At 50.3% G+C, this 115,343-nt stretch carries 91 protein-coding genes (1 of these 91 only partly in view); 64 read left to right on the plus strand and 27 right to left on the minus strand.

Annotation, left to right across the window (positions count from 1 at the left end; translation table 11 throughout):
• Nucleotides 1-1,690, minus strand: the 5' portion of a protein-coding gene (locus GNP95_RS14545) for a molecular chaperone HscC (RefSeq protein WP_155611597.1). The gene continues 17 nt to the left of window position 1, outside the view; the window shows 1,690 of its 1,707 coding nt (coding positions 1-1,690); the start codon lies at nt 1,688-1,690; the stop codon falls past the left edge of the window.
• A 233-nt stretch (nt 1,691-1,923) separates the two neighbouring features.
• On the opposite strand from GNP95_RS14545, the gene GNP95_RS14550 reads away from it, so the two are divergent.
• Nucleotides 1,924-3,270, plus strand: a complete 1,347-nt coding sequence (locus GNP95_RS14550) for a sodium-dependent transporter (RefSeq protein WP_196427186.1) — start codon at nt 1,924-1,926, stop codon at nt 3,268-3,270.
• An 80-nt stretch (nt 3,271-3,350) separates the two neighbouring features.
• Here GNP95_RS14550 and GNP95_RS14555 read toward each other — a convergent pair whose 3' ends face one another.
• A complete protein-coding gene (locus GNP95_RS14555) occupies nt 3,351-4,364 on the minus strand; it encodes a DMT family transporter (RefSeq protein ID WP_155611599.1) in 1,014 nt (337 codons plus the stop codon).
• 157 nt (nt 4,365-4,521) lie between these two features.
• Here GNP95_RS14555 and GNP95_RS14560 point away from each other — a divergent pair, with 157 nt between their 5' ends.
• The 3 genes from GNP95_RS14560 (at nt 4,522) to GNP95_RS14570 (ending at nt 6,997) form a co-directional block, all read left to right on the plus strand.
• Nucleotides 4,522-5,394, plus strand: coding sequence for a LysR family transcriptional regulator (locus GNP95_RS14560; RefSeq protein WP_155611600.1), 873 nt, complete (start codon nt 4,522-4,524; stop codon nt 5,392-5,394).
• Nucleotides 5,395-5,553: 159 nt separating this feature from the next.
• Nucleotides 5,554-6,672 (plus strand): alanine dehydrogenase, encoded by a 1,119-nt coding sequence (ald, locus tag GNP95_RS14565; RefSeq protein WP_155611601.1) that lies wholly within the window; start codon nt 5,554-5,556, stop codon nt 6,670-6,672.
• 148 nt (nt 6,673-6,820) lie between these two features.
• On the plus strand, nt 6,821-6,997 hold the full coding sequence (locus tag GNP95_RS14570; protein ID WP_155611602.1) for a hypothetical protein: 177 nt from the start codon (nt 6,821-6,823) through the stop codon (nt 6,995-6,997).
• A 14-nt stretch (nt 6,998-7,011) separates the two neighbouring features.
• Here GNP95_RS14570 and GNP95_RS14575 read toward each other — a convergent pair whose 3' ends face one another.
• Nucleotides 7,012-7,788, minus strand: coding sequence for an AraC family transcriptional regulator (locus tag GNP95_RS14575; RefSeq protein WP_230873825.1), 777 nt, complete (start codon nt 7,786-7,788; stop codon nt 7,012-7,014).
• A gap of 148 nt (nt 7,789-7,936) precedes the next feature.
• On the opposite strand from GNP95_RS14575, the gene GNP95_RS14580 reads away from it, so the two are divergent.
• Nucleotides 7,937-8,386 carry an SRPBCC family protein gene (locus GNP95_RS14580; protein WP_155611604.1) on the plus strand — a complete coding sequence of 150 codons (450 nt, stop codon included), beginning with the start codon at nt 7,937-7,939 and terminating at the stop codon, nt 8,384-8,386.
• Between the two features lie 57 nt (nt 8,387-8,443).
• On the opposite strand, the gene GNP95_RS14585 is transcribed toward GNP95_RS14580, so the two are convergent.
• A complete protein-coding gene (locus GNP95_RS14585; RefSeq protein WP_155611605.1) occupies nt 8,444-8,656 on the minus strand; it encodes a helix-turn-helix transcriptional regulator in 213 nt (70 codons plus the stop codon).
• Nucleotides 8,657-8,879: 223 nt separating this feature from the next.
• Between GNP95_RS14585 and GNP95_RS14590 the strand changes: the two genes are divergently transcribed.
• The 8 genes from GNP95_RS14590 (at nt 8,880) to GNP95_RS14625 (ending at nt 17,865) form a co-directional block, all read left to right on the plus strand.
• Nucleotides 8,880-10,247: a helix-turn-helix domain-containing protein gene (locus tag GNP95_RS14590; protein ID WP_155611606.1), complete on the plus strand. Its 1,368-nt coding sequence runs from the start codon at nt 8,880-8,882 to the stop codon at nt 10,245-10,247.
• Between the two features lie 236 nt (nt 10,248-10,483).
• On the plus strand, nt 10,484-10,693 hold the full coding sequence (locus GNP95_RS14595) for an aspartyl-phosphate phosphatase Spo0E family protein (protein WP_155611607.1): 210 nt from the start codon (nt 10,484-10,486) through the stop codon (nt 10,691-10,693).
• A 94-nt stretch (nt 10,694-10,787) separates the two neighbouring features.
• Complete coding sequence (locus GNP95_RS14600) at nt 10,788-11,834, plus strand: RDD family protein (protein ID WP_196427187.1); 1,047 nt, start codon at nt 10,788-10,790, stop codon at nt 11,832-11,834.
• A gap of 162 nt (nt 11,835-11,996) precedes the next feature.
• Nucleotides 11,997-13,769 (plus strand): cache domain-containing sensor histidine kinase, encoded by a 1,773-nt coding sequence (locus GNP95_RS14605; RefSeq protein ID WP_155611609.1) that lies wholly within the window; start codon nt 11,997-11,999, stop codon nt 13,767-13,769.
• Nucleotides 13,744-14,532 (plus strand): response regulator transcription factor, encoded by a 789-nt coding sequence (locus GNP95_RS14610; protein ID WP_155611610.1) that lies wholly within the window; start codon nt 13,744-13,746, stop codon nt 14,530-14,532. Before GNP95_RS14605 ends, GNP95_RS14610 begins: the two co-directional genes overlap by 26 nt.
• 109 nt (nt 14,533-14,641) lie before the next feature.
• Entirely contained in the window at nt 14,642-15,967 is a 1,326-nt protein-coding gene (locus GNP95_RS14615) for an extracellular solute-binding protein (protein ID WP_330163453.1), read from the plus strand.
• 118 nt (nt 15,968-16,085) lie between these two features.
• Nucleotides 16,086-16,967: a carbohydrate ABC transporter permease gene (locus GNP95_RS14620; RefSeq protein WP_330163454.1), complete on the plus strand. Its 882-nt coding sequence runs from the start codon at nt 16,086-16,088 to the stop codon at nt 16,965-16,967.
• A gap of 13 nt (nt 16,968-16,980) precedes the next feature.
• Complete coding sequence (locus tag GNP95_RS14625) at nt 16,981-17,865, plus strand: carbohydrate ABC transporter permease (RefSeq protein ID WP_155611611.1); 885 nt, start codon at nt 16,981-16,983, stop codon at nt 17,863-17,865.
• A gap of 508 nt (nt 17,866-18,373) precedes the next feature.
• Here the strand turns inward: GNP95_RS14625 and GNP95_RS14630 are convergent.
• Nucleotides 18,374-19,981 (minus strand): glycoside hydrolase family 43 protein, encoded by a 1,608-nt coding sequence (locus tag GNP95_RS14630; RefSeq protein WP_155611612.1) that lies wholly within the window; start codon nt 19,979-19,981, stop codon nt 18,374-18,376.
• A gap of 230 nt (nt 19,982-20,211) precedes the next feature.
• Between GNP95_RS14630 and GNP95_RS14635 the strand changes: the two genes are divergently transcribed.
• Nucleotides 20,212-21,096 carry an AraC family transcriptional regulator gene (locus GNP95_RS14635; protein ID WP_155611613.1) on the plus strand — a complete coding sequence of 295 codons (885 nt, stop codon included), beginning with the start codon at nt 20,212-20,214 and terminating at the stop codon, nt 21,094-21,096.
• A 118-nt stretch (nt 21,097-21,214) separates the two neighbouring features.
• A complete protein-coding gene (locus GNP95_RS14640; RefSeq protein ID WP_155611614.1) occupies nt 21,215-22,336 on the plus strand; it encodes an RDD family protein in 1,122 nt (373 codons plus the stop codon).
• Between the two features lie 55 nt (nt 22,337-22,391).
• Here the strand turns inward: GNP95_RS14640 and GNP95_RS14645 are convergent, their stop codons facing one another.
• Nucleotides 22,392-23,234, minus strand: coding sequence for an AraC family transcriptional regulator (locus GNP95_RS14645; RefSeq protein WP_155611615.1), 843 nt, complete (start codon nt 23,232-23,234; stop codon nt 22,392-22,394).
• 253 nt (nt 23,235-23,487) lie between these two features.
• Here GNP95_RS14645 and melA point away from each other — a divergent pair, with 253 nt between their 5' ends.
• The gene (gene melA, locus GNP95_RS14650; protein WP_330163455.1) at nt 23,488-24,786 is read left to right on the plus strand and encodes an alpha-glucosidase/alpha-galactosidase; all 1,299 of its coding nucleotides are present in this window, start codon (nt 23,488-23,490) and stop codon (nt 24,784-24,786) included.
• Nucleotides 24,787-25,055: 269 nt separating this feature from the next.
• Entirely contained in the window at nt 25,056-25,616 is a 561-nt protein-coding gene (locus tag GNP95_RS14655; protein WP_230873826.1) for a DUF559 domain-containing protein, read from the plus strand.
• Nucleotides 25,617-26,205: 589 nt separating this feature from the next.
• Here the strand turns inward: GNP95_RS14655 and GNP95_RS14660 are convergent.
• From GNP95_RS14660 to GNP95_RS14670, 3 genes are read right to left on the minus strand one after another with little or no spacing between them, the layout of a single operon-like run.
• Nucleotides 26,206-26,391, minus strand: coding sequence for a hypothetical protein (locus GNP95_RS14660; RefSeq protein ID WP_155611616.1), 186 nt, complete (start codon nt 26,389-26,391; stop codon nt 26,206-26,208).
• Nucleotides 26,372-27,517 carry a DUF1574 domain-containing protein gene (locus GNP95_RS14665; protein WP_230873827.1) on the minus strand — a complete coding sequence of 382 codons (1,146 nt, stop codon included), beginning with the start codon at nt 27,515-27,517 and terminating at the stop codon, nt 26,372-26,374. Before GNP95_RS14665 ends, GNP95_RS14660 begins: the two co-directional genes overlap by 20 nt.
• Nucleotides 27,518-27,561: 44 nt before the next feature.
• Nucleotides 27,562-28,755, minus strand: a complete 1,194-nt coding sequence (locus GNP95_RS14670) for an MBOAT family O-acyltransferase (protein WP_155611618.1) — start codon at nt 28,753-28,755, stop codon at nt 27,562-27,564.
• A 329-nt stretch (nt 28,756-29,084) separates the two neighbouring features.
• Between GNP95_RS14670 and GNP95_RS14675 the strand changes: the two genes are divergently transcribed.
• The 3 genes from GNP95_RS14675 to GNP95_RS14685 all read left to right on the plus strand — a co-directional run bounded on the left by GNP95_RS14675 (nt 29,085) and on the right by GNP95_RS14685 (nt 31,367).
• Nucleotides 29,085-29,831, plus strand: a complete 747-nt coding sequence (locus GNP95_RS14675) for a protein-glutamine gamma-glutamyltransferase (RefSeq protein ID WP_330163456.1) — start codon at nt 29,085-29,087, stop codon at nt 29,829-29,831.
• 134 nt (nt 29,832-29,965) lie between these two features.
• Entirely contained in the window at nt 29,966-30,178 is a 213-nt protein-coding gene (locus GNP95_RS14680; protein ID WP_330163457.1) for a TM2 domain-containing protein, read from the plus strand.
• A 295-nt stretch (nt 30,179-30,473) separates the two neighbouring features.
• The gene (locus GNP95_RS14685; RefSeq protein ID WP_155611619.1) at nt 30,474-31,367 is read left to right on the plus strand and encodes an aldo/keto reductase; all 894 of its coding nucleotides are present in this window, start codon (nt 30,474-30,476) and stop codon (nt 31,365-31,367) included.
• A 95-nt stretch (nt 31,368-31,462) separates the two neighbouring features.
• Here the strand turns inward: GNP95_RS14685 and fabF are convergent, their stop codons facing one another.
• The gene (fabF, locus tag GNP95_RS14690) at nt 31,463-32,701 is read right to left on the minus strand and encodes a beta-ketoacyl-ACP synthase II (protein WP_155611620.1); all 1,239 of its coding nucleotides are present in this window, start codon (nt 32,699-32,701) and stop codon (nt 31,463-31,465) included.
• A 121-nt stretch (nt 32,702-32,822) separates the two neighbouring features.
• Between fabF and GNP95_RS14695 the strand changes: the two genes are divergently transcribed.
• The 3 genes from GNP95_RS14695 (at nt 32,823) to GNP95_RS14705 (ending at nt 39,054) form a co-directional block, all read left to right on the plus strand.
• Nucleotides 32,823-33,677, plus strand: a complete 855-nt coding sequence (locus GNP95_RS14695) for a helix-turn-helix transcriptional regulator (protein ID WP_155611621.1) — start codon at nt 32,823-32,825, stop codon at nt 33,675-33,677.
• A 126-nt stretch (nt 33,678-33,803) separates the two neighbouring features.
• The gene (locus GNP95_RS14700; protein WP_155611622.1) at nt 33,804-35,717 is read left to right on the plus strand and encodes an LTA synthase family protein; all 1,914 of its coding nucleotides are present in this window, start codon (nt 33,804-33,806) and stop codon (nt 35,715-35,717) included.
• 253 nt (nt 35,718-35,970) lie between these two features.
• Nucleotides 35,971-39,054 (plus strand): copper amine oxidase N-terminal domain-containing protein, encoded by a 3,084-nt coding sequence (locus tag GNP95_RS14705; protein ID WP_330163458.1) that lies wholly within the window; start codon nt 35,971-35,973, stop codon nt 39,052-39,054.
• A 193-nt stretch (nt 39,055-39,247) separates the two neighbouring features.
• Here the strand turns inward: GNP95_RS14705 and GNP95_RS14710 are convergent, their stop codons facing one another.
• Nucleotides 39,248-39,862 (minus strand): GNAT family N-acetyltransferase, encoded by a 615-nt coding sequence (locus tag GNP95_RS14710; RefSeq protein WP_155611623.1) that lies wholly within the window; start codon nt 39,860-39,862, stop codon nt 39,248-39,250.
• Nucleotides 39,863-40,053: 191 nt separating this feature from the next.
• On the opposite strand from GNP95_RS14710, the gene GNP95_RS14715 reads away from it, so the two are divergent.
• Both GNP95_RS14715 and GNP95_RS14720 read left to right on the plus strand, forming a co-directional pair.
• Nucleotides 40,054-41,085, plus strand: a complete 1,032-nt coding sequence (locus GNP95_RS14715; RefSeq protein WP_230873828.1) for a phosphotransferase — start codon at nt 40,054-40,056, stop codon at nt 41,083-41,085.
• Nucleotides 41,057-42,055: a glycosyltransferase gene (locus GNP95_RS14720; RefSeq protein WP_330163461.1), complete on the plus strand. Its 999-nt coding sequence runs from the start codon at nt 41,057-41,059 to the stop codon at nt 42,053-42,055. The genes GNP95_RS14715 and GNP95_RS14720 overlap by 29 nt, the downstream gene beginning before the upstream one ends.
• 24 nt (nt 42,056-42,079) lie before the next feature.
• Here GNP95_RS14720 and GNP95_RS14725 read toward each other — a convergent pair whose 3' ends face one another.
• From GNP95_RS14725 to GNP95_RS14740, 4 genes are all read right to left on the minus strand, one after another.
• Nucleotides 42,080-43,252, minus strand: coding sequence for an ABC transporter permease (locus GNP95_RS14725; RefSeq protein WP_155611625.1), 1,173 nt, complete (start codon nt 43,250-43,252; stop codon nt 42,080-42,082).
• On the minus strand, nt 43,249-43,959 hold the full coding sequence (locus GNP95_RS14730) for an ABC transporter ATP-binding protein (RefSeq protein WP_155611626.1): 711 nt from the start codon (nt 43,957-43,959) through the stop codon (nt 43,249-43,251). The genes GNP95_RS14725 and GNP95_RS14730 overlap by 4 nt, the downstream gene beginning before the upstream one ends.
• On the minus strand, nt 43,959-45,302 hold the full coding sequence (locus tag GNP95_RS14735; protein WP_155611627.1) for an efflux RND transporter periplasmic adaptor subunit: 1,344 nt from the start codon (nt 45,300-45,302) through the stop codon (nt 43,959-43,961). Before GNP95_RS14735 ends, GNP95_RS14730 begins: the two co-directional genes overlap by 1 nt.
• 213 nt (nt 45,303-45,515) lie before the next feature.
• Nucleotides 45,516-47,267, minus strand: a complete 1,752-nt coding sequence (locus tag GNP95_RS14740) for a putative bifunctional diguanylate cyclase/phosphodiesterase (RefSeq protein ID WP_155611628.1) — start codon at nt 47,265-47,267, stop codon at nt 45,516-45,518.
• 383 nt (nt 47,268-47,650) lie between these two features.
• Here GNP95_RS14740 and GNP95_RS14745 point away from each other — a divergent pair, with 383 nt between their 5' ends.
• The 6 genes from GNP95_RS14745 (at nt 47,651) to GNP95_RS14770 (ending at nt 56,852) form a co-directional block, all read left to right on the plus strand.
• Nucleotides 47,651-49,000 carry a glycoside hydrolase family 30 protein gene (locus tag GNP95_RS14745; protein ID WP_155611629.1) on the plus strand — a complete coding sequence of 450 codons (1,350 nt, stop codon included), beginning with the start codon at nt 47,651-47,653 and terminating at the stop codon, nt 48,998-49,000.
• 254 nt (nt 49,001-49,254) lie between these two features.
• Nucleotides 49,255-50,190 carry an ABC transporter permease gene (locus tag GNP95_RS14750; RefSeq protein ID WP_230873844.1) on the plus strand — a complete coding sequence of 312 codons (936 nt, stop codon included), beginning with the start codon at nt 49,255-49,257 and terminating at the stop codon, nt 50,188-50,190.
• 18 nt (nt 50,191-50,208) lie between these two features.
• A complete protein-coding gene (locus GNP95_RS14755) occupies nt 50,209-51,096 on the plus strand; it encodes a carbohydrate ABC transporter permease (RefSeq protein WP_155611631.1) in 888 nt (295 codons plus the stop codon).
• Nucleotides 51,097-51,235: 139 nt separating this feature from the next.
• On the plus strand, nt 51,236-52,909 hold the full coding sequence (locus GNP95_RS14760) for an extracellular solute-binding protein (RefSeq protein WP_155611748.1): 1,674 nt from the start codon (nt 51,236-51,238) through the stop codon (nt 52,907-52,909).
• A 447-nt stretch (nt 52,910-53,356) separates the two neighbouring features.
• Nucleotides 53,357-55,273, plus strand: coding sequence for a cache domain-containing sensor histidine kinase (locus GNP95_RS14765; RefSeq protein ID WP_155611632.1), 1,917 nt, complete (start codon nt 53,357-53,359; stop codon nt 55,271-55,273).
• Complete coding sequence (locus GNP95_RS14770; protein ID WP_155611633.1) at nt 55,248-56,852, plus strand: response regulator; 1,605 nt, start codon at nt 55,248-55,250, stop codon at nt 56,850-56,852. Before GNP95_RS14765 ends, GNP95_RS14770 begins: the two co-directional genes overlap by 26 nt.
• 58 nt (nt 56,853-56,910) lie before the next feature.
• Here the strand turns inward: GNP95_RS14770 and GNP95_RS14775 are convergent, their stop codons facing one another.
• Together GNP95_RS14775 and GNP95_RS25800 are read right to left on the minus strand one after the other, a co-directional pair.
• Nucleotides 56,911-57,750 (minus strand): hypothetical protein, encoded by an 840-nt coding sequence (locus GNP95_RS14775; protein ID WP_155611634.1) that lies wholly within the window; start codon nt 57,748-57,750, stop codon nt 56,911-56,913.
• A 193-nt stretch (nt 57,751-57,943) separates the two neighbouring features.
• Nucleotides 57,944-58,096 carry a hypothetical protein gene (locus tag GNP95_RS25800; RefSeq protein ID WP_196427188.1) on the minus strand — a complete coding sequence of 51 codons (153 nt, stop codon included), beginning with the start codon at nt 58,094-58,096 and terminating at the stop codon, nt 57,944-57,946.
• A 231-nt stretch (nt 58,097-58,327) separates the two neighbouring features.
• On the opposite strand from GNP95_RS25800, the gene GNP95_RS14780 reads away from it, so the two are divergent.
• A complete protein-coding gene (locus GNP95_RS14780; protein WP_155611749.1) occupies nt 58,328-59,125 on the plus strand; it encodes a formate/nitrite transporter family protein in 798 nt (265 codons plus the stop codon).
• A 137-nt stretch (nt 59,126-59,262) separates the two neighbouring features.
• Here GNP95_RS14780 and GNP95_RS14785 read toward each other — a convergent pair whose 3' ends face one another.
• Complete coding sequence (locus GNP95_RS14785) at nt 59,263-60,918, minus strand: FAD-dependent oxidoreductase (protein WP_155611635.1); 1,656 nt, start codon at nt 60,916-60,918, stop codon at nt 59,263-59,265.
• Nucleotides 60,915-61,205: an ArsR/SmtB family transcription factor gene (locus GNP95_RS14790; RefSeq protein ID WP_155611636.1), complete on the minus strand. Its 291-nt coding sequence runs from the start codon at nt 61,203-61,205 to the stop codon at nt 60,915-60,917. The genes GNP95_RS14785 and GNP95_RS14790 overlap by 4 nt, the downstream gene beginning before the upstream one ends.
• 260 nt (nt 61,206-61,465) lie before the next feature.
• Between GNP95_RS14790 and GNP95_RS14795 the strand changes: the two genes are divergently transcribed.
• From GNP95_RS14795 to GNP95_RS14855, 13 genes are all read left to right on the plus strand, one after another.
• Complete coding sequence (locus GNP95_RS14795; RefSeq protein WP_196427189.1) at nt 61,466-64,234, plus strand: sensor domain-containing protein; 2,769 nt, start codon at nt 61,466-61,468, stop codon at nt 64,232-64,234.
• A 37-nt stretch (nt 64,235-64,271) separates the two neighbouring features.
• Complete coding sequence (locus tag GNP95_RS14800) at nt 64,272-65,186, plus strand: nucleoside hydrolase (RefSeq protein ID WP_155611638.1); 915 nt, start codon at nt 64,272-64,274, stop codon at nt 65,184-65,186.
• Nucleotides 65,187-65,374: 188 nt separating this feature from the next.
• Nucleotides 65,375-66,736: an ABC transporter substrate-binding protein gene (locus GNP95_RS14805; protein WP_230873829.1), complete on the plus strand. Its 1,362-nt coding sequence runs from the start codon at nt 65,375-65,377 to the stop codon at nt 66,734-66,736.
• Nucleotides 66,737-66,830: 94 nt separating this feature from the next.
• Nucleotides 66,831-67,712 carry a carbohydrate ABC transporter permease gene (locus GNP95_RS14810; RefSeq protein ID WP_155611640.1) on the plus strand — a complete coding sequence of 294 codons (882 nt, stop codon included), beginning with the start codon at nt 66,831-66,833 and terminating at the stop codon, nt 67,710-67,712.
• On the plus strand, nt 67,712-68,536 hold the full coding sequence (locus GNP95_RS14815; protein WP_055106938.1) for a carbohydrate ABC transporter permease: 825 nt from the start codon (nt 67,712-67,714) through the stop codon (nt 68,534-68,536). The genes GNP95_RS14810 and GNP95_RS14815 overlap by 1 nt, the downstream gene beginning before the upstream one ends.
• Before the next feature lie 72 nt (nt 68,537-68,608).
• Nucleotides 68,609-69,598 (plus strand): LacI family DNA-binding transcriptional regulator, encoded by a 990-nt coding sequence (locus GNP95_RS14820; protein WP_155611641.1) that lies wholly within the window; start codon nt 68,609-68,611, stop codon nt 69,596-69,598.
• A 111-nt stretch (nt 69,599-69,709) separates the two neighbouring features.
• On the plus strand, nt 69,710-70,648 hold the full coding sequence (locus GNP95_RS14825) for an alpha/beta hydrolase (RefSeq protein ID WP_155611642.1): 939 nt from the start codon (nt 69,710-69,712) through the stop codon (nt 70,646-70,648).
• Between the two features lie 43 nt (nt 70,649-70,691).
• Nucleotides 70,692-71,651: a carbohydrate kinase family protein gene (locus GNP95_RS14830; protein WP_155611643.1), complete on the plus strand. Its 960-nt coding sequence runs from the start codon at nt 70,692-70,694 to the stop codon at nt 71,649-71,651.
• A gap of 11 nt (nt 71,652-71,662) precedes the next feature.
• Complete coding sequence (gene gtfA / locus GNP95_RS14835) at nt 71,663-73,132, plus strand: sucrose phosphorylase (RefSeq protein WP_155611644.1); 1,470 nt, start codon at nt 71,663-71,665, stop codon at nt 73,130-73,132.
• A 29-nt stretch (nt 73,133-73,161) separates the two neighbouring features.
• Nucleotides 73,162-73,977, plus strand: a complete 816-nt coding sequence (locus GNP95_RS14840) for an alpha/beta hydrolase (RefSeq protein ID WP_155611645.1) — start codon at nt 73,162-73,164, stop codon at nt 73,975-73,977.
• A 397-nt stretch (nt 73,978-74,374) separates the two neighbouring features.
• Complete coding sequence (locus GNP95_RS14845; protein WP_230873846.1) at nt 74,375-75,673, plus strand: ABC transporter substrate-binding protein; 1,299 nt, start codon at nt 74,375-74,377, stop codon at nt 75,671-75,673.
• Nucleotides 75,674-75,775: 102 nt separating this feature from the next.
• Nucleotides 75,776-76,669 (plus strand): carbohydrate ABC transporter permease, encoded by an 894-nt coding sequence (locus GNP95_RS14850; protein ID WP_230873830.1) that lies wholly within the window; start codon nt 75,776-75,778, stop codon nt 76,667-76,669.
• A gap of 16 nt (nt 76,670-76,685) precedes the next feature.
• Nucleotides 76,686-77,543 (plus strand): carbohydrate ABC transporter permease, encoded by an 858-nt coding sequence (locus GNP95_RS14855; RefSeq protein WP_330163459.1) that lies wholly within the window; start codon nt 76,686-76,688, stop codon nt 77,541-77,543.
• On the opposite strand, the gene GNP95_RS14860 is transcribed toward GNP95_RS14855, so the two are convergent.
• Nucleotides 77,454-78,329 carry a helix-turn-helix transcriptional regulator gene (locus GNP95_RS14860; protein WP_155611649.1) on the minus strand — a complete coding sequence of 292 codons (876 nt, stop codon included), beginning with the start codon at nt 78,327-78,329 and terminating at the stop codon, nt 77,454-77,456. The genes GNP95_RS14855 and GNP95_RS14860 overlap by 90 nt on opposite strands.
• A gap of 100 nt (nt 78,330-78,429) precedes the next feature.
• Between GNP95_RS14860 and GNP95_RS14865 the strand changes: the two genes are divergently transcribed.
• Nucleotides 78,430-79,854, plus strand: coding sequence for a family 43 glycosylhydrolase (locus GNP95_RS14865; protein ID WP_155611650.1), 1,425 nt, complete (start codon nt 78,430-78,432; stop codon nt 79,852-79,854).
• Nucleotides 79,855-79,898: 44 nt separating this feature from the next.
• Complete coding sequence (locus GNP95_RS14870) at nt 79,899-82,145, plus strand: glycoside hydrolase family 95 protein (protein ID WP_155611651.1); 2,247 nt, start codon at nt 79,899-79,901, stop codon at nt 82,143-82,145.
• A gap of 86 nt (nt 82,146-82,231) precedes the next feature.
• On the opposite strand, the gene GNP95_RS14875 is transcribed toward GNP95_RS14870, so the two are convergent.
• The 7 genes from GNP95_RS14875 to GNP95_RS14905 form a co-directional block, all read right to left on the minus strand.
• Entirely contained in the window at nt 82,232-83,224 is a 993-nt protein-coding gene (locus GNP95_RS14875) for a DUF4179 domain-containing protein (protein ID WP_155611652.1), read from the minus strand.
• A gap of 11 nt (nt 83,225-83,235) precedes the next feature.
• Nucleotides 83,236-84,441, minus strand: a complete 1,206-nt coding sequence (locus GNP95_RS14880; RefSeq protein WP_155611653.1) for a DUF4179 domain-containing protein — start codon at nt 84,439-84,441, stop codon at nt 83,236-83,238.
• Nucleotides 84,428-84,976 (minus strand): sigma-70 family RNA polymerase sigma factor, encoded by a 549-nt coding sequence (locus GNP95_RS14885; RefSeq protein WP_155611654.1) that lies wholly within the window; start codon nt 84,974-84,976, stop codon nt 84,428-84,430. Before GNP95_RS14885 ends, GNP95_RS14880 begins: the two co-directional genes overlap by 14 nt.
• Nucleotides 84,977-85,229: 253 nt before the next feature.
• Nucleotides 85,230-86,147, minus strand: coding sequence for an ABC transporter ATP-binding protein (locus tag GNP95_RS14890; protein ID WP_155611655.1), 918 nt, complete (start codon nt 86,145-86,147; stop codon nt 85,230-85,232).
• Nucleotides 86,148-86,149: 2 nt separating this feature from the next.
• Complete coding sequence (locus GNP95_RS14895) at nt 86,150-86,836, minus strand: ABC transporter permease (protein WP_155611656.1); 687 nt, start codon at nt 86,834-86,836, stop codon at nt 86,150-86,152.
• Between the two features lie 26 nt (nt 86,837-86,862).
• Nucleotides 86,863-87,024, minus strand: coding sequence for a hypothetical protein (locus GNP95_RS14900; RefSeq protein ID WP_155611657.1), 162 nt, complete (start codon nt 87,022-87,024; stop codon nt 86,863-86,865).
• Between the two features lie 219 nt (nt 87,025-87,243).
• On the minus strand, nt 87,244-88,443 hold the full coding sequence (locus GNP95_RS14905) for an ROK family transcriptional regulator (RefSeq protein ID WP_155611658.1): 1,200 nt from the start codon (nt 88,441-88,443) through the stop codon (nt 87,244-87,246).
• 226 nt (nt 88,444-88,669) lie between these two features.
• On the opposite strand from GNP95_RS14905, the gene xylA reads away from it, so the two are divergent.
• From xylA to GNP95_RS14990, 17 genes are all read left to right on the plus strand, one after another.
• Nucleotides 88,670-89,986, plus strand: a complete 1,317-nt coding sequence (xylA, locus tag GNP95_RS14910) for a xylose isomerase (protein ID WP_155611659.1) — start codon at nt 88,670-88,672, stop codon at nt 89,984-89,986.
• A gap of 328 nt (nt 89,987-90,314) precedes the next feature.
• Nucleotides 90,315-91,814 carry a xylulokinase gene (xylB, locus tag GNP95_RS14915; RefSeq protein ID WP_155611660.1) on the plus strand — a complete coding sequence of 500 codons (1,500 nt, stop codon included), beginning with the start codon at nt 90,315-90,317 and terminating at the stop codon, nt 91,812-91,814.
• A 276-nt stretch (nt 91,815-92,090) separates the two neighbouring features.
• Entirely contained in the window at nt 92,091-93,914 is a 1,824-nt protein-coding gene (locus GNP95_RS14920; RefSeq protein ID WP_155611661.1) for a sensor histidine kinase, read from the plus strand.
• Nucleotides 93,907-95,427, plus strand: a complete 1,521-nt coding sequence (locus GNP95_RS14925) for a response regulator transcription factor (RefSeq protein WP_155611662.1) — start codon at nt 93,907-93,909, stop codon at nt 95,425-95,427. Before GNP95_RS14920 ends, GNP95_RS14925 begins: the two co-directional genes overlap by 8 nt.
• 259 nt (nt 95,428-95,686) lie before the next feature.
• Nucleotides 95,687-97,177, plus strand: a complete 1,491-nt coding sequence (locus GNP95_RS14930) for an ABC transporter substrate-binding protein (protein WP_155611663.1) — start codon at nt 95,687-95,689, stop codon at nt 97,175-97,177.
• 121 nt (nt 97,178-97,298) lie between these two features.
• Complete coding sequence (locus GNP95_RS14935; RefSeq protein WP_155611750.1) at nt 97,299-98,189, plus strand: ABC transporter permease; 891 nt, start codon at nt 97,299-97,301, stop codon at nt 98,187-98,189.
• Between the two features lie 18 nt (nt 98,190-98,207).
• A complete protein-coding gene (locus GNP95_RS14940; RefSeq protein WP_155611664.1) occupies nt 98,208-99,125 on the plus strand; it encodes a carbohydrate ABC transporter permease in 918 nt (305 codons plus the stop codon).
• A gap of 31 nt (nt 99,126-99,156) precedes the next feature.
• The gene (locus tag GNP95_RS14945) at nt 99,157-101,463 is read left to right on the plus strand and encodes a glycoside hydrolase family 3 N-terminal domain-containing protein (RefSeq protein WP_155611665.1); all 2,307 of its coding nucleotides are present in this window, start codon (nt 99,157-99,159) and stop codon (nt 101,461-101,463) included.
• A 2-nt stretch (nt 101,464-101,465) separates the two neighbouring features.
• Nucleotides 101,466-104,795, plus strand: coding sequence for an alpha-mannosidase (locus GNP95_RS14950; RefSeq protein WP_155611666.1), 3,330 nt, complete (start codon nt 101,466-101,468; stop codon nt 104,793-104,795).
• Nucleotides 104,796-104,894: 99 nt separating this feature from the next.
• A complete protein-coding gene (locus tag GNP95_RS14955; RefSeq protein ID WP_155611667.1) occupies nt 104,895-106,214 on the plus strand; it encodes a glycoside hydrolase family 125 protein in 1,320 nt (439 codons plus the stop codon).
• Nucleotides 106,215-106,332: 118 nt separating this feature from the next.
• Entirely contained in the window at nt 106,333-107,319 is a 987-nt protein-coding gene (locus tag GNP95_RS14960) for a glycoside hydrolase family 130 protein (protein ID WP_155611668.1), read from the plus strand.
• Between the two features lie 22 nt (nt 107,320-107,341).
• Nucleotides 107,342-110,086 (plus strand): alpha-mannosidase, encoded by a 2,745-nt coding sequence (locus GNP95_RS14965; protein ID WP_155611669.1) that lies wholly within the window; start codon nt 107,342-107,344, stop codon nt 110,084-110,086.
• Between the two features lie 211 nt (nt 110,087-110,297).
• A complete protein-coding gene (locus GNP95_RS14970) occupies nt 110,298-110,615 on the plus strand; it encodes a PadR family transcriptional regulator (protein WP_155611670.1) in 318 nt (105 codons plus the stop codon).
• Nucleotides 110,612-111,154 carry an HAAS signaling domain-containing protein gene (locus GNP95_RS14975; RefSeq protein WP_155611671.1) on the plus strand — a complete coding sequence of 181 codons (543 nt, stop codon included), beginning with the start codon at nt 110,612-110,614 and terminating at the stop codon, nt 111,152-111,154. Before GNP95_RS14970 ends, GNP95_RS14975 begins: the two co-directional genes overlap by 4 nt.
• A gap of 6 nt (nt 111,155-111,160) precedes the next feature.
• Nucleotides 111,161-111,922 carry a DUF4097 family beta strand repeat-containing protein gene (locus tag GNP95_RS14980; RefSeq protein WP_155611672.1) on the plus strand — a complete coding sequence of 254 codons (762 nt, stop codon included), beginning with the start codon at nt 111,161-111,163 and terminating at the stop codon, nt 111,920-111,922.
• Nucleotides 111,923-112,090: 168 nt separating this feature from the next.
• Nucleotides 112,091-112,867, plus strand: coding sequence for an ABC transporter ATP-binding protein (locus tag GNP95_RS14985; protein ID WP_155611673.1), 777 nt, complete (start codon nt 112,091-112,093; stop codon nt 112,865-112,867).
• Between the two features lie 3 nt (nt 112,868-112,870).
• The gene (locus GNP95_RS14990; protein WP_155611674.1) at nt 112,871-115,282 is read left to right on the plus strand and encodes an ABC transporter permease; all 2,412 of its coding nucleotides are present in this window, start codon (nt 112,871-112,873) and stop codon (nt 115,280-115,282) included.
• Nucleotides 115,283-115,343 lie beyond the last annotated feature (61 nt).

A 115,343-nucleotide genomic window follows, 5' to 3' on the forward strand; every position in this document is an offset into this window, starting at 1 on the left:
ACTTCTCCAGATGATCAAGCTGTTTTCGGAGCTTCGCAGCAGCCTTCTTGACCTCTTGTTCATTCTGGGAAGTAAGTACCCTTTCGAACTCCAGAAGAAGAAAAGCAATTTCTTCTCTTTTCTCGCCAAGCGCTTCTTCATAAAGGCGTTCGCCCCTGGCCAGCAGCAGCCTGTTTTCGCTGCGCTCGCGCGGGTGGATTTTAATATCCTTCAATTCATCCAATCGTCTGGCGATGTCTTCCGGCGTAAGGAGCCCCGGGTTTTTCTCGATGATCATTGACTTCTTCATCCCGGTGCTTGTCGTTGTTACCTCGACCTCCAAAATTCCGTTAATGTCGTATGTAAACCGCACATCGATCGACTGCTCTCCGGCCTTGTCAGGCGGGATATCGACTTCCAGTTCTCCCAGCTTGATGTTATTGGAGACTAGACGGCTTTCTCCTTGATAGATATCTACGGCAATGATTTTTTGCTGATCATAAAGGGTATAGTAGGATTCCACTTTACTAACCGGGATCGGCGTATTGCGCTCAATAATCGGCGAGAAATGACCATGCTCAAATTGATTGCCCCCGCCCATTCGCTTTGAGGTTTCGATTCCCAGCGTATAGGGGCATACGTCCGTCAGGACGACTTCCTTCAGGCTTTCGTTCCGCTCCTTGAGAGCGACTTGAATAGCTGCTCCAAGGGCTACGGTTTCGTCGGGATTTACGCCGGCAAAAGGGAGACGTCCGAACATTTTCGTTACAATCGACTTGATGACAGGCATCCGGGTCGCTCCCCCGATCAGAATGACCGCATCCATATCCCGCGGAGACAGCGCCGCGTCCCGCAGCGCGCGTTCGATAGGGTGGCGCAGGCGCAGCATGAGCTGGGCGGCGATTTTCTCGTATTCATTGCGATCGATTGTGGTTTCATAGGTCGCATCCTCAATGGTAAAAGTCATGGTTCCGGTCGGATCTTGGCCAAGCGCCCGCTTGCACAGCTCCGCCTGCTTGAATAGCGCAGAACGGGCTTTGAGATCCAGGGAGGTATAGTCGAGGCCATGCTTCTGCACGAAATAAGAGACGAGCAGCTCTGTGAAATCCTCCCCGCCTAAATAGTTGTCACCTGCAATCGATTTGACCTCCATGACGCCTTCAAAAAATTCAAGGATCGACACGTCAAAGGTGCCGCCCCCCAGGTCGAAGACCAGAAATTTGGTCTCGGACTCTTCCTGGTGCAAGCCGTAAGCAATCGCCGCCGCCGTCGGCTCGCTGATCAGCCGCTCCACCTTCAAGCCAGCGAATTCAGCGGCGCGCTTCGTCGCTTTCCGCTGGGTATCGTTGAAGTAAGCCGGCACGCTGATGACGGCCTCGGTCACCTCTTCTCCAAAGTAGGCTTCGGCATCGGCCTTGAGCGATTTGATGACAAACGAAGAGAGCTCTTCCGGGGTAAAGGTATACTTGCCCAGCCGGTACAGCTTCTCTGTGCCCATATAGCGTTTAAAAGTCGAAGCAGTCAGATCAGGGTGAGTCATGAGTCGTTCCTTGGCGATTTCTCCGATCAGGATCTCGCCGTTATCGTCTACCCCGACGACAGAGGGAGTCAGATGCTCTCCGTGAACGTTCGGTATTAGTTTTGGACCTTCTTCCGTCCAATAAGCCACCAGGCTATGGGTGGTCCCTAGATCGATCCCAATCATTGTCATTCAGGTAACCTCTTTCTCGAATATGTATTAAATCTGCTTAGGTATATATCGACAGATTTTAGCCTAAATTTCATAATTTGCCCATAAAAGAATTGTGCTGTTAGGATCATGTTCCCGGCACCCTAAGTATGGTAATCTTTAGATCAGTAGTTTCTTGGAGAAATATATGATATGACCTTACTGAAAGAATGATATATAATAATTTGATATTATAGATAGATGGAGTCGATATGATGAGTGTTCAAAGAAGTATTAACGAGCAGAAGAAGGATCGATTTTCTTCTACAGGGTTTATACTGGCCGCGATCGGGAGCTCCGTGGGCCTCGGGAACATGTGGAAGTTCCCTTACATTACCGGTGAGAACGGCGGGGCGGCATTTTTCCTGCTATTTATTATCTGCCTAGTGATTATAGGGCTGCCAGTGCTTCTGGCTGAGCTGGCGATCGGCCGCAGCGGACGGGGCAGCGCAGCAACAGCTTTCGTAAGGGTGGGCGGGAAGCCTGGATGGAAGGGGCTTGGTATTCTGCAGGTCATCGCCCCCTTTATGATTCTGTCGTTTTACATCATCGTGGCAGGCTGGACGCTGCATTATGCGGTGACGGCTTTTAGCGGGAATTTGTTCAGCGATACGGATTTTGCGGGGCAGTTCTCCCATTTCGTATCCGGCTATATGCCGGTCTTCTGGCAATTCGTTGCCCTGCTGATCACAGGCGGCGTGGTCATTCTCGGGATTTCCGGCGGCATCGAGAAATTCAATAAAATTCTGATCCCGAGTCTTGTCGTTCTGTTGGTCGTCCTGATGATCAGGGCAGTGACCCTTCCGGGGGCCGAGGCGGGGGTATCCTTCTTCCTTAATCCGGATTTCTCCCAATTGACCGCGGAGTCGGCATTGGTCGCGCTAGGCCATGCATTCTTCTCCCTGTCGCTCGGGATGGGTATTTTGTTGACGTATGGTTCCTATGTGCGGAAGGAGCAGTCCCTTGGCTCAGCGACGCTGGCCATTGGCGCGGGCGATTTGATCTACGCGTTTATTGCAGGGCTGATCATTTTCCCGACGACCTTCTCGTTTGGCATCGCTCCGGATCAGGGGCCATCGCTTGTATTTATCGCGCTGCCGGCTGCGTTCTCGGCTATGCCGCTGGGAGCGTTCTTCGGGGGATTATTCTTCATCCTGCTGGCTATCGCTGCCTTGACGTCAGCGGTATCCCTGCTGGAGGTTCCTGTATCCTATACGATGGAGCGCTTCGGCTGGAGCCGCAAACGGTCCGTCTGGATTCTCATCCTGCTGCTCTTCCTGCTAGGGGTCCCTTCCTCGTTATCCCTTGGCATGGTTCCAGAGCTTACGTTTGGCGGAAAAGCCTTCTTTGACTGGGTGGACTTCATCACGTCCAACATCATGCTGCCGGTCGGCGGGCTGGCGATTACGATCTTCGCAGGATACTTCTGGAAAGGAGCCGCGGAAGCTTCCGGCCTGCGTGCTGGCTGGTTCCGGGTGTGGCTGTTCATGCTGCGCTACATCGCGCCGATTCTTGTATTCCTGGTGCTGCTGCATACTTCGGGTATTATCCAATTTAAATAAAAAAGAGGCTCTCCCTGCTAACCATGTGTTTATGGTTTCGGGAGAGCTTTTTTTGTGGCAAGAACGAGGTTTCACAAAGGTTAGAGCGCGTTTAGGTTTGAATCTTTCTGGAGTCCGGACCGGCTCGCGACAGCTCGGGCAGGTGCCCTCAGCTCGGCGGCATGTCCGTGTTTCTTCTGTACTTTGCGCTGAACCAGATTGTTGCGCACGATGGCAAAAATGACGAGCAGCGTGCCCAAGATTTCGAACATCGAGACCTGGTAGCCTTGGAAAGCCATAATAACCAAGGTGGTAATTGGAACAAAGTTGATATACAGAATCCCATTCAGCGGCGTCAGCATTTTCAGTCCCGCGTTCCAGCTTAAGAGGGCCGCGATGCCCGGCAGAAGAATCATAAAGGACATTTCCCATTTGACAGCCTCCAGTGTCTGCAGGGAAGGTACGGGCAGCAGGCCAAGCAGTGTAGCCAGGAATACGATAAACAGCGACACTATGCTGCCTAAGATACAGGTTAAGGTCGAATACCGCAGAACTGACCAGTCCTTGAACCGGCTCCCACCCATCGAATACAATACCCAGCCTGTAACCCCGAGCAGAATAAGCAGCAGCGGGAACAGTGATTTGCCAGCTTCCGCAAAGAAGGCAAGCTTGCCATTGGTAATCACGAGGACTGCGCCTGCCAAACATAGGAGCATACTGACGATGGTATACCCGGGGGGCTTCTCCTTCGCGGTAATCCAGACGAACAGGACCGAAATCATCGGCATGAGCACTTCGATTAATGAGGCGGTGATTGTGCCCGAATCCCCCATAAGATGCTGCCCCGTGAAGACGAGCATATTATAGACGACAAAAGCCATTATGCCGTAAAAAAGGAGAGCTTTTCCTTTTCCCTCCAGGCGAAAAGCTGCTTTTCCTTCCCTCATCCACAAGAGGGCAGACAGAATAACGGCAACGACGCCATAACGTATAAAAGAGAAATAGAACGGATCAATCTTCTGTAAAGCGACATGCGCGACGGGGAACATCGCTCCCCAGGACATACTTGCGATAAGACATAGGGCCGATCCCATGATGACTTGCTTCTTATTCATTTCATCGTTCTCCTTAACAATTTCCGGACGAATATTTCATATCAAATGATAGATTAATCACAGACAGCAGTAAAATGATTGTAAATCAATTTATACATCATTTATAATGATATCAGGACGGCATAAGTACGGAAGCGCCAGATGGAGGAGAACGGAAATGGACTTGAATGACTTGCGGATATTCCAGTGTGTAGCCATGCATGGCAGCATCAGCAAGGCTGCGCAGGAGCTGAGCTATGTGCAGTCCAATGTCACGGCCAGAATCAAGCTGCTGGAGCGTGAGCTGCATACCGAACTATTTTACCGTCATAACCGGGGCATGATTCTCAATACCGAAGGGAAGCGGCTGCTGGAGTATGCGAACGATATTTTGGCCAGATTTGATGAGATGAGGAAAGTATTTCAGGGGTCGGCCACACCATCCGGCATCCTGGAGATCGGCATCGTGGAGACCGTCATCGCGCTGCCGGAGCTATTATCCTCTTACCTGCAGCATTATCCCAACGTTGATCTGTCCCTGAAGGCAGGCGTCACTGAGCAGCTGCTGCAGGAAGTGATCGACTTCAAGCTGGACGGCGCGTTTGTGACGGGGCCTATCCAGCATCCGCTGATTGAGCAGTACGAGGTGTTCCAGGAGGAGCTGGTGATCGTCTCCAGGGGAACGGAATTTTCACTCGACGAAATTACCGCCAAACCACTCCTGCTATACAATAAAGGCTGCAGTTATCGCGAGAGATTGGAGAGCTGGCTTAGGGATGAGGGCATCGTTCCGAAGAAAATCATGGAGTTCGGCACGTTCGATACGATTATCGGCAGCGTGGCCGCTGGCATCGGGCTGACGATCGTACCGCAATCCACGGTCGGATACGTGGCTGCGCAGGGAACACTCCACTGCCATCGGGTGCCGGATCCTTACCGGGAGGTTACTACGGTGTTTATCCGCCGGAAGGACTCCCATATTACGAGCTCGATCCAGGCCTTTATCGATGAAATTATTAAGGTGGGAAGCACGCTGCCGACGGCTTTATAGCCATGGACTCGGCAGCGGTTTTTTGTAAATAAACACATGAAATTTGCTACTTTTAGCGCATTTGTGAACTTTAATTAGGTAAAGTCAGTAATTATGCATTATAATTTAGTAATTATACATTCGGCGCTTGCTGATATGAAAATAAAGGATGGTGTATATATGATTGTAGGGGTGCCTAAAGAGATCAAGAACAATGAGCATCGCGTCGGCATGACGCCTGCTTCGGTATTGTCCTATGTTCAGGCTGGGCATGAGGTATGGATCGAGAGCGGAGCCGGACTTAGCGTCGGGTTCACGGATGAGGATTATAAGGCCGCAGGCGCCAAAATCGTGCCCACGGCGGCCGATGCCTGGTCGGCAGAGATGGTCGTCAAAGTGAAGGAGCCGGTAGCCGAGGAGTTCCAGTACCTCCGCGAAGGCCTCATTTTGTTCGCTTACCTCCATCTGGCTCCCGAGCCTTCGTTAACCAAGGAGCTTACCGGCCGCGGCGTGACTGCTATCGCTTACGAGACCATTCAGCTGGATACAGGAGCATTGCCCCTCCTGTCGCCGATGAGCGAGGTTGCGGGACGGATGGCGATACAGATCGGCTCTCATTTCCTGGAGAAATCCAACGGCGGCAAAGGCGTGCTGCTCAGCGGGGTGCCTGGCGTAGAGCCTGGCAAGGTAACGATTATCGGCGGGGGAATGGTCGGCGTTAACGCGGCCAAGGTCGCTCTTGGCCTTGGGGCGGACGTTCGCATTATCGATTTGAATCTCGACCGGCTGCGCCAGTTGGATGATCAGTTCCAGGGCCGGGTCAAGACGCTTGTCTCCAACCCGTTCAGCATTGCCGACAGCGTCAAACAGGCCGATCTTCTGATCGGAGCCGTTCTGATTCCGGGAGCGCGTACGCCAAGGCTCGTTAGCGAAGAGATGGTGAAAACGATGTCTCCGGGCTCTGTCATTGTCGATGTAGCCGTGGATCAGGGCGGTTCCATTGAGACGATCGACCGGATTACGACCCATGATCAGCCGACTTACGTCAAGCATGGAGTCATCCATTATGCCGTAGCGAACATGCCCGGGGCGGTAGCGCGCACCTCGACATTGGCATTGACGAACGTGACTACGCCGTACGGTCTGCAAATTGCCAATAAGGGCTATGCCAAGGCAGCGTTGGACAACCCTGCATTGGCGAAAGGCATTAACGTCCTAAACGGCCGCGTGACCTATAAAGCTGTAGCCGACGCGCAGAATCTGTCTTATACAGACGTATACAGCCTGCTGAATCCGTAGGCTGCACAACTTAAGATTTATGTAAGATATGCGTAAGGAAAATGAGAACACCCCTCTTTATGATGGTTTCATAAGAGGGGTGTTTGCTGTTTATGCGGCAGCGGCAGCCTCAATAAATGCGGAAAAGTGATGGAGGAGGAACTATACCATGAAGAAGCATCTGGTCATGAAGTGGGTTTTTTATATTTGCATCGCTTCATTTTTCGTAAACGGCATGATTTATTTGGCCACAAAATCAAATGATTCGCTAATCAGCTTGCTGTCTGCGACGGGTCTCGGTCTGATTATGGGAATCGGCGCCCTGCTGACCCGCAAATCGAATTAGAGGGATTCCCGGTTCTAGCTGCGTCTCCGGATATATTCCTCAGGTGTAATGCCGATGATCGCCTTGAAGTCCCGAATGAAATGCGATTGGTCAAAATAACCCAGCTCGGCAGCAAGCTCCGGGAGCGGCGAGGCATAGCCGTAATCGAGCAGCTCGGCGGCATTCTGCAGTCGGTACAATTGAATGACCCATTTCGGATGTACGCCCACGTATTGGTTGAACAACCGCTGCAGCGTGCGGATGCTCATTTGCGCGTACTCGGAAAGCTGCTTCACTGCTGTAAGCTCGCGGTGGCGGTGAATGTGATCAATCAGTTCGTTAAGCAGCGTAACATAAGGATCCTGCTGCGGTAGACGTTCCAGCAATAAAGCGTCCATGACGCCAATCATGTCAGCGCTGTCTGAAAGCTGCAGGAGGCTATCCTCCAATTGCTGCGGGACCACTCCGAGAATATCCAGTGTGCTGGTGCCTTGTCCGGTTAGCTTGGACACAGGGCTTTTCATAAAGGGATAGAAACCGCCCGGTTTGAATTTAACCCCGAACACTTTGCCCTTCCCTTCGAGCAGATGGGAGTATTTTACCGTAGAGATGCCGAAAATCGCCGTCTTTTGCTGTTCCACCACCAAATTGACGCATGGATTGGGGAGCACGTCCTGCTGGTAGGAGGGTTGTCCACTCAAATCCCATTCAACGATCCAGTAATGCTTCACAAAGAAGCGGAGCGCTTCTGCCGGGGCATGGCGAGTCAGCTGGAACTTTTTCTCCCCTTCTGGCAGATTTAGTACTCCCATGCTTGGTCTTGACGGTATAGAAGCTTGCCGCATTGTATCACTCCTGACATTTTGGGGAGCTGTGTCGCGTTTTTACAATACCTGGTTGTATACCAAGATTATAATAACGTTAACCGTGGCGATACAAGCTAAGAAGGAGTGATTTACATTGGAATTGAAATACGAGTTCTATATTAACGCCGAGCCGGGGAAAGTGTGGGATGCGCTGATTCAGCCGGAAGGAACCAAGGCGGCCTTTTTTGGCTGCACTCTGCGTTCTACCTTCGAAGAGGGGGCCGCCTTTGCTTACGTAGGCCCGGGAGCTGAGGGGGATGAGACCGTCCATCTATACGGAGAGGTGCTCGCCTTCGAACCGCATAAAGTATTCAGCGGCATAGAGCATCCCGGCCCCGCCTATTTCGACAACCATGCTGAACTGGAATCACGGTTTACTTTTACGCTTGAAGCTGTGGGCCAATGCACGAAGCTGACTTTGGTCAATGACCGCTTTACCCCGAACCATCCGAGCCTGCAGAAGGCAGAACAGAGCTGGTGGATGATTCTCAGCGGCATTAAGACCTATGTAGAAACAGGAAGCACGCTTGATTTTGGCTGGTAGGTTTGGTCTGGAGCGGCAGAACGTTAATGAACTAAGGGCGTCCCTTGAGGGGCGCCCTTAGTTTTTTGATTTCAATTTCCATTCATCTACGTCTCTAGCATCAATATGAAGTATGCTGCAAATCAGCAAAGCCAACGTTACGGAGGGAATACCTACGCCATATTCAATATTTTGATAATTTCGCAGCGTACAGCTCATGCTTTCATTAATTTTATGCACCAATGATTCTTGAGTATAGCCGGCTGCTTCCCTAGCATCTCTAAGTTTCAATTCAGTGGCTCCTTAATTAGTATCAGTTTGTAAAATTTATGATACCTAAGAAAGGAAAAATATATCACGTAATTTAAAACGCGTATTATAATTGACGTAATATATTGCACGAATTAAAATTCGTATAAACAATTGGCCGTTGTAAAATTTATACTTATTATTACATTTAAGAGGTTTATTTTCCTTAATTTTGTATTTTGGTGATTTGATAGGTGGGTTTGATATGAAAGATGCAACCACAATTCAAATTGAATTGGATAATTTTCTGAAAATAAACGGTTATACGTTACAGTATTTTTCCGAACAATCGGGAATCAATGTTGGTACACTAAGCCGTATTGTAAACGGTAACCGCCCAATTTCTATGGAACAATTGGATCGCTTAACATCAGGTATGGGTCTTGAAGAAGGTACCCTATATGATCTGTTTGTTGATGATTTCTTTGTACACCATTCACTGAACTGGCGACGGTTGCGGCCATTTTTACTTCGCTGTGCAGAGCTAAAAAAGCATGGCTGTATTCAAAAAATATTATCCCATTTATTGGAGGATTTAAAGCAAATACCTAATATATTTATTACAGCGGAAATCATGTATGAGAACGGCTGGAAAGAGGCGGCTGCGATTCTTTACTCTTGTGTCGTTGAGACTGAAAAGTATCAGCATGCAGAGCGGTTGGCGATTAGTCAATATAGGTTATTTCAATTGTCACTAGGATCAGATACAACAATAAATCTTAGAGCAGCTATAAAGTTTGAGCCATATAAAGATAGAATACCTTTACACTTTCGACTTGACGCATTGCTGTTATTGGCTAACATAGCTTTTACGTTACAGGACTGGACTAAAATGGAGGATATTGCTGATGAACTTCTTGCTCTTGCTCAATTTGTGTATTCTGATAAGAAATTAAAAGAAGAAGATACATTTAGAACGGAACGTCATTTGGTAGTTTATTATGGGCAAGGCTATCTAATAAAAAGCTCCGCTTTAGAACACCAGGGCCGCTACGAAGAAGCAAAAGAATATATTTATGGTTATGCTGACCTTAGCTGGTTTGAGGATTTAGATGATGAGGGAGTAAAGGAAGTTAAAAAATTTAAATTGTTCGCTGAGGCTAATTTATATAATATAAATCTGCTAACGGGCAATTTTGAGGGTTTAAATAAATTTCTAACAAAGTATCCTCATGAAGTTCTTCCAAGCTCCGTTATTATACTTATGGCTGCTAATAAATATCATGTTCGGGTTGATAAAATACTTGATCATTTATTTGGGTTAATTAGGGCACATAAGAATAATTATTATCATGAAGCGAATTATACTAATCGCTATATTAATTTTTACTATCAGCTTGCATTGTACCAATTAAGCGGGAGGGAAAAAGAGGGGATTGATAATATTCTGCGTAGTCTTCAAATTTCGATTAAAGTAAATAATACAGGGCGAATATTGGATTGTATTTCATTATATGAGAAGCATAAAAGGCTATGTACAAATGAGCAGAAACTAACATATGAAAAGATGATCAAGGAGGCGAACCATAATGAAAAAGTTATTAGTTTCATTGATGTTACTAATCAGTCTTAGTGTTGTTGCAACTGTTACATTAAATCCGCTAGTCAGTATTAGCATTACTTCTCTAGATAACGGTATTGGAAGTTAGTGGAAGAGAATCAAAAGCCGTTGTTAAGTCAAATAGCATACATAAGGTAATCCCAATTTTTGGGCTTACCTTTTTTGTATTTAGATAAAACTATGTGTTGATGATCAATCTGTAAAATACGACATAACATTCTAGAATATTACAGTAGGAGGTGTGGAATATGGCGCAACCTGTAATCATTCTTAAAAATAGAATTGAAGAGGCAAGGCAAAGATTGCATAGCTTAGAATTACTTTATGGAGGTTTGCAGCATCCTAAGGTATTAGAGCAATCCATAATTTTAGATGAACTTATTAATAAATATAACAGGATAACATACGGAGACAGTGTGAAACCGAATTGTGAACAAGATATACAAGTCGTTCCGTGATAGCGAACAAATTTGCACAAAATGATGGGATGGCATATACTTTGAATGGTCTGAAATGGGAATATACGGAAAAGTAAATAGGGAGTCGATATCCTTGAAGCAGGGTCTTGAAGAATTGCCAGTGCCGCCCTATCGGCCCTTATCGATGTTGCTGAGGCGCGCAGGAGCAACCCTAATCGATTATATACTGTTCGCCGCACTGGTACGCTCGGCGATAAATATAGATCAACTGTTCATGATGCAGGATAAGCATATGTTATACGTTCTACTTGGGGTTATTTTGCTGATATTGTCTTACTATGTGCTGCTCGAAGGCTTGACGGGTTGTACGATCGGCAAGCGTGTTATGCGCATCCGCGTGGTCGATCGATACGGGGAGCCGCCGGGGCTGTACAGAGCGCTAATCCGCAGCGTGCTGCGCGTGCTTGACTGCAATCCTCTGCTGCTTGGCGGTCTTCCGGCAGCTCTGGGCATTGTCATGACGGAGCGGGGACAGCGGCTCGGAGATATGGCTGCACATACCTTTGTGGTGAAGGCGTGCGATTCACCTCCTTGTACGATGAACCGCGGGAAGGAGGTTATCGCCATAACCTTTGCGGCTGCACCCATTGTACTGGCAGCCATACTCCCGATGATCGTGCGGGTCAATCCGCTTCCGGAGGGGAGAGCCACCAAGGAAGCATACACCGATGAGAAAATACATATCAGCCATAACGGTATGTTCAAAATTACGACGAGCCCGGATTGGCTGTTTGATCCCAATCTGGACAATGAGGCGGATATCTCGATTTCCAATCGGTTCTCGAATAAATATTTAGCCGTTTTTTCCGAGTCTAAGAAGCGTTTCAAGGATGGCTGCACGCTGGAGCAATATCAGGAATACGCCGAGCAGAGCTTCGCGGCAGGCCTTGCCCATTCGCCAATTTATAAACCCCGGGCTACCGTAATTAACGGATATCCGGCTTATCAGTTTGCCGTTGAACAGGAAGTGAACGGGGTGAAGGTCGCATATATCGTGACAACAATCGAGACGAAGCTGTATTATCATTGGATTACTGTATGGACGGATGCCGCTAAATATAAGGAATACCAGCAGGAGCTGCATTCCGTAATCCGCACTTTTAACAATTTTACGACTTAAGCGTCTCATCCAAAGCTTCATAGTTCCATCGTTCAACCTGAGGTTGGACGAACGGAGCTATTTTTTTGGCTTTTCGTAAGCTTGACTTGACTTTTCGAACCTACACTTTTAGATAATTGTGTATAGTAAATACTACAACGCTATGGCGAAGGATGTGTAGTCTTGTCAAAGTTTTTGCGGTTTAATACACTGCGCAATCAAATTTTACTCGGCTTCATGCTGGTTATGATCATCGTGCTGGCTTCTGTCGGCTTTTTTACGTTTGGCCAAGTCTCCGTCCTGCTGAGCAACAATGCGGAGAAGCATATTCAGCAAACCGCGGTTCAAGCCACGGGTAAACTGGATGCCCTCCTGCAGCAAATCAATACGCTGACCGCCCAGGTGGCGATGAGCGCAACGACGCAGCGGCTCCTCTCCGAAGAGATGGCAGGGATGCCGATCAGCTTCACAGACCGCCAGCTGCTCCAGCAGGAGGTGCGCAAATATGAGGCTTATGCGACAGGCATACGCTCGCTTGAGTTATACACGGCCGATTACCACAGACTGCTGCCGCTCGATGATTTCAGATTGACCGAACGGGTGTCCAGCGAATGGATTGACCGGGTCGATGAGCAAATGGGGCGGCTGGTGTGGTTCGGCCTCGATCCCCAGAATCCTGACGGAGTTATCGCCATCCGCAGTATCCGGTTAATCGACCAGTCGTTCTCACATGCCGGGTATTTAATGGTTCATATTGAGAAAAGCTATTTCGAGCTAGCTGAGGCGACGGAGCGCGAAATGCGCGAATCGATGGGGCTATTCGATCAATCCGGGAAAACGATATTTTCCGATTTTCCCCAAGAGGTGGATTCGAGGATGCTGCTCAGCCATGTCGGGGAGAGCATTACCATTGACGGCAAATCCTATATCGCTATTCAGAAGCAGTCCGAAGCCACAGGCTGGACGCTCGCGATTCTGACTCCTATGGGTTACGTCACCGAGGGGATATCGGTGCTTCGCACTACGATTCTTGTATCGGGCGTAGTTGGCGGCTTGCTCTTTCTGATTTTTACCCTTATTCTATCCACGATGATCACGCGTCCTATCCTGAATCTGATCAAGGCGATGCGCGGCGCCCGCTTCGGGACGCTGAAGACTAGCCCGATTACGTCTACGACAATGGAAATTCATGAACTCAACAACTCTTACAATCAAATGGTTGTCGATCTGAACGAGCTGATTGAAGTCGTTTATGAGAAGGAAATTCTCCAGAGCCGGACGGAGCTGAAGGCGCTTCAGGCTCAGATTAACCCGCATTTTCTCTTTAACACCCTTGAGGCGTTCTACTGGGAGCTGGAGGATAAAGGGGAAGAGGAACTTGCCCAGATCGTTGTGGCGATGTCTGGATTGTTCCGTTACGTCATTACTAAAATGGATGAGGATGAATGGGTAACGCTCGGCGATGAGCTGGATCATGCGGAAAGATATTTGAAAATCATGGCCATGCGCATGATGGACAGATTGTCTTGGCGGATTGAAGCGGACGAGGACTGCCGCCGGGTACCCGTACCAAAGCTGCTGATTCAGCCGCTCGTCGAAAACGCCATATTACACGGCGTAGAGCAGCGGGTTGGACCAGGCACGGTCATTTTGCGGGTAGAGCAAGCCAGCCGCCCCGGATTTACCCGGGTGACCGTGCAGGACGACGGCCCTGGAATGGATCAGGAGAAGCTCCGTTCCTTGTATTCCGTCATGCGAAAGGGACATGTGAGCGCTACAAAAGGACATGGCATCGGTATGGTTAACGTCGAGCGAAGGCTGCGGCTCAGCTTTGACTCCAGCACCGATGGGCTCGAAATTAAGAGCGAGAAGGGACAGGGGACAACGGTGTCCTTTGAAATACCGAATGAATATGGGAGTGACATGAGTCATGAAGACGATACTTATCGTGGATGATGAACCAAGGACACGGGAAGGGATCCGCAAAACATTGGAGGCCTGGTCCTCCGGCCGACACCGGATCGAGATTGCATCCAGCGGCGTGGCGGCTTTGGAGTGGCTGCAGGAGCACGAGGCCAATCTGCTCGTGACCGATATACGAATGCCGGAAATCGGGGGCCTTGATCTTATTGAGCGGTTGGAAAATTTGAAGAATCCGCCCGTTGTCATCGTCATTTCCGGTCATCCGGAGTTCGACTATGCGCAAAAGGCGCTAAAATTCGGCGTAATCGAATATTTATTGAAGCCGCTGGATAAATTAAAGCTCATTCAGGCTGTCGAGCTTGCTCTCCAGCGGGAGGAGAAAATACACCGGATCGAGCGGATGGAGAAGCTGGTCGATCCGAAGCTCATGGAGACGATGGAGCATGAGAATGCATACAGTACCCCGGTTCGCGACGCGATCCGTTATTTGAAAGAGCATTTGCACGAACCGGTATCCATGCGCGACTTGGCGGATCACCTTCATATGAACGCCAGCTATTTTAGCGTGCTGTTCAAGGAACAGACGGGCCTTACATTCAGCGAATATTTGACTAAGCAGAGAATTCAGAGGGCGAAGGTGCTGCTTACGACGACAACGCTTCCCATTGCCGAGATTGCGGAGAGGGTCGGATACCAGACGGCCAGATATTTCGTCAAAGTCTTCCGCGAGATGGAACAGGTAAGCCCTGGGCAATATAGAAGCAACGTAAAGGACCCGGACGACACAATCCAATAATAGTGGCATAAATCCCAATCCCTCTATCATTACGGCATGATCCTACCATTGTTACAATTTAATTAAGCGGAATGAAACCGCTAGCATTCGTAGAAAAGGGGTTGTAAACGTGTTCAAGAAAAAATGGACGATGCTGCTATTGACATCATTGTGTCTCGCTTTGGTTTTGGGGGGCTGCGGTTCGAAGGGCAATAACGGCGGCGCATCTCAAGGCGGCGGCGAAGCCAAAGGTGATCAAGTCACGGTAAGCTTCATGCATCTCTGGCCTGAAGGCGTGTCTGCCGGACAGAACAAAATCGTGAACCAAATCATTACCGAATATCAGAACGAGAACCCTAACGTTAAAATCAAACAAGAGGTATTGGATAACGAGCAGTACAAAAACAAACTAAAAGTACTGTCCGCATCCAACGAACTGCCGGATGTAGGTGTAACCTGGGCGGCGGGATTCCTGCAGCCTTATGTTGAAGGCAATCTGTTTGCTCCTGTAGACGATCTGCTGAGCGGCGAGCTGAACGGTAAATTCGTTGCCGGCACGACCGAGGCATATAATATTGACGGAAAAACGTATGCGCTTCCACTAGAGTTCAATATCGCGCCTGTATATTACAATAAAGCGATTTTTGCAAAATACAATCTTGAGGTTCCGCAAACGTACGAGCAATTTAAGCAAGTTGTGAAAACGCTGTCCGACAACGGCGTAGCGCCGATAGCCCTGGGTAACAAAGACCGCTGGACCGGTTCCCTATGGTACATGTACATGGCTGACCGGATTGCGGGACAGCAAACGCTGGCTAACGCCATCAGCGGCTCCGCTTCCTTCAAGGACGAAGGGCTGATCAAGGCTGCAACGGAAGTTCAAGCGCTCGTAGACAGCAATGCTTTTGTCAAAGGCTTCAACGGTTTGTCCAATGAAGAGGCGAAATCCGAGTTCCTGAACGACAAAGCAGCAATGTATATGATGGGTTCCTGGGATCTTCCAAACTTTACGACGAATGAAGAAATTCCGCAGGAGTTCCGTAACAATGTCGGCTTCTTTAAATTCCCGACCGTGGAAGGCGGCAAAGGCGACATCAACAGCTGGGTTGGCGGTCCGGGCGTAGGCTTGTTCGTGGCTGAGAACTCCAAAGTGAAGGATGAAGCCAAGAAATTCGTAGAATACTTCGTTACAAAATGGGGCGAGCAATCCGTAACCGGCGCAGGCGTTATCCCGGCTACGAAGGTAGATACGTCCAATCTGGAGCTGCCTCAATTGTATATCGATCTGTTTAATGAAATGAATCAGGCAAGCAGCATCACCTTGTTCGCAGACGTACAAATGCCTGCGAATGCGGCGGAGACGCACCTTAACATGATCCAGGCTCTCTTTGGCAAGGCGGTAACGCCGGAGAAATTCTCGGAAGAGCATGACGCGGCAATCGCCAAAGGACAATAAAGCTGACGGTTCAAAGCACTTGTGCAACAGAATGAAGAAATCTATCCGGCAGTACTGCCGGATAGACTTTTCTTAGCAGCGACTTAGAAACGACTATGGAGGAAAGGAGTCGGACAACGTGGATAAGGTGCTCTCCAATAAAAAGATAATCGCACTCTATGTACTGCCATCACTGCTTCTCATTTTGGGCGTCGTGTACATTCCGATCATACTTACCGGCTACTACGGCTTGAATAAATGGAATGGCATCAGCGCCATGAGTTACATCGGTTTTGAAAACTATCTGGCTCTAGCGAAGGATAGCGCTTTTTGGAGCAGTGCCTGGCACTCGCTTCTGCTGGCTTTGTTCTCTACGCTCAGCTTAGTAATTTATCTGGCTGTAGCTATGGTTCTTGCTACCCGTATCAAAGGGGCGAACCTGTTCCGTAAAATCTATTTGATCCCGATGCTGTTGTCGTCGGTTGCGATTGCGCAATTGTGGCTAAAAATTTATCATCCGACCAATGGGATCGTAAACAGCTTTTTGCAATCTATCGGTATTGCTAATCCTCCTGCATGGCTTGCAGACACATCGCTGGTACTGCCTGCACTGTTCATTCCGATTCTGTGGCAATATGCGGGTTTTTATATTTTGATCTACTACGCAGCTCTGAAGAATATTCCGGCTTCCCTGGAGGAAGCGGCGAAGATCGACGGTGCGAACGCACTGCAAATTGCTTGGAAAATCAAGCTTCCGCTTGCGATGGAAGTAATCAAGGTTACGATCGTTCTTGCCGTTGTCGGGTCGCTGAAATATTTTGACCTGATCTATGTCATGACCGACGGCGGACCTAACGGCGCCAGTGAGGTTATGGCCTCGTACATGTATCGTGTAGCTTTCCGGGCTCATGATTTTGGCTATGGCAGCGCGATCGGGTTCTTCCTGCTCGTCATCTGTCTGATCATTACTTGGGTCATTCGCAAATTAACCGCAACGAAAGATACTATTCAATATTCCTAAGGAGGGACACTTCATGATATCTGGAACCGCAGGACAGCTTCAGAGCGGGCCGGCTAGCTCGGGGGCAGCCCTTGGACGTAAAATAGGCTACGGCATCTTGTATGTTATTCTGATTCTTGTAGCTGTTCTTCAAATACTGCCGCTCGTATGGCTGCTGTTCTTCTCGCTTAAAAACAATCAGGAAGTGTTCAACCTTCCGCCGTTCTCGCTCCCGATGGACCCTAAATGGGCAAACTATAGCAAGGTATGGAACGCGGGGAATATTAATGTGTACTTCTTGAACAGCGTATGGGTTACTGTGTTGGCGACCGCGCTCACAGTCCTCCTGGGCAGTCTGGTCACGTATGCCGTGACGAGAATGAAGTGGAAGGGAAGCTCCTTCGTGCTTGGCCTGTTTATGGTCGCAATGATGATTCCTGTCCATTCGACGCTTATTCCTTTGTTTAGCGTATATAACAAAATCGGGTTGACGGATCATCCGTTGTCGCTCATATTCTCCTATGTTGCGTTCAATATGCCGATTACGATCATGATTCTGCTGGGCTTCTACTATGCGCTGCCGCGCGAGGTAGAGGAGGCCGCCGTCATCGACGGCTGCTCGGTGAACCGGATGTTCGCGCAAATCGTATTTCCTATGACGAGCTCCGTGCTGGCCACAACAGCGATCATCAACATGATCTATAACTGGAACGAGTTTATTTTCGTAAATACGTTCATTAGCTCCGATATCTACAAGACCCTGACGGTTGGCGTACAGAACTTCATCGGTCAATATACGACGGACTGGGGTGCGATCGGCGCTACCCTAATGATCAGCATTCTGCCGATCCTGATCACCTTCCTGTTCCTTAGCGACAAGATCGTCGAAGGGATCGCCGCTGGTTCGGTTAAGGGTTAAGTTGTAACAGAAACAGTAAGAAGCCGTGATTAAAGTAATGTTATAGCAGTAACTGACTGTTAAGAAATGTTATAGCTAAGCTGTATGTGAAAAAGAACCTGGGCGAATCCGGGTTCTTTATTCTTTTTGAGGCAAGGATCGGCGTGCTAACGGTCATTGGTTCCGCTATAGCATTGGCGGATTTGCAGATCTAACGGACACAGGAGCCCCTATTGTGCCTAAAAGTCACGTAAAAAAGACGATTAAAGGCAAATAGAGTCCCTGGTGTCCGTTAGGGTTGGGACAGTATTTTTTTGGGGAGAATAGCGTCTCTTGTGTCCGTAAGGATTCAGTGGGGAGTCGAACCACAAATAGACAACGAGTAACAACGGGCAGCCAACTGAAAGTTGTGAGTAACCACGGACACACCGCAGACAACGAGCTAACCTCACACCAGCCGAGTAGAGTGATCAACCACAAAACAGGCCGCCCATGGATACACATATCCTTGGACGGCCTGTTGTTCACATTAATTGTTCTTGTAGACGAAGTAGTCGAAGTCGGCTGGCTCGTTCTGGCCGGAAGTGTCCTGGCACTGCATGCCCACGAATGCTCCTGTGAAGAAGCCTCCGCCTTGGATGTAGTCGTCCGACAGCTTGTAAGAATAGAAGTTGATCGGAATGACAGTCCAATTGGCTCCATCGAACGAATAGGAGTAACGGTACACATCAGTCTCAACGTCTACGCGCAGGTACACGTACTGGACGTCCTCGGGAATCGTGATTTCATTGCCTTGCAGCGGTGCAGAGAACGTAAAGTTGTCGCATGCCACGATTTCCAGGATTCTGCCCTTGTCCTCATTCCAGGAGATTTGGCAGGAGGTCCAGTTCTGGGTGTTGTAGTAATTGACTAACCCGGCAGACTGCTGGAATGTCGTCGGATTGAACGCAACCTTAGTTTCCGCCGTGAAGTTGAAATGCTGCCAGCGTCTAGCAATGAACGCCTGCGTAAATTTGGACGTCAGCGATTCCTTGCCGTACAGACGCAGATGACCTGGTTTGTCAGTAAGCGAAACGATATTCTCGCCGAGCGGAATCCGCAGGCTCTGGAAGTGGAGGTTCAGCTTGTCGCTGTCGAAATCATCTTTCTCCGGGAAATCGGGCTCCCACTTAACTTCCGGAATGTTAGGCCCTTCGATTTGCAGGGAAGGCTGATTGCCGCCCACGACGTAAGGCCAGTCGTTCTTCCATTCCAAGCGCTGAATAGCCGTCTCTCTGCCCAGCGGGCAGTAGCCGCGAGGGTCGAGCAATGGCTGCCCTTCCCGGGACAACGGTCTTCCCGTCAGGTGAACAAGGAACCATTCGTCGGTATGCGTCTGCACGATCGAGGCATGTCCTGCCTTTTGCAGCGGGTTGCGCGGTACGGCAAATGACGAGATCAGCGGGTTATCCGGATGTACCTCGTAAGGGCCGCGCAGATTTTTGGATCGTGCAAGCGTTGCGCAGTGATCGTATTTGGTGCCGCCTTCGGCCGTCAACAAATAGTAGTAGCCGTTGATTTTGTACAAGTGCGGCGCTTCCGTTAGTTTAATATCGGTTCCTTTGAAAATAACTTCCCGCTTGCCAACCAGCTTCTTCTCACTGGCGTTGTACTCTTGAAGTACGATGCCATAGAAGCTGTGATGGCCGACGCGCTGATCCCACAGCATGTTGACCAGATATTTCTTGCCATCCTCATCATGGAACAACGATGGATCAAAGCCGGAGCTGTTCAAATAAATCGGCTCGGACCATTCGCCGTCGATCGTATCGCAGGTCACGAGATAGTTATGGCAGTCTTTCCATTGGCCTTCGGTCACTTTTACGTCCGTGTAAATGAGCCAGAATTGACCGTCCGCGTAGGACAGCTGAGGTGCCCAGATTCCGCCGGAATCCGGATTGCCCATCATGTTGAGCTGGCTTAAGCGGTTCAGAGGTCTCGTTACCAGCCGCCAGTTCTTCAAATCCTTCGAGTGGTAAATGCCCACGCCTGGGAACCATTCGAAGGTGGATACGGCAATATAGTAGTCTTCTCCAACACGACAAATGCTCGGGTCCGGGTTGAAGCCCGTCAAAATCGGGTTTTGAATGATAGCCATGCCTTTTGCTCCTTTATAGGTTATTTGGAAAAGATGGGAGTCGAATAATTGAGGTTCACACAGATAAATTACCCATTTCCACAAATGGCATACGGGCACTATATCTATGTTACAATAACTATATTGTATCAATCTTATATGAAGCTTCCCATATCCATTGTATGTGGTTTTTTACCCAAATCAATTAAATTTGTCGGCTGTGAGGAATGATTGTAAAGGAGTCTGGTGCTATGGAGATCAAAACCGATCGCATGAGAAGAGAAATGATGCTGCCCGATATGGAATCCACCTTCCGCGTATTTGCCGCACACTGGCGCACGGTCGACCGGGATTGGAAGTATCCTTCCCATAAGCATCCCCTGTTCGAGGTCAATCTAGTTCTGTCCGGTACGCAGGAAATGAAGGTCAATCGAACAGTCTATGTGCAGCAGCCGGGTGATCTGCTCCTGCTCGGACCGGATGACGTGCATGAAAGCCGGGTGCTCGGCGAAGAGGAGATGACGTATTATTGCGTGCATTTTGACGTGGATGAAAGGGCCTTCCGCGAATTGTTATATCGCAACGAAGCCTGCTATCATGCTGCGGGAAGCGAACTGGCATCAGCGATCCGCCCTGCGCTGGACAAGCTGATCGCTCTTACGTCGGAGGAGGCTGTGGTCCGCGTAGAATCCCGCATGGCAGCATTGTCTGCGTTGTTCGAGCTGTTTGCGGGAATTAGCGGCACGCTTGGCAGGCGGGACGGCGATGCTCCGCCCTCGCGGATGTCTCAGACCGCTTCCGAGGTTGCTGCTTTACTGGAGCAAGCCGTGGATGAAACAGCGGAAGGCACCCGCGATGGCCGGGACATGGAGACGATTGAGTCGATCGCTGCGGCAGTAGGCTACAGCCCCTCTTCGGTGAACCGGATGTTTACATCGGTATTTGGCGTGTCCCCGCGGCAGTATATGTCCAACTTGATGCTCAAGAAGTCCAAGCTGCTGCTAATGGATCCCGAGCTAACGATCGAGGAAGTTTCGCATAGGCTGGGCTACAAGAATATCGCCCATTTCAGCCGCCAGTTCAAGCGTTGGACCGGAGAATCGCCAAGCCATTTCCGGGGGCGGTTTCATAATTAGGGCTTTTATGTGTGGTTCAGGAATTAATATTTACAGCAGTAAAAAAATAACATATACTCCTTACTGTTTGGCATTTCAATAGGATTGACCCATAAATCGGTAAGGAGTGATTTTTCCGTTGGATCAGAACCAAATCCCTAGTCCGAGCCCCAGTTCGGACCCGAATTTCAAAGCCCCAGTTCCTGGGCCTCCTCCATGGAGAAATTACAATGGTCCGCCAGTTCCTCCAGAGCCGCAATATTCGCGGGTAGAAGCGACCGCCCGCAGCTACGGATCTGGCATCGTCTTTAGACGGTGGGCCGCTACGATGATAGACCTGGTTACTTTTGTGGGGATTCTCTTTACGATGCTCTCTTTTAACAATCCGTATTTGGCCCCGGTATTTATGGGTTTCCTGCTGCTGTATCATCTTTTGCTTGAAGGCTTTACGGGCTTCACAGTGGGAAAATTCATTGTCCGCATTCAGGCTGTTAGAGAGGATGGAAGGCCGCCGGGATTGCTTAAGTCCTTGATTCGGACGCTGCTCCGCCTGGTCGAGACGAATCCTGCGTTATTTGGGGCCATACCTGCGGGAATATGCGCTTTGGCCACAAAGAAGAAGCAGCGTCTAGGGGATATGGCCGCCAATACATATGTGTTAAAAGTGTCGGATTTAAAGTTCAAGGAGCCGAGCCGCAGGGCCAAAATTACGCTTACGGTGATATTCTCCGTCATTATTTGCCTGGCAGTAATACCGAACGTGATTGCCTTGACCATAACTGGTTATCCGGAGTCTAAGCCGGCAAGCGTTGTACATAGAAGTGAAGATGGTCAGTTTCAAATAACGGATGGATTAGGGTTAAAGCGTGATTCTTCGACAATCAAAGAGATTGACGCGAATCTGGCAATATCCAATTATTGGGGCAGTAAAGGTATTGTCGTATTTACATATCCAAAAGAGGAATTTAATGCGGATGTTACGCTAGAGGATTTTTACTTAGCCATGAAGGAGGAAAGGCTGGGTGCAGCGACGACCGTTATCCAGGACCGGATGACCCGAATAAACGGCGATGAGGCTTACGAATTGACCTACCGGGAGAAGGTCGACGGAGATGATTACATTTATATTGCGGCATTTGTAGCTACACCGGAGCATTTTCATGAAGTCATCGCCATTACGGAAAAACGGTATTACGAGGAAGACCGGTCTAAGCTTCGCGCAACCATAGCTACCTTCAAGGAAACGAGCGGCGATACATAAATTATGCTTCAGCCAGGATTGCCCCAAGGTCAAAATATATGACCTATTGGGGCAGTTATTTTTTATAGCTCTCCCCTCGCTTTCTGGAGGATCTGGGCGAGTGGCCGGTCACCTTTTTAAACATTTTCGAGAACAGAAACGGGTCGGTATAGCCGACAGAGCGCGATACATCGCTGATAGTAAGCTCGGGGTTGCGGAGCAGCTCGATGGCTCGGTTCATCCGATATTCCAGCAAAAAGGTTTGCAAAGAGACGCCGAACTGTGTCTTGAACAGCCCGGATAAATAAGTCCGGTCTAGCCCGACGGAACGGGCGATGTCCATGACGGTAATTTTTTGGCTGTAGCTCCGCTCAATCCATTCAATGGCTTTGCTCACATAGACTTCTTTGGAGTGGGAGGCCTTAGGCTCCAGCGCGGCATCCGGTGAACAGGAAATCAGTTCGGCCATCATGCGGTAAACGATACTCTGAATCAGAACGTCCCCGCCGCGTTCCAAGCGGGCAGCTGCGAGATCGTCGTAGAAGGTTTTGAATAGGCGGCTGTTTGTTTGAAAAATAGGGCTGACCAGGGAGAGGCCGGCCCGCTGCAGCAAGGATTTGACATGGAGCCCTCTGAAGCCGATCCAGGAATATGTCCATGGGCTGGCCTTGTCAGCTTCATAGTGGACCAGGGTATCGGGAGGAATAAGGAAGCCATCACCAGATTGCAGTTCATAGGTCTGGCCGCCGAGATGAAACCGCCCCGCACCTTCAAGGACGTAGTGGATAATGTAGCAGTCGCGCAGTCCGGGACCCCAGGCATGGCCGGACAGGCATTCCTCCATGCCAAAGAATAGCAGGCTGAGATCCATTTGGCTCTGAAAGGTTTCGTTAAAGTGAACGATGTTGATACGGCTCATTTTGCTGTTTTCCCTCTTTCCGTACCGACTCGCCGTATGCAGCACCGTGTATTGCGCTGCATGACGGTGAATAGCCGATCGCTTGTTAATGCATGTTACATGCATTATAACAGGTATGACATTGAATACAACCGAAGGAAACAGGTTAGTAAATGGGATTATGACATGTTTAAGTGAGAATGAACCATGTTCAGTCTACTGCTTTGCGCATATAGTTAAGTTACATTTAACGAATGATGGAGGCGATGGAGCAGTGGCTAAAATTACATTTTTGGGCGCAGGAAGTACGGTATTTGTCAAAAACGTTCTTGGAGACGTCATGCTGACCGAATCTCTGCAGGGCTTTGAACTCGCTTTATTTGATATTGATATGGAGCGGCTAAAGGATTCGGAGAACCTGCTCAACAGCATGAAGCAATCGCTCGGCAGTACCTGTGTTGTAAAGGCTTACAGCGATCGGAAGGAAGCGCTTCGGGGCGCGAAGTATGTCATTAACGCGATTCAAGTGGGGGGATACGACCCTTGCACGATTACCGATTTTGAAATCCCGAAAAAATATGGACTGCGGCAGACGATTGCCGATACGCTGGGGATCGGCGGCATATTCCGCAACTTACGGACGATTCCGGTGATGCTCGACTTCGCAAGGGATATGCGGGAGGTATGTCCGGATGCTTGGTTCTTAAATTATACGAACCCGATGGCGGTACTGACGAATGTCATGAATACAGTGGGCGGAATCAAGACTGTCGGCTTGTGCCATAGCGTCCAGAAATGCATTCCGGAACTGTTTGGAGCGCTTGGCTTGAGCGAGGAAGGTCTGGAGACGAAGATAGCCGGGATCAATCATATGGCCTGGCTGCTGGAGGTGAAGCGGGACGGCAAGGATCTGTACCCGGAAATCCGCAGGCTGGCCGCCGAGAAGCAGAAGGAGAGCCACCATGATATGGTGCGCTTTGAGCTGATGCTGCGCTTCGGCTACTATGTCACGGAATCTTCGGAGCATAATGCTGAATATCATCCGTATTTTATTAAACGTAATTATCCCGAGCTGATCGAGCGCTTCAATATTCCGCTGGATGAGTATCCGCGGCGCTGCATAGCTCAAATTGAAGGCTGGAAGGAGCAGCGGGAAAGGTTGTTTGCCAGCGAAAGCATCGAGCATACCCGCAGTCTGGAATACGCTTCATATATTCTGGAGGCGATGGAGACGAACCGTCCGTACAAAATTGGGGGCAACGTCATGAACACAGGCCTGATTACCAACCTGCCGCAGGAAGCCTGCGTCGAGGTGCCGTGCCTGGTCGATGCTTCGGGCATTACGCCGACCTATGTCGGAGCGCTGCCGCCACAGCTTGCCGCATTGAACCGGACGAATATTAATACGCAGCTGCTGACGATCGAAGCGGCGGTTACCGGAAAGAAGGAGCATATCTATCATGCGGCACTGCTTGATCCGCACACAGCTGCAGAGCTCTCGATCGACGACATCGTGGCGATGTGTGACGACTTGATCGAAGCCCATGGAGACTGGCTGCCGAAGTTTCAATAGTGGCTTCACCTCTAACTATTGACGGTGGCTGGTAAACCCTGGTACTATTTGAACAATTGGCGAAGAACGTCCTCAATCACTTTTAGGTGGTTTGGGGGCGTTTTTTTATTTTAAAATTCGGTGGAGTAGGAGGAGCTGTCTGTGATGATGAGTTTTCAGGAAGCCCACACAGCATTTATTCAGAGCCATTTGGGCCGTCGAACCGGTGAGCGAAAAAGCAGGCTGGAAAGAGGGCATGGACATGGAGAGATTCTTTTTGCAGACAATGTATGGTGCCATTAAAAGGAGGTTTTGATGGCCTTCATTCTGAATACGAAGTGCTCGATTGGCGCGGGAGGTCGTATTTTGCCGATTATGTCTTTGATCCGATGTTAAGCCGGTTGGTGATCGAAATTAAGGGATTTGGCGAGCATGTTACCAACATGGATCGCAAAAAGTATTGCAACGAACTCAAGCGGGAAGCGTTTTTGGCCGGTATGGGATTTCAAGTTATTTCATTCGCTTCCGATGATGTGGCGTATCAGCCGGCAGTCTGCATTTACTTGCTGCGTATGGTGCTGAGCCGATTCGAAACGTCGAATAAGCAGGTGGAACGGATTTTTTTCGCGGATCAAGAGATCATTCGCTACGCTATCTTTCTAGCCCGACCAATTCGTCCGATTGATATCGCGGAACATTTCTCGATCAACCATCGCACCGCGCTCGGCCATTTGAAGCGACTATGTCAGAAGGGTTGGCTAAAGCCGGCCTATCGCGGGACAGGACAACGCATTTTGTACTATGAATTAACGAGGCAAGGGATTGATGGGTTGGACAGGGGGCTTAATTAGCCGTACATCGGTATTGGCCGTATTTGGCCATGCTTGTACGAAACTGTAATCATGCTTGTGCGTGGTCGTAATTGTACGTGGTCATGCTTGTTCTTAGGCATGCTTGTGCATGGGGCATGTTAGTTTTATCTAGATATGTTAGTCTGGTTACCGGGGTTGAGGATGAATCCGGGTACTACATGCATTTTATACAACTAATTAGCCTCCTTTATCAAAAAGCAATCGTGCTAAATGCAGATCATGCAGTTAGTTTGGCTGAATTAGGTTGAATCGTCATATTTATCTCAAACTAAGTGTAGGTTCTACAGTTAGTTGCCGCCAACTCGGCAAAACTCGGTGAACTAACTGTATGAAATGCATCTATATCTAGATACCTCGCTAATCTAGTCATACCCGTCATCACTGCCATCATCGCTATCAGACTATCCTAATGTCACCAGTTCTACTAGCCGTTGTCACCATCCAGACAACACCCAAACAGATAAAAGGGCTCCCTTGCTCAATAACGAGCGAGGAAGCCCATAGCCGCTATGGTAACGCAGACTTACATGTTAAAACGCGAACAAGATGATTTACGCCTAAGTTCATGCTAGAAGTTCATATAGATGAATTCCTGCGTCTCGCCGGAGAAGAATAAGACGCCGATCACGATAGCTATAATGACAATGGCTCCGCCGACCGCTGTTCCCAGCATCATCAGTGCTCGGCCGATCCGATGGCTGAGGCGGTTGGCTTTGGTCTTGGCGAGCTTGGCGCTACGAGTTTGTAATTCCATATTGCGTCAACTTCTTATAGAGAATTTCGCCGAACATTTTGTTGCCTTCATCCAGCATATGGGACGGATCGCGATAAAATTTATGCGGAATCGTATTATCCTTCCCTTTGTTGAATTCGATGTAGGAATAACCTCTAGACTCGATCAGCTCCTGATAGGCTCCCATCACTTTATTGTAATCTTCCCAGTTCAGCAGCTTCTTCTTGGTGAGATGCTCTTTATCCAGCGGAGCCGAGTAGAAGACGGCCTTCTTGTTATGCTCCTGCAGTAGGTCCAGCGTTTTCTCAATCATGAACAAGCCGAAGCTGTCATCTTTATTGAACGGTTTGTTCCATGTGTATAGTTTTTTGAAGTGCTCTTCGATTTCTTCTTTGTGTTTGTCCTGCATTTTATCGAATGCGGTGTACATCGGAGCATAGCTCGGCGTTACGCCGTTCTTCTTGTCCAGCTCGCTCTTGATTTCCCGGCGGATTTTCTCCATCGGAGTGCGCGTTTTGAACAGCTTGTAGCTAATCACATCGCGATCGTGGTACAGGTTCCAATTGCTCAGAAAATGGGACGTCGCCCAGTTATGGATGTCGCTTGGAAGCGACTGGCGGTTCTTATCGGGAAAATCGTTCAGCCAGCTCCGCGGAATGTTCTGATCCAATTTCGTAATGAGAGACGGATACACCGTTACGTTAGACTCGTTATCCGAGACGACGGCAATCCCATAGTTGATTTCATAGACGACATAATCGACCTTGTCGATAATTGAGGCCAGCACGGCGTAGGTCTCTGTAAATCTGCCGCCTGTCAGGCCAAAGTTGAGCACCTGTTTGTCCTTGAGATGAACCTGCATCACCCCGGCGGAGGTATTGGCTCCCTTCATGACAGTCGTGCCGTAAACGGTAGAAGGACCGAAAATACCGACCGTCTGCTTCCCGTTATCCGGCTGCTCATTTAAATATTCGATCCATAGCGGGGTATAGACGATGGAGTCGTAAGCCGGCACACGCAGTTCCTTCTTCGCGTGAGTCACGACGTCTTCCTTCATATGGTCGACAATCGGGCTTGCCCCGTCGCTGATACCGATCAAGCCCGCGATCGCAAGCGAGACCATCATGACGGTAACCGTCTTGTTCATAAATAAATTAGACATTGGTAATCCTCACTTTCATTTAAGCTATTTTAGCGTAAGCCCAGCAAGCGAAGCATGAGATCCCATCCGTCGACGATCGGCAGAATGAAGAATACCCGGCTGATCGTCACGCCAAAGAAGGTGATCAGAATGGCGATTACCGTTGTTCCCGGCTTCAGCCAATTCGGAACGGGCTTTAATTTCGGCTTGATTTGCTTCACATGGAAGCGATGGATGCACAGCATGACGCCGTGGAACATTCCCCAGACGACGAAATTCCAGGCGGCTCCGTGCCAGAGCCCCGACACGGTCATCGTGGCCATCAGGTTCAGATAGACTCTTGGAGCAGGCACGCGGCTGCCCCCGAGCGGGAAATACACATAACGCGTGAGCCAGGAGCCGAGTGAGATATGCCACCGGTTCCAGAACTCGGCGATGCTGCGGGCCAGGTATGGAAACCGGAAGTTCTCCGGAATGACAATACCGAACAGTCGTGCCGTACCGATCGCGATGTCTGAATAACCCGAGAAGTCAAAATAAATGACAAACGTATAGGCGATCAGCGAAATCCATAGAGTTCCGGTATCCGCGCCGGCAATTCCGGCTTTAGAGTATACCGGCTGGGCGAGCAAATCAATCGTTCCGGCCAGCACCAGCTTCTTGAACATACCGAACCCGATTCGGGTGATCCCGATCAGGATATGGTCGATATGGAACTTCGCTTTAATCTGCGGGTAGAACACCTGGAATTGCTTGATCGGGCCGGCTACCATCGTCGGGAAAAAGAAGATAAACGACAGCAATCCTTCCGGTCTGTGCTCCGGCAAATTTCCGCGTTTGCGTTCCACCAGGTAATGAATGAGCTCAAACGTAAAATATGAAATTCCTAAGGGGAGAACGATTTGTTCGGCCTTCGGAAAAAAAGGCTGCTGCATGAATGCGAACAGGTCGTTCAGCGTATCCAGCAGCATATTTGTATATTTGAAGTAGCCGAGCACGAGAATGACCCCGATGATCGCAGCGGGGTAAATCCAGCGTTTACTCCATTTGGCTGCGGCTTTGACGATGAGGATCGCGATGACGACCTCCGCCAGCAGCAGGAACAGGTAGGAGCCTGCGTAGTAATAATAAAAGGTGACGCCTGCGGCGAACAGCACCCAGGGTCTGATTCGATGCGGCATAATGTGATACGTGACGACAGCCACGAGCACGAACAGCCAGTATATCCAGTCCGTATAAATCATAATATTCTGATTCCACCATCCAAAGTTTGTATACTGTCTCTCCTATTACTGCTTGTTCATGATAGCACAACATTAGCGCATCCGGTTATATCAAAATTCGCTAAATGCTCCAATTATCTGAAAGATGATCAGGCACCAGTATACAAAATTCGTCAATTTACACGGTGAATCCTTCTTTTTTGGTATAAAAAATGGCTCCTGCCTTTGGTCTATAAAATTAGACGCTTTTCCGGAGAAAAAGTTTCCAGGATTTGCGAGCTGCCGATAGATATGCACAAAAATACCCCGCCCGGCATACAATACGAGTAAATCGCCTAGGAGGTGGGGCCGTGATTATTACGTTCAATATGAGGGCTGGCCGGCTCGACCAGCTTGCATCGTCAGAATTATACCGGAGCATTATTGCCCAGAAGAGACAGACTCAGGTCGTTTATACGTACCGCTCGCCAGAGGCGCTGGATTTTGAACTGGCGATGAGAGGAGCGATCGTACAGGCTGCTAGGGATTTTCACGCGGGAGGTGCCCAATTCGCAACCTTCAAAAATTCAAGAGCCAACGAGAGCTTTTGGACCCGCATGCCTAATGGAGGCCTTCGGCTTAGAGAGGAAGTGCTGCCATCGGACGCAATCAGAGATATCTTCAATAATGGCGGGAGGTATGCCATGGAGTGCGCGACGGCTATGGTGGTCATCCTCTATAAAGGTGTGTTGGATACGATTGGCGATAAAGCCTTCAATCGTCATTTTAATCAGCTGGTGCTCTATGATTGGCAGTATGACAGCGACCTTCAGTTGACCCGCACCCCGCAGGCTGCAGCCGGAGACGTCGTTTATTTCGAGAACCCGGATTTCAATCCGGAAACCCCGGAATGGCAGGGAGAGAACGCCATATTATTGGATGATCATCTGTACTTCGGCCATGGGCTGGGCATTAAATCGGCTGACGCCATCATCAATGCATTAAATGGGCGGAGAAAGTCTGGAAGCTCGACCTCTGCTTATCTGTCGGATTTGGTCGTTCATCCGGATTTTGAATATATCCGGCGGCTTCAAGAACGGGAAGAATCCCACTCTTAATCGACAGAATAAAACAATTATTAACAAAAATACAAATAAACTTCATAATATAAAATATTTTTCTAGACCTTAATAGAGGCATATGTTATACCGATAATAAGTTAGGAAAAACTATTGTTGTAGGGGGAAAAACCGTGGAAAAAAGTGACAAATCATTTGTGGCTGCACTGCTGCTAGCATTCTTTCTGGGCTCTCTAGGAGTTCATCGTTTCTATGTAGGCAAGGTGGGAACGGGAATCGTCATGCTGCTTACTTTGGGCGGGCTCGGAATTTGGACATTAATCGACTTTATTCTTATCGCTGTAGGCAGCTTCAAAGACAGCGACGGCAGAACGATCAAGGCCTAGGTTCATACATAGGACAGTTCGGACAGTCTGTACGGGCTACATAGCGCTGGCTGCTTAATGCGGCGCTTTTATAGGACATACGTACAAGCAGAGCGACCGCGCTTTGGCATACAGGCCAGGGTGCGGTCGCTTTGGTTTGCGGTTCCAGCGGCATATTGGTTCAATTGTCCGCCAATTGTTTTTTTGGATTTGTTTTGCAGCGCTGGCAAGTGTACAATGTGGACGAAAGAAGGTTGGACTGGCCCATTGACAGGCAATGCGGATCGGCGGCCAGTTACTTTAAGGAGGGATCAGGTTGAAGTATCGGAGACTAGGCAAAACGGAATTGAACGTATCCGTCATCGGCATCGGAACATGGCAGTTTGGCGGTGAGTGGGGAATGCAGTTCCATCAGGATGAGGTCGATGCGATCCTCGATAAAGGCCAGGAATGCGGCATCAATCTTATCGATACAGCAGAATGCTATGGCGACCATCTCTCGGAGTCGTTCATCGGCGATTATATCAGCCGGCGCAAGCGGGAGGACTGGGTCATTGCGACGAAGTTCGGCCATCACTTCCATGAGCGGTTTACCCGAACCGATGTATTTGACGCCGAGGATGTGCTGAAGCAGTTGGATGCTTCGCTAAAAGCGCTGAAAACGGATTATATCGATTTATACCAGTTCCACTCGGGGCCGGATGCTGTATTCGATAACGATCAACTGTGGACGATGCTGGACAAGCAGGTTCAAGCGGGCAAAATACGTCACCTGGGTACCTCGATCGGGAGCAATGACAATTTGCACCAGACCGATGCGTCAAGCCAGGTGAATTCCAAGGTAATTCAGGTTGTGTATAACCGTCTGGACCGAGTGCCGGAGAAGCGCGTCTTCCCATCCTGTGAACGTCAGGATCTCGGGGTGCTAGCCCGCGTTCCGCTGGCCAGCGGCTTCTTGAGCGGCAAATATAAGCCTGGCGCCCAATTCGATGCAACAGATGTGCGGCATCGTAAGGATGCAGAGGACGTTCGCCGCAAGCTGGAGGAGGTTGAGCGGATTCAACGGGAGGAAGTTCCGGCCGGTGTAGACATGGCGCAATGGGCATTGGCCTGGTGCCTCAAGAACCCGGTCGTAAGCTCGGTCATTCCCGGCTGCAAAAACCCCGGACAAGTGGCATCCAATGCGGGTGCAGCCGATTTGGTAGAATAACGATATATACTATAAATACTATAAGCCCCGCCAGCCATTGTGCTGGCGGGGCTTATTTATTGCCAAACGATCGATCATCGATATTGGGCTGCAGGCTATTGCTCATAGCCTTTCAAGACGATGACCGCGTTATGGCCGCCAAATCCGAAGGAATTGGATATTCCAATGCGCAGCTTGGCCTGCCGCGCCGCGTGAGGCACATAGTCCAGATCGCAAACCGGATCGGGGTCGTCCAGATTGATCGTAGGCGGAATGATGCCCTGCTCCAGCGATTTGACGAGGGCCACGGCTTCGACGGCGCTAGCCGCACCAAGCATATGGCCGGTCATCGATTTATTGGCCGTTACTGGAATACGGCCGGCATGCTCCCCGAACAGCTTCTTGATAGCCTTCGTCTCCGACCAGTCGCCAACCTCGGTGCTCGTAGCATGGGCGCTAATTACATCCACATCCTGAGGCGCGATATCCGCTTCCTTGAGCGCAAGCTTCATCGCCCGATAAGCGCCGACGCCCTCCGGGTGGGTTGCGACAATATGGTATGCGTCCGAGGTCGCACCGTAGCCGATCACCTCGGCATAGATGCGGGCCTTTCTCCGCTTGGCATGGGTGAGCGACTCCAGGATGAGGATGCCGGCGCCTTCCGCCATAACGAAGCCGTCCCGGTCTTTATCAAATGGCCTGCTTGCCTTGGCAGGCTCGTCATTGCGCGTCGAGAGCGCGGTGGCGTTGCCGAAGCTGGCGACGGAAATGTCCGTGATCGCCGCCTCCGTCCCTCCAGCAATGACGAGGTCGGCACCGCCGGAGGCGATGAGGCGATACGCTTCCCCGATCGACGTATTCCCGATCGAGCAGGCGGTGACCGGCGACAGCGTAGGCCCGGCAGCTCCGTATTTAATGCTGATCATCGCCGCGGCCATATTCGAGATCATCATCGGAACAAGCACCGGGCTAATCCGCTCGGGCCCCCGTTCCTGCAGCAGCCTGCTCTGTTCGAGCAGGGTGTCGATCCCTCCTGTGCCGGAGCCGACATATACTCCCATGCGCTCCCTGTCGATTTGCTCCAAATCGAGTCCGGCATCGGCCATGGCCTGATCGGCGGCTGCCAGCGCGAATTGGCAGAATCGGTCCATCCGCCGCGCTTCCTTGCGGCCAAGCAACGCTTCGGCATCGAAGTCTCGCACCAGCCCGGCGATTTTCGCCTTATGCCTGGACGTATCAAAAGTATCAATATGAGAAATGCCTGATTCCCCATGAATCAGGCGATTCCAGAACAACTCCACCTGATTGCCGAGCGGCGAAATGACGCCCAGTCCCGTTATTGCAACTCTTTCCATGTGAACCTCCTTTAGAGCTGTTATGGGAGCTATTGTGTCACATGTATTATCCTATTACAAGTTGTTGATTATTATAGTATAATCAGTACCACTTTAAGTGTTTGGCTAGGAGGAGCAGGGGATGAAGCAGGAGACAAGATTGCAGGAGCTGTCCGCATTCTTGAAGACGCACCGGGCCAAGATCGTTCCCCAAATGGTTGGGCTGCCAGCGGGGGGGCGGCGCAGAACACCTGGATTGCGCAGGGAGGAGGTCGCTCAGCTTGCGGGCGTGAGTACGACCTGGTACACCTGGCTGGAGCAGGGGAGGGACATCAAAGTTTCCGCTTCCGTGCTGGATAACATTGCAGCGGCACTGCAGTTGACCCGGGATGAACGCAGTTACTTGTATGCCCTTGCTATGGATACCGGTGTAGGGCAGGTTCTGGCAGGCCAGCTGCCGCAAGAGGGGCAGCCGGAAATAAGTCCCTCTTTGCAGAAAATTTTGCATGAGCTAAAATACTGTCCTACAATAATTTCTGACCGAAAATGCCAGATCGTCGGCTGGAATGAGGCGGCCTCGCATGTGTTCCTTGACTTTGAACAGATACCGGTGGAGCAAAGGAACATGATCTCCCTGCTGTTCACAAGGCAGGAATTCCGCAGGCTGGCCGGCAATTGGGAGCAGTTTGTGCGGGGATTCCTGGCGATTTTTCGCGCCTACTATGGCCAGTACGTGGAGGATCAATGGTATGAACGCTTCCTGAGCGAGATGAAGGCGGCTCACCCGGACTTTAATCAGTTGTGGGAGCAAAGCGAGGTCAGCTCAGCCCCAGAGGTTATTCTGGAGTTCAGGCATGCAAAAGGGGGCAAAATGCATTTTCAGCTTACATCGCTGCAGGTGCATGGAAACGTGGATTTGCGCTGCAGTATTTACACGCCTGCTCCGGAAACTTCTACGGAGTACAAGCTGCGCCAGTTGATGGAGAAGCAGGAATGAACGACTGCCTCTAGTGGCCATAAATTACCAGATCCCTTTGATGGATGTTATAATGTTCAATGCACTGTTTAGATAAGTATAGGCAAGTAGTTTTACTAGATATACCGGTAAAGGAAAGGATAGAATATGGATCGAATCAACGCATGGTACAAATCGAAGCTGGTCGTGACCGGGACGCTGCTCGTTCTCAAGCTGCTGCTGCTGCGGACGTTCTTTTTCGGCAATATCGCCTGGGCCGGCCTGCCTGGGGAATTGTTGTCCGTACTAGGGTTGTTATGCCTTGTAGAATTGGTGACGCCAGCTAAAAGTAAAGGAGTTGTATTTTGGAGCCTTAATGCGGTATTTTCCTTCCTGTTCTTCTCATCGGCTCTCTATTTCGCCCATTTCGGAACGGTGCCGACGTACGCCGTCTTAAGCGGGTTGAACCAGGTTCCCCAAGTGCGGGCCAGCGTTGGCGCGCTGCTGCGGCCAGAACAGTTTCTGTTCTTTGCGGACTTTGTGCTTGCCGCAGGCTGGCAAATCGTCCGAACGGTCAATCGCCGCCGAAGAGGCGTGGTGCACACGTTCTTCACCGATCAGCAGAAGAGCCGGAAATGGGCATGGAATTCAGCCGTGGCCGGGCTGCTGCTAATCAGCGCAGTCTCTTCCGTATACTATGTGCTTGAGGGCAAGCAGATCGACAATGAGATCGTCCGGGCGGAGAAGATTGGACTTCTGAACTATCAGGTTGTCGCCGCGGTCAACGATCGGACAGAGGACCGGATGATCGCAGAGGGGAACATCGAACAGACGCGGGCCAATATCGCCAAGCTGCAGAGCAGCTACCCTTACCGAACCAAAGCAGATGCCGCTGCAGCTCCAGATTATTTTGGGATCGCTCAAGGGATGAACCTGATCGTGATCCAGATGGAATCTTTTCAAAACTTCCCGATCCACTTAAAGCTGGATAACGGGGCTGAGATTACGCCGGTATTAAATAAACTGGCCGAAGAGGGCATTTATTTTCCGCATGTATATCAGCAGATCGGACAGGGCAATACGTCGGATGCCGAATTTATGTTCAATACCTCCATCTATCCGACCGCAGCGGTGGCGATGTCTACCGGCTATGGCAACCGCGAGCTGCCGAGCCTGCCCAGACTGCTGCAGGAACGGGGGTATTCGGCCAATACGTTCCATATCAACAAGGTCACGTTCTGGGATCGAAACAAGCTGTACCCAGCGCTTCATTTTAACCAATATTACGACAAGTCTGCCTTCAATAACGATCACTTTAACGACTACGGGGCGTCGGATGAGGAAATGTACCGGGTCGGCGTGGAGAAGCTGGCAGATCTACATGCGCGGAATAAGCCGTTCTACGCCCAGTTCGTAACGACCTCGAGCCATTCGCCATTTATCGTGCCGGAATCGTTCCAGCAAATCGAGCTGCCGGACAAGCTTAAGGGGACGAATTTGGGGAACTATATCAATGCCATTCATTATACAGATTACGCCATAGGCCAACTGATGGAGCAGTTGAAGGAAGCTGATTTATGGGACAGCACGATGCTCGTGTTCTACGGCGACCATTTCGGCCTTCAGCCTCATGAGACGAGCAAGGAGGAGATCACGGCAAACCTGGGCATTCCTTATGATGATACGGTCAGCCGGTTCAACATTCCTCTGATCATCCATGTGCCCGGCAAGGAGCTCGGCATTGTGGCGGAGCGGGCGGGTGGGCAGGTCGACATGCTGCCGACCGTTGCCAATTTGCTGGGGGTCTCCCTGGATGAGGAAGGTTTTACCGCTTTGGGCCAGGATTTGCTGAACATTGACCGCAACGTGTTTGGCGTACGTTACTATTTGCCGACGGGCTCTTTTTTCAATGATGAAATTATGTTTACTCCCGGACAAGGCTTTGAGGACGGACAAGCCGTATCGATCAAAACGCTGGAGCCTGTTGCGGACTTCGCCCGGTATCGCCAGGATTATGAGTACGTGATCTCGCTTATGAAGCTGTCGGACGAATATGTGAAGCTGCTGCCAAAACGCCGTTGATGATATCTTTATTTCCGCTTTATTTGAAAAATGCCTTTCGGGACTGGCGCCCCGGAAGGTGTTTTTTAATTTTTTTAGGCTGCAGGCGCCTATTTAGGCAGAAGGCAAATACCTTGTCCCGACAGGCGAATTATGCATTTATAAGAAAAAATTAGAGTTCCTAAGAAACTTTTGCTCGTCCAGACACGTCAAATAGTCAAGGCGATGCCAACATGGGTAAGAAATATATACCAAGACATAGGAGGTTAAGCATGTGAGGAAAATTTGGGCTACTATACTATCAGCACTCTTAATTTTTCCATTAGTATTACAAACACCAGCTCAAGCAGCACAAGCCATCAGCATTTATATTAACGGGGTCAAACTGCCGACGGATCAAGCGCCGGTTCTGGTTGGAAGCCGGGCCATGCTGCCCCTGCGCGCTATTTTTGAGGCGCTGGATGCAGAGGTAGACTGGAATAATAAGACGAAGACCGTGTCCGCCTGGAAAGATGGCACGACCGTCGTACTAAAGATTAATGCCAGAACAGCCACGGTCAACAACCAAACGTTGAGCCTTGACGTACCTGCGCAGATTCTCCAGGGAAGAACGCTGGTTCCGGTCCGCTTCGTCAGCGAAGCTCTAGGCGAGGATGTCGTGTGGGATGCATCCAGTAAGACCGTGTATATTACAACGAACAGCAATCCGGTGTCAGCCGATCCTGTCACATACGTATCGGCCAAAGATATCGCCGACAACGGGGATGGCCGGGATATGCAGATCAGCTTCTCGCGGGCTTCGAATCAGTCCTCCATCGACCACTACCGGGTAATGGTCGTTAAGGCGAACAAAACGTCCGGATTTAATCTGGCCTCTGCCCTGAAGGTACCTTCTGCCAACTATACAAGCGTAGCAGTCGGAAGCATCGATCCGACAATTACATTGACGTCGCAATCCCGTGACGTTGAAGGGGATTTGATCAAGGCAGGCCAATCCTACGCAGTGTACGTAGTTTCGGTCGGCAAGGGTAACTTGGCTAGCGCCCTGTCCTACCCATCGTCCTCTATAACGCTGGGCACCAAAAATTCGGTGGCGGCGGTGTCGAATTTAAGGGTCACCGATGTTAGCGACTATGGAGACGGACGAGATCTGTATGTAACCTTTACGAGACCTTCCAAGGATAGCGATATTTCCAGCTACCGTATCTTTGTCGTGAAGACGAAGGATGCAAGCAAGTTCGATCTTGCCACGGCGAACGGGCTGTCCAGCCAATATTACACCGTTGTCAACAAAACATCGAACAGCACGTTGTCTACAGCATTAAGCTCAAGCGTAAGAGATTCTGCCGGGGACTATATCAGGAACGGTGTGCCTTATACCGTATTCGTACAGTCGATCAGCAGCAATACGGGCAGCGCAGCACATAAGCTGTCTTCCGCATCGTCTTCGATCACGCTGAGCACGGGATCGGTAGCGGCACCAGTGATTACGCAGGTGCTTGATGAAAGCGATTATGGGGATGGCCGCGACCTGCGCATCAGCTTCACGAAGCTGGCGGATGAATCCAAAATTAGCGGCTACCGCGTGTTCGTCGTGAAAGCCAGCGATTACGGTTCTTTTAATCTGACGAAGGCCAACAATGTGTCCAGCTCGAATTATACCGAATGGAACAAAGACGGCTATAACTTTAATCGTAACTTGCCTTCAGGGGCAAGGGACGTAGACGGTGCGACCATCCGCAACGGGGTCAGCTACCGGGTGTTCGTGATGGCGGTAGGCAGCGGCGCTTATGCAGGCAACAATGCGCTGTCCAGCCCGTCCTATGCTATTACGCTGCTTAACAATTACAGTGTAGGCAAGGTTTCGAATCTGAACGTCAGCGATGTCAGCGACTACAATGACGGCCGCGACCTGCTGGTATCGTTCAACCGTGCTTCGGATGAATCCAATCTGAGCCATTACCGCGTCCTTGTTGTCAAGGCTTCTAATGCGGGCAAGTTCGATCTGGCGAAAGCGAACGCCGTGTCCAGAGAGAACTATACGCAAATTAACAAAGGCGGCAACAGCTATGTAACGCAGGCTCTGTCCTCTGGCGCAAGAGATGTTGACGGTGCGGCCATCCGCAACGGGGTCAGCTACCGGGTGTTCGTGCTGTCGGTAGGCAGCGGCAGCTATGCGGGCAACAACGCGCTGACTGGGCCATCCTCCGCGATTACGCTGAGCAACAACTATAATATTGGCGCCATAAGCGGCCTGGATGTACAAGACGTGAATGACAATAACGATGGCCGGGATCTGCAGGTATCGTTCACCCGCGCTTCCGATGAATCGAATATTAGCCATTACCGCGTCTATGTGGTCAAAGCCGCGAATGCAGGCAGCTTTAATGCTTCTAAAGCGCTCGGGGTTTCCGCAGCAAACTATACCCGCGTCGACAAAGCCGGATCCTACTTGAGCTTTACGCTTCCTTATAACGCGCGGGATGTGGACGGAGCGGCCATTCGCAACGGCGTAAGCTATCGCGTGTTCGTGCTCTCAGTAGGCTATGACGGCTCCGCAAGCTCAAGCGCATTGTCTGCTGCTTCCGCGGCAATTACGCTTAGCGGCAACAGTGCGGTAACACCGGTCGGGAACTTGTCTACGACGGTCAATGGGAATCATGGCGACGGACGGGACATTGTCGTCAACTTCACAAGATCAACCGCAGAGAACAATATCGCCGAGCATCGCATCCTGGTTGTGCCGGCAAGCCAATATTTCGGCAAGGAAGAGGCTAACGCAGTGAGATCGCCTAACTATACCGTGGTCTCGGCAGGCAGAGATGTCTCCCAGGCTTTGACGGCTTCCACGCGCGACGTGAACGGCAACGGGCTGAAGACGGGCGAAGCCTACCGGGTATACGTTCTGTCCGTATCCAAGAGCAGTACGGCTTCCTTGAACGCTCTGGCCGGTCCATCCGGTGAAATCCGCCTGGCGGCCGTTGATCCTGCTGCTCCTTCGGCAACGGGGGTCAGCGTTTCGGCGGACGGCAATTCCGCAAGCCTTATCGTCAGCTTCACCAAGCCTGCGAACGAGAACGGCATTTCCTCGTATGCGGTCCTGCTTGTTCCGGCAGGCGAGGCCATGAACGAGTCTCGGGCGAGCGGATTGGAGTCGAGCTTGTATAGAACCGTCGGCAAAGGCGGAACGCCGATTGTGACATTTACGGAGGCCGATGTGGACGCCTCCGGCAATGCGATTACAGCAGGCACGGCTTACCAAGCCTATGTACTGTCCATTGCTGACGGAACGAACGCTACCCTGAACCGATTGTCCGATCCATCCAACTCCGCAGCCCTGACGATTGCCAATCCTTAAGCGGTAGAATGGACTGCGAAAGCAAGAGCGGCTTTCCAATAATAACAGGCAGGAGTTCTGAAAGTGTTGGCGCAGCTATCGAAAGTATTAGCGCGTTACGGCAAAAGCTCATCATGGCTGAGCGCAACAAATAAAGAAAGAACCTGAGGCAATGCCTCAGGTTCTTTGCGTATGCGCTGATTTGGACGGCTCGTCACTTCACAAGATGTACGGGCGGCGGGCCATCGCCTTTTAATAAGCTAAAGCAGGCGATATCAATGAATTTGCCGTCTTCGAATTCGGACTCGCGCTCGATGCCCTCGTGGCGGAAGCCTAGCGAGAGCAGTGTGCGTTGGGCGGGCTGGTTGCCTCCTTCGATCCGTGCTTCGATCCGGTTCAGCTTCATAGAATCGAATCCAAAGGCAATAAGCGCGTTTAACGCCTCTTTAAGCAAGCCTCGCTTGCGGTACTCGGAATGAATATCAAATACGAGCTCTGCCTTATAATGAGCTTTGTTCCAGCGGTAAAAACCGCAGGATCCGATCAGCCGGTTGCTGTTTTTTAAATAAATGCCGAAGCGAATTCCCTTCTGCTCCTGATAGGGAGTCATAAACCATTCCTGTATGCGGTGTGCAGCGGTCTCCCGTTCTGGAACCGCCGTTCTGCGGGAATCCTTGCTCGCCTGAATGTCCAGATGCTTCTCAGGCCCCTGGCGAGTCTTCATCATTACGGAATTTCCATACAGCTCTGCAGCCGCCTCCATATCCTCCAGCGTCACTTCTCGCAATTGAAGCCGCTCGGTGGATAGGGCGGGGAAGCGGTCAAACATGGTGATCCTCCTTGGCACATCATTATTCTGCGGTCCTAGTATCCATATCCTATATATTATAACCGATGATTGCCATAATCGCTTCTTGAGACGGATTGCAAACCCCTGTTTTTTTCATCGAAACCTGTCGTTTGACAATCAAACCTAAGGTTAGTACCCTTACAATAATAAACTTGTACCCGAAAGGTAACATGATGAACAATATGCAGGAGCCGAACGATGTTCTTATATATGTATCCGAGAGCGGCGAGCTTAATGACCGCTATGTGTGGAAAAGGGAACAGCTGTACCAGGGCATGAACGGCAAGTTCGTAGAGCGCTTCTATGCCTCTCCCGAACGAAGCTATGTATTCAAGCCGGTAACCCATGAAGGGAACGGGGATCGCGAGGTCTGGGTGTACGAGCATGTCCTATCCTCCTTCCCGCCTATATATCCGCAGCTGATTGCGTGTTCTGCGCCTGGCCGGGGCGAGGCAGGCTGGGGCATCTTCGAGGATTTAGGGACGATCAGCCATCGCTTCGACGTCGGGCATGCCCTGCTTGTGGCTAAACAGATGGCCTGGTGGCATTCTTATCCGCCCGAGCATTGGGGCGATGTCCCGGATACGGGGCAGAAGCCGGGGCTGCGGCAGCTGGCTGCTGACCTGTCCGAGCGAAGGGATGAGGCGGAGCTTGCTTTGGAAGCAGCGGGACTGCCTCGCAGATGTGTTGATGATATTCTGTGTAGCATGGATCAAGCGGGAGCTGGTCTTTGGGCGGAGGAAGCGAAGGTACTGTCGCATGGGGATCTGCACCTCGGCAATTACACAGTTACGGAGAGCGGTGAGCTGTACATTCTGGACTGGGAGCACGCCCATTTGAACGTTCCCTTCTGGGATTTATATTATCTGATCGATATGTCGCACCCCCGGTATCCCAAGCAGATGACGCTGGCTTACCGCGAGCGGATATTGCGGTACTACTTGAAGCAATCTGCTTATTACGGCAAACCGTGGGAGGACGAGGAGACATTCATGGAAACGTACAGCCTGTTTGCGGCGGTATTCTCGCTATGGATGCTGATGCTGATTGCGAATGATCTGCGGCAGGGTGGAGGCGTCTGGTCCAAAGCCGAGCTTCTGGCTCAACGGAGCGAGGTAAAGGCCAGCTTGTACGATTGCTGGAGCAAAATTACACAGAAAGGACAGCATGCCAGTGAAAAAGGTCGGACTAGTTATGCGTAAAATCCAGTTTGCCGAAGCCCAGGGGCCGCGCGTATTTGCAGAGCGCCTCCAGGCTTTGGGGGCTGAGCTTGGAGTGGAAATTATCTTTATTTCGCCGGAGCGCCATGTCAGCGGTCATGACTGGATTCCCGGCTACGAACATGAGAAAGGAGATTTGGTCAACTACGACATCGTACTTGACCAAATTTATGCCCAAGGGATCGAGCATGTCATCTTTACGGTATCGGGATTCACTTATTTGAAGATGTTTATCAAGAACAGCGTTCTGTTTCCGCACAGCTTCCCGGATCCGGCCTTAACAGGGTACGAAATGATGAAGCCTTTCTACAGTATCGTGGACAAGGCTATCGTGCAGACCGAGTTCCTGAAACAGCAGCTGGACAGCGTGTTTGGCGTTACCGATGTCGATGTGATCCCGATCGGCTTCAGCGAGGAGCTGGCGAATCGTTATTTCGATCCGGGTGCGATCGTGCATAACCGCGTGCTGTGGATCGGCCGGGACGAGGAGAACCGCCGGCCGGACCTGGTACTGGAATATGCCCGGCGCAATCCGGACCGGGAAGTGTACATGGTATTCGGCGGCGAGCGTTACCGGGAAAGTATGAAAAAATATGATATTCCGGACAACGTCAAGCTGCAGTTTGCTTTGTCGCAGGCCGAGATTTTTCAGCTGATGAATTCAGCCAAAGTATACTGGAGCTGCTCCAAATTCGATACTTTTGCGATGCCGCTGACAGAAGCGCTGGCCATGGGCAAAATCGTCGTCAAGCCGGAGCATCCCTGTTATGACCATATCAGCTCGCGGCATGCCTTCGCCGGGAATGAGCACAACTGGTTCGAGCTGGTCAATATGGCGCTGGATTCGCCGTACTCCCATTCCCTGGATAACCGCGAATATGCTTTTGGCAAATTTTCGAGCACGGTGATGAAGGAAGGGTATCGCCAGTTTTTTGATGGATGGTTAAAATAATCTATTCCAGTATCATCTTATGGGCTAGTCGGTGCGTAAAGCGTAAATGGGCCGCAGCTTGGCTGCTTTGTTGGCCGGAATCACGCCGAATACGATGCCGATGCACAGCGAGAAGCTGAAGGAGATGGCCACAATCGACATGGATACCTCGGTACTCAAGGTCGACATGCTGGCGATCAGGGCGCTGGCTCCATAACCTAGCGCGACGCCAATCAGGCCGCCAAAGCCGCTTAGCGCGGTAGATTCGATCAGGAACTGGAGCAGGATATCTCGCTTCTTGGCGCCGATCGCTTTGCGCACGCCGATTTCCCGCGTTCGTTCGCTGACGGAGACAAGCATGATATTCATAATGCCGATTCCGCCGACGAGCAGGGAAATGCCTGCGATTCCTCCCAAGGCCAGCGAGAGCATCTGCGTGGTCGAATTCAGCGTGTCCATCATCTCCTGGGCGCTGAAGACGCTGTACGCATTGTCGGCATACATGAACTTCTCGTCCAGCCAGGCCTTCAGCTGCTCCTGTGTGCTAGAGACGAGCTCGGTCGAATCCGCCTGGACGGTGAAGGAACGAATGCCCCGGCTTTGCAGGAACCGTTCGGCCGTCGAAATCGGAATGAGAATTTTATCGTCATTGGAGCCCGTTGCGCTAGTGCCGATCGTCTCCAGCAGGCCAACGATTTTGAAGCTTACCCCGTTTAATTGCAGCGTCTGACCCACCGGATCATTGGTTCCAAAAAAATCGCTGGCCACCTCGGAGCCGATCACAGCTACCTTCATCCGGTATTCATTATCGATATCCAGAATGTAGCGTCCGGATTGGACGTGGAAATTCTTCACCTCCTCGTAGGCTGGCGTAATGCCTTCCACCGCATACGTATCGTTTATGGTTCCTTTCTTCACCGTTGCATTCCCGGAAATGACCGGGGAGACGGCTTTCACCCCGCTGATCTCCTTTAATTCCATCACTTCTTCATAGCTTAGCGAAGTGGTCGCCCCGCGGCCCATAATATTAACGGTAAGCAGGTCGGTGCCGAGCCCTTGGAGCTGCTTGGTGATGGAGGACGTCGTGCCCTGGCCGACCGAAACCAGCGTAATTACGGAGGATACGCCGATAATGATGCCCAGCATCGTCAGGAAAGAACGCGTTTTGTTGCCTGCTATGCTTTTAAAGGCCATTTTGATGGACTGGTAAATATTCAAGGCTCATTCCCCCGATCTTCGACGATTTTGCCGTCCATGATCCGGATGAGGCGTTTGGCCTGCTCGGCAATGCTCAGGTCGTGAGTGATGATGATAATCGTATGACCCAGCCGGTTGAGCTCCTGCATCTTGGCCATCACCTCGGCGCCTGTCTTGCTGTCGAGCGCTCCTGTCGGCTCATCGGCCAGCAGCATCGGCGGCTTGCCTGCAATGGCCCGGGCGATCGCTACGCGCTGCTGCTGGCCGCCTGATAATGCCGAAGGTCGGTTGTGCATGCGATCCTCGAGTCCAACGAGCCGCAGCGACTCCTCGGCGGCCCTGCGCCGTTCCTTGTAGGGGACGTTGCGGTAAATAAGCGGCAGCTCTACATTCTCGAAGGCGGATAATTTGGGCAGCAGATTATACTGCTGAAAGATGAAGCCGATCTTCTCATTGCGGATTTGCGCCAGTTTGTTGTCGGACAGTTCACGGACATCCTGCCCATCCAGCAGGTAGTGACCTTCGTTTGCAATATCAAGGCAGCCCAGCATATTCATCAGGGTGGATTTACCCGACCCGGAAGGTCCGATGATGGCGACAAATTCACCATGATGGATGGTAAAAGAAATGTTCTGCAGCACCGGCATCATTTCTCCCGCCATGATATAGCCGTGGCCGAGATCTTTGACTTCGATTAACGGTAGCGGTAATTGCACGGTCAATGTCATTAGAAGCCGCCTCCGCTTCTGCGCATAGCTCCTCCGCCGCCGGACGTGCCTTCGCCAGGCATGATTCCGCCCATTCCGCCGAAACCTGCACCCGGCATGCTGCCGCCAGGCAGCATTTGCTGTCCAGCTTGATTGTTGGAGGAAGCGGATCTTCGGACCGTCGGAATGACGACCTCATCGCCTTCCTGCAGCCCGCTCACAATTTCAATGCGAGTCTCGTCATGAACTCCGACCTCGACCTTCTGCATCTGTCTTCCTGCCGGGCTTCCGCTGCTTCCTTGCTGTGCCTGTTGTCCCTGTTGTTCTTGTCGTCCTTGCTGCTCCTGCTGCTCTGGTTCAGGTGACGATACATTCGAATTCGGTTTGCTCCGCCCCGTACTAGCCGGCGCTTCTAGGCTGGAAGCCGTCTTGCCAGCGGAAGGAAGGATGACCATATAGTCTTCTCCGAACCGCTGCACAGCCTCGATAGGCAAGGTCAGCACACCCGTTTTCTCTTCCAGAATAATGGTGACCTCCGCCGACATCCCTGCGCGGATGCCTTCTGACTTATCCAGCTTCACGGTTACATCAAACAGCGACACCCCTCCGGACGCTTTTCCTTCGTTGGCAATGCCGGTAACGACGCCCGCAAAGGTCTGGCTAGGGATAGCATCCAGCTTGACCTCGGCCCGCATGCCTGTTTGCACCTTGGGGATATCCAGCTCATCGATGCTGACGGTCGCGCTTAGCGCTTGATAATCAATAAGGGTAAAGAGTTCATTCCCTTCCTTCGCCCGCTCGCCTGAAGAAATATGGACCGCCGTTATCGTTCCGTCGATCGGTGCGGTTAACGGGTCCGGGGCCATCATATCTTCCTTCAGCGAGGCGATCTCATCCTTAATCGTCTGGATGCTTTTCTCCTGTTTGGTGATGGACAGCTTGATAGAGGCTAGCGACTCTTCGGTTCCTCCGTCGTAAACTTCACGTTTGTACCTGTCCTGCAACTCCTCCAGATTCAGCTGCTCGTTTTCCAGGGAGGACTCCTTGGCGGCAATGCTGTCGCTGAGATCATTGTCCTCAAAGGTTAGCAGCGTCTGTCCCTTTTGGACGACATCGCCCTCCTTGACCTTCACTTCGGCAACGACGCCTTCGTCTTTTGTACGTACTGTCTCCTCTTCCGTGGAAATAATGCTGCCGGCTCCGGAGACGCTAACGAGAATATCTCCTTTGGCAACCCGGGCTGTGCTCTGTTCCATAGCGGGTTGCTGGGCTTGCTTGTCTTTCGCCAATATGATGTAAAGCACGGATGCAATGATCAGGATGGCAGCTACTCCAAGGACGAGCCATAGCCATTTTTTCTTCATCAGGCCATTCCAACTTTCTTTAAAGTTATGTAGATTCTAAAATTAGACAACTTCAAGAATAGTTTACAGAGCGTAAATGAAACAAAGCTTAATTCAAACTGAATGTTTGCTGAAAGTATGGTAAGCGGCGGCGCGGGCAAACAACGCAAAAAAGGCTTATTGCTAAAATCGCTCGTACGATTTCGCAATAAGCCGTCTAAGCCTTTCAGGCATTTATTTGCATGTTGATTCATGAAGCACCAGATCTTCCCTGCAGGTTGCCGTTCTTAGCAGCTGTTCGGCAGCCTGTTCATCCAGCGGCCGGCTGTAATAAAAGCCTTGAATTTGATCGCAGCCGATTTCCTGCAGGAATTTGAACTGCTCCTCGGTCTCAACGCCTTCCGCCAGCACGGTCATACCTAAAGATTTGCCCAGCTCGATAATCGAGCGGAGCAGCGAGCTGTCCCGCTGGGAGGAGGGGGTTTCCTGGATGAATGTCCGATCGATCTTTAGCACCTGCAACGGCAACGTCTTCAAATAGTAAATAGAGGAATAGCCCGTACCAAAGTCGTCCAGCGACAGGCTAATGCCTTTTTCCTTGAGAGAATCGAGCTTTTCCTTAATCATCATCGGATTATTGATGAGCGACTCCGTCAGCTCCAGTTCCAAATATTGCGGGTCTAGTCCAGTCTGCTCCAGTACATGCTTGACCATATGTACAAAATGAGGGTGCCGGAACTGGACCGCAGAGACGTTCACCGAGATCGGAAGTTTTGGGTATCCGGCATCCTGCCATTTTTTATTCGTGCGGCAAGCCTCCCACAGCACCCATTCTCCCAATTGCACGATAAAGCCGGTATCTTCGGCGATCGGAATAAACGAGGCAGGTGAAATGCGCCCCAGTTCGGGATCATTCCAGCGGATCAAGGCCTCTAGTCCGGTAAGCGCTCTAGTAGCAGCGTCGATTTTTGGCTGATAATGGAGCTCGAACTCTCCTTCGGCGAGGGCCCGCGGCAGCTTTTTCTCGATATTGACCCGCTCCAGCAGCTTATCCAGCAAGTAATAATCGAAATAGTGCGGTCCGTTGAGCACCTCTATTTTGGCTTCCTTCATCGCAAGCTCGGCGTGCTTGAGCAGAACGGCCGACTCGCAGCCGTCGTCGGGGTAGAGGCTGATTCCCATCCCGAATCCTAGCGTGATTTCGTCATCAGAGAGAATATATGGCCGTCTTAGCACGTCGTTCAACTCAATTGCGGTCTCATGAACCTGCAATGGATCGTCGATGCCGGAGAGCAGGACGATAAAATCATCCGCAAAGCTGCGGCAAACCGGCGTTCCCTCCGCCAAGGTATTCTTGAGTCTCCGCGCTACTTCCTTGAGCAGCTCGTTGCCGGTGCTTTCGCCGTAGCTCTCATTGATGTAACGGAACCGGTTCAGGTTCAAGCGAATGACGGCGGCGGTGCGGACACTCATTTCCGGCGCCTGGAATTCTTTCTTCATCGCTTCCCGGAAGCCGTTATTGTTCAGCAGTCCGGTGAGAGGATCGAAATAAGAGAGCATTTTGATTCTTTGTTCGGAGGCGTCCCGTTCTTCCATTTCCTTGGTAACATCGAATTGCAGGCCGATGAAATAGGTTGGTTCGCCCTCTGAGTTAATGACAGGGCAAATAATGAACTGGTTCCAGAACGTACTTCCATCTTTTCTGTAGTTTTTGATCGTCACGGTATCGGTCCGGCCTTCCTTGATCGCCTGCCGGATAACCTCCAAATGGGCTTCATCCGTCTCTTCGCCTTGTAGAAACCGGCTATTTCGCATGAGCACTTCTTCGCGAGTGTATCCGGTAATCATTTCAAAGCCCTGATTGACATAGACGAGCGGGTTATCCTTTAAATTAGGATCGGTAATGGCTAGGCCGATCCCCATCTTATCAATAGATCTCAGCAGAGTGGCCGAATCGATCAGTGATTCGATACCGGAATGACTCAATATATTAGCCCCCTCAAGTTGACCGCGAATTATGTAGGACTTATGGAATAAGCATATTGGATTATGCCTTAAAAATATCATATTGCGGAAGGTGCAGGAAATCAATGGATAGTGTATATGAAAATCAGGAAAAATGGAGCTATTTGTCGAATTTATTCAATTCCTTTGGACATTTAAAAGGGGCAGGACCGTGTTATAGCTTCCGGACGGACCGGAATTTCGTGTAAGGTCACTAAATTTTGTATTGGTTTGACGGGATAATTCGCTTCATTTTAAGATTTAAACAAGTTTTTAAGCTTAAAGTTGAAAGCGCATACGAAAGGGCCCCCTATCCCTGGAGTAGGCGCTTTTCTCCATGATACTAAACAAGGAGTGGGTAGGACATGGCCAGACAAGCAAAATGCATTGTAACATCCAAGCAAACGAATGAACGCCTCAAGGAGCAGGGTAAGGTGTCATTTCAGCCAAAGGCTGAGGGACAGAGTGCCGATTTAGAGCTTCAGCCGGGCTTGCGTTACCAGCGGATCCTGGGATTTGGCGGAGCATTTACGGAGGCAGCCGCTTATACGCTGTCCCGCATGAGCCCGGATAAACGGGAGGAGGTCATTCGCAGCTATTATGATCCGCAGGAGGGGATCGGTTATACGATCGGCCGTGTGCATATCCATAGCTGTGACTTCGCTCTGGAGAACTATACTTACGTGGAGGATTACGATACCGAGCTGAAGACGTTTGACATATCCAGGGATCGTAAATGGGTTCTTCCTCTGGTTAAGGATGCGGTCCGCACCCGAGGCGGGGATATTACGATGCTGGCCTCGCCATGGAGTCCGCCAGCCTGGATGAAGACGAACGGGGATATGAATCATGGAGGAGCGCTTAAGCCGGAATACCGCGAGGCATGGGCGCGTTACTATACGAAATTTATCGAAGCGTACCGCGAGGAGGGCGTGCCGATTTGGGGAATTACCGTCCAGAACGAGCCGGCGGCGGTTCAGACCTGGGATTCCTGCATTTACAGCGCCGAGGAGGAACGGGATTTCATTAAAGATCATTTAGGCCCTGCGATGCATGCTGCCGGTATGCAGGATGTGAACATTCTCATTTGGGATCATAACCGGGATATTATGGTGGAGCGTGCAAGTGTGGTGCTGTCCGATCCAGAGGCGGCGAAGTACGTCTGGGGAACGGGCTTCCACTGGTATGTGAGCGAAGATTTCGACAATGTCGGCAAAGTGCATGATTTGTTCCCGGACAAAGGCCTCCTCTTCACGGAAGGCTGCCAGGAGGGCGGCGTGAAGCTGGGGGAATGGTTTACCGGCGAACGCTATGGCAGGAACATGATTGGGGATTTGAATAACTGGACGGAAGGCTATCTTGACTGGAATATCGTGCTGGATGAGACGGGCGGACCGAACCATGTGAACAATCTGTGCGATGCACCGATCATTGCCGACACGGTTACAAATACGCTCCATTATAACAGCTCCTATTATTACATCGGTCATTTCAGCAAATTCATCGCTCCGGGAGCGGAACGCATCGGCTTGGAGTCGCGGACAGCAGGCGTGCTCTCCACGGCGTTTGCCAATCCGGATGGGACGATTGCTGTTGTTGTCATGAATGAAAGCGAGGAGCTGCGGAGCTTTACGCTTGGCTTGGGAGCTGAGGTGCTGGAGGCACGGCTTGAGCCGCACTCCATCATCACTTATGTCATCGATCATAAGGAGTAGATAGAACTATAAATCCCTCTTTGCGGGGCCTGGCGATCATTAGCCAGCTGCTGCAAGGGGATTTTGAATTTTTAGGGCCGAAATTTGGGACCCCTCATACGAAATCTGAAGCCTTACGGCCTAAGGGGATAGATCGTACAATAAATTCAAACGGATGAAAATGCTTTCATGGAAACGCATAGGAACGAAACGAACAGCTTGGAGGTCAAACTATGGAACTAGAGCAGAGTGCCGAACCGGCCGCATTGTCGAAGATGGAGCATATGCTCCATGAGCCGCCACGCCGGAACTGGCTGAGGAAGCTGTACAGGCAAAGGCATATTCAAGTGATGGCTCTGCTGGGCATCGCCTGGATCATTCTATTCAACTACGTACCGATGTACGGAATCATTATCGCTTTTAAGGATTACAGAATTATCAGAACCATTGCCGAGGCGCCTTGGGTAGGGCTTGAGCATTTTAAAGCCTTCTTCGAGGACGATAATTTCGTGAACGTCATGAAGAACACGCTGGGTATCAGCCTGATCAAGCTGATCATCGGTTTTCCGCTGCCGATCATCTTTGCCTTATTTCTGAATGAAATACGCTCGCTTCGCTATAAGAAGGCGATCCAGACGATATCTTACTTGCCGCACTTCCTGTCCTGGGTCGTTCTCGGCGGGATATTGACGACTTGGCTGGCGGACGTGGGAATCATCAACAATATCTTGTTGGCGCTCAACCTGATTAAAGAACCGATTTCTTATCTTGCCGAGCCGGACTATTTCTGGGGAATCATCATTACGTCCGATATCTGGAAGGAACTGGGCTGGTCAGCGATTATTTATCTGGCAGCTATCTCCAGCGTATCGCCCGATTTGTATGAAGCCGCTACGATTGACGGGGCGGGAAGGTTTCAGAAAATGTGGTACGTCACGCTGCCATCGATCAAGGGAACGATTTCGATCCTGTTCATTCTGGCTGTCAGCGGCGTCCTGAATTCCAATTTCGATCAAATTCTGGTGCTGCGCAACGCTCTCAACGAGAGCGCCAGCAATGTCATCGATATTTATGTGTACCAGACAGGGATGCTGTCCGGACGCTTTTCCTACTCCACTGCGGTTGGTCTGTTCAAATCGGTGATAGCCCTGATCCTGCTGCTGATCGCGAACAGCGTAACCAAGAAGCTGAATAATACATCACTCTTCTAGAGAAGGAGCCGAGCGGACATGCTGAGTCTCAATCGTAAGACCAAGGGAGAAGCCCTCTTCGACCTGTTGAATAATATTGGAATGCTGTTGATATGCTTCGTAACTTTATACCCGATCTGGTATGTCGTCGTAAACTCGCTGAACGAGGGCGTGGACGGCATGCGCGGCGGAATTTATTGGTGGCCCCGGATATTCAGCTTTGAAAATTATATGGGCGTCTTCCGGAATCCTGGCATTATGACGGCGATGGGCGTTACGGTTGCCAAGACGCTGCTGGGGACGGTCCTCCATGTGTTTTTTACGGCGATGGTCGCTTATGCCTTCTCCAGGCGGGAGCTGATCGGGGGCAAGATTTATATTTTTATCGGTACGGTAACGCTGTTTTTTGGCGGGGGATTGATACCTACCTACCTGCTGATGAAGGATTTACACCTGCTGGACAATTTTCTCGTATATATTATTCCGGTTATGTTCAGTTTCTTTGATCTCATCATCTTCATGACCTTCTTCCGGGAAATTCCGGATGGGCTGGAGGAAGCGGCGGAAATTGACGGGGCCAACGATTGGTCGATTTTTGTCCGAATTATCATTCCGGTGTCGATGCCGGTCATCGCTACAATCTCACTGTTCCACGGCGTGTATCAATGGAATGATTACTTCACCGGAGTGATTTACATGAACAATATGGATTTGCAGCCGATTCAGACCTATTTATACAGGGTCGTGGCCCAGTCGAGCTCAAATCAGATGGTGGCTCAAATCCCGGGTGGCATTGGCAAAACCGTAACATCGCAATCCATTAAGCTGGCGACGATGGTCGTCACCACGATGCCGATCGTTTTCGTCTACCCATTCCTGCAGCGCTATTTTGTTAAGGGGATGATGATTGGTTCGATCAAAGGGTAAGGCTGAAGGCGGGAGGCAGTTAATGGATGTCAGAAGCCTTCCGCTTCCAAGTGGTAGTCCCTCTTGCTAAATTATAGTGATCCGTTAGTGAGAGTCATATTATACTTAATTCAGTGAAGAAAAGGGGTAATCTTGCATGATGGCGAAGCCTAAGACAAAGAGTTTTGCAATGCTTCTCTGCGCGCTGCTGCTAGTTTTGTCGACAGCATGTTCCAGCGGAGGCGGAGGCAAGAACGGGAACGGCGCTGAGCAGCCGAATGGGGAACAGCCGGCCGAGGAAGTGAAATTGACGGAAAATGATCCGGGCTGGAAAGTAGATACGTCGCCGATTACATTTGACTGGTATATTAACTTTTCCTGGTTCCCGAACAAATGGGGCGTAGATATTACGAGTCAATACGTGACGGAGAAGACGGGGGTTAACGTAAACTTCATCGTTCCGGCTGGTAATGAGGCGGAGAAAATGAATACGATGATCGCTTCCGGCAACCTTCCGGACTTCATTACGCTGGGCTGGTATGAAGACGCTGTCAAGCAAATGATCGAGGGCGGCCTGGTGCTGCCGCTCAATGAGCTGGCCGATCAATATGATCCTTATTTCTATAAGGTAACGGACCCGGCGAAGGTTGCGTGGTATACGCAGGAGGACGGTAATATTTATGGATACCCGAACTCATCCTCCTCGCCTGAGGACTATAAGAAATTCGGGGATAACCTGACTTCGACGCAGACATTCCTGGTGCGCAAGGATATGTATGAAGCGCTGGGCAGCCCGGACATGCGGACGCCGGAAGGATTTCTAAAGGCGCTTGATGATGCCAAAAAAATGTTCCCGAGCATTAACGGGCAGCCGCTAATTCCGCTGGGTATGTACGATTTCCACGAGAAGGGCAATGCGTCTTTCGAGCATTACATTCAGAATTTCCTGGCGGTGCCTCATGAGAAGGATGGCAAGCTGAACGACAGATTCACCGATCCTGATTTCGTAAAATGGCTGAAGACGATACGTAAAGCCAATGAAATGGGATTGCTGGCTAAGGATGTCTTCATCGATAAGCGTCCGCAAATGGAGGAGAAAATTGCTCAAGGCCGTTACTTTGCAATGCTGTACTCGAGATCGGATTTAGCGGCCCAGCAAAATGCATTGTATGCTGAAGATCCGAATTCCGTATATATTGCGGTAGACGGTCCGGCGAACTCCAACCTGGATCAGCCTACGCTGGCGGGGCCATCGATTTCCGGCTGGACGGTCACTTTAATTTCCAAGAACGTGAAGGACAAAGCGCGGGCCATCCGTTTCCTTGATTACATGATTTCGGAAGAAGGCCAGCGGGATACTTTCCTCGGGAAGCAAGGCGTAACCTGGGATACGATCGATGGTAAGGATCAGTTCCTGCCGGAGGTCGAGGAATTGCTGAACAGCGACCGCAGCGCGTTCGATAAGAAGTATGGCGCTTCCCATACGTTCTGGATGCTGATGGATACGAACATGACTCCGGCCTGGGCGCCGCCAGCGGTTGAACCGTTCAAGCAAATGGAAGACTGGACTCGCGGCAAGACGGTGAGCCTCTCGCAATATGATCAGATCGATCCAGTCGGCAATTCCGACGAAGGCATTATGAATACGAAAATTCTGCAGGAGTGGGGCAAGGTATTGCCTAAACTGCTGTTGGCCAAATCGGATGAGGAGTTCGATCAAATCTGGGAGGCTTATTTGAAGAAGCGCGACGAGCTTGGCTTTGCTAAGGTTCAGGCATACAAGCAGCAGAAGTTCGAAGAGAATGTGAAGAAGCTTGCCGAATTCATTCAATAGTTGAATAGCCTGTTTTGCTACGGGGTACCCCATGTCGGTCTTGGCCGAATGGGGGCCCCTTTGGCCGTATTTTCAAGAATTATAGCATTTTGCAAGAAGGCCGCAGCTTTTTGATAAAATCCATTTATATAAATGGATTTGTAGCAGTTAGTTTTTGCAATAGAGAAGGGAAGGCAGATTTAAATGGATTTCATGTCGTTAAAAGCAGGGAAATGGCCAATCATGGGCTGGATACTTGATTTTAGGTGCGTAAAATCCATCTAATCCCCTGAAAGCTTCGCTTAGAGTGAATTTAGTTACAAGAATTCCATTTAGTGTACCTGATAGTTTGATAAATGCGTCTTAGTGTACCGGCCGCAGTGTAAGCATCTTAGTGTACCGACAGTTTGGCAAATGCGACAGTGATTTTATATAGCGTATTTCCGCGCAGAACAGGAAGTGCAGAGGATGAAGCAGCGTATAATTTCGGCTTTGCAGCCGGCTCTATTCTGGCTTAAGCGCAGATCGATGCAGAGCCGTCTGGTCACCGCATATATCGTCATTATTTTGATACCAAGCATCATTATCTCCAATTATTTCTTTAATGAAATCAGCAAAACGTATACCCGGGATGCGGTGAAGCAGAGTCAATTTATGCTGGAGCTGGAGAAATTTCATATCCAGAAGCAGATTGAGGTGATGGACTCCGCAGCGCAGATCACGAGATTGGATCAGGAATTGATTGATTATTTAACCCTGAGCGAGGAGCCGGGAACGATCGAACTGTTGGAGCTTTCGCGGGGAACCTTTGCTGATTTCAGCCGGATTCAATTTAATAATCCTAGCATTCTACATTGGCGGCTGTTCGGCAACAACCCTCTGATTCAGGAAATATGGCCGATTGTGTTCCAGGAGAAACGGATTGAGAAGGAGGCCTGGTTTGCTGAGGCAAGCGCGTTGGGCGGGGCGGAAATGTGGGTATTCCAGGACGGCGACCGGGACATTATGAAGCGTTATACGTCCGAGCCGAACGTGGATCAGCCGAAGATCTCCCTGCTGCGGGAAATCAATGAAGGGGGCAGGCATGTCGGCATCATCAGCATTGAAATGCTCCTGAAGGAATTTTCTCCGAAGACGTTTGCAGGCATTGGCGACGTAGACTACCAGATGATGATCATGGACGATAGCGGAACGCTGTTCATGGATCAGCGGCGGAGCATATCCAGCGACAGTGAGGCGTTCGTGAAGGAAGTACACCGGCAGTTTGCCGGGCTGCAGCAAAGCGGCGAGGAGACCAGCAGGTTCAATGTGGATGACCGGTCGTATTTGATTGCGGCCTCTCCGGTAGAACGAATTGGGGCTCACTTGATCAACGTCATATCCATGGAAGAGCCGATCAATCACATTGCGCAATTGAAGAAGCAAATTATCGCCGCAAACATTATTCTCATTCTCGTGCTCTCCATCATTACATATTTTTTGAATTCTATGATATTAAAAGGCTTAAGAAGACTGACGGATGCGATGAAAAAGGTGCGCAGGGGCGAACTCAATACGACAGCTCCACGCCTTGAAGAGAGCGGAGAGGTCGGGGAGCTGGCGCATCACTTCAATAAATTGCTGCAAACGATTAACGAGCTGATCGCTCAGGGTGTGCGGAAGCAGGCGATCACGAAGGAGGCGGAGCTACGGACGCTGTACAGCCAGATCGATTCGCATTTTCTGTACAATACGCTGGAGAACATCAAGATGCTGGCCGAGATCGAGAATCAGCGGACGATTTCCGATGTGCTGACTTCTCTGGGCGGGATGATGCGCTACAACTTCAAATGGACGGGGGAATATGTCAAACTGAAGGACGAAATCCGTCATATTGAGAACTACATCGAAATTATGAATATCCGTTTTGACGAGCCTGTAGTACTGTCGTTGGACATACCGCCGTATTTTATGGAGCTTGAAGTGCTGAAGATGTCGCTGCAGCCGCTCGTAGAGAATAGCATTAAATACTCTTGGCCGGACGGGGGGAGCCAGAGGCGGGAAATTAAGATTACGGTGAGGGATTGGGAGGATAGCGGAGTTGTCATCACAGTGGCTGATAACGGAGTTGGCATGGATGAACTTCTTGTCAGCCAGATTAACGCCAGCATTGTGGCCGTCGGATTACAGGAAAGGGAAAGGGTAGGCTTCGAGCGAAGCGAGGAGAAGACGGAAGGGATTGGTCTCAGAAACGTCCATGAACGGATATTGCTCTATTACGGAAAACCCTACGGTCTGGAGGTCTTCAGCGTACAGGGACAATATGCCAAGGTCGTGATGAGAATCCCGAAGGTGCTGCTAACAGGGAGGGGGATGGACATTGAGAAGGCTGTTGATCGTAGATGACGAGAAAAATATCCGGTTAGGATTGAAAATGATGATTGAGCGCGAATTTCCGGGCTCATACGCTATCATGATGGCCACCCAGGGGGAAGAGGCCTTTGCGCTGTACCGCAGTGAAGGGGCGGATATTGTTATTACGGATATCCGTATGCCTGTTATGGATGGAATCGCCTTGATTGAGAAGCTGAGCGAGACGGACACCGACTTGCTAGGGGAGAAGCGCCTTAAGCCCAACATTATCATTCTAAGCGGCTACGAGGATTTCGAATATGCACGGGCCGCCATCAAATATCAGGCGCAGGAATATTTGCTGAAGCCGATCCGGCGGGATGAGCTGTTTGTCGCGCTGCGCAAATGCGAGGAGGACATTGAACGGCGTTCCCGGCTAGCAGAGACGGTCGCTGGGGCGGAGTCTTACCGCCGGAAGCTGCAATCCAGCCGTTTGCAGGAGCTGCTGCTGCAGACCGGGCTTGCCGATCAGGAGCGGCAGGAACTGGAGCGGGAAATTGATTTTGCGAATTATACGGTTCCCTTTAATGTTGCTGTTGCAGCCTATAAATACGAGGATGGGCGCGAAATGAAGCGCGGCGAATTGATGGCGCTGGCCGAGGAACTGCTGCAGTTCGTGGCGGGCCTCACACTGAATGCGGCTTTCCACGACCGGGAGGGCCGGATCGTGCTGATCGGCAGCTCCGGCGAGAAAATCGCCGAGCTGGCGCAAATCGCGGAAGGCAAGGGACTCAGCGGCCTGCTATTCGGGTTAAGCGAGGTAGGAGAGCACTTGGAGGATATCCCGAAATGCTATGGCCAAGCGCTGGAGGCATTGCAGTATTCCTTTATTTATCCTCATGTCCAGTTGATCAGGCATCAGGATATTCAGGGGCCGCGGCTGAATTATGCCGTACCGGAGGAGGAAATCCGCAAGCTGGGCAACATTCTGGGGACGAATCGTGAGAAGGAGATCAGTCCTTTGCTGCATGCCATTTTCCACAGCGAACAGCTGGCCGAGCTGGATATTCATTATATCGAGCGCATTAGTCAGAGGATTAATGAGCAGGTTCTGGACGAAGTGTTCCGTGTATATGGGGAAGCATCCGTGGAGGTGCTTAAGCTGTACCGAAAGGTCGGTACGATGAGCCGATTCCGCCATTTTCATGATTATTTCAAATCTTTGGAGCAGCTGTTGTTCAGCCTGCACGAGTATATCAAGGGCATTCGCTCGGCTCACTCCGAGCATGGCGATATGAAGGAAGCGGTGGCTTATATCGAAGACAACTATCATCGCTCCCTGAATATGGCCATCGTCAGCAATCACGTGTCCTTGAACTATTCTTATTTCAGTGAGGCTTTCAAAGCGTTTACCGGAGAAAGCTTCGTCGTGTACTTGAAAAAAGTAAGAATTCGCAAGGCCAAGCAATTGCTGCACGACCATACGCTTAAGCTTGCAGATATCAGTACGGCTGTAGGTTTCGAGACCGCGAAGCAATTCTCTCGCGTGTTCAAGGAGCTGGAGGGAATATCGCCGTTCGAATACCGGGCAAAGCTGCTGTCATGTCAGGATCAGCCGCATTGCCAAGCGTGAGCAGGGCGGGTTCGGCAATATAGCGTGCTGTGTGATCGGCGCCCGGTTGCTCCGTTTCTTACTTTGAGTTTATCTTGGCGGCAGCCTTCGCTATAATGTCAGAAATTTGAGTCTCCAGCTTGTGGATGCTTTGTTTATGGGCCAGCACCTGATTCGACAGGTTGATTAAACGGGTCAGTGTATCTGAGGCTCTCCCGGCATCTTTATTTTTCAGGGCCGTTTTGAAATTTTTCCATTCGGCAGCTATGCTCTTATTTTTGCTGCTGACGGAGCTTCGCTCCGCTTTTATCTTGATTTTGACGGTGTCGATTTGAGAGAGCACGGAGCGTATTTCCTTCGTCTTTCTCGTCTTCTCGCTCTTAGCGGCCTTTAGCTCTGCTTCCCGATTTCGAATATGGAGCCGGGCAAGCTCAATCGCTGGCCTCATTGCGTCGGCCTTCTGCTTCAGCGACTTGTGCAGGCTCTTATCCTTCAGAGACTTGACCGCTGCGGCCTGCTTGTTCAGGGAGCTGTGCAAATCCAGCAGCGGCTGCAGCTTGCTCCGCGCCGACTTGGCTTGATTGTCCAGCTTGAGGATTTTGTCCGCATCGATATTAGCGATTTGCTTACGGGTCTGGATAAGCCGGGCCTCATTGCTGAGCCGAAGGCTGTTGGTCTTGGTATCCTGGGCTGTTAGCTGCTTATCGAGAGCCGCTAAGTCGTTGTATAGCTTCTTCAGGCGCGTTTCTGTGCTGCCGCCCGCAGCCTCCGCCGTTTTATTCAGGGAAGTTCTCACGGAATCGGTAAATTCCATGGAAGCTGCCTTGGCAGTCGGCGAGGGGGCGATAAAGACCTGTATAAGAGTTGCAGTGAACAGCAAAGCCAACCATCGCCGTGTTCCGGCACTACGAATTACCAAATTTCTTCATCTCCTTACCCATTAAGTCATGCCAACGACAAAAAAGCACCTGCAAGAATAGGCGCTGGCGCCTGCTCTTACGGGTGCTTCCGTCGTAAGCTGTTTCTTATGGATTATTTCTGTCCAATATACACGATACAGGATGTAAATGTCAATAAGTTCCTTTTTTTTCGTGTGTCTTGGATCTCTATATTTAATGATTCATTTCCGCCACGGTATGCCGCATGTACTCCAGCTTGCGTAAAATCTCCTTTTGCCATTTCACGTCGCCCAGACGTGTGGCCAGATTCAGCAAATCCAGGTAGTCGTCGACTTGGAGGGAAGCTTTGCGCACTGATAGATTCATATCCGTTACTCTCCTTATGTTAACGTAAATCATATATCATCTTAAGATGCCGACATAACAATAATGATAATCATTATCATACACTCTATTCTCATTATGCACAATTACCCGCCAAAAGTAAATAAGAGAGCAAGGATATCGTACAAAAAATCGGCAGCGCATCCCAGTCATTTCCTTGACAAGGGCCGGGATATATGGACAATGAGTAAATATCATGATTCGGGAGGCGCTATGGAAACAGAATCGCTATATAAAGTGGAGGAGCTGGCGCTCAAGAAGCATAAGATTTACAAGCAGAACCCGCTCCATTACATCGCCAGATCCATGCTCGCCAGCATGTTCATCGGGTTCGGGGTCATTGTTGCTTTTAAGACGGGCAACTTCTTCTATATGGAGCAGTCGCCGCTAACCTATCCGATGGCTGCAATTACATTTGGCGCAGCTATTATTCTGATCGCTTATGGCGGAGGGGACCTCTTCACGGGGAATACGTTCTATTATTCATTCGCTGCGTTGAGGAGGCGGCTGAAGTGGGTGGAGGCGGCCAAGCTGTGGGTGCTTAGCTACGCAGGCAATATTATGGGAGCTGCGGCCTTTGCGCTTCTGATTTTCTTGACCGGATTATTCACGGATTCATCGGTAAACAGCTTTTTGCTCAATGTGGTCGAGCACAAAATGACGACGTCGACGTCCGAGCTGTTCTTCCGGGCTATTCTATGTAACTGGCTCGTTTGCCTTGCCTTTTTCATTCCGATGTCGTTAAAGGGCGACGGAGCCAAAATGTTCGCGATGATGCTGTTCGTGTTCTGCTTCTTCATCTCCGGGTATGAGCACAGCATTGCCAACATGTGCACCTTCGCGATTGCACTTGTCTTGGATCAGTCGGTTACAATATCGTTTGCCGGCGTGCTGCACAACCTGATTCCGGTCACGATCGGCAATCTGATCGGCGGCGTCATCTTCATGGGGTTCATGTATTACTACGTGAACAAGCCGTATCTGGACGCCGAGGACAAAGAGAAGCTATAGATGAAAGGCATAAGAGACGGCAAGCAGAAGTAACGCTTCGCTTGATAAAGGACAACAAACCCGGCCTTGCCTCCGCAGATGGAGGGAAAGGCCGGGTTTGTTTTGTTGAGGACAGCTTAGAGCTGCGGGGACAGTCGTTATTGCCCCGGCTTGTATGCGTATGTCTGGTAGGTCACATACCCGCCCGTCAGATTCCGGGTCCGGAAGCCGCGCTGGTTCAGGATACGGGAAGCAGTATAGCCGCGAAGGCCGACCTGGCAATACACCCAGATTTCCTTGCTCGCCTCGAGCTCGCCCAGGCGTTCGCGCAGCTCATCAACTGGAATGTTGACCGAGCCCGGAATATGCCCGCGAGCATGCTCGGCTTCCGTACGTACGTCGACGAGCAGGGTGCTGCTCTCATCCCGGTCTTCCAGCTCTCTTGGCAGGAATACGCGCGTCTTGCCAGTCAGCACGTTCTCGGCCGCGTAGCCGGCCATGTTGACCGGGTCCTTCGCAGACGAATACGGAGGCGCATAGGTCAGCTCAAGCTCGGTCAAATCTGATACGCTTCCTTTGAAGCGAATAGCTGAGGCAAGAACGTCCAACCGTTTGTCTACGCCGCTTCTGCCGACAGCCTGTGCGCCGAGCACGCGGCCTTCGGGGCTGAACAGCAGCTTGACCGTCAGCGGCGAAGCGCCCGGATAATAGGTGGCATGCGAGCTTGGATGCACAAAGATCGCATGATAAGGCGTGCCGAGCCGCTGCAGCGTCTTCTCGTTATTGCCGGTGGAAGCACCGGTCAGGCCGAACACTTTAATAATGGAAGTGCCCTGCGCTCCTTTATATGCCGTTCCCAGCCCGCAGATGTTGTCCGCGGCAATTCGGCCCTGCTTGTTAGCGGGACCGGCCAGTGGCACCGCCGTTTTTGAGCCGCTGACAAAGTCCGTAATTTCGACGGCGTCGCCGACTGCATAGACGTCCTGCAGATTTGTCTGCATATGCTCGTTGACAAGGATATGACCTTTCGGACCGAATGCAATGCCGCTGGATTGCAGGAAACGGGTGTCCGGTGTTACGCCGATCGCTAAAATGACGAGGCCTGCCTGCAGCTCCGTGCCGCTGGACAGCTTCACTACGACCTCGCCGTCCGCGTCCGCGAAGGCCGTTACGCTGTTGCCAAGATGCAGCTTGACGCCCTGCTGCTCCATTTCCTTCGCCAGCATATTTGACATCTCGCCGTCAAATGGCGCCAAAATTTGCGGGCCTGCTTCGACCAGGGCGACGTCCAGACCTATCTCCCGCAAATTCTCCGCCATCTCGACGCCGATGAACCCGCCGCCGATAACGACAGCGGAGCGCTTGCTGGCCGCTGTCACCTGCTCTTTGATGCGGTCGGTATCCGGAATGTTGCGCAGGGTGTAAATTTGCGGATGATCGATCCCTGGCAGCGCTGGCCGGATCGGCTTTGCTCCCGGCGACAAAATGACCGCATCGTAAGCTTCCACGTATTCCCCGTGTTCTTCGCTCCGCACTTTGACCGTCTTGGCGGCCGGATCAAGAGAGAGCACCTCGCTGCCTGTACGGACATCAATATTGAAACGGCGGCGCATTGCCTCCGGTGTCTGCACGATCAGCTTTGAGCGCTCTTTGATCGTATCGCCGATGTAATACGGCAGTCCGCAATTGGCAAAGGATATATACGGATCGCGTTCGAACAGCACAATATGCGCTTCCTCGTCCAGCCGGCGAAGCCGGGCAGCTGCCGAGGCGCCGCCTGCTACGCCGCCGACGATCAAAATTTTTCTTTTCATGATGATTCCTCCCCAAATAAAGTAAGGATAAGCTGTCTGACCCGTTCATTCTCGATGGTATAATGAATTTCATGCCTGTGGCGTTCAGCCTTCACGATGCCGTTCGTCCTTAGCTTCTGCAGATGCTGAGAGACTGTGGATTGCGGAATTTCCAGGCAATCCTGCATATATGACACATTGCACGGACCGTGCTTCAGCAGCCCGCGGGCGATGCAGAGGCGAACCGGATGGGCCAGCGCCTTAAGCATTTCGGCAGCTTCTTCGTAAGCTTGGAAATTGTTGTCCATAAGCAACCTCCAGATCGACAATATCTTAATATCACAATATTACGATATTACAATATTAATTGCAAGTCTGTGATATTGTCCACAGGACTAGAGAAAAGGATAGGTAAAAATAGCACCAGGTTCCATATATCATATGTTAATATTAGTCAATATAGGGAGAAATTCTACATAGTTGCAATCGCCATAGCTCTATTTTCCCCATTATATTTCCTCTCCTTGTAGTGATTAGACATTCTATGCAGCATAAAGGAGGAGCCCGGGTGCTAGGAATACATATGATGTTTTTACTCGGCATAACCACGCTCGGCATGTTTTGTTCACTCGTGTTAACGGTTCAGTTCAGAAGAAAAATGCTGGCCGAAAGAGCCTTGTTCCATAATATTTTTGACTATGGGCGCATGTGTATTTGGACAGTCAAACTGGACAAGACCATCGTAAGGCTTAACAGTTACGCAGAAAGACTGATTGGGGTCAACGGCAGTGAGATTGTCGGCCGCAAGTATGATGAGATCGCGGAGCTTTGCAGCGGCTGGCAGGAAGTCATCGCGCTATTGAATGATGCGCTTGCGAATAAATTCGTTCAGGATAAGGAGGTGATGATCAGCTTCGAGAGCGGAGAGCGGTTAAGGACCTTCTCGTTCAGGACTTCGGCCATCGGCGAAGGAAGGAGCTCGGCAGAATCGGGCTGTATTGTGCTGATTGGAATGGATATTCATGAACATAGAATGTCCCAGGACAAGCTGCAGAGCAGTTACCAAGAGCTGGAGGCGACCTACGGGACACTGACGGCCACGCAGAAAGAGATGCAGCGCCAGTTCGACGAATTGGTGTCCAATCAGGAGAAGCTTAGAGTCAGCGAGGAAAGATTCCGGCTGGCCACCCGCGGATCGGGTGCCGTCATCTGGGACATCGACCCGGCAGTAGGCGTATATTTCGTCTCGGATCGGTTCTATGATTTGCTAGGTTATGACCGCAGCGACATTGAGCTAACCGTTCAAGGATTGAAGAAGGTCATACATCCTGACGACTGGGCGGACACGGAGCGTGCGCGGCAGGCTTGCTTAAACGGATATACACCCGTGTACGAAAGCGAGTACCGGATCAGGAGGAAGGACGGGGTCTATTTATGGATGCAGGCCAGGGGGATTACGAGAAGGAACGGCGATGGTCAGGTTGTCCGCTTTGCTGGCTCAATGATCAATATTACGGAACGAAAAAGGTATGAGCTAAAGCTGGAGGAGAGCTGCCGGGAGCTGAAAGCGGCATGCGAGGAGTTGAAGAATACCCAGAAGCAGCTGCTCGAAAACTATGAGAAGCTGGTTGAAAACCAGGATATGCTTAGCCGGAATGAAGAGCAGCACCGGCTTGTGATCGAAGCCTCGAACGCCGGCATATGGGAAATGGATCTGCTCCGCAACAAGAGGTTCTATTCAGCCCGTTGGTTTGAACTGCTGGGTTATACGAAGGAGGATCATGTATCCAGCGATATTCTGGACAATCTCATACATCCAGACGATCAAGAGACAGTGCAGAAGGCGATGGATGCGGCGACAAAAGGGGAGACAGAGCTGTTTGAGTGCCGGTACAGGCTGCGGGTAAAGAGCGGAGAATACCGCTGGTTTCTTGGCCGGGGCAAAGCGTTGTTTGACAGGCGGGGACGGGCATACCGCATGGCCGGAACTCATGAAGATATCCATGAATTGAAGCTCTCTCAGGAGAAGCTGCACCAGCTGGCGTATTACGACACCTTGAGCGGCCTGCCGAACCGGCTGTACCTGCTGAAGGAGCTGGAGGGATATTTTGCTTCATCGGAAGAGAGGGCGGCGGTATTTTTTGTGGATACCGATAACTTTAAATACGTCAATGATACGATGGGACATAAGTTCGGGGATCAATTGCTTATTGAAACCAGCCGGAGGCTGTCCGTCATGGTCGGCCAGCAGGCCATGCTGTTTCGCCTTGGGGGCGATGAGTTTGTCGTGTTCATGCGCAGCATTAGGGATGAAGCAGAGGCGATCGCTGCCGCAGAGAGGGTTATCGCAGGCTTCAAGGAGCCGTTTAGGATTAATGGCACGGATCTGCAGGTGTCGGTGAGCGTGGGGGTCTCCTTCTATCCGAAAGATGGCCGCACAATGGAGGAAATCTTGAGAAACGCGGATGTGGCCATGTATAATGCGAAAGAAGCGGGTAAAGGTAAATATGTGCTGTTCGATCCGGCTTATTTGCGGACGTTCAACGAGCGGATCCAATTGGAGACGCAGCTTCGCTATGGTATTGAGAATAAGGAGTTCATTCTGCATTATCAGCCCAAAATCAGCCTCAGGACAGGCCGGATTATGGGCTTTGAGGCCTTGATCCGCTGGAACAGCCCAGCGCTTGGCATGCTCGCGCCGCTGGCTTTCATCCGGATCGCTGAAGACAGCAGATTAATCGTCCCGATCGGGGAATGGGTGCTGGCGGAATCCTGCAGGTTCGCGGCGCAATTGCAGGAGGAAGGGTACGGGCAGCTGCGGATATCGGTTAATATATCCATTGTTCAGCTCATGCAGGAGGATTTCGTCGATATGGTGCTGCGAATCCTGAGGAACACGGGACTGCCTCCGGAGTATTTGGAGCTCGAAATTACGGAGTCGGTGTCTGTCGGCATGGTAGCGCCCGACATATTGATCGCAAAGCTGGGAAGGCTGCAAACGGCAGGGGTGCATCTCGCGCTGGACGATTTCGGCACGGGATATATTTCACTCAGCTATTTGCAGCAGCTGCCGCTGACGACGCTGAAGGTCAGCCGTTCATTTATTGCGCAAATAACGGATCAGGGGGACGAGCGTTCACTTGCCCGGGCCATGGTGCTGATCGGCAGGCGGATGGGCTTGAATGTCGTGGCCGAGGGCGTAGAGACGGTGAAGCAGTTGGAGCATGCGAAGCAGTCGAAATACGATCTCATTCAAGGCTTTTACATCAGCAGGCCTTTGCCTGAAGAGGAAGCGTTGTCACTGATCCGAAGCAATAAAGTATACAACATGTGTTAAATTTAGCTTCTTCAATCTAGTGAAGGAGGAAGACGAAATGAAACCGGTCATTATGGATGTAGATACGGGCATCGACGACGCCTTGGCTATCGCTTACGCAGCTCACTCTCCTGAACTGGAGCTCATCGCACTCACGACTTGCTTCGGGAATATTCCCGCTAAGGAGGCTACGCGGAATTCTCTGTACATACTGGATAAGCTAGGCAAGTCTGTTCCTGTATACGAAGGAGCGGAACTACCGGTAAACGGCAGTCTGAAAAAAGCCTACGCTAGGCATATTCACGGGGAGGACGGGCTCGGCAATACGCTCCGGGAAGAGCCCCAAGGCCATAAAGCCGAGTTGGCAGCGGTCGACTATATCATCCGGCAGGTGAAGGAACGGCCGCATGAGATGACGATTATTGCCGTAGGGCCGCTGACTAATCTGGCGCTGGCGATCGAGAAGGCGCCGGAAATTATCCCGCTGATTGGCGAAGTTATTGTTATGGGCGGAGCGGTGACCGTCCCCGGCAACGTTACGCCGTACGGCGAGGCGAATATCGTGGCCGATCCGGAGGCGGCGGCGGCCGTCTTCACGTCAGGCGTACGGCTGACGCTGGTCGGGCTGGACGTGACGATGCAGACGCTGCTGTCCAGCGGGCATTTGCAGAAATGGCGCCATTCCGGCGGTGAGCTGGGAGGATTGCTTGCGGAGATGACAGAGTTCTACATCGGCGCTTATGAGGCGCGCTTTCCCGGCATCGGCGGCTGCGGATTGCATGATCCGCTTGCCGTAGGTGTGGCGATAGATCGGAGTTTTGTGTCAACCGAACGAATGCGGGTTGCTGTTGTTACCGAAGGAGAAGCCTCAGGCCAAACGGTAGGATCGGTTGAAGGTGAACCGAGAATTGAAGTATGTACGAAGGTAGACGCTGATCGTTTCCTGCAGCATTTTTTAAGTCGGGTTATATAAGCCATAGGAGAACACATAGAAGAACAGCCCTCGTGGTCATAAGCATGGGGGCTGTTCTTGATTCTTGGTATTAACCTGTAGATTTTTATTTATGCCAACCGGTTGACATAGTGTATGTCAATCGTTTATCATAAAATCGAACATTGATGAATGCGCATTCAAGCTACAGGCAAAAGGGGGAAATGATTTTGAAGAAATTTAAAGGTATCAGATGGACGGCAATGTTATGCTTGGCCTTGGTTATTTCTATGTTAACGGCTTGTTCTACTGGCAATACGTCATCTACCAGTAACAGTCAACAAGAGGGGGGACAAAATTCTCAAGCCGCTAAAAATGTTAAGCTTACGTTTTTTAACACCTCAGCTGAAGTAAATACGGTGTTTGAGGAATTGTTCAAGAAATATCACGAACTAAATCCGAATGTAACGATCGAATTGATTCCGACGCCAATCGGCGGCGCCCAAATTCAGAAATTCCAATCTTTGCTGGCGTCCGGCAATCCGGCAACCATTGCCAACTTGGATGCGGGAACGATTTTGCAATATAAAGATAAGTTCCTGGATTTAGAGCCGGAGAAAGCGAAATACGAGGAGTTGACGAAAGAAGGAGCTGTAGAAGGAGCTTTGCTGGATGGGAAATTCCTTGGTATTCCTTGGTCAGCTCAAGGTTATGGACTGCTCTATAATAAGCGGGTCGTCGAAGAAGTGATTGGAGGACCATTCGATCCATCTACGATCCAAACGCGGGATGCACTGGAAGATCTGTTCAAGAAAATTGAAGCTGCCGGTAAAGTGCCAGTTATGGTCCATGGGGCAGATTGGTCTTTGGGCGCTCATTATCTAGGTCTGACTTATTCGTTGCAATCCGATAACGTAGACGAAAATCGCAAGTTTGTGGACAGCCTGATGGATGGCTCTGTTACGCTTGCGGACAATCCGCAATTTAATGGTCTGATCGATACCTTTGATTTGTTAAAGAAATACAATGCAAGAAAGAATGACCCGCTCGTTGCAGACTACAATAAAGATAGCGCAGACTTCGCCAAAGGGGATGCAGCATTCTATTTCATGGGAGACTGGACTTGGGCGGTTATCGGAACATTGGAGAATCGTGATGAAGAATTTGGCTTAATTCCAGTTCCAATCAGCAACAACCCTGAAGATTTCGGAAATACTCAAGTAGCGTACAGCCAGCCTAAATTGTTCGCGATTGATAATTCAGGTTCTTCCGCAGAGCAGCAAGAAGCAGCCAAGGCATTTCTTGAGTGGCTGGTGACCAGCCAGGAGGGTCAAGAAGCTATTGTCAGTCAAATGGGATTAGCCTTGCCTTACAAGGATGTAAAAGTAACAAGCACAAATGTGATCTCCAATGCGGTTGAGCAATACGTGGACCAAGGAAAAGTGATCAACATTGGAGTAATCAACTATTTGCCGCAAGATTATTGGTCTATGACTGGAGCATCGATGCAGAAATATCTGTCTGACATCATTGACCGCAACGCGCTTGCAGGGGAAGTACAGGCTTATTGGACAGACCAAGCTCGTAAATAAGAAGTCTATTCACAAAGGAGGACGGGACTGGGGTTTTACTTCGGCCCGTCCTTCATCTAGAAGGCTAAACATGGACATATAAAGGGGCAGCAACATGATTAAAAAAAATTTTCTAAGGAATACGGGCACGTTTCTAGTTTTTGGGGGACCCTCCATCTTCGCCTTTATCGCTGTCATTGTAATTCCTTTCTTTGTTGGAATGTATCTGACGTTCACCAACTGGGATGTTCGATCGGCTGACACTGCATTTATTGGGCTTGCCAATTACATTGAAGTGTTTAAAGATAAAGTATTTCTCGGCCAGTTATGGTTTACGCTGAAATACGTTTTTTTTACGGTGTTGATTGCTAACGGCTTTGCCTTCTTTATTGCACTTTTGCTTACAAGTGGGGGAAGAGGAGAGCAGTGGCTGCGCACCGGATTTTTCACCCCGAATCTGATCGGCGGTATCGTTCTCGGATATTTGTGGCAGACGCTGTTTTCGCAGGTGCTTCCTTATATGGGGCAAAAATACGGCTGGTCCTTGTTCCAGACTTCGTGGTTAACAAGTACAAACACGGCGTTTTGGGCGTTGGTCATTGCAACGGCCTGGCAATTGATCGGTTATTTGATGATTATTTATATCGCGGGCTTCTCTGGTGTTCCTACAGATGTGCTGGAAGCAGCATCCATCGACGGAGCCAGCCGGAAGGCAACGATTCAGAAGGTCATTCTGCCTCTAACGATCCCGGCGATTGTCATCTGTGTTTTCATCTCATTATCTCGCTCCTTCCTAACCTACGACATCAACCTTGCCTTAACTAAAGGTGGTCCGTTTGCCTCGACGGAGCTGGCTACCTATCATATTGTGCAAAAGGCATTTTTGTCGAACCAATATGGAGTCGGTCAGGCGGAAGCAGTTGTATTGTTTGCCGTAGTGGCGATTATTGCACTTACGCAATCATACCTGCTTAAGAGATTGGAGGTCGAATCTTAATGGATACGCATCGCAGAGGCTCAACGGTAAAAAACATACTATTGTATTTGCTGCTGCTCGTTTTTTTAACTCCATTTTTGATGATTATCATGAACTCTTTCAAAACGACGCAGCAGTTCGTTGAAAATCCGTTATCCTTCCCGAAAAACTTGAAATTCGAAAACTATGTCAGTGCTTATCATAATATGGATTTTCTGAGCAGTTTTTTGAACTCCATGATTATTACAGTTGTTTCCGTGCTGTTGATCTTGTTTTTTTCGGCGATGACCGGATATCTGTTCGTTCGGTTTAATTGGAAGATTAACGCTATTATATTTTTTGCGATGCTGGCCTCCATGGCTCTGCCATTTCAGGTCATTATGATTCCGCTCGTGATGTTGTACGGCAATATGGATCTGCTGGATATGAAAACAACGTTGTTTTTCATGTATTTAGGCTTTGGTGTTCCATTTGGCGTGTTTACTTTCCATGGTTTCATCAAAGGGGTTCCTTTTGAACTGGAGGAGTCAGCATTCATCGAGGGCAGCTCCAGGCTTCGGACCTTTTTTCAAATTGTTTTGCCGCTGTTAAAGCCTGTTTTCGTAACGCTAATGGTGCTCGATGTGCTGTGGATCTGGAATGACTACTTGCTGCCAAGCCTGGTTCTTTTATCGCCGTCACAGAAGACGCTGCCTCTCTCTACTTATAATTTCTTCTCGTCGTATGCTGTGGATTTTGCTCCATTGATGGCAGGGTTAATTATGACAATTATTCCAGTTCTCATATTGTATCTATTCCTGCAGAAGCATATCATTAAAGGGATTACGGAAGGTGCTTTGAAGTAATTATACTAGCGATGTTTGCTGAAATAGAGATGGACTATTTATAATGGTTGTAAAAAAACAAGGTGGTATTTCATGCCTAAAATTGAAGATGTGGCTAAAAAGGCAGGAGTTTCTGTTACGACGGTTTCCCGAGTGCTTAATAATAGAGGCTATATTAGCGAGAAGACAAGAGTTAAGGTAAATCAGGCCATAGAAGAGCTTAATTATCAGCCTAATGAAATGGCTCGGGCTTTGTTTAGAAGAAAATCGAATATGATCGGCCTTATTATTCCTGCTGTATCGCATCCCTTTTTTAGCGAGCTGACCTATCATCTTGAGCATTATGCCGATCAGCAGGGATACAAATTATTGTTGTGCAATTCTAACCGGGACGTCGCTAAAGAGCTTCAATATATCGAAATGCTGAAGAAGAACCAGGTCGATGCCATTATTATGGGAAGCGCAGTATTGGATGTCCAGCACTATTTGAATTTGAATTTACCAATCATTTCGTTTGACCGCACCATCGCTGATGACATTCCCATTGTAGCCTCTGATAACTTCATGGGAGGCAAGCTTGCGGCAAGATTACTTCTGGACAATGGCTGCCAGAATCCGGCCTACCTTTATCGGGGGATTGATGGGCCGCATCACCAAGCTTTGTTGGCTAGCGAAAGGGCGAAGGGTTTTGAAGAAGAATTTCTCGCCGTTGGAACGAAACCTGTCCATTTGCAATTGGAGATAAACAGGGGGGAGGATTCCGAACCCGACAATGGAATCATTCGCTTCTTGGAGCAGCATCCGGAAGTGGATGGTATATTTGCCAGCAGTGACTTTATTGCCGCCGAGGTGCTCCAGGTCTGCCATCAATTAAAAAGGAGCATTCCAGACGAAATTAAAATCATCGGATACGATGATGTTAAAATAGCCTCGTTAGTTTCGCCCCGGCTCAGTACGATCAGGCAGCCAATTAGGGAAATGAGCAAATGTAGTATTGATTTGATCATTAGGCAAATTAATGGAGAAGTTGTGCCTAAGATCAATGTGTTTCCCGTTTCCTTGATTGAGAGAGAGACGACTTAAAATAAGCCAGGTATGGAAGAGGAGTTTTAGAATCAAATATGTCAACCGGTTGTCACGCCGATTGGATTTCATCGGGTTTTCATACAGGAAGGAATTAGGAGGAATAGCCATATGGATTTTATGAATAGAGTAGCTCCGGAGTTGCGGAAGGGCTTGGAAAGTGTTCCTGTCTTCAGCCTCCCTGAAGATTTGCAAATGATGAGAGAACAACCTTTGAAGCCCGTACAATCCGAGCATGTCCACATCAAGAAACGCTGGATAACCGGTGCGGATCATCAAGAGATGCTTGTGAATATATATGAGCCGGTGCATAGAGCCAGCAAGGAATTGCCTGCGCTTCTATGGCTTCATGGCGGGGGATATGTCATGGGGCATCCGGATATAGATGACATCATTTGTATCAGCTTTGCAGAGAAGACCGGTTGCGTCGTCGTATGCCCGGATTATCGGCTTGCCCCGGAGCATCCCTTTCCGGCGGGGATCCATGATTGTTATGCGGCATTGGTCTGGATGGTACAAGCAGCAGAAGAATTGAGCATCGACACTTCCCGTATCGCGGTCGCCGGCGCTAGTGCTGGTGGAGGTTTGACGGCGGCATTAACCCTGATGGCACGGGATAAAGGAGGTCCGGAAATTTGCTTCCAAATGCCGCTATACCCGATGATAGACCATCGTAACGAGACCCCTTCGAGTTATGAGATTACCCATCCCGCTGTGTGGAATAGACACAATAATTTGGAAGCATGGAAAATGTATCTTGGTGAAGAGGAAAAAGATGAAGAGAAAATATCGCCGTATGCCGCCCCGTTTTGGGCGACAAGCTTCGAAGGCTTGCCTCCGACCTATACGTGCGTAGGGCAGCTGGATCCATTTCGCGATGAGACCATTCAATATGTCGCACGGCTTGCCCAGGCTGGCGTTGATGTAGAATTTCAACTCTATCCAGGAGGCTATCATGCCTTCGAATATACCGTTCCGGATGCGGAGATCAGCAGACGAACAAAAGATGGATATATTCAGGCCCTGGCTAGAGCATTTAACGCTACCTAATCATCATTCCCTTAACTTCAATACAAATATCGGAGGGAAACGCATGTTTGAATTAGACGATATCATTCCGCTCGGAGATAAACCCAATGATTTACTGGCGGTAGGGGAACTGCTCATTGATATGATTTCCAATGAATACGACGATGGCAGCTTCGAGTGCGATGGTTATACCAAGTTTTCCGGAGGAGCCCCCTCCAACATCGCGATCAATGTTAATCGGTTAGGTATTCGTTCCGAAATCGTCTCCGCGGTAGGGAGTGATGGATTGGGAACCTTCCTGCTACGGCGACTGCAGCAAGAAGGTATGGAAACAAAGAGCATACAGAGGGTAGATGCTTCCACGAGCCTGGTGGTGGTTACAAAAAGCAGGACGACTCCGGTCCCCATTTTTTATCGCGATGCAGATTATCAAATGACATTCGACGCCTCGCTGGAGCAAAAGATAGCAAACTCTAAAGTCGTTCACTTCTCCTGTTGGCCCATCTCCCGAACCCCGGCGCGTCACACGCTGGAAAAGGTAATCGAAGAGGCCCGCTCTCAAGGTCTGCTCATCGGCTTTGATCCGAATTATCATCCGATGATATGGCAGCGGGGCGAGGATGGGGCGCAATATGTTAAATCCATCATATCTAAAGTAGATGTGATTAAGCCATCGGAGGATGATGCTGAACGCTTGTTTGGGAAAGATGAACCCATCAAGCAGTTGGAGAAATTTCTTGAATTAGGCGCGAAGCTTGTGATTATGACTTTGGGCAAGGATGGAGCCATTGTATCCAATGGCAGGGAGACGTTCTCCTTCGACTCTTTAGCTACCGAGGTCGTGGACACGACAGGGGCCGGGGATGCATTCTGGTCTGGATTTTATGCGGCATTGATCAAGGGCCACAGCATCAGGGAGGCGCTCCATCTTGGATTTGCAGTCAGCGCGTACAAGTTAAGATTTACGGGTGCAGTGGTGCATTTGCCGAGGCTGGATGTTATTAAGAAACAATTTAGTTTGTAGGAGGTCTAGAAATGGCAATTAAGAACCAAGTACAACTTATTACGTATCCGGATTCCATGGGCGGGGATTTAAAAACACTGAATCAGATGTTAAACAAGCACTTTTCAGATATTTTTGAGGGTGGCATTCACATCCTTCCTCCATTTCCTTCCTCTGGGGATCGTGGCTTTGCCCCATTGACCTATCTGGAAATCGAGCCGAGCTTTGGCACATGGGACGAGATTCGGGAAATTGGGGAGAAGTTTGATGTTTTGCTTGATCTAATGGTCAATCATATATCAAGGCAGTCGCCCTACTTCCAAGACTTCCTCGCCAAGGGGCGCGACTCGCAATATGCCGATCTCTTTCTGACTCTCGACAAGGTTTGGGAGGACGGCGAACCGGTACAGGCTGATATTGATCAAATGTTTTTGCGCCGCCCGCAGCCCTATTCGACCTTCCAAACCGGTAAGGATGGCAGGGAAGAAAAGGTATGGACGACGTTTGGCAAAACAGATCCTTCCGAGCAAATCGACCTGGATATCCAGTCCCCACTGACACGGCGGCTTTTTGAAGAGTTTTTTGAAAATTTCAAGAAACAAAATGTCAAGATTGTCAGGCTGGACGCTGTCGGCTATGTCATTAAGAAGCTTGGAACCAGCTGCTTTTTCGTTGAGCCGGAAATCTATAAGTTCCTCGACTGGGTCAAGGAGCTCGCTGATTCGTATGACATTGAATTGCTGCCGGAAGTGCATGCGCATTACTCCACCCAATTCAAGCTTGCCGAGCATGGCTGCTGGATTTACGATTTTATTTTGCCTTATCGGGTTCTAGAAGCTTTGATCAACCGTTCGAGCGCGGAGCTTAACCAATATCTGAAGATTCGTCCGCATAAGCAGTTCACGATGTTAGATTGCCATGACGGCATTCCTGTGAAGCCGGACCTGGATGATCTTATTGATACAACGGAAGCAAGAAAGCTGGTGGACGTCTGTCTTGAAAGAGGCTCCAATCTAAGCTTGATTCTATCGGATGAGCATAAAGCGGCAGACGGGTTTGATGTTCATCAAATTCGCTGCAGTTATTATAGTGTCCTTAATCATGATGATGACGCCTATATGGCGGCAAGAGCCATTCAATTTTTCGCACCGGGCATTCCGCAGGTATATTATGTAGGATTGCTGGCTGGCGAAAACGATATGGAGCGCGTTCAAGAGACTGGCGAAGGGCGCGAAATCAACCGGCACAATTATACCGTGGAGGAAATTGAACAGGCCTTGGAAAAAGAGGTTGTTCAACGATTGCTGAAGCTGATTCGTTTCCGTAATTCGTATGATGCCTTCAACGGGGAGTTCCGTGTGCTGGATTCGCCAGATGATGAAATTCGTCTTCAGTGGCATAAGGGCGAGAAAAGCTGTGAGCTGACGATTAACCTGCAAACCTACCGCTCCGTGATCAAGTACGCAGATGACTTGAATCATACAGTTGAGTATATTGTCTAAGTTCACTTCACGAGGAAGGGGTTAGATCCATGGCGACGATACAAGTTAACTTTTTCTCCAAGTGTCTGCGCAGAGAAGTGACATTTAATGCTCTAATGCCGCTGGATTCTCCGGTTATTCCTGGCCAGACGGAGGAAGAGCATAGAATTAAGCCGCTCAAGACGTTGTATCTGCTTCATGGGTATTCAGGCAGTCATGGAGACTGGCTAAGCTATTCGAGAATCCGTGAGCTGTCGGACAAACATAGAATCGCTGTGATTATGCCGTCCGGGGAAAACCACTTTTATGTAGACGACGAAGATCTGGGGGCGTTTTACGGGGAGTTTGTAGGCAAGGAACTGGTAGAGTTTACACGGAAGATGTTTCCGCTGTCTACCGACCGGGAAGATACCTATATCGGCGGCTTGTCGATGGGGGGTTACGGAGCTATTCGAAACGGCTTGAAATACGCAAGCCATTTTAGTAGAATCATTGCGCTGTCATCAGCGATTCTTCCTTATAAAATCGCAAACGCGGCTCCAGATTTCAAGGACGGTATTGCCGATTATAAATATTTCAGACGGGTGTTCGGCGATTTGGATCGGCTCCTCGGAAGCGATAAAGATCCCGAAGCGCTTGTTATGGGCCTGAAGGAAACGGGTAAACCTATTCCTCAGATTTATATGGCTTGCGGCACGGAAGACTTCTTGTTGGATGTAAACCAGAGATTCCGCGATTTCCTAGTTCTGGAGAATGTTCCGCTAACTTACGTGGAAAGAACCGGTGCCCACACCTGGGATTTTTGGAGTGAATATATCGTGTATGCCATAGAATGGGCTCTGGGGAATAACCCAAACCATAGATAATCTAATGACAGCACACCCATGCCTCTACAGAGCGAATCGCTCTTGTAGGGGCTTTTTTTTGACTTGGCTAAGTAGACGAGGGGAGACATACGATATTAGAATAAATCAATATTAAATTAGAATATGTCATTGAATCAAATCGTTCAAAGTTTTAATGTTAGACTATAATGAAAACGCTAACAATCAAGATGGCATATGGAAAGGGGGCTTGTCTAGGGAATTTGCCAAGTGATAAACGAACATCTGCATATTCCCATAGAACGACATGAAATAAGAATATATCAATAATGATCCCGGTTTTTGTCCTTAGTCAGAAGAATATGTTAACTCATCGATTCACGACACTTTGATCAGCGTGCAATAGAAGAGGGGGATGCATATGAGCAGATTTTTGGCAATGTTGTTGGTCGGGATTTTAATTATGACCCTCGTGGCATGTGGAGGGAATAATACACAGACGAATGGCCAGCCGGCTGATCCGGACAAGAAGGGTCAGGAGATTTCTGGGGAAATTACGGTATTTGGATGGGGTGGCGGGGAAGAGCTTCAGAGCCGGAAGGAAGCCACCAAAATTTTCAAAAAGCTGTATCCAGGGGTGAAAGTAAATGAAATTTGGCTGCCGGCGGATAACATTGACGTGAAGCTGGATGCGGCTTTGGCCGCAGGGAATGCGGGCGACGTCATCATGATGTCTCCTGATTGGAAGGGGCTTCGCTCTAAATGGTTTGAAGATTTGAATCCTTATATCGAGCGGGATAACCTGTATCTCGAGGCTCTGCTCACGCAAGGGGTTGACGGGGGGTATGTAGATTCCGATGGAAAAAGGGAAGGAATGCCGACCACCGCCTCCGATTTTATGATTGCATACAACAAGGAAATTTTCGATAAAGCCGGTGTACCGTATCCGACAAATGAATGGACCTGGGATGAATTCGCGGAGATTTCCAAACAAGTATCTTCAGGAGAAGGGGCAAACCGGGTTTACGGCATCGTGTCACACTGGATTCTGCAGAGCTTGGCTCCGTTTGTGTACGGTGGAGCGCCGTATAACGAAGATTGGACGAAGCAGACATTAGATGACCCGAATACGATTAAAGGTTACCAATTGTTTGGCGACCTCGTTAAGGCCGGGGCGATGCCGGATGACGCCGCCGCCAAGAGCATGCCGATGGACCAGATGTTCGCGGCTGGAAAAGCAGCCATGTACCCGATGGGCTTGTTTGAAGCATCGACGATCGCAAAAAATGTCGGAAACAACTTTGAATGGGGGATCGTGATGCCTCCGAAAGACCCGTCGGGGAAAACCGTGAACATTAAATTCCAAACAGGATTCGCGATGAACAAGGCCTCCAAGAACAAAGAAGCGGCATGGGCTTATATTAAGACGGTGTCCCTGAATAAAGAAGTAGGCGATTTGTACAGCAAAGTAAACCTTCCTGCAGCCAAGGAAGCAGCCGAAAGCACCTTTGTAAACATGAAGATTGAAAATACAGAGATCTCTATGCTGGATTTTGTGACAGGACTGCAAGATGCCATTACCTTCCCTTGGGGAGGCGCGATATCCAAAGCGGGGGACCTGTATGCGCAAATGTGGCAGCAGGTGACGATTCAGGGCAAATCAGCTGAAGAAGCGGCGAAGGAATATGCGCCGCAAATTCAATCCGCCTTTGATTCCATTCATCAAAACAGGAAGTAAGTGGGTATGACGGCTAGAGTTAGGGGAGGGTATTTACCTTCAAATATCCTCCCAAGCTTTACAATTCAGAGTCTTCTAGGGAGGCTCCAGGGAGGCGAAATAATGAAGGCGCGAAAAAACAGCATTGCAAAAAGAGAAGAAAGGCATTTTTTCTTCTTTATCTCGCCATGGCTTTTGGGCTTTTTGATTTTCACCCTGTATCCCATGATCTTTTCGGTCATATTGGTCTTTACGAATATGGATATGACAGGCTCTGGTAAATTTATCGGCTTTGCCAATATCATTCGGGCTTTTGTGCAGGACCCGCTGTTCTATAAGTCTCTGCTGAATACGCTATACTTCGTACTTGTTTCCGTCCCGGTCAGTCTGATATTAGCCTTCCTGATCGCACTACTGCTTAATCAAAAGATCAGAGGGGTAGGATTTTTCAGAACCAGCTTTTATATCCCGTATATCACTTCCGGCGTTGCAGTTACGTTATTGTGGGGGTGGATTTTTAACGCGCAATTTGGACTTATTAATTATTTTCTGTCCCTGTTCGGAATCACGGGGCCAAGCTGGTTGAGCGACACCAAGTGGGCGATGCCTGCGATCATTATTATGGGGGTCTGGACGATCGGCAATTCGATTATCATCACCCTCGCGGGGCTGCAGGACATTCCGGAGCAATTATATGAAAGTGCTGAAATAGATGGGGCGAATGGTTGGGTGAAGGTCATGCGCATTACGCTGCCGTTGGTAACCCCCACGCTGTATTTCAACTTGATCATGGGGATTATCGGCGGGTTTCAAATCTTCATGCAGCCTTACATTCTGACAGAGGGCGGCCCGAGTTACGCCACATACACCTACATGATGCACATTTATAACCATGGGTTCAAATATAGTGAGATGGGCTATGCATCAACCTTGGCATGGTTATTGTTCATTGTCATTATGATCATAACCCAGATTGTAAACCGGACCTCCAAATACTGGGTCTATTACGACAATTAAGTTGGGAGGTATTACTGTGGACACCTACTATAAGAGTAAAAGAACCGGCGATTTAATTAGATACAGTCTGAGTTATGTTGTCTTGATTCTTTGTGCGGGTATTTTCATTTTTCCGTTCCTGTGGATGCTTTCCACGGCCTTTAAAATACCGTCCGAGGCTTATACCTTGCCTCCGAAGCTGTTTCCCAAGACATTCACACTGGATAACTTCATCGAGGGGTGGAAGTATGCGGACTTCACGCGTTATACATTAAATACGTTCACCGTAACCCTACTCGCCACGTTGGGAACGGTCCTCTCCGCATCCTTCGTAGCCTATGGGTTTGCCAGGTTCAAATCACGATACAACAACCTGCTGTTCACTGCCGTGCTCGCCACATTAATGCTGCCCAGTCAAGTTACCCTAGTTCCTACTTATCTCTTGTTCACCAAAATGGGCTGGCTGGATACACTGAAGCCGCTTATCGTACCTTCTTTTTTTGGCGGAGGCGCGTTTAATATTTTTCTGCTGCGGCAATTCTTCAGATCGATTCCGAAGGATTTGGATGAAGCTGCATATATTGATGGCGCAAACGCCTTCCAGATCTATTATAAAATTCTGCTGCCAGCTATAAAGCCTGCTTTGATTACGGTTGCCCTCATGTCTATAACGTTTCATTGGAATGACTATATGTCGCCGTTGATTTACCTGAACAGCGATCAGAACTTCACCTTGGCGATCGGCTTGCAGTTTTTCCAGAATTCCTTTGGTTCGTCGCAAATTCAGATGCTGATGGCCGTCTCCTTAATAACGGTGATTCCCGTACTTATTCTGTTCTTCGTGGGGCAACGGCATTTTGTTCAGGGCATTACGATGACGGGAATCAAGGGATGAGACCTCTGCTTTGCCGGTCAGACTGCGGGTGTGCCTGTGGAAACTTCTGGGCGTGTACCCGGTTATCTGTTTAAACTGCCGGCAGAAGTGCTCCACATTGTGGTACCCGCATCGATCGGCAATTTCAGCAACCGTGTGTGTACCGTGGATCAGATATTCTTTAGCCAGGCGAATTCGGCTATGGATGACATCGTCCATGCAGGAAATCCCGAAGTTTTTTTTGTAAATCCATTGAAGATAACCCGGGCTGATGCGAAGAATCTCCGCCATCTTCGGAACCGACCAATGCTGGCCGGGGTCGTTGTGAATGGTGGCCCGGAGCTTTAACAGGTTATAGTGCTGCGGAGTAATCTCATCCTGGAAGTAAGACTCCAGAAGTTTATTAAACAGTGTTCGAAGCAGGCAGTCGATGGACGACTCTCTATAATCATTGCTGAATGAATTTTCGCTTACGAGCAGTTGAAATAACTTGTGACAGTACTCCGGGTCATCTAATGCGAAGGGAACGCCGAAGGGAAGCGCTGTTTCGGTCACATAGGGCTCGTCGGATTCGAAACGAATCCAATTGTTGATGTATTGCTGGGAACAGGCCCGGTAGTAAATCTTCTGCTTCGGCTGATAGAGCACAGCGCTGTGAGCCGGGTATTCCTTCAATTCCCCGTCCACCCAAAATTGAGCCGGAGTTTGCGTGATCACTAAAAGCCAACAGTCATGTCCTTCGGGAATGTCAAAAATAAAATGGCTATTGTGTGCCGCATCATATTCCACATAGAAAATCTTGGTCATGCTCCTCACCTCAATCAAAGGGAATATATCCATGAATACAAAGAGTATATCAATATTTCGACAGTTTATATCAAAAAATAAGGAGTGCACAAAATTAATAATGAGAAAACAAGGTTTGAATCCATATCTTCCATCCTGGGAATACGTTCCTGACGGGGAGCCGCATGTTTTTAACGACAGGGTTTATGTTTATGGCTCCCATGACCGCTATAACGGACATGCTTTTTGTTTAAACGATTATGTATGCTGGTCAGCACCCGCAGCAGATTTGGCGGACTGGCGGTATGAAGGTGTGATTTACAAAAAAACAGATGATCCGCTTAATCCGGATGGCAGCATGTGTCTGTATGCACCGGATGTCACCGTGGGACCAGATGGACGTTACTATCTGTACTATGTCCTTGATAAGGTTCCCGTTGTTTCTGTTGCCGTATGTGACTCCCCAGCTGGTGAATATCAGTTCTATGGCTATGTTAGATATTCCGATGGAACACGTCTAGGAGAAAGAGAGGGCGATGAGCCTCAATTTGATCCTGCCGTGCTGACAGAAGGGGAATTCACTTATCTGTATACCGGCTTTTGTGCAATCGGGGACAAATCAAGAAAAGGGGCCATGGCCACGGTGCTCGGCCGGGATATGCTCACCATTGTGGAAGAACCGGTGTTTGTTGCGCCAAGTGAACCGTACAGCAAGGGCAGCGGATTTGAAGGACATGAGTTTTTCGAGGCGCCTTCCATCAGGAAGCGAGGCGATACGTATTATCTGATCTATTCTTCGGTCGTCATGCATGAGTTGTGTTATGCGACCAGCCCATTTCCGACGAGGGGCTTTACATATCAGGGAGTCATTGTAAGCAATAATGATCTTCATATTGATTCTTATAAACCGGCTGACAAACCGATGTATTACGGAGGCAATAACCATGGCGGTGCTGTGGAAATTCGGGGGCAATGGTACATTTTCTATCACAGGCATACCAATGGTACCGCTTTTAACCGACAGGGCTGTATCGAGCCCATTTCATTCCGGGAGGACGGAACGATCCCTCAGGTGGAGATGACCTCTTGTGGCCCGAACGGTGGGCCGCTTGCCGGGCGCGGCGAATATCCTGCATATCTGGCATGCAATCTGTTCTGTAAGGACGAAGAGCTGTATACAGGAGGATTTGGCGCTTCCGGGGCATGGATGGACAGCCGGTTTCCGAAAATAACCCAGGATGGAAAAGACGGGGATGAGGAGATGGGATACATCGCCAATATGACGGATTCGGCTACGGCTGGATTCAAGTATTTTGACTGCCATGGAATCCGGAAGATGACCATCCAAGTGCGCGGGTATTGCCGTGGTGCCTTCGAAATCAAAACCGCATGGAACGGCCCTGTTCTCGGAACGATCCCGGTTGAATTTTCAAACGTATGGACAGCGTATTCTACAGAACTTGTCATTCCCGATGGCATTCAAGCCTTGTATTTCACATACACTGGCATGGGAAGCGCGAGCTTGGCCTCGTTCACGCTGGAATAAGGTTCATATATTCGTGATCTAATCCGACGGATCGGGGGGAAAGTATGACTGGGGAACAGAAGCATGGTTTGTGGTATAGAGAACCGGCTGCGGAATGGAACGAAGCTCTGCCCATCGGAAACGGGCGGCTGGGGGCCATGATCTTCGGGGGCACGGCCGAAGAGAAGCTGCAGCTTAACGAGGATTCGGTATGGTACGGCGGTCCGCGTGATCGCAACAATGAAGACGCGCTGCCTCATTTGCCCCAGATACGCGAACTGATTATGGGCGGACGGCTGCGGGAGGCGGAGGATCTGGCGGCGATGACGATGACGGGGCTGCCCGAGGCGCAGCGCCACTATTTGCCGCTAGGCGATCTGCTGCTGACGTTTGCTGATCATGAGCCGCCTGCGGAAGATTACATCCGGGAGCTGGATCTCGAGCGCGGCGTATCCCGCGTCAGCTATCGGATTGGCCAGGTGCGGTACACCCGCGAGATGTTCGCCAGCTATCCGGACCAGGCGATCGTCATCCGAATTTCTGCCGACAAGGAGAAAGCCATATCTTTCAGAGCCCGGTTCAACCGGCAGAACTGGAGGTACTTGGAGAAGTCGGAGAAATGGGGGCAAAGTGGGCTGGTTATGCGCGGGGAATGCGGGGGGAAGGGGGGCAGTTCCTTTTGCGCCGTATTGAAGGCAATCCCGGAAGGCGGCGACAGCCGCACCCTTGGCGAACATCTGGTGGTGATCGGAGCGGATGCAGTTACACTGCTCCTCGTTGCGGGTACAACCTTCCGTCATCCGGATCCGGAGCTTTACGGCAAGCGGCAGGTGACGGCGATAAGCAAGTCCTCTTATAGCGAGCAATTGGCCCGCCACATTGCCGACTATCGGGAGCTGTACGGGCGTGTTGACATCGAGCTGCCGAAAAACCCAGACAGAACCACACTCCCGACCGATGAACGGCTAGCGCTAATCCGGAAAGGAGAAGAGGATCATGGCCTGATAGCAACTTATTTTCAATTTGGCCGCTATCTGCTCATTTCCTCCAGCCGGCCTGGCTCCTTGCCTGCAAATTTGCAGGGCATATGGAACGACAGCTTTTTGCCGCCGTGGGACAGCAAATTCACGATCAATATCAATGCCCAAATGAATTATTGGCTGGCGGAAAACTGCCATCTGAGCGAGTGCCACGAGCCATTATTCGATTTGATCGAGCGGATGCGGGAGCCTGGCCGGGTAACGGCCAGGGTGATGTACGGCTGCCGGGGCTTCACGGCGCACCACAACACGGATATTTGGGCGGATACAGCCCCGCAGGATATGTATCTCCCGGCTTCTTACTGGCCGATGGGTGCGGCCTGGTTATGTCTTCACTTGTGGGAGCATTACCGGTTCAGTCAGGATCATTATTTCTTGCATCGGGCGTATGAGACCATGAAGGAAGCGGCGCAGTTTCTTCTCGACTATTTGATCGAGGACGGGGAGGGCCGTTTAATTACTTGCCCGTCCGTCTCTCCCGAGAACAGCTATAAGCTTCCCAATGGGGAGACAGGCGTGCTGTGTGTGGGGGCTTCCATGGATTTTCAGATCATCGAGGCGCTATTTAGCGCCTGCATCCGCAGTACGGAGATCATCGGACGGGATGAGGCGTTCCGGGAGGAACTAGCCACTGCCCTGAAGCGGCTCCCCAAGCCGCAGATCGGCAAATACGGCCAGATTCAAGAGTGGATGGAAGATTATGAGGAGATGGAGCCGGGACACCGCCATATATCTCATCTATTCGCGTTATTCCCGGGTGAAGCGTTCTGTGTAGAGCGTACGCCGGAGCTGGCCGAAGCCGCGCGGACGACACTGGAGCGCAGGCTGGCGAATGGCGGAGGCCACACCGGCTGGAGCCGGGCGTGGATAATCAATTTCTGGGCCAGGCTGCGGGAGGGGTCTAAGGCTTACGAGAATGTGAAGGAACTGCTGAGTCACTCTACGCTGCCCAACCTCTTTGACAACCATCCGCCGTTTCAAATTGACGGAAATTTCGGCGGGACGGCGGGCATTGCCGAGATGCTGCTGCAAAGCCATACCGGTATGATTCGATTGCTCCCTGCTTTGCCTGAAGAGTGGAGCTGCGGGAGGGTTAAGGGGCTGCGGGCCCGGGGCGGGTTCACTGTCGATTTCTCTTGGGCGGAGGGCCTTCTTACGGAGGTTGTCGTGAGCTGCGCGGTTGCCGGGTCCTGCCAATTGGAGGGGCCTGGGATCGGCACCATTTCGTTTGATGGTGAGGCTGGCGGCTCCTATACGTTTGGCCAATCGTAGTTTCATGTTGTCGTATAAGAACTTAAATATAAAAAAACCTTGCTCCGCGCCCAGAATACAAGGCGCGGGGCAAGGCTTACAAAGGGTTACTTTACCTTTACAGTCATTTCGAGATTTTTAATATAATTTTTTACCAAATTGCCGTTTTCATCTCGTTTAAAACTGCCTGATGTTGCTCCTGGTGTTTCCATTTCAGGAGTAAAAGCTTTGACCGTGATCGACTCGGTGTTTTTACTCAGGGCATCGATCACGAAATTGTGGTACCAGTGCCCATTTTTGTTGTTGTCGTTTGTTCCAAAGCCGGAGATTGGTTCAATGATGTTGCCTTCATCATCTACGAACTCATAAATGATGCCCGAATGCTTGTCTTTGTCTAACCCTTTCTCAATCAATTGAATACGGGAAGAATCTGAGGTTAGATTAAGCTTGCTCAAGGTGACGCTTAGGTTTCCGTGTTTTTTGGTCATATTTGGCTTCAAGGCCGTCGCTTTCTCTACGCTTTGCTGGATCGGCATTTCTAAGGTATACGGATTGTCTACACCTTCCAGCGTGATCTTGACGGTAAGCTTGAATTTATTTGAAAAAGCGAGCTCGTTGAGATGATCCCCCAGCCAGGATGGATCGACAATCTTAATTTCCGCTGTATCCGGATTGGAGCCTTGCGCCCAACCGAGACTAGGTCTTTTATGCAGCTTTCCGTCGCCCATGTCATAAATATTTTTGCCATTCATGAAAATTTGAATGTCCTTAATGGCTCCTTTTGCCCATACATAATCCTCGGCCTGTTGATCAAAATGCCCTTCGGTTATTCCTGAAGTCAATCCTCCACCGCTTCGATTTACGGTAATACCGATATAGTTGCCGTCATACAGCGCCTTACTTACGCTCAGCGTAATGCCGTTGTGGGTTACACTAGGATTTTGCGCCGGCGCTTGTGCCGCTACGCTCGTAGGGGTAAGCAGGGGTGTATGGGATACATTCGCTGTCGCTGTTCCTAAAGCCGCTCCACCCAAAATCAAACTTGCTAAAGCTGCTGTTGTCATCACTTTATATACCTTTTTCATTTTAAACTCCTCCATATATGGTTTTATTATTTAGATAGGTTGTACAGTTTCTCTATTTCGTTCTGATTTACTTGTACGCTCATTTCAAGATCTTTCAGATAGTGTTTGACAGGTTCTCCATTCTGATCAAGCTTGAACAAGCCCGTTTTGGCTGAAGGGTCGGCCATTTGTGGGACAAATGCTTTCAGTGTTACTGTACTTGGAGCTTCCTTGAAGCGGTCAAATAACAGTTCACTCCGGCTTTCTCCAGCTTCTCCGAGCGCCCCCATGCCGCCGACAAAATTCAAGAGATTTCCTTGCCCATCCCATAGCTCGAATTTTAAGTTCTGATAAGCTTCTCTCGACCCATCCTCTGGTTCCAGATTTAAAGTCACCTTCGTTGTCAGGGGGGTAAATTGAATTTCGTCCAGTGTGACGGTAACATTTCTCCAGTTTCTCGTTTCTCTAGGGGAGAGACTCGTTGTCTTCGTCTGCTTGCGAACAGGCAGCTCGAATACAAATGGTTCCTTGGTACCCTCCAGCCAAAATTGAGCTGTCAGTGTAAATTGATCTGGCAGAAAATGTGCCGATTCTCCCGGACCGGAATGGGCAGTCAACCGAAAGATTGCTGAATTATGATCTTCCGTCGGCAGCCCGCTCAAACCGATGCGCTGATTTCCCTTATTTTCGTGGGTAGGTTTTCCGTTAATGAACATTTTGAAATCTCTGATTTCGCCTCTTTGGTGAATCACTTTCGCATTCTCGCCTTCACCGACGACCTCGGAATCCAGAATAGCGCTGGGAAAATGATCGCCTTCTCGCTGAACCGCCAGAGATAAGCGAAGTCCGTCAAAGATGACCTGGGGCACATGCAGAGTAACTCCCTCATGGGTCACACTGGCTTTTGTTTCCTCGACCAGTCCTTGCTCCTCCGCTGTTTGTAGTCCCAAATCGTCAACCAGTTTGAAGATATTGCTGATGAGCGGCAGGTTTTTCAATGAATTTGCCAACGCTGGCGACATCATTACACCACTTAGTCCCCCGATAAAGACAAGGAGGACGGCAGCGGCTGTAGCGGCCCAAAATTTGCTCATGATCCGGCTGCGGATGTTATGCCCGGTTTTGTTCTCTATCGGATGATGGGGCAGGGAAGCGTAAACTTGATCCTGACGTTGACGAATGATCTCCGGTACTTCGTTTAGTTCTCCTCTGCCGATTTCCCGAAGCTTTTTATCGAGATCATATATTTCCATAAGTCAGCTTCCCCTCCTGTTTCCGCTTTATTTCATCGGCTAATATCCCGCGAGCCCGGTGCAGACGCGTTCGGACGGCTCCTTCGGAAATGTCCAGCACACTCGAGATTTGTTTAATTGACAAGTCTTGAAAATAAAACAAATGGATGACGATGCGCAATGACTCGTCCAGATGATCCACGGCCTCATGCAGATCCAGCTTGCTGCTGTCCTCGTAGTAATGGAACGGAGGCTCCGCTTCCGGGAGTTCTGCCATAACCACCGTCTTACTGCGCAAACGAAGCAACTGATTGCATTCATTGATCAGAATCCGGATGACCCAGGTTTTAAAATATTTTGGCTGTTGTAATGTGGTTAAGCCTTTGTACGCTTTAAGCGTAGTTTCCTGAAATGCGTCCGCACAGTCTTCGTCACGTCTGACAATGGACTTGGCCAAGCTATATAACTGAGGCTCCAGCATCCGGAAGAGCCGGATGAACGCTTCCCGGTCACCTTGCTGCGCCCGCTTGACGTCCAGTACTATATCTTGCTGCAAGAATTTCAACTCCTTTTGAGGGCCCTCTATAGAATTAGATCGGGGAGTGGGCGAAAAGGTTACAGGCTATGACCGACTTATTTGGAATAGGATGGATTGCAGTGATGTTTGGATTTTTCCATAAAAATACCCTGACCAGGATTTGTGCCCTGGTCAGGGTCATTTGTTTTTTCTAGGTTTACTATGATGGGAGCGTGTATCAATCACGGGGGTGGCTGTTCGCGATAAAGCTATGCGTCATGCGGATTTTTTCTCAGGCCAGCTTCTCATCCAGAAAAATGTTTTCCAGCGAGATCCTTTCCCGTTCGATGCTGTAAATTCTGATTTTACACTCCACCGCAGCTTGGACAATCTCCGGGATCACCTCTTCTTCGTCGAGCTCAATCTCAACATAAGGGGTTTTACACTGCACGGCACCAGCCATCTGCTGCAACCGATCCAGCCATAGGCTTTCTTCAGATTGATCGCTGGCTTGGTATTTGATAGTTATGTTGATGCTGCGGGTATGTGCCTCGCGAAGCTGTTCTAAGGTTCCCATTTTTTCGATTTTTCCATGGTTAAGAATAGCCACCCGATCACAGATGCGTTCAATTTCTTCGAGATTATGGGACGTCATGAATATTGTAATGCCTTTAGATGCTAGCGTACCGATCAATTGACGAATTTGCAGTGCGGACTCGACGTCCAGCGTCGAGGTGGGCTCATCTAGAAAAATCAGCTCTGGGGAGCCGATCAAAGCTTGAGCGATGCCTAATTTTTTTCTCATTCCAAGTGAGAATTGCCCGATTTTTCGGCCTAAATCCTCTCCTAGACCTACCGATTCAAGCAGGTCGACAAGCGAGTCCTTTCGGGCAGAAACCCCTTTAACTTGAGCGAAAAATTTCATATGCTGAATGGCCGTCATTTCACTGTAGTAATTACTGTTGTCCGGTAAGACACCAATGCGCTGTTTGATTTTATTCATATGCCTGTAGGGTGTATTTAGGATCTCGATTGTGCCAGAAGTTGGTGTTAAAATGCCGGTCAACATGTTGATGGTAGTACTTTTGCCAGCTCCATTTCTTCCGAGAAGAGCGAATACTTCTCCAGTCTCTAGACTAAAGCTGATATCATGCACGGCCTTCTTCGTTTTATACTCTTTAGACAATTGGTTTACGACTAATGCTTTCATGCTTATAAATCCTTTCTCTGAAATAAAACCACGGCGGCTGCTAAGAAGACAAGGACCTCGGCCGCAGTTACGAGCAGCAGTGCTGGTTGTTCAGACATAGGGTAGTAGGGAAGCACATAACGTAAAGCACGGATCGGCACAACGGAGGAGAACATGCTCCAGATTCCAAAAATCGGCAGGGCCAAACCGAGCAGCACACTCAGAATCACGGAATAGGCGTGGTGTATCACTACGGTCGATAGCATAACGCAAATGCTGGACAGGAAGGCAAGATATACCCATAGAAATAGCAATTCATGAATGACAAAGGTTCGCGTGATGAAGGATACCAGTACAAATGAAATAAGGGATACGATGACCCAAAATAACCAAACCGCCAAGAACTTGCCCAGAATCACTGAAGGGCGGGAGGTTTTGGTAATCAAAAGACGGATACGCTGCAGTTGAATGTCGCGATTCACAATATCATGCGATAGAGTAAGCACAAATAGAGCCCCAAAGATAACCAGTATAAAGGATAATCCAGCCAGAGCCGTAGCCGACGGATTCGAGGATTCGTCCATAAACAGGGGGCTATTTCTCAAGCTGCGGGCGGCTAAAATGGATATTCCGGTAATAAATAAAACGATTAAAATAGATTTAATTCCTCTAATTAGGCCGACGAATTCTTTAATTACTATTCCTTTCATAACAATTCTCCTTCTCTTTTCATCCCCTATACATTCTTTGATCCTCGAGTGAGCCATTTGCCAATAAGCCCGACCACGGCTAATCCTCCGAAAGTGAACATCAGAGTCTTGTACTCATAGAAAAAGAAGCGGGTAATCAAGTAGCCGACAACACCTGCTAAACTTAACAGTTCAAACAGTTTACGCATAAATATCTCTCCTGTCTCTTACTCGCTAATCGTATTCCTATTGAGTTAGCAAATATTATGATAAGTTACAAAAAAATACCTGTCAATTGTTGGGTCTCTCAGAGCTGTACTGCTGCCGTTTGCAGGCTTGCTGTTGTATTTGCGAAAATATCGATCTTTGGATTGAAACAATAAAAAGCCCTGACCAGGTAGAGTGTCCTGGTCAGGGCTTTATGAGTTTTAAGGCTGGGTTTTCTGCGAAGTGACATCCGGATCGGCTAGAAAGGAAGTGATTGGCATCGAGGCCGCGCCTAGGGCGGTGCTGCGAATGCCCAGCTCGGCGAAGGCGACCTGCGTCTTCTTCATATGATAGGACAAGCTGCGGCTCTCCAGCGTATGCAGCATAGGCTCCTGAAGCAGATCTCCAGCCATCGACAGACGGTTGCCGATGACAATCAATTCAGGATTCAGAATATTGACGAGGTTCGCTAGGCCGACGCCCAGATGGTTTCCTGTTTCTTGCAGCAGGGAGAGCGCATCGGGATCGCCTGCCCGGGCAAGGTTCAGCAGGCGATCCAGCCCTTCCTCATCGGAAGCGGCCGAGCTGTCCTTCCAGCGCTGGGCTGCACGATCGAGCAGCGCCTTCTCCGAAGCGAGCGTCTCCCAGCAGCCGCGGTTGCCGCATCGGCAGAGCGGGCCGTTCTCGCTCACCGTCATGTGGCCCACTTCGCCGGAGAAGTTGGAAATGCCGCGGTACAGCTCGCCGCCGACGATCATGCCGGAGCCGATCCCCACGCCGATGCTGATATAAATCAAATTGGCGGCATCGCGTCCGGCCCCGTACAGCTTCTCGCCGATCGCTCCCGCATTGGCTTCATTGTCTATATGAACATTCTCTCCGAATTCGGATATGAGCAGATTCTGCACAGCCACATTGTTCCAGCCCAGGTTCGGGGCGGAGACGATCCGGCTTTTCTCATCGACCAGTCCCGGTACACCGATCCCGATGCCGACGATGCCGTAAGGCGATTCGGGCGCCTTCTTGCTGAGCCAGTGGATCATTTTGCGGATTTGTTCAAGCGCATGATCAGGTGACGAATCCTCCAGGGGAACCGTTCGTTCCCGAATGACGTTCCCTTCCAGGTCTACGAGCAGTGCAAACAGATCGTTGACGCGGATATCGATGCCGATGGCATATCCGGCGCCGCGGTTGAACAGCAGCAGCGTAGGCTTCCGCCCGCCGCTCGATTCGCCGGGGCCGATCTCGGTGACCAGCTGGCTCTCGATCAGCTCGGAGACAAGCGAAGATACAGTGGCTTTATTCAGGCCGAGCGTAGCGGCGATATCGGCACGGGACAAGGGCTGCCGCTGACGAATCGTATCCAGCACGAGCGTTTTGTTCATTTTCTTGATCAGTTGCTGATCGCCCGTAATTTTCATGATGATACCCTCGATTCTACATAAAAGATAACTACATCATACACATAACGGTGATGCTAAATCAATAACTTAGTTAGTTTACTAGACAAACTAAGTCGGCCGTGTTAGGATAAAGATATCAAGCAGCATGCCTCGTCTAAATTTGGGTCATGCTACTAATAATCATCATGATGTAAAGGCTTACTTTCCACAAGTAATTCCAAATCAGACTGGGAGGATTTCAAGTATGAGTTATTTCAAGAACATTAACAAAATCCAGTACGAAGGTTCAGGCTCCAACAATCCGCTGGCATTCAAACATTATAACGAGGACGAAGTCGTTCTTGGCAAAACGATGAAAGAGCATCTTCGTTTTGCGGTGGCTTACTGGCATACCCTGACGATGGACGGAAGCGACCCGTTCGGTCAAGCAACCATGATTCGTCCATGGGAGACTCGCACAGGTCTTGATCTTGCGAAGGACCGCGTGGAAGTAAACTTCGAATTCCTGGAGAAGCTCGGTGCTCCTTACTTCGCGTTCCATGACCGCGACATTGCTCCTGAAGGCGCAAACCTGAAAGAGACGAACGAAAACCTGGACGTTATCGTTGCTAAGATCAAAGAAGGCATGAAAGCTACCGGCGTAAAATTGCTCTGGAACACAGCGAACATGTTCTCCAACCCTCGTTTTGTTCACGGTGCAGCAACGACTTCCAATGCTGATGTATTTGCTTATGCAGCTGCACAAGTAAAGAAAGGTCTGGAAACAGGTCTTGAGCTTGGTTCTGAAAACTATGTATTCTGGGGCGGCCGTGAAGGCTACGAGTCTCTGCTCAATACGGACATGGGCCTTGAGCTCGATAACCTGGCAAGATTCTTCCATATGGCTCTGGATTATGCGAAAGAAATCGGCTACACAGGCCAATTCCTGATCGAGCCTAAGCCGAAAGAGCCTTCCAAGCACCAATACGACTTCGATGCGGCTACAACCATCGCATTCCTGCAAAAATACGGCTTGGCAGACCACTTCAAGCTGAACCTGGAAGCGAACCACGCGACACTGGCTGGACATACGTTCGAGCATGAGCTGCGCGTTGCACGCCTCAACAACATGCTGGGTTCCATCGATGCCAACCAAGGTGACCTGCTGCTTGGCTGGGATACGGATGAATTCCCGACAGATCTGTATGCAGTTACACTGGCAATGTACGAAATTCTGGAGAACGGCGGCCTTGGCGCTGGCGGCGTGAACTTCGACGCGAAGGTAAGAAGAAGCTCCTTCGAGCCGGAAGACTTGTTCTACGCTCACATCGCAGGTATGGATACCTTCGCCAAAGGACTTAAAGTAGCGGCTAAACTGATCGAGGACAAATTCTTCGACAACTTGCTGGAAGAGCGTTATGCCAGCTTCAAGAGCGGCATCGGAGCTGACATCGTATCCGGTAAAGCCAACTTCAAGACGCTGGAAGCTTACGCGCTGCAAAACAGCGAGATCCGCAACAAATCCAGCCACCTGGAATTGGTTAAAGCTCGCTTGAACGAATATATTTTCGCTACGAAATAAGATCACTACGAAATAAGAGCAATGATACAAGGGGACGCTGGACGTCCCCTTTTGAATATGAGAAGTAGTTCAAAAAGTCAATCTTTGATCACGAAGTAGCACAGGTGGTTCATTCGACATCGAATCTTGAATTCAGCCGAGCTGAGCCTATGCTTCCGGAGTCGTTTTCTTCGAAAACGTGCGGCTCCACTCCTCAGTCTCTAGCTTCATTCAACCTAAGGCGTTTTGAAAAAACGCACATCGAAAGCATACGCCTCGGTGCTGAAAGATTTACTTTTTGAACACTTATTATAAGAAAAACTTCTAATTGGTGAAGGGAGAGTCACGGATGAAATACGTAATCGGAATCGATCTGGGCACTAGCTCGGTAAAGACGCTGCTGGTAGGCCAAGACGGAGAGATCAAAGGAGAAGCAACGGCAGCTTATCCGCTTATTCACGAGCGCCCGGGTTACAGTGAGCAAGATCCTGAAGAATGGGTAAAAGGCACGATCACCTGCCTCAAAGAGCTGATGAAAAGCAGCGGCATCGCTGCCGAGGATATCGAAGGCGTCTCGTTCTCCGGCCAAATGCACGGTCTTGTGCTGCTGGACGACAAGAATGAAGTGCTGCGCCATGCCATTCTGTGGAACGATACCCGCACGACGAAGCAATGCCGGGAAATTGAAGCCAAGCTCGGCGACAAGCTGCTGGACATTACCAGAAACGCAGCATTGGAAGGCTTTACGCTGCCGAAAGTCCTGTGGGTGCAGGAGAACGAGCCGGAGCTATTCGCCAAAGCGGCACGTTTTGTGCTGCCGAAGGACTATTTGCGCTACCGCATGACAGGAAACGTACACATGGAACTGTCCGATGCGGCGGGTACGCTGATGCTGAACGTGCCGGAAGCGAAATGGAGCGAGGAGATTCTGGAGGCATTCGGGCTGTCCAGCGATTTTGCGCCTCCGCTGGTCGGAAGCACCGAAGAGACCGGAACTTTGCTGCCGGAATTTGCTGAACTGACAGGGCTTTCCACGAGCACGAAGGTATTTGGCGGTGGAGCGGACAACGCTTGCGGCGCTGTTGGAGCCGGGATCGTGCGTCAGGGCGATGCGCTGTGCAGCATCGGTACGTCCGGTGTTATTTTGTCGTATGAGGAAGATAAAAATAAAGATTTTGGCGGTAAGGTGCATTTCTTCAACCACTCTCATCCGGGGGCTTTCTATGCGATGGGCGTTACGCTGGCGGCAGGATACAGCATGAGCTGGTTCAAGGATTCGCTCGCGCCGGAACTGAGCTTCGACGAGCTTTTGAAGCCGGTAGCCGATATCGCTCCTGGAGCGGAAGGGCTGCTGTTCACGCCTTATCTGGTCGGCGAGCGTACGCCGCATGCGGACAGCGTCATCCGCGGCAGCTTCATTGGACTGTCCGGTACGCATCGCCGCGAGCATCTCGCCCGCGCTGTGATGGAGGGCATCACCTTCTCGCTGGCAGAATCGCTGGAGCTGTTCCGGCAAGCGGGAATTAACGTGGAGCGCATTATCTCGATCGGCGGCGGTGCCAAGAATCCGGTATGGCTGCAAATGCAGGCGGATATTTTCGGCACGCCGGTCGTCGCATTGAACAACGAGCAGGGCCCGGCTATGGGCGCAGCGATGATGGCAGCGGTTGGCAGCGGATGGTTTGACAGCCTGAAGGACTGCGCGGATAAATTCATCGGCTACCGTGCCACGTACGAGCCAAATGCAGCGAATGTCGAGAAATATGCACGGTTGTTCAAGCTGTACCAGCAAGTATATTCGGCAACCCGTTCCTTGAACGAGGGATTGCAGGAGTTCAGAGAGCAGTAATCGCAGCAGGAACAGCTTAAGCAGCAATGGTGGACGAAAGCGCAAGAGCGCAAAAAGCCAGAGCAATAGTGAAAGAGAGCACCTTCCAGGTGCTCTCTTTGGCGTAAAATGAACAAATCTGCTTCAGCCATTCGTGAATATAGACGGTAGAATAAACCTAAAGGAAATTGCCTTTTGCAGGGGCGATTTCCTTTTTTTTATTTCATCGGGCGGCGTCCCTTATAAGAAATTTGCCCGCGGCCGTGTTATAATAAGCGATATTCTGAGGAGGTTACCATGATTATCGGCAATGTATACCGAAAGTATTTCAAGAACAATCTGTTTTTGAAAATGATTCTGTTCTTTTCGATTATCATGATTGTGACAATTATAACGTTCTCGTACTTGATGTTCTTATCCTTATCGGAGGCTGCGGTGCAGCGTCAGATGAACATCCAGAAACGGGCGGTTGAAAGCGTTAGCAGTTATGTCAGCGGGAAATACGAATCAGTGCAAAATATGATGCGCGATGTGTACCGGGACAGCGAGCTGGCGAGCAACACCTCTTTTCTTATGGAGCATCCCTATGAAGAGTATGTCCGGTTCAGATTGGATAAGTTCTATAGCGATATCGGGGCAACAACCGATGCGGTTCAGTTCTTCCGCAATAAGATGGAGGATGACCCCGACATTCGCAGCTTGATGCTGTACAGTGCGGATCAGCAGCAATTATATGTCTACAATCAGCATAAGCAGTTCAAAATCATCCCGACAAACGCGGCCCGCTCTTTCGTGCCGGATGCGATGTACCTGGAAGAAGAGGCCCAGGTATCGATCCCGAACATTTGGGTACGGAAAATTGTGAATTTGCCAGATCAGCAGATGTACTCGCTTCGCGTCCCGGTGAACAACAAGCAATCACTGCGCAATGTCGGGCAGCTCCTCGTTTATTTTGACGCGGAGAAAATTTGGGGGAGCCTGGCGAATTACCGCGATGATTTTAAAGGGACGATCGTCGTGCTGTCCGCGCACGGCGACGTCTTGTTCGACACTTCAAATACGTTGTACGGCAGCAAGTATCCGTATGCAGAACAGGTCAGCTCCATTTATGACACTGGGGTAATCGGTGAAGACATGATCATCACGAAGCTGACCCAGAGCCAGGGAGGATATACCGTGCTCAGCGCGGTGCCAAAGGAAGAGCTTGCCGCTACCTACCGGGGCGTGCGCAATTCGATCATTACGATCGCCTTGATTTGCATACTGGTCGCCATTATCGTGCCATCCTTGTTTATCGGCAATTTTGCTAGACGGATCTATAACATCATCCGTTTGATGAGAAAAGTAAAGAAGGGCGACCTGAAAGCGCGTATCGATGATCCCCGGGAGGACGAGCTTGGACAAATATCCAAGAGCTTCAACGATATGCTTGATGAACTGAATTTGTATATCGACCGCGGGCTCAAGGCGGAAATCAAGCAGAAGCACGCGGAGCTCGCCGCGCTGGAGGCGAGGGTGAATCCCCACTTCCTGTACAATACGCTTGAAGTCATTCGCATGCGGTCCATATCCCACGGAGCCCATGATGTCGCGGAGATGATTTACAGCCTGTCCGTGCTGTTCAAGAGCTTTGTTCAGCAGAAAAGCAACTATACGCTGAAGGACGAGCTGGAGGCTTGCCGCTTGTATCTGGAGCTGTTTCGCATCCGGTACAAGGATAAGTTTTCCTACAGCATCCGATGCGATAAGCCGTTTGAGAGCATTCCCATTTTTAAAATGTCGCTGCAGCCGATCATTGAAAATTACATTCTGCATGGCATGAGGGCGGACAGGAATGACAATCATATTGAAATATCCGTACAGCCAAGCGGCGAGGATTGTATCGTCCAGGTCAGAGACAATGGCAAGGGTATTGCGCGGGAGCGGCTGGAGCAAATCATGACTGGACTGTATCATCCGGACAAGAACGCGGAATCGTTCGGGCTGCGCAGCATCCATGAGAGACTGGGGCTGCTCTTTGGCGACCGTTACGGCCTTGAAATCGAAAGTGAAGAAGGACAGGGCACCACACTTACCATTCGTTTTCCCCGGAAGGGAGAGGGGGTAATCAACCATGTTTAAAGTGTTTATCGTAGACGATGAGCCGTTCATTATCGAGGGGCTTTACGATATTGTGGATTGGGCTAAGCTCGGCATGGAAATTGTGGGCCATGCGGAGAATGGCGCGATTGCGCTTGAAGCGATGAAGGTAACGCCAGCCGATATTCTAGTTACGGATATTTCAATGCCCGTGATGAATGGATTGGATCTGATCCGGCATGTCCGGGCTGTTCATCCCGAGTTGAAAGTCATCGTCCTTAGCGGATATAACGAGTTTGATTACTTGAAAGAAGGCATGGCGCTTGGGATTGAGAACTATCTGTTGAAGCCGATCAATTTGGAAGAATTCAAGGGAACCTTGAGAACGGTTGTGCAGAAGCTGAATCTGAACCGGTCGGAGCTCGCCTTGAACGAGCAAAGCATGCGGATATTGAGGGACAATGTGATGTATCGCTGGCTGCAGGATCAGATTAGTCCGAAGGAGTTCCAGGAGCGTGCCGACCTGCTGGGCATTGAGCTCGATCAGCGGTATGTGCAGGTATCCATACTGCGAGCCGGGCATTCTATGGCAGAGGTGTTCGATTCTGTGATGAATCAGCTGAGTTCGTCGGAGAATGTTGTGCCCTTCCGGGATATGGACGGCGACATTGTGCTTGTGTTCAACGCGGATGATGTATCGTCGTGCAAGGAGGATGCGGAACGAATCAGCGATAATCTGCGCCTGCTCCTGTCCCCCCATAACAAAATTTGTGCATCACTTGGCAGCGTGGAGAAGGTGGAGGATGCCTCGCAAAGCTACAGTCATGCCAAACGGGCACAGGAATATTTCATGGTCAGATCAGCCGACCGGATTTTACGTTATGAGGATTTGGCTAGCCAGCAGCAGGAGACGCGCCTCGGAGATTGGCCGATCGACTGGAATGAATACAAGAAAGAAGTTATGGCGAAGGATAAGAAGGCATTGTTTCTTCGCATCGAGAAGGACTTCGCTTATCTGCAGCAATTGGAGGGTATGACGCCGGATCTGCTGCAGGAGATTGCGATGGAATGGCTGATTCGCTTTAAGATGCTGCTGCAGGAAATCACCCATACCGATGATCCGGAGCCGTACAAGGGTGGGCTTAGCCAAATTCGGAGGGCGACAACCTCGGCCGAACTGATGGAGATGATCAAGGAAGCGGCAGCTATGACGGTGGATCTGCTTGAACGCGACGTGAAGAGTCCGGTCGTCCAGCAGGTGCTAAATTATATTCATGATGCGTACAATCAGGATTTGTCGCTGAAGGTGCTTGGCTCGATGTACAATATCCACCCGGTGTACCTGGGACAATTATTTCATAAAGAAGTCAATGAGACGTTCACCGAGTATATTAACCGATACCGGATCGAGAAAGCGAAAGAGCTGCTGCGGACGACGAACATGAAAGTACAGGAAATCGCACGGAAGGTCGGGTATTGGGAGACGGGTTATTTTTATAAACAATTTAAAAAATATGTCGGCATATCGCCGACTGAATTCAAAGGGCTTAGCTAGCGGAACATGCCGCTAGAAAGCCCTTTCTTTATTTTATACATGATTTATTTAATTTCGCTTCTATTTGAAAATGCTTTCATAAATTACAGTAAAGATAGTCCTACTAAGGAAATCAAGGCGAAAAGCCAGCCGCGAATGGCAGTCTGGCCGCTTCCTCCACCAGCAATCGCATCATGAATAATTTGGAAGTCCGGAGGAACGATAGCGTTGTTATGCTGCAGATCATTCGGAGGCTACACCAAAGGGAGGTTCATAGGTAATGGCTAAACAAAGAAAAAGATTGTCTCTGCTTCTCGTATCCTTGATGGCGCTTACACTTGTGCTGAGCGCATGCGGAGGCGGCAAGGCGAGCGACAATGGAGCGGCTTCTGGCGCTGGAGGCAGCTCCGACAAGCCGGTTGAATTGATTTGGTACACGATCGGCACACCGCAGAAAGATGTTGACAAAGTGATGGAGGAAGTCAACAAATACACCAAAGAAAAAATCAATGCAACGATCAAAATGAAAATGATCGACTTCGGCGATTACACGCAAAAAATGCAGGTCATGGCCGCATCCGGCGAGCCGATGGACATTCTGTTCACCAGCTCCTGGGCGTTTGATTACGTGCAAAATGCGCGCAAAGGCGCATTTATGGAAATCGACGAGCTGCTGGAGACGCATGGCCAAGGCATCAAGGAAGTACTGGATCCTGCGTTCCTGGAAGGCTCCAAGGTTGACGGACATAACTACGCTGTTCCGGCCAACAAGGAATTACCAGCACAGGAGGTTTACCGCTTCAATCAAGATTTGCTTGATAAATACAATTTAGACATTTCAAACGTTCGTTCTCTGGAGAGCCTTGAGCCTCTGCTGAAGGTCATCAAGGAGAATGAGCCCGGCATCACGCCGTATGCCATCATGAGTGACCATGTGCCGCTTATGCCGTTCGACTATGTGATTGAAAAAATGCCGATGGCTGTATACATGGACACCAAGGACTATAAAGTCGTGAACATCCTGGAAACTGAGGAAGCCAAGGAAACATTGAAGACGATGCGCAAGTTCTATCAAGCCGGCTACATTTCTCCAGAGGCAGCGACCACGACTTCGGTAGACGATTTGTATAAATCCGGAAAATGGTTCTCGGATCGCGCTGCTACACAGCCGCTAGCCAATAACCTCTGGTCTGCAAGCTATGGTTATCCGGTAACCTCAACGCCAGCTGGCGATGCTTATGTATATAACTGGTCCGTGATGGGCTCGATGCAGGCGATTTCCGCAAACTCGAAATACCCTGAGAAAGCTATGGAATTTCTGAATCTGCTTAACACAGACCCGGTGCTTCGTAATATGATCGATTCCGGGATCGAAGGCGTCCATTATGAGAAAGTCAGCGACAATGTCATGAAGAACCTGGAGGAATCCAAGAATTATGACATGCCAACCTTCTCCCTGGGGAACATCCTGATCACTTACTTGAACGAGAACGATCCTGCAGACAAATGGGAGCAATTCAAAGAGTTCAACGAATCGGGTAAAAACGCGCCGCTGCTGGGCTTCAATTTCGATGCAACAAATGTAGCGAGTGAAATTGCTGCTGTGCAGAACGTGAAGGACGAATTCTGGGCATCCCTTATGACGGGTACAGTAGATCCGGAAGAGTACCTGCCAAAAGCAAACGAGAAATTTAAAGCCGCAGGTCTGGATAAGATTATCGCGGAAGCTCAAAAACAGATTGACGAGTGGAGAGCTGCAAACAACAAGTAGGAACGAATCGAAGATCGGGCGGGTGATTGGCCCTCCCGGTCTTCTTTTTCAATAACCAACAGGAGGGGTAAGCGTGAGGAAAATCGGCAGCTTTTTTAAAGACATCGCCAAAAACAAAGTGATGCTGCTCATGGTTTTGCCGGGTGCATTGTGGTTTCTCTTCTTCTCCTATCTGCCGATGCTGGGTACCGTCATTGCCTTTAAGCAGTACCGTTTCCATAGAGACGGCTTCTGGGCGAGTATCGTGAACAGTAAGTGGGTCGGATGGGACAATTTCAAGTTTCTGTTCAGCACAAACGACGCATTCGTTATTACGCGCAACACGCTGCTGTATAATCTAGCATTTATTTTTATCGGCTTAGTATTGTCGGTATTGATGGCCATCGTACTCTCTGAGATTGTGAACAAACGCTTAGCGAAAATATATCAAACCGGCATGTTCCTCCCGTATTTTTTGTCCTGGGTCATCGTCGGCTATTTCGCTTTCAGCTTCCTGAGCTCCGAACGCGGGCTGCTGAATCAAGTGTTTAAAGGCCTTGGCATGGATCCTATCCAATGGTATGCCGATCCGAAATATTGGCCGTTCATTATTATTCTGGTCTATCTGTGGAAGGCGGTCGGCTACAACAGCGTCGTCTACCTGGCGGCGATTATGGGAATCGACAGGTCGCTATACGAGGCGGCGATGATCGACGGTGCGAACAAATGGCAGCAAATCCGCCGCATCACGGTGCCGATGCTTGCCCCGATCATTACGATTATGACGCTGCTTGCGGTCGGGAAAATATTCTATGCGGACTTCGGTCTCTTCTATCAGGTGCCGAGAAACTCCGGAAGCCTATATGCCGTTACGAATGTCATCGATACGTACGTGTACCGCGGCCTTAAGACGACAGGCGAAATCGGCATGAGTACCGCAGCTGGCCTGTATCAGTCCATCGTCGGCTTTACGCTCGTTATGACGTCAAACTACATCGTGCGCAAGTTCGATAAGGACAATGCGTTGTTCTAGAAGGGAGTGAGAAGCAACATGGCGCAGAGTGCTATAAAAACAAGAGATTTCCACCATTTATCCAAGCCTTGGAATATGATATTCAATCTGATTGCCGGCATTTTTTCTTTTGTGTGCGTATTTCCATTTCTATTCGTAGTCATCATTTCCTTCACGGATGAAGGAGTATTGGCGCGTGACGGCTATCGTCTACTGCCTGCCAAATGGAGCTTTGAAGCCTACAAATACGTGTTTCAGACGGGGGATACGCTGCTCCGTTCGTACGGAGTAACGATATTCGTAACCGTTGTAGGGACGATAATCAGTTTATTGTTTATCGCATTTTATGCTTATGCCATCTCGCGCAAAAGCTTTAAATATCGCAACTTTTTCTCCTTCTTTGCTTTCTTTACGATGCTGTTCAACGGCGGGCTCGTTCCGACGTATATCGTTACGACGCAGCTGCTCGGCCTGAAAGATACAATTTGGGCGCTGATTCTGCCGCTGGCCGTTAATGCGTTCTATATTATGATTCTGCGGACCTTCTATAGCACGAGTGTTCCGGATGCGATTCTGGAATCGGGTAAAATCGACGGCGCAGGCGAATTCCGTATTTTCCTGAAGCTTGTATTGCCGCTGTCTCTGCCGGGCCTCGCTACGATCGGGCTGTTCAGCACGCTGGGCTACTGGAATGACTGGTTCAATGCCCTGCTCTATATCGACGATCCTAATCTGGTTCCGCTGCAATCCATGCTGATGCGGATCGAGACAAGCATGCAATTCATTATGCAAAACTCACAGAATAGCTCACTTAGCCTGGAGGCGCTGCGTTCGATGCCGCAGGATACATCCCGTATGGCGATGGTTGTTCTCGCGACGGGGCCGATTATTTTTGCTTATCCCTTCTTCCAGCGCTATTTCATTCAAGGTCTAACCATCGGCGCTGTTAAAGAATAAGATCATCGAGGTAGAGGAGAGAGTGGAGACGATGACCAAGATCTATAAAGATAGGCAGAGACCAACGGAAGAACGGGTAGAGCATCTGCTCGGGCTTATGACTTTGGAAGAGAAGGCGGGACAGCTGATTCAAACTTTCGGCTGGCAAGCCTATGAGCATATAGATGGAAAAATCAGTCTTACGGAATCCTTCAAGGAACAAGTGAAAAACGGAGGCATTGGTTCTCTTTACGGCACGCTTCGGGCTGACCCATGGACAGGGGTTACGCTGGAAACGGGGCTGTCTCCCCGGAAAGGGGCTGAGGCGGTGAACGAAATTCAGCGCTACGCCATCGAGAATTCCCGGCTCGGCATCCCGATTCTGATCGGGGAGGAGTGCTCTCACGGACATATGGCGATTGGCGCGACGGTGTTCCCTGTGCCGCTGTCGCTGGGCAGCACCTGGAATGTGGAATTGTACCGCGAGATGTGCCGTGCGGTCGCTTTGGAGACGAGAAGCCAGGGCGGCGCGGTCACTTATTCGCCTGTGCTGGATGTCGTTCGCGATCCGCGCTGGGGCCGGACGGAGGAATGCTTCGGGGAGGATCCATACCTGATCGGCGAAATGGCGGTCGCTTCAGTGGAAGGATTGCAAGGGGATTCGTTAGATCGGGAAGATACTGTTGCAGTTACCCTGAAGCATTTTGTCGGTTACGGCAGCTCCGAAGGGGGCAGAAATGCCGGGCCTGTGCATATGGGCAAGCGGGAGCTGCTTGAAGTGGATATGCTGCCGTTTAGAAAAGCGGTTGAAGCAGGCGCGAAGTCCATTATGCCGGCTTACAACGAAATCGACGGGGTGCCGTGCACGACGAATCGGGAGCTGCTGGACGATGTGCTTCGCAAGGAGTGGGGCTTTGATGGCATGGTCATTACTGATTGCGGAGCAATCGATATGCTCGCGGCAGGTCATGATGTGGCCGAAGACGGAATGGATGCCGCGATTCAGGCCATTACGGCAGGCATCGATATGGAAATGTCCGGCGAAATGTTCGGCAAGTACCTGGTTGAAGCGGTACGCCAAGGCAAGCTGAATGAGGAAGTGGTCGATACGGCCGTGCGCCGGGTGCTGACGCTGAAATTCAAGCTGGGCTTGTTCGAGCGTCCGTATGCCGACCCGGAGCGGGCGGCGGAGGTGATCGGCAGCGATAAGCACAAGGAGCTGGCTCGCCGGATCGCTGGCGAAGGCATCGTGCTGCTGAAGAACGAGGACGGCATTCTGCCGCTGTCAAAAACGGCAGGCAAGGTCGCGGTTATCGGGCCGAATGCAGACGCGGGCTATAACCAGCTTGGGGATTACACGTCCCCTCAGCCGAAGGATAAGGTGGTCACTGTGCTGGACGGCATTCGCAGCAAGCTTGCCGGCCAGCCGGAGCGAGTGCTGTATGCGCCGGGCTGCCGGATTAAAGGCGATTCCAGGGAAGGCTTCGAATATGCCTTGTCCTGTGCGGAGCAGGCCGACACGATCGTCATGGTCGTTGGGGGCTCCAGTGCCCGTGATTTCGGCGAAGGCACGATCGATTTACGGACGGGAGCATCCAAGGTGACGGAAAATTCCTGGAGCGACATGGACTGCGGCGAAGGAATTGACCGCATCTCCTTACAGCTATCCGGTGTGCAGCTGGAGCTTGTGCAAGAGATTCACAAGCTGGGCAAACCGGTCATCGTCGTCTACATTAACGGGCGGCCGATTGCCGAGCCGTGGATCGAGGATCATGCCCAAGCTGTCGTAGAGGCTTGGTATCCGGGTCAGGAGGGCGGCCATGCGGTCGCAGACGTGCTGTTCGGCGATGTGAACCCGTCAGGACGGCTGACGATCTCGATTCCCAAGCATGTCGGCCAGCTCCCGGTCTACTATAACGGCAAGCGCTCACGGGGCAAGCGTTATTCGGAGGAGGACGCCCAGCCGCGTTATCCGTTCGGCTACGGATTGAGCTATACGGAATTTGCGTATTCCAATTTGCGCGTAGAGCCGGCGGTCATTTCGGCGGATGAAGAGGCGGTCGTCAGCGTCACGGTGACGAATGCCGGCCAGCTTGCGGGAGCAGAAGTTGTGCAGATGTATGTTTCGGATGTGGCCAGCAAAGTGACGAGACCGGCCAAGGAGCTGAAAGGCTTTGCGAAGCTCCAGCTCGCGCCGGGCGAAAGCCGGGAAGTGAGCTTCAAGGTCGGCCGGGAGCAGTTGGAGTACATTGGGCTAGATCATAAACCGGTCGTGGAGCCGGGGCAATTCAAAATTTATGTCGGCAAGCACGTGAACGACGGACAGAGCGTCGAGCTGAGGGTACGGGAGGAGGAATAGCGATGGAGCGGATCAGAAGATTCATTCGTGAGCTGTCGGAGCATCAATGGCTGGAGTATCGCGAGCTGACGGAGTGGGATATTTCTTATGCGACGTACCATTTGCCTGGCCAGTACGAGCATTTCGGAACGTATGCCGATGGACGCGATTTGCAGCGGTTCCCAAGTATGCAGGGGACGACGTATTTTTTCAGGCGGCAGCTTGAAATTCCTGCGGCCTGGCTTGACGGGCGTAATAGGCAAAACGTACATGACGGGCGTAATGGAGCTATCGGGCTTGCCGGGCATGATGAGCAACATCAGCGGAACGGACATAATGCGCATATCGGCCTCATCTTCGAATCGGGCGGAGAGGGACTGCTTCGGATAAACGGAGCCTCTTATCAGGGGCTGGATCGCAACCATACGTTCGTTACGCTGCGGCCGGAGCGGGATGGCAGCGTCCTCGACCTGGAAATCGAACTCTTCGATCCGATCCCCGAACCGGAAGATCCACTGAACCAGCAGGCGGTCATCCAACCGCCGATTACGTCGATCCGCAGCAGCTTGGTGCTGGTAAATCGCGCGGTGCAAAGCCTGATGTACACGGCTGTGATCGCCCGCGATTCCATCCTGCTGCTGCCAGAGCAGGATTTTCGCCGCACCCGGCTGATGGAGGCGCTGTACCAGGCGATGGATCAGTTCGTTGCTCTCAGCGTGGCGGAGATTCGCGACGGAGGAGCTATAGAGCATGTAGAGCAAGAATTAAAGGAAAGAATCCGGGAGATCGGCGGCAATGCGGAAGGTACGCTGCATATGGTTGGGCAATCGCATATCGATATTGCCTGGCTGTGGCCGGCACGAGAGACGGTTCGCAAGGTGAGCCGCACGTTCTCTACTGTGGATGCCTTGATGGAAGAATATCCGCAGTATCAATATGCACAGAGCCAGCCGCAATTGTTCGCTTATTTGAAGGACAACGACCCGGAGCTCTACGAGCGCGTCAAGGCTAGAATCAAGGAAGGGCGCTGGGAGCTGGTTGGCGGCATGTGGGTCGAACCGGATTTGAACATTCCGAGCGGCGAATCGCTGATGCGGCAAATGCTGTATGGCCAGCGATTCTACCAGAAGGAATTCGGAATGACCTCGGATATCGAATGGCTGCCGGATACGTTTGGATACTGCGCCTCGCTGCCGCAAATTTTGCGGCACGGCGGCATACGTTACTTCATGACCACGAAGCTCGGCTGGAACGACACGAATGTGTTCCCATATGATCTGTTCCACTGGGTTGGCATAGACGGTACGGCGATGCTGTCCTATCTGAACCATGGCGTCAACGAAAATACGCTGCCGAAGGATATCCATGATCACTGGCAGTCCTACCGGGAGAAGGCCAAGCATAACGAGCAAATGCTGCTCTATGGACATGGGGACGGCGGGGGCGGCGTGACCCGCGAAATGCTGGAGTATATCGACCGCGCAGAGCTGATGGTTGGCCAGCCGGCCAGCCGCTACAGCACGGCGAAGGAGTTCTTCGCCGGGATCGCGGAGGCTCAGCCGAAGCTGCCGGAATGGCATGGTGACTTGTATTTGGAGCTGCATCGCGGAACGTATACAACCCATGGCCGGAACAAGCTGAACAATCGCAAGGCGGAGATTTTGTACCGCGAGGCAGAGCTGTGGAATGCGCTCGGGGCACAGGCTATGAAGCCGGAGCTGCGGCAGGAGGCGGATCAGCGCCTCCATGACGGCTGGAAGCTCATCCTGCTGAACCAGTTCCACGACATTATTCCGGGCTCGGCGATTACCGAGAGCTACGTCACCTCCATGAAGGAGTATGCCGAAGTCTTCGAGCACGGGGAGACTGTGCTGGGGTTCGGCATCCAAGCGCTAGCGGAAATGATTACAACCCTGCCGGGGCACGGCAATGGCGGTTATGACATAAATCCGGACACAGGGGCAATGGCAAGCAATGGCAAGCCTTACATCATATTTAACAGTCTGGGCTGGAGCCGCAGTGAAGTCGTTGCCATTGAATTAGAGGAGAGCGATACAGAGGGGACTCCTATCTCCACAGGGGTGGCTGCTTATGATGCACAAGGGCATCGCCTTGCAGTTGACGTCAGCAGCGATGATCAGGGTATGCGAACGGTATGGGTTTTGGTGAAGAACATTCCCGCCTTTGGTTATACGACGATTTGGCTTGAGGCTGATCGCGTGACGGCCGGGCTCGATACGGATTCGGTCGCTGATGAAGCTGCACCAGCTCAAGATAAGCAGCAAGATCTAGCGGTCTGGGAGACGGAGTATTACCTTGTCCGCTTCAATGACCGGGGAGAAATCGTCAGCTTGTTCGACAAACTGGCCAGCCGGGAGATCGTGAAGCCAGGGGAAGCGGCCAACCGGTTCCATTTCTTCCATGACCGTCCGACATTATGGGACGCATGGGATATCGATGAGCGTTATGAACAACAGCCGGCGGGAGAAGCGGAGCTGCTGGAGAAGCGCATTCTATGGACGGGGGCAACCAAGGACGTGCTTCGATTCCGCTGGAGCATCAGCCAGTCAGTCATTACGCAGGATGTGATTTTCTATCACGATAACCCGCGCATCGACTTCAAGACGCATGTCGACTGGAATGAAGCCCACAAGCTCCTCAAGGTCGGATTCCCGATCGATGTTGTTACGGACAAAGCGACCTATGAAATTCCTTTCGGGGCACTGGAGCGCACAACCCATCGCAATACGAGCTGGGAGCAGGCTCAGTACGAGGTGTGCGGCCACCGTTTCGCTGATGTGTCCGAGCGGGGCTACGGTGTAAGCCTGCTGAACGATTGCAAATACGGCTACGACGTGCAGGGCAGCACGATTCGCCTGTCCCTGCTGCGGGCGCCCAAATGGCCGGATATTAGCGCGGATCTTGGCGAGCATGAGTTTACATACTCGCTCTACCCTCATCAGGGTGACTGGCAGTCTGCGCATACGGTAAGGCAGGCGTCCGAACTGAATCATGCTTCCGTCGTTGCGGCCGCAGAGCCGAAACTAGGGAAGCTTCCTGCGGAGCATTCTTTCATCACTTTTACGGGACGGCATGTCATTGTCGATACCGTCAAGCCGGCGGAGGATGGAAGCGGGACGGTCCTGCGCCTCTACGAATCTTCCGGAGGCCGGGAGGACGTGGAACTCCGCTGGGCGCAGCCTGCTCAGGACGTATGGCTCTCTAATGCGCTGGAAGAGGAAACGGAGCGGCTGAAGAATGACAACGGGGTCATTGCTCTGTCTTTTGCGCCCTATGAAATCAAGACCATCAAGATCAAGCATTCATTGTTAAGCATCAGCAACAACATATGAGTTAGCAGTCATCATTAAGCATTCACGGCTTCATTCAGCCAATAGTTCTACTCACACTCATAAGCCTATACTACTCGACATATTAAGGAGAGAAACGACATGGAACAATTCAGATTACCGAAAATTCCAATGCCGAAGCTGGAGCTGCCAAGGGCTGTGCTGGAGGTATTGCAGGAAGCCGAGGAGAAGCTGGCGCACCGCCCTAAGCTGCTGAAGCTGTTCAAGAATACTTTTCCGAATACGCTGGAGACGACAACGAAGCTGATGGACGACGGCACGACCTTCGTAATTACGGGCGATATCCCGGCTTTGTGGCTGCGGGACTCCGTAGAGCAGGTCATTCATTACGTGCCGCTGGCCAAGGACGACGCTGATTTGCAGCGGATTATCGGCGGGCTGATCAAGCGTCACATTCAATATGTCCACATTGATCCGTACGCCAATGCGTTTAACGAGACAGCCAACGACTGGCACTGGAACACGACGGACGAGACGGAAATGTCGCCATGGGTGTGGGAGCGGAAATTCGAAATTGACTCGTTATGTTTCGTAGTACGGCTCGCTTATATGTATTGGAAGGAGACGGAGCGCACCGATATTTTCGATGCCGGGTTCAAGGCGGCGATGCGCAAAATCGTCGATGTATTCAAAACAGAGCAGCGCCATTTCGAGCAGTCCCCCTACCGGTTTACCCGCAATAACGGGATACCGGAGGATTCCCTTCGCAATAACGGGCTGGGGATGCCGGTCAACTATACCGGGATGATCTGGTCCGGCTTCCGTTCCAGCGATGATGCCTGTGATTTCCACTACAACATTCCGGGCAATATGTTCGCGGTCGTGGCGTTGCGCCAGATGCAGGAGTTCGCGGAATGGGTGTTCCGGGACATGGACTTCCTGGCGGAGCTGAAGGAGCTGGAGTTCGAGGTGGATCATGGAATCAAGCTGTACGGCATCTACCGCCATCCGGAATTCGGGCCGATTTACGCTTACGAAACTGACGGCTATGGCAACTACTGCCTGATGGATGATGCGGGAACGCCGGGGCTGATGTCGATTCCGTATCTTGGTTATGTGACGGCCGACGATGAAATCTATCAAAATACACGCCGCTTCGCACTGAGCAAGGAGAATCCATTCTACTTCGAAGGGAAGGCGGCGCGGGGCATCGGCAGCCCGCATACGCCTGAGAACTATATCTGGCATATGGCGCTGTCCATGCAGGGCATTACCGCTCGGACAAAGGAAGAGAAGCTGGAGATGATCGCCATGCTGGAGGCGACGGACGCGGATACAGGCTTTATGCATGAAGGCTTCCACGCGGACGATCCTGCGATATTTACACGCAGCTGGTTTGCTTGGTCGAACAGCCTGTTCTCCCAACTCGTGTACCGTGCGATGAAGGAAGGTATTCTGTAAGCCCGGCCATCTTGTGCTGTTGTAAGATTTTTGGTTATTAGCAAGCCCTTTGGTTATGGATTGAACCCCAATTTCACGATAACCCAAGTGTAATTTTCATACAAAGGAGACATCAACCATGAGCAAAATTATTGGAGAGTCCTTAAAAAATATCCCTTGGCAGGATAAGCCTGCCGGTCTGAATGCGCCTGTCTGGCGTTATTCAGCCAATCCGATTATCGAGAGAAATGCAATTCCGAATTCGAACAGTGTATTCAACTCCGCCGTTGTTCCCTTTGAGGGCAAGTTTGCTGGCGTGTTCCGCTGTGATTCCAGATCCGTGAGCATGGATATTTTCGCCGGATTTAGCGATGATGGTGTGAACTGGACGATCAATCACGAGCCGATCGTGTTTGAGGGCGACCCTGAAATCACCAAACGGGAATACCGTTACGACCCTCGGGTGATTAAGATTGGAGAACGCTATTATATTACCTGGTGCAACGGCTACCATGGCCCAACTATCGGAGTTGGCTATACGACCGACTTCAAAACGTTCCATCAGCTGGAAAACGCCTTTTTGCCGTATAACCGTAACGGAGTGCTGTTCCCGCGCAAAATCGGCGATTACTATGCCATGGTCAGCCGTCCTAGCGATACGGGGCATACGCCTTTTGGCGATATCTTTTATAGTGTAAGCCCGGATCTTACCTTCTGGGGAAAACATCGGTATGTGATGGGTACCGTCAACGGCGACGAATCCGCTTGGCAGTCCAAAAAAATCGGTCCTGGTCCGGTTCCGATTGAGACCGACAAAGGCTGGCTGCTGATTTACCATGGGGTTATCAATACATGCAATGGGTTCGTGTACCGTATGGGCTGTGCCCTGCTGGACCTGGATGAGCCTTGGAAGGTGATCGCTAGATCGCGCAACTATATTCTCGGCCCGGAAACCATGTACGAATGCGTAGGCGACGTGCCGAATGTAACGTTCCCTTGCGCCGCCTTGACCGATGCCGATACCGGCCGCATTGCCATCTATTACGGCTGTGCCGATACGGTGACAGGGCTGGCCTTCACGACGGTGGATGAGCTGTTGAACTATATGGAGGAGTACCCATTATAAGATGGAAGGCAGGTAATCGAGAATGAACAAAAAGAAGACAGCACACATCATTTCCCACACCCACTGGGACCGGGAATGGTATATGCCTTATGAGAAGCATCATGTAAGGCTGGTGCAGCTTATCGATGCCTTGTTGGACAAGCTGGACGGGGATAGCGAATTCCGCAGCTTCTATCTCGATGGACAGACGATTATTCTGGAGGACTACCTCCAGGTTCGCCCGGAAAATCAGGAGCGGCTGCAGCGGCATATTACCGCCGGACGCCTGCTGATTGGGCCTTGGTATATTTTACAGGATGCGTTTCTTACGAGCGGGGAAGCCAACGTGCGGAACATGCAGATTGGACACCAGGATGCCAAGCGTTACGGAGAGGTAGCCAAAATCGGCTACTTCCCGGATACGTTCGGGCTGGTGGGCCAGACGCCGCAGCTGATGCAGCAGTCCGGAATTACGAATGTATTCTTCGGCCGCGGCGTGAAGCCGACTGGATTCAACAATACGGTGTCGGACGACGGTTATGAGTCCTCCTTCTCGGAGCTGATCTGGGAAGGGCCGGACGGCTCCAAGGTGCTCGGCATTCTATTTGCGAACTGGTACTCGAACGGAAATGAAGTGCCGGTGGACGAAGCGGAAGCAAGGGCTTTCTGGGATCGCAAGCTGGCGGACGCCGAGAAATACGCCTCGACGAGCGAGCTGCTGTTCATGAACGGCTGCGACCATCAGCCAGTGCAGCTGGATCTGCCGAAGGCAATCGAAACGGCGCGGAAGCTGTACCCGGATACGGAGTTTGTTCATTCGAATTTCCCGGATTATTTGCAGGCGGTGGAGCAGGCTCTAGATAACGACAGTTTATCGACCGTCAAAGGCGAGCTGCGCAGCCAGCGTACGGACGGATGGGGCACGCTGGTCAATACGGCGTCGGCCCGAGTTTACTTGAAGCAGATGAACCAGGAAGGACAGGCGCTGCTGGAAAAGGTCGCAGAACCGCTAGCTTCGTTCGCTCATGTACTAGGCAAAGAGTATCCGCATCACTTGTTTACCTACGCCTGGAAGACGCTGATGCAGAACCATCCGCACGACAGCATTTGCGGCTGCAGCGTAGACGAGGTGCACAGAGAAATGGTGACGCGCTTCGATAAGAGCCGCCATGTGGCTGAGGCGATTATCGACGATAGCAAGCAGGTGATTGCGTCTAAGGTGGATACTTCGGTGTTCGCATCCTTTGGCGAAGATGCGCTGCCGCTGGTAGCGATGAACACGACGGGCTGGACTCGCAGCGGTACGATCAGCGTAGAGCTGGATGCAGCGCGCCTGTATTTGCGGGAAGGCTTCACGCTGGAAGAGACGGCTCTCCGGATGAAAGAGGTGGACCTTGCCGGCCGCGTGCTGGTAGATGATCAAGGGAATACGCTGGATGTGACGGTAGAGGATCTCGGTCTGTTGTTCGGCTACGATTTGCCGGATGACAAGTTCCGTCAGCCTTATATGTGCCGCCGGGTGAAGCTGACATTCCGGGCGGAGCAAGTACCTGCGCTTGGGCTGCGTGCGTATGCCTGGGTACGCCGTGCTGAGGCTGCCGCATCCCCTGTTGGCTCTTCCCTGCTGCGCGGCGAGCGCGTGATGGAGAACGAGCTGCTCCATGTCGAAATTGCCGGCGATGGCTCATTCTCGCTCACCGACAAGGCGACAGGCCGTGTCTACCGTGATCTGGGCGTGTACGAGAACACCGGGGATATCGGGAACGAGTATATGTACAAGCAGCCGGAGGGAGAAGCGGCGCTGACGACGAAAGGACTTCCAGCCCGCATTTCCGTATTGGAGAATACACCGTATCGCGCATCTATTCAGATTGCGCATGATTGGGAAATTCCGGCTTCGGCGGATGCCAAGCTGGATGAGGAGCAGCGCGCGCTTGTCTATTACCCGGAGCGCAAGGCGCAGCGCAGCCGGGAGACTGTAACCCTGAAGCTGCGGACGATCGTCTCCTTGGAGCGTGGCGGCAGAGGAGTTCATATCGAGACCACGATCGATAACCAGGCCAAGGATCATCGGGTACGGGCATTGTTCCCGACGGATCTGTCAGCTTCCGTACATCATGTCGATTCCATGTTCGAAATCCCGGTACGGGATAACGTCCCGGCGCCGGAATGGGCCAATCCAAGCAATACCCAGCATCAACAGGCGTTCGTGGACGTAAGCGACTCAGAGGCTGGGGCAGGGCTGACCGTAGCGAACCTCGGCTTAAATGAATACGAGGTGCTGCGCGATGGACGCAACACCATTGCGATCACGCTGCTGCGCAGCGTCGGCGAGCTTGGCGACTGGGGCCTGTTCCCGACGCCGGAGGCCCAATGCCTTGGGAAGCATACAGTACGGATGGAGTTGATCCCGCATTCCGGGGACGGTATGACGTCTGGCGCTTATGTGGAAGCCTACCAGTTCCAGATCCCATGGACGGTATGCCAGACCGGGGTGCATGATGGAGCGATTGCGCCGGCTTATGCGCCGATCCAATGGGGAAGCCCAGAGCTGGCGTTCACTTCGTTGAAAATGAATGAGGAGACAGGGGACCTGCTGCTGCGCTGGTACAATATGAGTGATCAGCATGCGGAGCTTACGCTGAAATCTGAAATTCCTCATCAATATTTCTATAAGACGACGATTCTGGAAGAACCGCGGGAGCCAATCTCCTCCGGGAACAGCCGTGAAGGATTGTCCATGCGGGTTCTCCCGAGCGAAATTGTAACCGTGGGCATACGCCGATAAGTGAAGCAAAAATTTATGCGATAAGACTGTCTTCAAGGCCGCAGGGCTGAGGGGGCAGTCTTTTTTAAGACCTGGTACCTTTAGATTTGGGCTTAAAATGGGAAAAAATATAATAACAGGTATCTTGCAATATACAGTACTGAATGTTAATATATGTATATCCTAACTACTGTGCATTGAATAGTACTGAGTAAAGCGGTGGTGAGAAGCGATGAATATCCAATTCAAGAAAGGGGTCTTGGAGCTTTGTGTTCTCGTCTTGACGGCTAAGAAGGATCGTTACGGTTATGAGCTTGTGGAGCAGATTTCACAAAGATTCGAAATTGCGGAAGGAACGATTTATCCATTGCTGAGAAGGCTCGCCGCAGAAGGCTTATTTTCAACCTATCTTCATGAATCCATGGAGGGCCCTCCAAGAAAGTACTATAAGATTACGGAACAAGGAAGGGAAGTCATGAATGAGCTGGTATCGGAATGGAGCAAATTTGCTGTAGGAGTACAAGAGATGATTGAGGAGGGCTTGAGGTGAATAAAGAGGCGTATCTAAACGAACTGCTTCAATATTTAAAACAGCTTTCTCCTGCCGAAAGAAAGGATATCCTGGCTGACTACATGGAGCACTTTGAGCAAGCTGAGCTCAGCGGACGAACCGAAGAAGAAGTGATCCTTAAGCTAGGGGAGCCGAAACTGGTCGCCCGCGAGGTGCTGGCCCAGTCCCAAATCCAGAAGGCAGGACAGTCTCCTTCGCTCCCCAACGTGACTAAAGCCGTCCTGGCAACGGTAAGCCTAGGTTTGTTCAATCTAATCATTGTATTTCTGCCGTTCGTTGCTTCGTTACTCGTGCTTGCCGGGTTGTATGGATTTTCCCTCTTCTTAATCATATCTCCCATCCTGCTTATTATTCAGCATCAATCGGTCTCCATTCTCATCCATGATTTCTTCCTTATGCTTGGCCTAGTCGGTGCAGGATTATTACTTATGGTTGGAGCATTAAAGGTGACTAATCTATATTACAAGCTGGTAATCCGGTATTTACGGTATAATTTGAAAGCTATAGGGAGGATATGATTTATTTTGACTAAAAACATGCGAAATATATTAAGACTGGCGATTGTTCTGATTGCTGTTGCGGTAATAGGTAATGTAATGATGTATGTAATGGGTAATTCTCCATTTAACGTAGAGAATTTTGACATTCAAAGATCCGCCAGCACAGAGCAAGTTAAAGAACTGTATATTCGAGCCGATAGTGGAACCGTGAAGATCATTCCGATTGAAGGAAATGAGATCGAAGCGATATTGGAGGGAAGGACGACCAAGAAATGGCTGAAGGACTACCATTTAGTCATGGATAAGGAAAGCGGACGGGTCCAGATTGAAATCGTGCAGGACAGTAGAATGCGCTTTTTTGACCTCTATACCAAGCTTCAGTTAACGGTAGGCATACCTGCGGCCGTGCTGGATCAACTGCAGGTCGTCACGGATACGGCAAGTATTTATATAGAATCGGTCCAGGTGAATGAATATGAGCTGACTAGCGACACAGGCAATATAGAAGTGAACGCAGCCGAGGGTCTTCTGAATGTAAAGTCGGACACCGGAGCAATCGAGATAGCCCTTGAACGAATTAACTACGACATCAAGGCGGTGACGGATACGGGCGACATTACGATACAGACCGCCATTGCGCCTGAAGCGCTTCGCACCAAACTAGAAACAGATTCCGGACAAATCCATGTCACATTACCCCACTACGAAGATGATCATATCGGCGATGGAGGACCACTATTGCATCTTGTCTCCGACACCGGCAACCTCATTATTGAACATAAATAAGCAGCCCTCTCGTTATATGCCTACCTACTAGATATGCAAAATAACCACTCAACATGATCATAACAACTAAAATTGCAGCAACAGATGAACCGGATGGCCAATTGCGCGCTATGAATGTAAAAAAATGAAATTTAAAATATAAAATGTAATTTTCAAGGAGGAATATTTATGATTACGGCCAATGCCAAGAAGGTTGTTATCATCGAGGCGGTTAATTTGTGCAAATCTTATTCTATGGGAACCGAACAGTTTCATGCGGCCAAAGGCGTAAATCTTCAGTTGTATGAGGGGGATTTCACGGTCATTATGGGCAGCTCGGGCTCGGGCAAATCCACGCTGCTGTATCTGCTGAGCGGTCTGGATACGCTAACTTCCGGAGAAGTATATTTTAAGGGCCAGCGAATCGACCAATATTCGGAGAAGGAGATCACGGATTTTCGATCCAACAAAATCGGCTATGTTTATCAGTCGATCAACTTAATCCCGGATTTCACCTTATTGGAAAATGTCGCTTTTCCGGGATATGTGGCCGGTCGCGGTAAGAGTGAAATTAATATACAGGCCATGACCCTGCTGCAAATGATGGGCATTGCTGAACAGGCAGACCGTCTTCCGTCCCAGGTATCCGGCGGACAGCAGCAGCGGGCAGCCATTGCCCGGGCGTTGATCAACTCTCCTGAGATTATTTTTGCCGATGAGCCGACGGGGGCGCTTAGTCAAGAGCAAGGCACAATCATTTTGGATATTTTGACGGATATGAACCAGAAGTCTCAGTCCATAGTTATGGTTACACATGATATTAAGGCTGCCTGCAGAGCGGATCGCCTGATTCTAGTGAAGGATGGAAACATTGACGGGATCCTGGAGCTCGGCAAGTATTCCCCGGATCAATTGAAGGACAGAGAGAACCAAATCTTTATGTTTATGTCAGGAAAGGGGCGGTAACGGATGTATGCGATATGGAAGCTGTGCTGGTCGAATCTAAAAAATAAAAAAGTACAAAACAGCTTTATGGCGATCATCATCATGTTATCTGCCCTGCTTCTCTCCACGGCGATATTGGTCATCAACAACACGAACCGGGTATATGAGAATATGCATGCCAAGGTTCATGGCGCCCATCAAATTCTGCGGCTGGAGAACGGCATCCATGATCCTAATCAGGTTCAGCAGTGGTGGGCCGGACAGCAGGGGGTTACGGCCTCGGAGGTGATGCGATACCGCTATCTGTCCAGCATGTCGCATGCCGGTGAAGAAATTCCTAATGTCGACTTGTTCATGATGGATACGCCGAAAGGCCCTTTTCCCGTCGATAAGCTCTTGTTTGTACAAGGGGGGGAGACACAGGCTCCCAAGCCTGGGACAGCCTGGATTCCGACATCTCTCGCTTATTCCAATGATATACAGGTAGGCGATCCAATCGAATTCAAGACGGATAAGGAAACCTTCCGTCTGCAGGTCGCTGCGGTGGTCGTGGACATCTCCTACTGCTCGCCGTTTGCGACCAGCGGGAGAATATGGATGAATGGCCAGGATTACAATACCCATATGGCCTCGCTGCAAGGCAGCGACATGTATATGACAGGTCTCCGTTTTGATGATTATAGCCAAAACCGTGCTTACTGGGAGAGCTTCGAGAAGTTTTTGGGCACACCTTACTTGGAGTCAGTGAAAGATTTCGAAAGCATTTCCTCCTACTATATGATTGCCAATCAAGTCATCAGCTTTATAATGGTATTCCTGGCGGTCGTCATGATATCCGTTGCTCTATACACGCTTGGATTTACGATTTCCGATGCGATTCTGTCGAGCTACAAGACGATTGGTATTATCAAGTCGGTTGGTTTATCTTCTCGCAAAGTGGTTGCGGCTTATGTGACGCAATACACGCTGCTGGCGTTCGTCTCGGTCATTCCGGGAATTTTGTTAAGTTATATCTTCTCGAACCAAATCGTTAGCAGCTCGATGGCCTATCTCAATACAGGCACAGCGGATATGAATGTTCAATTTTCGGCTATTGCAATCTGGGTGGGTGCAGCGGTGGTCGCGGTCATATTCCTGTCTGCCCTGCTGTTCTCCTATAAAGCTCGCGGTATTGAGCCCGCACAAGCAATTCGTTATGGCATGTCGGAGAAGGACAGCTCCAAACAATCAGGCCGAGGAAGCAATTGGAAGAAGAAGCTGTTGAAGCTGGGTTCCCTTCCAACGGAGATGATCATCGGACTAAGGGGCGTAACGAAAAATATACGGGGTTCTGCATTGATCATTTTGATCACGGCGTTGTCCACTTCAGTGCTCGTTTTTGGATTTTTGTTCGTGTACAGCATTTCCTCCATTCACGGAACTATTGCGAAATGGGGATATGATTCGGCCGACCTATCGGTAAGAATTGACAATCCGGCCAAATTGACCTATGAGCAGCTTCACGAAGAAGTGCTATCAGATCAAAGGGTCAAGAACTATAGCCGATATGGAGACGCCAATGCCGTATTGCCGATCGACAAAGATTTGGCAGCCGAAATGGAGCAGGATACGATGGGGATTTTGCTGACGGTGGCTGAGGGGAACTATGATGAGATTGGTTATGAGAACGTCAAAGGGCGCAATCCGATGAACGGCCAAGAAATTTCAATCGGCGTTAATATTGCTAGAAGCTTGAACGTCGATGTAGGCGATCCGCTCGACATTTACATCGAAGGAGAGAAGCATACGCTTACCGTGACGGGGATCTATCAGGCCATCGCAAACATGTCCTACACGGGACGCATAACAGCTGACGTTGTTCGAAAGATTAACCCCGACTATGGCGCTGTGATGAACACGACTTTTATCAATCTGCAGGATGGCGTCTCTATTGATCAATTCGTAAGCGAATTGCATCATAAATACGGCAGTGCAATCTGGACGGCAAGCCAAGCGACGCTAGTGGATGAGGTGTTCTCCCAAGCGGTTACTATATTGATTTTGCCCATGTCGGTTATGGCCCTGCTGTTCATCGTCATTACGTTCGTTATTATCTACAGCATCTGCCGGATCAACATGAAGAAGGAAAGCCGAACCTATGGCATTTACAAATCGATTGGCATGACCTCCAGGCAAATTCGCATGGCGGTAACTGCTGGAATTCTAGTGGTGTCGGCGATTGGGGCTTTAGTGGGAGTTCCCCTCGGATTAATAGGTCTCCCTCCTCTGCTGAACTTCATTCTGGCTGATTATGGAATAGTTGAGGTGCCATTGATTTTGAATGGGGGAGGGATTGCAGCGATGATTCCCCTGAGTATCGTGGCTGCATGTCTGGGATCTTGGTTCGCCTCCAGATCTGTTCAAACGACATCGCCGCGAATCCTGACGGTTGAATAAATAAATTTTTTTACTAGTCCAAAATTCTTGAAAATAAATGTTTGCAAAAAACGGCTTGCTG

This window comes from Paenibacillus woosongensis, assembly GCF_009725165.1.
Classification (GTDB): domain Bacteria; phylum Bacillota; class Bacilli; order Paenibacillales; family Paenibacillaceae; genus Fontibacillus; species Fontibacillus woosongensis.

Coding starts and splice junctions, on each gene's coding strand:
- GNP95_RS14945 (WP_155611665.1), top strand. CDS start 99,157: ATGACCAAGATCTATAAAGATAGGCAGAGACCAACGGAAGAACGGGTA.
- GNP95_RS14985 (WP_155611673.1), top strand. CDS start 112,091: ATGATTACGGCCAATGCCAAGAAGGTTGTTATCATCGAGGCGGTTAAT.
- fabF (WP_155611620.1), bottom strand. CDS start 32,701: ATGGAAAGAGTTGCAATAACGGGACTGGGCGTCATTTCGCCGCTCGGC.
- gtfA (WP_155611644.1), top strand. CDS start 71,663: ATGGCAATTAAGAACCAAGTACAACTTATTACGTATCCGGATTCCATG.
- GNP95_RS14875 (WP_155611652.1), bottom strand. CDS start 83,224: ATGGAGGAGTTTAAAATGAAAAAGGTATATAAAGTGATGACAACAGCA.
- GNP95_RS25800 (WP_196427188.1), bottom strand. CDS start 58,096: ATGAATCTATCAGTGCGCAAAGCTTCCCTCCAAGTCGACGACTACCTG.
- GNP95_RS14815 (WP_055106938.1), top strand. CDS start 67,712: ATGGATACGCATCGCAGAGGCTCAACGGTAAAAAACATACTATTGTAT.
- GNP95_RS14925 (WP_155611662.1), top strand. CDS start 93,907: ATGTTTAAAGTGTTTATCGTAGACGATGAGCCGTTCATTATCGAGGGG.
- GNP95_RS14825 (WP_155611642.1), top strand. CDS start 69,710: ATGGATTTTATGAATAGAGTAGCTCCGGAGTTGCGGAAGGGCTTGGAA.
- xylA (WP_155611659.1), top strand. CDS start 88,670: ATGAGTTATTTCAAGAACATTAACAAAATCCAGTACGAAGGTTCAGGC.
- GNP95_RS14570 (WP_155611602.1), top strand. CDS start 6,821: ATGAAGAAGCATCTGGTCATGAAGTGGGTTTTTTATATTTGCATCGCT.
- GNP95_RS14745 (WP_155611629.1), top strand. CDS start 47,651: ATGGCCAGACAAGCAAAATGCATTGTAACATCCAAGCAAACGAATGAA.
- GNP95_RS14940 (WP_155611664.1), top strand. CDS start 98,208: ATGGCGCAGAGTGCTATAAAAACAAGAGATTTCCACCATTTATCCAAG.
- GNP95_RS14800 (WP_155611638.1), top strand. CDS start 64,272: ATGAAACCGGTCATTATGGATGTAGATACGGGCATCGACGACGCCTTG.
- GNP95_RS14575 (WP_230873825.1), bottom strand. CDS start 7,788: ATGGGAGTACTAAATCTGCCAGAAGGGGAGAAAAAGTTCCAGCTGACT.
- GNP95_RS14630 (WP_155611612.1), bottom strand. CDS start 19,981: ATGGCTATCATTCAAAACCCGATTTTGACGGGCTTCAACCCGGACCCG.
- GNP95_RS14750 (WP_230873844.1), top strand. CDS start 49,255: ATGGAGCATATGCTCCATGAGCCGCCACGCCGGAACTGGCTGAGGAAG.
- GNP95_RS14970 (WP_155611670.1), top strand. CDS start 110,298: ATGAATATCCAATTCAAGAAAGGGGTCTTGGAGCTTTGTGTTCTCGTC.
- GNP95_RS14715 (WP_230873828.1), top strand. CDS start 40,054: ATGATGAACAATATGCAGGAGCCGAACGATGTTCTTATATATGTATCC.
- GNP95_RS14660 (WP_155611616.1), bottom strand. CDS start 26,391: ATGGAATTACAAACTCGTAGCGCCAAGCTCGCCAAGACCAAAGCCAAC.
- GNP95_RS14780 (WP_155611749.1), top strand. CDS start 58,328: ATGGAAACAGAATCGCTATATAAAGTGGAGGAGCTGGCGCTCAAGAAG.
- GNP95_RS14550 (WP_196427186.1), top strand. CDS start 1,924: ATGAGTGTTCAAAGAAGTATTAACGAGCAGAAGAAGGATCGATTTTCT.
- GNP95_RS14665 (WP_230873827.1), bottom strand. CDS start 27,517: ATGAACAAGACGGTTACCGTCATGATGGTCTCGCTTGCGATCGCGGGC.
- GNP95_RS14755 (WP_155611631.1), top strand. CDS start 50,209: ATGCTGAGTCTCAATCGTAAGACCAAGGGAGAAGCCCTCTTCGACCTG.
- GNP95_RS14730 (WP_155611626.1), bottom strand. CDS start 43,959: ATGACATTGACCGTGCAATTACCGCTACCGTTAATCGAAGTCAAAGAT.
- GNP95_RS14710 (WP_155611623.1), bottom strand. CDS start 39,862: ATGTTTGACCGCTTCCCCGCCCTATCCACCGAGCGGCTTCAATTGCGA.
- GNP95_RS14830 (WP_155611643.1), top strand. CDS start 70,692: ATGTTTGAATTAGACGATATCATTCCGCTCGGAGATAAACCCAATGAT.
- GNP95_RS14810 (WP_155611640.1), top strand. CDS start 66,831: ATGATTAAAAAAAATTTTCTAAGGAATACGGGCACGTTTCTAGTTTTT.
- GNP95_RS14645 (WP_155611615.1), bottom strand. CDS start 23,234: ATGAGCCGTATCAACATCGTTCACTTTAACGAAACCTTTCAGAGCCAA.
- GNP95_RS14560 (WP_155611600.1), top strand. CDS start 4,522: ATGGACTTGAATGACTTGCGGATATTCCAGTGTGTAGCCATGCATGGC.
- GNP95_RS14930 (WP_155611663.1), top strand. CDS start 95,687: ATGGCTAAACAAAGAAAAAGATTGTCTCTGCTTCTCGTATCCTTGATG.
- GNP95_RS14950 (WP_155611666.1), top strand. CDS start 101,466: ATGGAGCGGATCAGAAGATTCATTCGTGAGCTGTCGGAGCATCAATGG.
- GNP95_RS14840 (WP_155611645.1), top strand. CDS start 73,162: ATGGCGACGATACAAGTTAACTTTTTCTCCAAGTGTCTGCGCAGAGAA.
- GNP95_RS14990 (WP_155611674.1), top strand. CDS start 112,871: ATGTATGCGATATGGAAGCTGTGCTGGTCGAATCTAAAAAATAAAAAA.
- GNP95_RS14590 (WP_155611606.1), top strand. CDS start 8,880: ATGAAAGATGCAACCACAATTCAAATTGAATTGGATAATTTTCTGAAA.
- GNP95_RS14735 (WP_155611627.1), bottom strand. CDS start 45,302: ATGAAGAAAAAATGGCTATGGCTCGTCCTTGGAGTAGCTGCCATCCTG.
- GNP95_RS14595 (WP_155611607.1), top strand. CDS start 10,484: ATGGCGCAACCTGTAATCATTCTTAAAAATAGAATTGAAGAGGCAAGG.
- GNP95_RS14610 (WP_155611610.1), top strand. CDS start 13,744: ATGAAGACGATACTTATCGTGGATGATGAACCAAGGACACGGGAAGGG.
- GNP95_RS14790 (WP_155611636.1), bottom strand. CDS start 61,205: ATGGACAACAATTTCCAAGCTTACGAAGAAGCTGCCGAAATGCTTAAG.
- ald (WP_155611601.1), top strand. CDS start 5,554: ATGATTGTAGGGGTGCCTAAAGAGATCAAGAACAATGAGCATCGCGTC.
- GNP95_RS14895 (WP_155611656.1), bottom strand. CDS start 86,836: ATGAAAGGAATAGTAATTAAAGAATTCGTCGGCCTAATTAGAGGAATT.
- GNP95_RS14860 (WP_155611649.1), bottom strand. CDS start 78,329: ATGACCAAGATTTTCTATGTGGAATATGATGCGGCACACAATAGCCAT.
- GNP95_RS14845 (WP_230873846.1), top strand. CDS start 74,375: ATGTTGTTGGTCGGGATTTTAATTATGACCCTCGTGGCATGTGGAGGG.
- GNP95_RS14870 (WP_155611651.1), top strand. CDS start 79,899: ATGACTGGGGAACAGAAGCATGGTTTGTGGTATAGAGAACCGGCTGCG.
- GNP95_RS14965 (WP_155611669.1), top strand. CDS start 107,342: ATGAACAAAAAGAAGACAGCACACATCATTTCCCACACCCACTGGGAC.
- GNP95_RS14920 (WP_155611661.1), top strand. CDS start 92,091: ATGATTATCGGCAATGTATACCGAAAGTATTTCAAGAACAATCTGTTT.
- xylB (WP_155611660.1), top strand. CDS start 90,315: ATGAAATACGTAATCGGAATCGATCTGGGCACTAGCTCGGTAAAGACG.
- GNP95_RS14960 (WP_155611668.1), top strand. CDS start 106,333: ATGAGCAAAATTATTGGAGAGTCCTTAAAAAATATCCCTTGGCAGGAT.
- GNP95_RS14935 (WP_155611750.1), top strand. CDS start 97,299: ATGCTGCTCATGGTTTTGCCGGGTGCATTGTGGTTTCTCTTCTTCTCC.
- GNP95_RS14700 (WP_155611622.1), top strand. CDS start 33,804: ATGGATCGAATCAACGCATGGTACAAATCGAAGCTGGTCGTGACCGGG.
- GNP95_RS14555 (WP_155611599.1), bottom strand. CDS start 4,364: ATGAATAAGAAGCAAGTCATCATGGGATCGGCCCTATGTCTTATCGCA.
- GNP95_RS14820 (WP_155611641.1), top strand. CDS start 68,609: ATGCCTAAAATTGAAGATGTGGCTAAAAAGGCAGGAGTTTCTGTTACG.
- GNP95_RS14760 (WP_155611748.1), top strand. CDS start 51,236: ATGGCGAAGCCTAAGACAAAGAGTTTTGCAATGCTTCTCTGCGCGCTG.
- GNP95_RS14635 (WP_155611613.1), top strand. CDS start 20,212: ATGGAGATCAAAACCGATCGCATGAGAAGAGAAATGATGCTGCCCGAT.
- GNP95_RS14850 (WP_230873830.1), top strand. CDS start 75,776: ATGAAGGCGCGAAAAAACAGCATTGCAAAAAGAGAAGAAAGGCATTTT.
- GNP95_RS14865 (WP_155611650.1), top strand. CDS start 78,430: ATGAGAAAACAAGGTTTGAATCCATATCTTCCATCCTGGGAATACGTT.
- GNP95_RS14785 (WP_155611635.1), bottom strand. CDS start 60,918: ATGAAAAGAAAAATTTTGATCGTCGGCGGCGTAGCAGGCGGCGCCTCG.
- GNP95_RS14655 (WP_230873826.1), top strand. CDS start 25,056: ATGGTGCCATTAAAAGGAGGTTTTGATGGCCTTCATTCTGAATACGAA.
- GNP95_RS14765 (WP_155611632.1), top strand. CDS start 53,357: ATGAAGCAGCGTATAATTTCGGCTTTGCAGCCGGCTCTATTCTGGCTT.
- GNP95_RS14670 (WP_155611618.1), bottom strand. CDS start 28,755: ATGATTTATACGGACTGGATATACTGGCTGTTCGTGCTCGTGGCTGTC.
- GNP95_RS14955 (WP_155611667.1), top strand. CDS start 104,895: ATGGAACAATTCAGATTACCGAAAATTCCAATGCCGAAGCTGGAGCTG.
- GNP95_RS14890 (WP_155611655.1), bottom strand. CDS start 86,147: ATGAAAGCATTAGTCGTAAACCAATTGTCTAAAGAGTATAAAACGAAG.
- GNP95_RS14905 (WP_155611658.1), bottom strand. CDS start 88,443: ATGAAAATTACGGGCGATCAGCAACTGATCAAGAAAATGAACAAAACG.
- GNP95_RS14625 (WP_155611611.1), top strand. CDS start 16,981: ATGATATCTGGAACCGCAGGACAGCTTCAGAGCGGGCCGGCTAGCTCG.
- GNP95_RS14880 (WP_155611653.1), bottom strand. CDS start 84,441: ATGGAAATATATGATCTCGATAAAAAGCTTCGGGAAATCGGCAGAGGA.
- GNP95_RS14695 (WP_155611621.1), top strand. CDS start 32,823: ATGAAGCAGGAGACAAGATTGCAGGAGCTGTCCGCATTCTTGAAGACG.
- GNP95_RS14900 (WP_155611657.1), bottom strand. CDS start 87,024: ATGCGTAAACTGTTTGAACTGTTAAGTTTAGCAGGTGTTGTCGGCTAC.